The sequence below is a fragment of the Aeromonas sp. Y318-1 genome (assembly GCF_027706125.1).
Classification (GTDB): Bacteria; Pseudomonadota; Gammaproteobacteria; order Enterobacterales; family Aeromonadaceae; genus Aeromonas; species Aeromonas hydrophila.
Map to the genome: position 1 here is coordinate 314,852 of NZ_JAPDCM010000003.1, position 113,171 is coordinate 428,022.

Below are 113,171 nucleotides of genomic sequence, written 5' to 3' on the forward strand. Positions count from 1 at the left end.
CGCCTGCTGGAGCAGGAGGTCGCGAAGGCGCCCAATGCAGCCGTCTACCACGCCCTCGGTCAGGTGATGGACAAGCGCCGCCTCACCAACAAGGCCAACGAGTACTACCGCCAGGCATTGCAGCTGGCCGACGTCTAACGCCCGTTCGTCGCGAAATAAAAAGAGGCCGCAGTTGCGGCCTCTTTTTATTGGGATTGTTCCGAATGGCTGCTCTCCCTGCTCCCCTCGTGGGAGAAGGGTCGGGGATGAGGGGGAACCAGCAACCCCCCTCACCCCGAGGGAGAGGGTCAGTCTCAGGACGTCAGCCGCTCCAGTTCACCGATGAGCCAGATAGCCTCCTCCCGGTGATAGCCGCACACGTCCTGCATGGGACGAAAGCCGCCGCACACCGCCGGACGCTCGGGCTGGCCGAAGATCTTGCAGCCCAGCCGCGCATCGAGCTGCACGCAGGGCACGCCGGCCGGTTTGCCGTCGGGCATGCCGGGAATGGCACTGCTGATACTGGGGGCGATGCAGCAGGCACCGCAACCTTGACGACATTCCATGTAATGCTTTCCTTGGCAGGGCGAACCAGTGTAGCAAAGGGCGGGGATTTTCCTCACTCTTATACCGGCCCTGCCATGAAATAGTGTCCTTGCCAACAGACAACAAAAAGCCCGACAGTGTCGGGCTTTTCAGGCGGTACCATGGGGGTTGCCCCGCACGCATCCTGATTAGAGGATGATGTCGCGCACCACGCTGTCTTTGCGATCCAGGAAGTGGATCGACTTGATGCGGCGGATGGTCCGCGATTTGCCACGGATCAGCAGGGTCTCGGTGGTCGCCATGACGCCGTCGCTGGTGATGCCGTCCAGCAGATCACCCTTGGTGATGCCGGTGGCCGAGAAGATGACGTTGTCATTCTTGGCCAGGTCTTCCAGCTTGAGCACCTTGCTCACGTCGATGCCGAGCGCCTCGCAACGGGCAATTTCCTGCTCGCCCAGCGCACGCACTTCCGGGCTGTCGCCCTTGACCTGATGACGGGGCACCAGGCGGGCCTGCATGTCACCGTCCAGGGCGCGGATCACCGCCGCCGAGATCACCCCTTCCGGCGCGCCACCGATGCCATACAGCATGTCCACTTCGCTGTCCGGCAGACAGGTGAGGATGGAGGCAGCCACGTCGCCGTCGGGAATGGCGAACACCCGCACCCCCAGCCCCTGCATCTCCTTGATCGCCTTGTCGTGACGCGGCTTGGCCAGGGTGATCACGGTCAGGCGGGAGAGCGGCTTGCCGAGCGCCTTGGCCACGGCCTTGAGGTTCAGCTCGAGGGCCTGATCGAGGTCGATGGCACCCTTGGCCTTGGGACCCACGATCAGCTTCTCCATGTACATGTCGGGGGCCTTGAGGAAGGAACCCTTGTCGCCGACGGCCAGCACGGCCAGGGCATTGGCCTGACCCATGGCGGTCATGCGGGTACCCTCGATGGGATCGACCGCGATGTCCACCGCGTCGCCCAGACCCGTGCCCACCTTCTCGCCGATGTAGAGCATGGGGGCTTCGTCAATTTCACCCTCGCCGATCACAATCTCACCATCGATCTGGATCTGATTGAGGATATGGCGCATGGCCGCAACGGCCGCCCCATCGGCGATATTCTTGTCACCACGTCCGAGCCACTTGTAGCCAGCCAGTGCAGCCGCTTCCGTCACTCGGGAAAACTCGATTGCCAGTTCACGTCTCATCGCATATCCAACCTTTGGAGCTCGAAAACGGGCGGCATTCTACCACAAGGGCAAACCTTTGCGCGCAAAAGTGGCGGTTCGTCACACAAAACACGGCCCTTTCACCAATTTGACATCAAACCGCCACCGACACTTCACGAGAGTGTCACCCCGCTGTCATCCCCCCTGCCTAGCATGGCCCCGTCTTTTACAACAAAGCTTGCAACACAAGGGATTAAGATGAAAAAGCTGACTGTAGTGGCACTGGCTCTCACCGCGGCCTTCCAGGCTCACGCCGTTGAAGTTTACAAGAATGACACCACCACCCTGGATCTGTACGGCCGCATCTATGCCGGCCAGTTCTTCGGTGACAAGAAGGAAGGGGTCGACAGCACCCATCCGAACGGCACTCAGGAGTACAGCGACAAGCAGGGCGCCAACCAGTTCGTCCGCTTCGGCGCCAAGGTCGACAGCCAGATCAACAGCCAACTGAAAGCGCTGGCCCAGTACGAAGTGCAGATGTACATCAACGACAGCGAGAAGACCATCAGCGAGAACTCAGACAACCTGCGTACCCGTCTGGCGTTCGCCGGTGTTGGCGCCGACTGGGGCAACATCACCTTCGGTCGCCAGAAAGGGGCCCCGGGCTTCCTGGCTGACTGGACCGACGTTTCTCTCTCCGACGGTTACGGCAACGACGCGCTGGGCGCCAAGACCGACACCTTCGCCACCAACCGTGCCGGTTCCGTGCTGAAGTACTCCGGTCTGTTCAACGGCTTCCAGGTAGACACCAGCTACAAGTTCGACGGCGGTGACACCGAAGAGACCACCAGCAAGGACAGCGATGCCGCCTACGGCGCCGCCGTGGCCTACACCTTCCCGTTCAACCTGGCGCTGGGCACCGCCTACAACGTGGGGATCCGCGACAAGAACGGGGAAGAGGATGCCAAGCTGTGGCTGCTTTCCGCCAAGTACGACAACAAGGCCGTCTACGCCGCCCTGAGCTATGCGGACGGCACCGACTTCCTGGCCACCGGCAAGGATCACACCGGCTGGGAAGGGGCGCTGGGCTACAACTTCGAGAACGGCTTCGGCCTGATGGCGCTGTGGAACAAGCAGAAGGTAGAGCAGGACGGCAAGGCCGACTATGACTCCATCGACTACTACACCCTGGGCGCCCAGTACAAGTTCAACAAGAACCTGCGCGTCATCGGCGAGTACCGCATCAACAACCTCGACAGCAAAGAGAGCGGCAAGCTCAACGTCAAGGATGACTTCCAGCTGGCGGCCCGCTACGACTTCTAAGTCGGGCCCCTCTGCACTGCGCGCGCCGGCTGATGCCGGCGCGCTCTTTTGCATCCGCACCGGCGTGCCCTGCTCCCCATGATCTAGGCTCAACAGAACCACGACGAGGAGATCATCATGCCGCTACGTCTGCTCATCTGCTGCTGTCTGCTCTGCGCCCTGCCCGTCCAGGCGCTGACCATCGCCATGGTGCTGTGGCGCGGCGAGACCGATGCCGAGCGCGGCTTTCGCGACGAGCTGAACCGGCTCGGTCATCACCCCACCTTCGTCACCTTCAACGCCAATCAGGACAGAACCGTGCTGGCTACCCTGCTGCGCCAGCAACTGCTGCCCTCCCTCGCCGACTACGACTACATCTACTGCTTCGGCACCACCGCCACGGCCATGGTCAAGAGCTTGGTGGGCAACCGCAAACCATTGATTTTCAGCATAGTGTCCGACCCCGTCGGGGCCGGATTCCTGTCCGACGACAAGACGGAAAACCAGATGGTGGCTGGCACCAGCAACATGGTGCCGATGGCGCTGCAGCTCGCCAACGCCCGCCGCTATCTGCCCGCCGGCAAGGGGTTGCTGCTGCCATTCAACCCGCGCGAGCAGAACACCCTGTTGACCGGCGAGCTGCTGCTGCGCGAAGCCCGTCGCTACCAGTGGGAGCTCACCACCTGGCGCATCGCGCCGGACAAGCGGCGATTGGCCAGCGAACTCAAGCGGCTGCAGCACGACGCCAAAGAGAGCATCGTGTTTCTCGCCGCCGACAGCTACCTGCTCTCCATCGCCCCCGAACTGCTGGCCGCCCTCAACGAGGCGGGCATTCCCACCATCTGCAGCGCCGAGCTCTATGTCGAACACGGCTGCACCGTCGGCACCATCAGCAGCTATCGGGCCCTCGGCCAGATGGCGGCCAACATCATCCATCGCAACCTGCAGGGCACCCCGCTGCAGGATATCCCGCTGCAGACCGACCCGGCGCCGCGGCTGGTCCTGGGCAAGCAGCTGGCCGAGATCGCCCCCTCCGCCGCCGATCACTGAGCCCCTCATCCCCCTTCTTCCCTCCTCCCGTCACCTTGCCGGCAGGGCGCCCTGTCGGCGCTGGCGAGCCATCCGATACCCAGTCCCATCGCCAAAACATGTTTCTATTGCACAGCTAATGAAAATCAATATCATTAGCATCCTCCCGAATGGGAGAAAACAAAATAATTACAAATAAATCAATAAGTTCAGACCATCAGGTCGCTTCTTCAAGAGTCAACACGCAACATGCACACACCTCACCATCCGCGCACTCTGCTGAGTGTCGCCCTGCTGGCCCTGAGCGCCGGCGCACACGCCGAAGACGAGACCATGACAGTGGTCGGCAAACGCAGCCAACATGAAGAGGTCGCCACCGCGACCCGTACCAACACCCCGGCCAAGCTGGTGCCGCAGGCCATCGACAGCGTCAAGGCCAGCGAGCTGACCGCCTTCGGCCAGCCCACCCTGAGCGAGGCCCTGACCGGCATCCCCGGCGTCAACGCCAGCGGTGATACCCGCTTCGACGGGGTCAACATCCGCGGCTTCAGCGCCAGCAACGACTTCTATCTGGACGGTTTTCGCGACGACATGCAGTACACCCGCGACCTTGGCAACACCGAGCGGGTCGAAGTGCTCAAGGGACCGGCGGCGGTGCTCTACGGCCGCGGCAGCACCGGCGGCATCGTCAACCGGGTCAGCAAGAAGCCGCAGAAGGGGCTGGAGTCCAGCGTCAGCGCCCAGCTCGGCAGCTTCGACAGCCGCCGGCTGGCCGCCGACCTCAACGGTGAAGCGGGTGAACAGGTGCAGGTGCGCCTCAACCTGGCCCAGGAAGACAAGGACAGCTTTCGCAACGGCGTGACCAGCAAACGCACCCTGCTGGCCCCCTCCGTCAACTGGGAGATCAGCGACAAGCTGAACTGGCTGGTGCAGTACGAGCGCAACGAGCACGACCGCACCCCGGATCGCGGCATCCCCGGCGTCAACGGCCGGCCCGCCGACGTGCCGAAGGAGTATGTCTACAGCGATACCCGCCGCGACTTCATCGACGATGTGGCCCAGTCCACCCGCTCGCGCCTTACCTGGGACATCAACGATCAGTGGCAACTGCGCCAGCAGCTGGGCTACACCAGCCTCGACAGCCAGTTCGACAACACCTATGTCACCAGCGTGAAGGGGGATCAGGTGACCCGCGCCCGCTGGCAGCAGGATCTCAAAGCCAACAGCCTGATCAGCAACACCGAGGCCGAAGGCCAGCTGCAGACCGGCCCCGTCGAGCACCGTCTGCTGGTGGGCTTCGAGCAGAACTGGCAGGAGCGCACCCCCAAGCTCTACCAGAACGCCACCGCGATCCCGGCCGGCAACCTCTATGATCCGGGCTCCCTGCCCACCTACGACGGCGCCATGAAGCTCTCCAGCGACGCCAACCACAAGGTGCGTGGCTACGGCCTCTATGTGCAGGATCAGCTCAGCCTGGGTGACTGGCACCTGCTGGCGGGTCTGCGCCGCGACGACTTCACCGTCACCAGCCGCCGCAACGACCTCAACAAGGAGGAGACCGTCTCGGTTGCCAGCCTGAGCCCGCGCCTGGGCCTGGTGTGGAACCCGATCGAGGAGCATGCCTTCTACGCCTCCTACAGCAAGACCTTCACCCCGGTGGGCGGCGAGCTGATCGGCATCACCCCGGGCGACAAGAACAACAACCTGGATCCCCAGCACACCCGGCTGTACGAGGGCGGCGTCAAGAGCGACTGGCTGGATGGCCGCCTGGCGACCACCCTCTCCCTCTACCGGCTGGAGATGTACAACAAGCGCAGCAAGGATCCGCTGGATCCCACCAAGGTGATCCTCACCGGTCTGCAGCGCACCGAGGGGATCGAGCTGAGCGCCCGCGCCCAGCTGACCGACGAGCTCTACCTGCGCGGCGGCATCGCCATCCAGGATGCCGAGCAGGTCAAGGCGGACGCCGATCTGCAAGGCAAGCGGCCGATGAACGTCTCCCGCCAGAACGGCGAGCTGTTCGCCGGCTATCAGAGCGGCAAGCAGGGCTGGTTCGGCGAGACCGGGGTGACCGCGGTGGGCGATCGCTTCGCCGACAACGCCAACACCACCCCCCTGCCCGGTTACGCCCGCTTCGACGCCCGTGCCGGCTACCGCTGGCAGCAGTGGGAAACCCAGCTGAGCGTGGAGAACCTGACCGATCACGACTACTTCGTCAGCGCCACCAGCGCCTCCCAGATCATGCCGGGCACACCCCGTCAGCTGCATCTGAGCGCCGCCTACCGCTTCTGATCCCCGCTTTTTCCCGATCCCTCTGGCCAGCGTTCGCTGGCCAGATTTTTATGAAGCACCGAGCGATGAAACGCAGAAAACTCCCCCTGCACAACAACAAGTGGGTGCGCCGCATCCACGCCTGGGCCGGCTTTGCCACCCTCACCCTGATGCTGCTCTACGGCCTCACCGGCCTCTGGCTGCAACACAGGGCCGTGCTGCCGCTGCCCGGCCCCCATACCGATAAATCCAGCGAAGAGATAGTGCTGAGCGCGCCGCTGAGCAGCCCGGATGAACTGAAAAGCCTGCTGCAGCAACGCTATGCAGCAGGGTTCGAGGAGGGGCGCGTCCAGCTCACCCCGCCCCAGACCCTGCCCACCCCCGACGGCCCGCTCACCCTGCCGGCCCGCTGGGAGATGCGCGGCGTCACCCTCAGCCAGAGTGTGGCCGCCAGCTATGTGGCGGGCACATTGCTGGTGCGCACCGAACTGCAACAGGCCAACTTCGCCGCCAGCCTCAACCGGCTGCACCGTGGCATGGGCACCGGCCTGCCGTGGCAGCTGGTGGGGGATCTGGCGGCGCTGGCCATGCTGCTGCTGGCCCTCACCAGCCTGCTGATGTGGAACAAGCTGCACGGCCCGGCCGCGCGCGGCATCGCCCTGCTGCTGCTGGGCGCCCTGGTCACCGTGCTGGTGGCCCTGCTCTAGCGCATTTACCGACGGCAAAACGGGATCTGTCTCTCGGCGGCGGTAACCTTGCCCGCACCTCGGGTAACAAAGGGTAACCGGCCGCCGATGGGGGTCACAGTTGCCGGCCTGGCGGCTGGATGAGGATCGCCTGCGGCTGCTAGGGTGCGCCCTCAACCCAAGCGGCAAGAGGCAGCATGCGCATCTCCAGCATCGAATGCGGACGGGTAGTGGCCATCATGGCGGTGATGGCCATTCACCTCTCCCCCTTCAGCAACCCCTTCGACCCCACCCTGTGGGACGGCACTCTCTACTTCTGGCTCGGCGGCGTCATCAACCAGCTCTGCCGCTTCGCGGTGCCGCTGTTCTTCCTCTGCGCCGGCTACTTTCTGCAACCCGCTCTCGCCGCAGGCCACCCCCTGACGGTAGCGCTGCGCTACTGCCGCCCGCTGCTAGGGCTCTGGCTGGCGTGGAGCCTGCTCTACGTGCTGATACCCTTCAACCCGCTCGCGGCGGTGAGCGAGGGCTATCTGCCGGCCATGGCAAGCCAGTGGCAGATGCAGCTGGGGGATCCGCTCAACGTCTGGTGGGTGGGCGGCATGATCCACCTCTGGTTCCTGCCCGCCCTGATGCTGGCGGTACTGATCCTGGCGCTCTGCCAGCAGGCCCGCCTGCCCCGGCTGGCCCTGCTGCTGGGCGTCCTGCTCTACGGGCTGGCCCTGCTCGGCGGCTCCTATGGCCCGCCGCTGCTGGGGGGTGAGTGGGCCCTGCTGACCCGCAACGGCCCCTTCTTCTCGCTGCTGTTCGTGGCCCTCGGCGCCGAGCTGCGCCTGCGCGCCTGGCAGCCGGATGCCAGGCGCTGCGCCCTGCTGATGATGGCGGGGATGGGGCTCTACGCCCTCGAGGCCGCAGGGCTGCTGCGCGTTGCCGCCGTCCCCCTCGCTCGTCACGATTTCCTGCTGGGTTCGATCCCCTGGGCGCTGGGGCTGTTCGGCCTGCTGCTGGCCAACCCAGGCTGGGGCAAGGGCAGCTGGCTCGAGCGCCAGGCCCCCAAGGTGCTGGGCCTCTACTGTCTGCACATGATGCTGGTGGTGTGGCTGATGATCTTCGGCCCGCAGGGCAAACAGGTGTGGTGGGAGCTGCTGAAGGTGCCGGCGCTGCTGGCGCTCTCCCTGCTCGGCTACCGGCTGCTGACGCTGGGTGCAGCCAGTCGCTGGCTGCTGCGGGCCCGCTGAGGGGCACAGAGGATGGGAGGGAGGCCGATCCCTCCCCACTCAAGGCTGAATGGGGGGTTCAATTTTTATTCATCGCGGATAGATAAACTCCGGGACTCCTTAAACGCGACACCCAGGAGTCACGACCGTATGAAGTTGCTCACCAAGATGCTGTTCACCAAGCAATCCGGCCTTGTCCTCGTTCTGCTCGCCGCCAGCGGCTCCCTCAGCGCCGCCCAGATCGCCAACAACAACATCACCGAAGCCGAGATCAAGGCCGCGCAGGATGCCTGGGGCAAGGCCCTGATCCAGATCAGCGATGACTACCGCAGCGGCGGCATCGACAAGGCCAGAGCCACCGCCACCGCCGTGCTCGACGGCGCCTACGGCTACCACCATGGCCCCGTGCTGTTCAAGCCGACCCTGGCCGGCGGCGAACAGACCTTCCGCATCAATCAGGAAGGGGCGCTGGCCTACTTCGTCGGCAACAATCAGGCCTATCCCGCCGACACCGGCTTCGCCCTCAAGAACTGGCAGAGTTACAACTACGACAACGCCGCCGTCTACATCAACGGCGACATGGCCCTCACCATGGGCAAGGTGCACCTGACCGACCGGGACAACAAGCAGACCACGGTCGACAAGACCTGGGGCTTCAAGAAGGGGGACGATGGCAAGGTGCGCATCGTGCTGCACCACTCCTCCCTCCCCTACGCCGGCTAACGGCAACAGGCGACCTGCGGGTCGCCTGTTTTGTTATGGAGGTACAACTTTGGCCACTCGCCGGGTGACGACGGAGCCTGTGCTGTTACCATGCCTCCCTTGTGATGATTCCAGACGAGACACCCATGCAGATCCGCCCCTTCACCCCGGCCGACACCGAGGCCGTCCTCGCCATCTGGCTGGAGGCCTCCCTGCTGGCCCACCACTTCATCGAGCCCGCCTACTGGCACGCCAACCTGGCGCCGATGCGGGAGATCTATCTGCCCGCCGCCGACAGCCAGGTGCTTTGCCTGGGTGAGCAGGTGCTGGGTTTCTACTCCCTGCATGAGGGCTCCCTGGCCGCCCTCTTCGTGGCCCCCGCGCGGCAGGGGCAAGGGCTGGGCAAGGCCCTGCTCGAGCACGCCAAACAGCAGTTGCCGACCCTGCGGCTGCAGGTCTATCAGCAGAACCGGACCGCGTGCGACTTCTATCGCGCACAAGGGTTTCAGGTGGCGGCAGAGGGCGTGGATCCCCACACCGGCTGCGCCGAGTGGCTGATGGTCTGGCCGGCGCGGGATTAACCGGGCTCGCCGAGATGGGGCTCGTCGCGGGCTGCCCCCGCTTCACTCTGCGCCAGCAGGTCGCCGTGGCTCAGCGCGAAGTCGTGCATCTGCTGAAGCAAGGGGAGCAGGGCGACACCGAGCGGGCTCAGGCTGTACTCCACCCGGGGCGGCACGTCCGGGTAGAGGGTGCGGATGACGACGCCGTCGCTCTCCAGCTCCTTGAGCTGGGCGGTGAGCACCTTCTGGCTCACCTCGGGCAGGCTGCGGCGCAGGTCGCCAAAGCGCAGGGTCTGCGCGCGCAGATGAAACAGGATGGCCGGTTTCCATTTGCCGGCCAGCAGGCGCAGCACCCGATAGGCGGGACAGGGCAGTGAGGACAAGGGATGGCTCGCAAGTGGTTACTTTGCGGTAACTATGCCACGAAAATGTGCCTTCTTGCAGCCAAGATGCCGGCTTCCTATGATGCGGGCTTAGTCATTCAACGCCCACGAGAGGTTCACCATGCCCAGCCTGCTGCAGATCCATTTCAACTTCCCCGCCGAGATGATGGGGCCGGCCCTCACCGCCGCGGCCATGCCGCTGGCCGAGTCCATCACCAAGGAGCCGGGCTTCATCTCCAAGATCTGGACCGAGAACCCGCGCACCGGCGAGGCAGGCGGCATCTATCTGTTCGAGGATGAGGCGAGCGCCCTCGCCTACGCCACCATGCACGAGCAGCGGGTGCTCGCCATGGGCGCCAGCGCGGTGCAGTTCAAGCTGTTCGACGTCAACGAGCCGCTCAGCCGCCTCACTCGCGGTCTGGTGTGATCCTCTCAAGCGACAAGCGGTAGCAGCTATCCTGCTGCCAGACAAAGCCCAGCCGCCGAAACAGCCGCTGGCTGGGCAGATTGTCCGGCTCGATATCCGCCACTAGCGTGGCAAGGCCGAGCTGGCGGGCATAGGCGATCAGGGCCGTCAGCGCCTCTGCCATCCATCCCTCTCCCCAGTGGCTGCGAGCCAGCATGCAGCCCACCTCTGCCTGGCGCAGACCGACCTCCTCCACAAAGCTGTGCAGGCCGCAGGTGCCGATCAGGCGCTCGCTGTCGCGCGCCACCAGCCCCCACTCCAGCGACTCGCCGGCAGCCAGCAACCGCGCGACGCTCACCAGCATCTGCGCCACGGTGGCGAGGGAGGGAAACGGCGGCTCGCCGACGAAACGCATGACCTCGGAGTCCCCGTAGATGGCGAACAGCTCGGCACTGTCCCCGGCATCCAATGCCCGCAGCAACAGCCGCGGGGTCGACAGCGAGGGCAGTGTACGAGGCAGGGGGATCACGGCGCCGCAGTGCAAGTGGCTCAAAACCGCAGGGTCAGGCCGATATTGGCCTGCCACTGGGTCACCAGCTCGCCGCGCACCTTGAACACGCACTGGTCCGGGTTGCAGAGAAACTGGCTGTTGTCGTTGACCAGCGAGCCATAACCGCGCACCTCGGCCCGCAGCGCCAGATGCTCGGTCAGGCGCGGCTGCACCCCGAACGCCAGCGACATGGAGGGGGCCACCTCGCTGTCGTAGGCGGCAAAGCGGGTCGCGCCGATACCGGCGCCGATGTAGGGGGCCATCAAGTTGTCCGACAGGGTGAGCGCCCCGGCAAAGTGGAGGGTATCCACCGTCAAGCGATCCGGCTGATCGGGGGAGAGGCGGGTGGACTGGTGGCTGTAGAGCAGCTCTATCATGCCGGGGTCATCCACCTCCTTGCTGATGAACAGGCCCCAGCTGCCAGAGCGCTCCCCCTGCAAGGACTCCAGCCGGGTGGATACGGGCGTCGGTTTGGGCTCGTCATTGGCCTCGAAGTCGATGGCCGAGCTGTAGCCGAAGAACGGCGTCACCTGCCAGCCGAGGGCGGCCTGCTCCTCGGCGCTCCAAGCCTGCCCCAGCGGCAACAACAGCCCCATCATCATGATCCCTGCTCGTTTCATCACGGCTCCTCCGTGCTCTGCATCAGTGCCCGTCAAGCATATCAGAGCCCACTGGCCCCCATCCTAAACCCGGCCTGTATCAAGCGGTTTTCATCGGGGAGATCACATTTCGCCGTCCCTGCCGTTATTCATCCCCGATTAACCTGTGCCACGTATGCTGGCGCGCAATCGGCTCATGGTGAGCCGGTTCCACTCACCAGAAGGACATCAGGTAATGGTTGCCGCGCAACTCAACGACCCCCAGAACAAGCTCTCCGATACCCTGCGGGCCACCGCCCACGCCATCGAGGACAGCCATATCAGCCTGCGCCAGATGCTGGCCCTGGTCGGCGAACAGGGCATGCTGCTGTTTTGCGTGCTGCTCACCGTGCCCTTCCTGCTGCCGGTCTCCATCCCCGGCGTCAGCACCCCGTTTGGCCTGTTGATCCTGTTCATCGGCATCGGCATCACCCTCAACCGGGTACCCTGGCTGCCCGCCATCCTGATGGAGCGCCGCTTTGCCGCCGAGCAGCTCAAACCGACCCTGCACAAGGGGGCGGATCTGCTGGCCCGCATCGATCGCTTCATCCGCCCGCGCCTGCTGCTGTTGACCGGCAGCAGTACCATCAACCGCTGCAACGGCCTGCTGATCATGCTGGCGGCCCTGCTACTGATGCTGCCGCTCGGGGCCATCCCCTTCACCAACGCCATGCCGGCCTGGGCCATCCTGCTGCTGGCCATCGGCATGCTGCAGCGCGACGGCCTGTTCGTCGCCAGCGGCTACCTGCTGGTGAGCGCCACCCTGGTCTGGTTCAGCGCCCTGGCCATCGGCCTGCTGATGGCCGGCCAGAGCGTCTCCACCTTGCTCGGCTAACCGCAACACCAAGAAAAAGGGCGCCCCATGGGTCGCCCTTTTTGACTTGTGCGGGATCCGCCGTCACAGCAGATCGTAGATAAGGGCCGAGATGGCCAGCAGCCCGATCACCAGCACGAAGAGGGTACTCGCCCCGCGATAACGCTTGAGGGCGGGCAGACGATAGATGGAGCAGGCCGGCAGCAGAAACAGGATCACCGCGATGAGCGGCCCGCTCACCTTCTCGATGATCTCCAGCACGTTCGGGTTCAAGTAGGTGATGACCCCGGTCACCACGAACAGGATGACCGACGAGACCCGCGCTATGGTCGCTTCACGCAGCGACAGCCCCAGCCCCTGACAGGCACCGTTCACCATGCTCACCGTCCCCTCGCTCACCCCCATGGAGGTGCCGAGGAAGGATTTGGACATGGCCAGAATGGCGATGAGCGGCCCCACATAGGCGATCAGCGGATTGGAGAACTTGTTCGCCAGCGCCGACAGCACCGAAATATTGTCGATGCGGGCCTGCGCCATCTCGGCCTGACTCAGGCTCATCACGCAGCTCACCACGAAGAACAGCACGCTGCCGCAAATCAGCAGGCTGCTGCACTTGATGATCCGCTTGGCGCGCTGGTCGGCGCTCGCCTGACAGCGCTTCTTCTGCGCCGCACTGAAGGAGGAGATGATGGGCGCGTGGCTGAACGAGAACACCATCACCGGCACGATCAGCCAGAGGGATTTCCAGAATGCCGGGTCACGCCAGTCCACCCCCTGACTCTCGCTGAAGTAGGAGAGGCTCCACTGGGGCAGCAGATAGATGGAGAGGCCGATGAGGAAGGCAACCATGGGCAGGGCCAGCACGCTGATGGCCGACACCACCATCTGCTTGCCCGCCAGCAGCACCAGATGCAGCCCCAGCATCACCCCCAGCACCAGCAGGCCGCGCGGGATCTCGGCATTGCCCAACTGGTGCACCACAAAGCTCTGGATCGCGTTGGTGATGGAGATGCTGTAGACCAGAATGATGGGGTAGAAGGCCATCAGGTAGACCAGCATCAGCAGCTTGCCCGCCCGCGCACCGAAGTGCTCTTCCACCACGTGGGTAATATCCCCTTCCCGGTGGGAGCTGGATAATACAAAACGACTCAATGCCCGATGGGAATAATAAGAAAGCGGAAATGCCATCAATAATATAAATAGCAAAATAACCGGCGAATTACTGCCAACGGTAATTGGGAGAAACAGTGTCCCGGCACCGACCGCAGTGGCATATAAGCCCATGGTCCATACCGAATCACTTTTCTCCCATTTCAACTTTGATGCGGGATTACTCTTTTCAGCAATAGCAACACTCATTGCGATATACACCTTATTAATCTGTCATCTTTTATTTTATTGGCCCGTGTAATTAGGCTGGTGATATGCAGCGGCATATCGACCGGATCGTAGAAAAAACAAGCCCGCCTGCGATCAACATGATCACCAAGAGGAAACGGGGATGCCACGCTACCATCGTTGAAATCGCCATAAAGGTCAAGGTTAATAATTCATGACTGTTTGAATCGGATTGTTTCAAAAGGAAATAAGATGTGTCATTTCGGCCTCAAGATAATCAATTCAGCTCCGTCTGATAACATAACGACAAAACCTCGGTGAGTTGTTCAACAACTTGAATAAGGCCAGAGAGTGGCCCGTTAATATTAACAGCATCAGTCTATAAATATCAGTTAATTATGCAGCGAACAGTGCCCGCAGCGCCTGATATATCGGTGCCGGGCTGGCCGCCATATATAAGAGGGTCGCCTACCCGGTTTCACTCCTGATCGCCGGTTGCCACCGGGCAGTGGGCGACACGGTTGCGCCCCGCCCGCTTGGCCCGATAGAGCCACTCGTCGGCGCGGGCCAGCGCCTGATTGATCTCCTCCCCCGGCCGCACCAGGGTGGTGCCCAGGCTGACGGTAAAGGCCGCCGGATCTGCCGGCAGCGCCGCCACGGCCGCCCGGATCCGCTCCGCCAGCGCCAGCAGATCCGGCTCGCTCATCCCGGGCAGCAGGATCAGGAACTCCTCGCCGCCGCTGCGCACGAACAGATCGTCCGCCCGCAGCTGGGCGGCCACGCAAGCGCAGAAGCGCTGCAGCGCCCGGTCACCCTGCTGATGGCCGAAGCGATCGTTGATCTGCTTAAAGTGGTCGATGTCCAGCATCACCAGCGCGCAGGGTGCCTCCCCTGCCCGCCGCTGCCGGCAGTGCTCGAAGAAATAGCGGCGGTTGTAGAGGCCGGTCAGCTGGTCGGTTTCGCTCTGCAGCTTGAGCCGCTGCTGCAGCTCGTACTGGCGGGTGATGTTGCGGGTCACCCAGGCCACCGCCCGCTTGCCATCGTAGCGGGAGGGCAGCGGCGCAATCTTGCCTTCGAAGCGCTGCGAGCCCTGCGGTCCAACCCCGGCATTGATGCCATCGACTTCAACCGCCGCCAGTTCGTACTCCACCACCTGCACCTGGCCCGAATCCAGCGCCAGGGTCACCTGCTCCATCACCCAGCGGGTCATGGCAGCGGGCAGCACATCGACCAGCCGCTTGCCCGCCAGTGGGTTGCCATCCTGGTAGGATTGCTGCTCCATCCCGCCGATGTATTCGATGTAGTAGCCATCCTCGCTCAGGATGAAGACGGGGTCGGGCAGCTGGGCCATCACTTCATATAGTTGCTTGACCGAAAGAGCCATGCGGTTTCCTTGGATCCGGGGGACGAGAGGCGCACACCGGGCTGGCGCCTGCCCCAATTATCGTGCCGGGAATGGCGACGAGCCAGCGAGGGATCCCGCCATTCATGGATGCGCATCAAGCAATGCGGGAAAATAGCGCTTGCCCCGCCTCTCTTCGCTCAAAAGAGCAGCGGCGCTCGGATATTCACCCTACCTCACAGACCGCCGCTGCGCCCGTTGTCTGCGACGCTCGCATCCATTAGGCTGACCTTCCTGAGTCTGCCACTGACGGCCGACTCACCGACCATCAGCCACCGGCCAGACAGGCGCCGGCCCCCGGAAAAGGATCGTCCAGATGAAGAGAGCCATAGTGAAAGCCCGCTTCGATGCCATCAGCATCGAGGGAGAACAGCTGACCGTGAAGATTGCCATCCGCGCCCCCGAGCCGGACCCCAAATCCGCCGGCGGTGACTGGCGCTGCAAGGTGAAGCTGGACGGCCTTGGCAACAAGACCTTCATCTATGGCGTCGATGCCCTGCAGGCCCTCAGCCTCGCCCTCAAGTTCGTGGAGAGCGAGCTGCGCGCCTTCACCGATGCGGGCTGGCACTTCTACCTGCCCGGCTGCCCCGATCACCCGGTCGACATGGCCGCCTGCTACTTCCCGCAACTGTGACGCCGGGTTGCCCGTTCGTCAGGCCAGCATGCGCCTGGGTCGGGCAACCACTTGACCACATTGAGTCTGAACGGTTATGGATAGAGGCCCTTTACCCGGCTCTGGAGAGACCATGTACCTGACCCAACCCCAACCCCCTGCCGAGCAGGATGTCGACGCGCTGCGCATCGGCCTGTCTGGCTACAACATCAGCCAGGCCGGCGCCCACCTGCGCGAGCACATCGCCAGTTTTATCAAGGATGACGCGGGCAAGGTGCACGGCGGCATCACCGCCGACCTCAAGTGGGGTTGGCTGCACGTGGACTGGCTCTGGATTGACGAGCGCATCCGCCAGGATGGCTGGGGCGGCCGCCTGCTCGCCACCATGGAGCAGTACGCCCGCAGCAAGGGCATCAGCAACTTTCATCTGGAAACCACCAGCTTCCAGGCTCTGCCCTTCTACCAGAAACAGGGTTATCAGGTCTTTGGCGAGCTACCGGACATGCCGCCCGGGCATACCACCTATTTTCTGAGGAAGATGGAGTCCTGATCCCTGCCAGCGGGCTGGAATGAGAAGAGGGTTGAGTGCACAAGCACTCAACCCTCTTTTTGATCAGTCGCTGGACGCTCAGTGGCTGGCGGAGCGACTGCCGCTCCAGAGCAGCTCGCCGCTGCGCAGCTCCATCAGGGTCATCGACAGCCGATAGCGGCTCCCCTCGGCCACCAGATCCCCGTACAGCATGTAACCGGCGCCGGTCTGACGACCGAGCCGCACCAGGGAGGCCGGATTCATCCTGCCCTGCTGATACTCCAGCTGACCGGTGATGGCCGCCACCTGACCCGGGTCGACAAAGCGAAAACCGCTCTTGCTCTGGATGCGCTTGCTCATGGCCGCCGCCATGGCGCGGGTGTCCACCGGCTCGCCGGTGCCGTTCTGGGGCGGAGTAAGCAGCAGCACCGGCTGGCCGGTTTGCGCCAGCTTCCGCACCTCGGGTGCCTGCACAAAGGCATCGGCCATGGCCAGCGCCAGCCCGGTCGGCGCCACCGGCTTGGGCAGCGGCGCCCCGGCATCCGGCTTGGTCACCGGCTTGTCCGGCTGGCTCACTGGCTGATCCGGTTCACTGACAGGAGCCTGAGTGCCACCGTAGGGATTGACCGCACAACCGCCCAGCAGCAGGGCACCCACCATCAACAAGGAACGCAGCTTCATCTTTTCTCTCCGCCAAAAGTCCGTAAACGGGCATCAACCCATGCCCGCATGGCGGAGCCCCTGCCCCGCATCCTCCTTATGCTAGAGACAAACCCCGACGGGGTCGATGCGCCCACCACCACCGGGCGACAGAGACTGGCGAAGCGGAGGGCACAAAAGGGTGGCAAGGCTCCACCCGATCCCGTTAGGGTAGGTTTGCTCAAGGTTCAACAGGATCGTGTTGCCCCCCAGCTCCCAAGGTGGCCGGCTGCTTTGCTCAGGACGACACCCGGTTTGGCCAGGGACCAAATCGCCCCTCGGGAGGGCGCCGTTACTCTCTACGCAGGACAGCCAATGACATTCCAGCCCCTTGCCAACGACATACTCGTTATTCGCCCCTTCGAAGCGGGCGACGCCGACGAGTTTGTCCGCGCAGCCCACGAATCCATCGAAACGGTCGGCTGCTGGATGAGCTGGTGCACTCCCTCGTTCAACCGGGAGCAGGCGCTGGCCTGGTTTGCTGCCTGCGATCAGGATCGCGCGGCGGGGCGCGCCTACGACATGGGCATCTTCTGCGCTGCCACCGGCCAGCTCTTGGGTGGCGCCGGTATCAACCAGCTGTCGCCCCATCATCGCTACGGCAATATCGGCTATTGGGTGCGGCAATCCCGCCAAGGACAAGGCATCGCTCGACAGGCTGTCGCCCTGCTCCGTGATTTTGGTTTTCAGCAGTTGGGTCTATTCCGGCTGGAGATCGTGATGGGGGTAGGCAACACCGCCAGCGAAGCCGTCGCCATCGCTGCCGGGGCTACCTTTGAATGCCTAGCAAGAAACCGCATTTTTCTTCATGGCCAACCTCTTGATGCACATATCTATTCAATTATTAGCGTAAAGTAACTTCTGGAGGAGATCTTATCCTGCTTGCTAATTTGAGGTGACTAGGCTGCCGTCATGGCAACTACACTCTTTACGCTCTCCGATCCAATCAGCCAGAACATGGAGGAATTAACAGTATTAATACATAAAAAAACCAATGACTTTCATAAGTTGTAAGCAATATCGAATATTTGGTCAATTAAAAGCCTATAAAAATAGCTGAATGTAACTTTAGAGAACACATGGAAATTGAAAATTATTCCACTGCACTGTAGGATACAATAGAACCCCCAATCAAAAACATATGCGCATGATTTAACATCAACAAAAAAGAAACGAAACAATCTTTTAAATCTAAACACCACCATTCCAAGGACTATTATGGATGAGCGAAAAGAGTCAATTATATTTATTGATGCCCTTTCTCGATGGAAAGAGAGCTGTGTCTTTTATTTCAAATTGGATTTAGCTTTAATTACTGCGATTGCGGCCATTCTTTCTTATTTCAAAATCGAAGGAGACAAAATTTTCCAAGTCGCTTCGGAATATAAACTACAGCTTTATGTTCTAATAGTGCTACTCATCTACACACTATTTTATGAAATGATTATAACTAATACTTCTAATCGCAAAGACTTGGCTCTACTCCTCAGTGATGAGAAAAAGCGAAAGTGGATTTACCATGGGTTTACTTGGGCATATGCTTTTCTAGCCTTTAGTCACATCTTCCTAATTACATATTCTTTTGCATATGCGAGCGGTTACGTAGACGCTTTTATGGAGTACCGTAGGGTGCAATGAGCGAAGTGAATTTCGCCTCTATCTTCACAACAGCGGTGCAATACGGCACCCTACGTTAACGTCACCTATTTATTATCAGGTGACATTTTATACACTGGCATGGAGGTGTTGCCCCATGTTAATGGATACCTGCCCTGTTGAACCCAACGAAGGAAGGTGGAATATGGCCAATCTTTCGGGGCTGTTACCAATCCATGTTTGACGGGGTTAATATGGATGTAATCGAGATGATGATTGAAATCGTCCTGATCGCGGATCAGGTGCTCCCAATAACGTCTCTGCCAAATACCCCGTTCACCGCGACGCCAGCGAGATTCTGAACGAGCCTCTGAATTGGGGAGCCCTCGTGAAAACTTGCTTTTTATTTGGCGCCAGCGCAACGGAAAATTGGTATCCCCTTCCGGCAACTCCAACAGTGCATGTAGATGCTCGGGCAAGACAACCCATCCGTGGATCCGGAATGGGTGACGCTCTTGCACCTCCCTGACAGCTGACCTCAGCAGATCAATCTGCTCGACCAGTAAATGGTTGTTCTGACGTTCAGCCAGCACGACCGTAAAAAACCAGGTTCCCCCCGGTTGCCATGCCCGTTTGTAATTCGCCATATATTGCCCAACCCACAATCAACCATGTTGTTAAATGTGGTTCAAACGAAGCAAAACGTAGGGTGCAATGAACGAAGTGAATTGCACCTCTCATCACAATCGCGGTGCAATGCGCTCCGCTTATTGCACCCTACGACTACTCCCTTAGGTTATGGCGGGCACGGTTTTGGTTCCTCCTCCAATCCGCCGAGGGGCAGGGGCAAGGTCAGGAGCGCCATCAGGGATGATGGCGCAGACGCAGCCGGCACAGGGATGTGCCGTCTGCGGCGGTCCGTCCGACCTTGCACCTTATCCGAGGGAAACCGCGTAGCGGTCGGATTGGCGGAGGTGGCCTTTCTTTTGGTGACTTTTCTTTGGCCACGCAAAGAAAAGTTACTCGCCCCAGCCCGAAGGGCGGGCGAAACCCCGTCGAGGCCAACAGCCTCGCGTCCTGCTCGGCGCAGCCTAGCCATCCATCAGACACACCACAAAGCGGACGATTACACCTACCGGCTAATCGACCCTACGATTGCACGGCGCAGCCGTGCCTGCTTGCCACAGGCACGGAAGTTTGGCCGAACTCCGCCCCTATCGGCCCAGGAAGGGTTCCCAATCCTTGAACACCGGCTGCAACCCCGCCTGCCGCACGGCGGCGGCCACTTCCCCCACCGGACGGTCGTCGTGGATGGCGAACTGCTCCAGCTCCTCTGCATCCCCCTCAGCATAGCCACCCGGCTGGGTGCGCGACTCGGCCGACATCTGGGTGATGCCAAGGCGCACCGCGCCGTTGCGAAAGGTGGCCGACTCGCGGGTGGAGAGGGACAAGTCCAGGGTGGGCGAGAAGAGGCGCCAGGCGCAGATAAGCTGGGCCAGCTGGCGATCCGACATGACCACGGCAGGCTCCAGCCCGCCGGTGCAGGGGCGCAGACGCGGGAAGGAGAGGGAGTAGCGGCTCTGCCAGTGGTGGCGCTCAAGCCAGGCGAGGTGCTCGGCGACAAAGTAGCTGTCGGCACGCCAGTCCGAGGAGAGACCGATCAGTGCCCCCAAGCCGATTTTGTCGATCCCGGCGCTACCGAGCCGATCCGGCGTGGCGAGGCGCCATGCGATGTCCCGCTTGTTGCCGCGCAGGTGGTGGCGGGCGTAGGTGGGGGCGTGGTAGGTCTCCTGATAGACCATGACGGCGTCGAGGCCGAGGCTTTTCAGCTCGGCATAGTCGGCCTGCGAGAGGGGCTGCACCTCCATCCCCACCGTGCTGAAGTGGCGGCGGATGATGGGCATCACCTCACGAAAATAGGCGAGCCCCACCTTGTGCTCGTGCTCGCCGGTCACCAGCAGCACGCTGTCGAAACCGCGCGCCTTGATGGCCAGACACTCGCGTTCTATTTCCTCTGCATTCAAGGTCTTGCGCTTGAGGCGGTTGCTCATGGAGAAGCCGCAGTAGGTGCAGTCGTTGGCGCACAGGTTCGACAGATAGAGCGGCACATAGAAGCCGATGGTGTTGCCAAAGCGCTGGCGGGTGAGCCGCTCGGCCTCGGCCGCCATCTGCGGCAAATAGGCCTCGGCGGCAGGCGAGATCAATGCCATAAAATCGGCCAGGGTGCGACGGGGTGAACCCAGCGCCCGCGCCACATCGGCGGCCGTCTTGGCGCGGATCTGCATGCCGATATCGTCCCACTCCAGCTCCAGCCAACAGTCGAGAAAGGAGGGGGCTGTCTCTGACTCCATTTCCCCCGGAGCCCTCACCCCCAGCCCCTCTCCCAGAGGGAGAGGGGAGCAAACCTCTGGCTGCGCTTGGGGCAAGGAGGAGATGTTCATGGTCGCCCCTATTTCATGACTCATAACGCCCCCAGAAAATCGGTGAGCGGGCTGGAGGCTTGGGCCTGCAGGGCGCGGGCGCCGAGGCCAGCTTCATAGGCGCTGCGCCCGGCAGTGCAGGCCAGCGCAAAGGCGCGGCCCATGGCGACCGGGTCGCCGCTGACGGCGATGGCGGTGTTGACCAGCACGGCATCGGCGCCCAGCTCAAAGGCTGCGGCGGCGTGGCTCGGCGCACCGATCCCCGCATCCACCACCACAGGCACGTTGGCCTGCTCGACGATGATGGAAAGAAACTCCCGGGTCACCAGCCCCTGATTGGAACCGATGGGGGCGCCCAGCGGCATCACGGCGGCGCAGCCCACCTCTTCCAGCCGTTTGCAGAGCACGGGGTCGGCCCCGCAGTAGGGCAGCACCACAAAGCCCTCTTTCACCAGCTGCTCGGCGGCTTTCAGCGTCTCGATGGGATCGGGCAAGAGGTAACGAGGATCGGGGTGGATCTCCAGCTTCAGCCAGTTCGTCCCCAGCGCCTCGCGGGCGAGATGGGCGGCAAATACCGCCTCGGCGGCGGTCTTGGCGCCGGAGGTGTTGGGCAGCAGCTTGACCCCGAGTTGCAGCAAGGGGCTCAGGATATCGTCGTGGGCCTTGCCGGGTTCCAGCCGCTTGATGGCCATGGTGACCAGTTGGGAGCCACTCGCCTCGATGGCGGCGGCCATCAGATCCGGGCGGGCAAACTTGCCGGTACCGGTAAAGAGGCGCGAAGAGAAGGTGTGATCGGCAATCTTGAGCATGTCAGCCTCCGGCCACTGCGATAAGAAGAGATGAGGCCCCGCCGCAAGGCAGAGCGCTCGAAGATGGGACTGCGAGCATCATGGGTCAGCCTCCGGCAATGGCGGTGAAGAGGTGAAGTTCGTCCCCGTCATTGAGACGGGTCTCGGCCCAGCCGCCTCGGGGCAGCACGGCGCCGTTAAGGGCCACCGCGACCCCTTGGGGATTGACCCCTTGCGCCGCCAGCAGGTCGGCCACACTCTGCCCTGTCGCCAGCGGCTGGGCTTTATCGTTGAGTCGAATGGTGAGGGTCATGGGGTGATCTCCTTATCGTGTGTCGGGCATCGGCGCTGCCCGCAAACCGGGCAATCGGGATCGGGGGCCAGCGTGAGGGTCTGCCACTGATGGGTCAAAGCATCGAAGCGGCGCAATGTGCCGGCGACCGGGCTCGGCATCCCAAGCAGCAGTTTCAGTGCCTCCAGCGCCTGCAAAGAGCCCATCACCCCGACCAACGGGCCGGTGACGCCGCTGGTCTCGCAGCTCTGGTTCACCTTGGTATCCAGCGGATAGAGGCAGGCGTAGCAGGCGTGCTCACTGCTGGTGCGCGCCATCAGCTGCCCCTGCCAGCCCACCGCGGCAGCGGAGATCCAGGGCTTGCCCTGCTCCACGCAGACGGCGTTGATGGCCTGGCGGGTGGCGAGGTTGTCGCAGCAGTCGATCACCAGATCCACCTCGGTCACAAACGCCGGCAGGCTGGCGGCATCGAGCCGCTGGTTGATGGCAATCAGCTCCACCAGCGGGTTGTGGGCCGCCAACCGCTCGCGGGCCAGCTCCGCCTTGGAGTGGTTGACCGCCTCGCTATCGAACAGGATCTGGCGCGGCAGATTGCTGGAATCCACCGTATCGCCATCGGCCAGCCACAAGGTGCCCACCCCGGCCCCGGCCAGATAGAGGGCGAGCGGCGAGCCGAGCCCGCCGAGACCCACGATCAGCACCGATTTATCCTTGAGCTGCGCCTGCCCCGCCTCCCCCACTTCCGCCAGCATCAGCTGGCGGCCGTATCGCAGGTACTCTTTGTCACTAAGAGAAGCGGCATCAGAGCGCATATTCTGCCTCCCGTATAACGGTGGCCGAACGCGGCTCATCCCCCGCCCCCACGGCGGCGAGCAGCCGCTCGGTCGCCCCCTGCCAGTCGTCACTGGCAGTGATGGCCGAGACCAGCGCGATACTGCCGACCCCGCACCCCTTGACCGCCGCCACCCGCTCCTCGCTGATGCCGCCGATGGCCACCGTCGGCCACTCCGCCATCAGGGCGCGGTAGCGGTGCAGCCGCACCAGCCCCTGCGGACGGGAGGGCATCGCCTTGGTGTTGGTCGGGAAGATATGACCCAGCGCCATATAGGAGGGTGCCAGCTCGCGCGCCCGCATCAGCTCGAAGTAACCGTGGGTGGAGATGCCAAGGCGCAGCCCGGCGGCTTGAATGGCGGCAAGATCGGCGGTCTCCATATCCTCCTGCCCCAGATGCACGCCCCAGGCGCCCGCCTCGATGGCCTGCTGCCAGTAGTCGTTGATAAAGAGCCGCGCCCCATGACGGCGACCGAGCGCGACAGCCTCGGCAATGGCCGGTGCCACCTGGGTGGCGGGCAGATTCTTGATCCGCAGCTGGATGGTCTTGACCCCCAGCCCCAGCAGGCGGCGCAGCCACTTGACCGAGTCCACCACCGGATAGAGACCCAGATGCTGTTCGGTTGCGGCAAAGGGGCCATCCGGCAGGCGGGCGCAGCTTGTTTCATAAAGTCCGAAACGACGGTCGAGCCTTGAGCCCGCCAATACGGTGCGGGGGAAGTGAGCAAGATCGGCTGGCCAGCCAAGATGGGCGATGGGGCCCGGGCCAGCCCCCACTCCCTGCGCCGCCGCCAGCCCCTGTTGCAGGTAGGCACGCGCCAGAGTGATGGCGTCCTCCACCGGATAATCCTGCGCCACCACGGCGGCGATGGCGCTGGCGTAGCAGCAGCCGGTACCGTGACCGTGACGGGTATCGAGGCGCGGCGCCGCCAGCCAGAATTCGCGGGTCTCGTCCTGGTAGTAGTCGAGGCAGAGATCGCCGCTCCACTCCAGATGCCCGCCCTTCACCAGCACGGCCCGGGCGCCGAGCTCGCGCAGACGGCGGGCAGCGAGGCGCACCAGCTCGGGGCTGCTGACCGGCAAGCCGGTCAGGGCTTCCAGCTCGGGGCCGTTGGGGGTGATGAGCGACAGACGTGGCAGCAGCTGTTCGCGCACCGCCGCCAGCATATTGGGCTCCGCCATCGGGGTGCCGGTGCTGGCGATGGCCACCGGGTCATAGACCACGAAGGGGGCCGGGGTGGCTGCCAGTCGGCGGGCCAGCACCTCTACATGGAGCCGGGTCGGCAGCAGGCCGATCTTGATGGCGGCGGGCGGCAGATCGACGCCGAGGGCGTCGATCTGGGCGGTGAAAGTCTGCATCAGCACAGGGTCGACCATCTTCACCGCCACCGAATTCTGGGCGGTGATGGCGGAGATGACCGAGCAGCCGTGCACACCGAGATCGTGCAATGTGTGCAAGTCGGCCTGAATACCGGCGCCACCGCCGGAGTCGGAACCGGCGATGGTCCAGACAACTGGACGAGAGTCGGTCACGGGCGGCAGATCGGCGGGGCTGACAGCCCCGCTGGCGCTGCTCACGCCTCCTCCCCTGCGGCCTGTTTCAGCGCCGCCGCCTGATGGTAGATCTCGCCACCGGTCTCCTTGAAGGTTTCCGCCATGCGGGCCATGCCGCTCTCGACCTGAGCCACCACCTGTTCCTGCTGGCCATCCATACCGACCAGCTTGATCTCCACCGCCTCCAGCTTCGCCGCGTAATCGCGCACATCCTGAGTGATCTTCATGGAGCAGAACTTGGGGCCGCACATGGAGCAGAAGTGGGCCACCTTGCCGGACTCCTGCGGCAGGGTCTCGTCGTGGTAGGCGCGAGCGGTGTCGGGGTCGAGGGCCAGATTGAACTGATCCTCCCAGCGGAATTCAAAGCGCGCCTTGGACATGGCGTTGTCGCGGATCTGGGCGCCCGGGTGCCCCTTGGCCAGATCAGCGGCGTGAGCGGCGATCTTGTAGGTAATGAGCCCCTGCTTCACATCCTCCTTGTTGGGCAGCCCCAGATGCTCCTTGGGGGTCACGTAGCAGAGCATGGCGCAGCCGTACCAGCCGATCAGCGCGGCACCGATGCCGGAGGTGAAGTGATCGTAACCGGGCGCGATGTCGGTGGTGAGCGGGCCAAGGGTGTAGAACGGCGCCTCGTGGCAGTGCTCCAGCTGCTCGGTCATGTTGCGCTCGATCATGTGCATCGGCACATGACCCGGCCCTTCGATCATCACCTGCACGTCGTACTCCCAGGCGATTTTGGTCAGCTCGCCCAGGGTGCGCAGCTCGGCGAACTGAGCCTCGTCGTTGGCGTCGTAGACTGAGCCCGGACGCAGACCGTCGCCCAGCGACAGGGCCACATCATAGGCGGCGCAGATCTCGCAGATTTCGCGAAAGTGCTGGTAGAGGAAGTTCTCCTTGTGGTGGGAGAGGCACCACTTGGCCATGATGCTGCCGCCGCGCGACACGATGCCGGTGAGGCGCTTGGCGGTCATCGGCACAAAGCGCAGCAGGACGCCGGCGTGGATGGTGAAGTAGTCCACCCCCTGCTCGGCCTGCTCCAGCAGGGTGTCACGGAACAGCTCCCAGGTGAGGTCTTCGGCGATGCCGTTGGTCTTCTCCAGCGCCTGATAGATGGGCACGGTACCGATGGGCACCGGGCTGTTGCGCAGGATCCACTCGCGGGTCTCGTGGATATAACGGCCGGTGGAGAGATCCATCACGGTGTCGGCGCCCCAGCGGGTCGACCAGACCAGCTTCTCCACCTCCTCTTCGATGCTGGAGGTGACCGCCGAGTTGCCGATGTTGGCGTTGATCTTCACCAGAAAATTGCGGCCGATGATCATCGACTCCGCTTCCGGGTGGTTGATGTTGCTGGGGATGATGGCACGGCCGGCGGCCACCTCATCGCGCACGAATTCAGGGGTGATGTTCTGGGGCAAACGGGCACCGAAATCGCGGCCCGGATGCTGGGTGCGCAGAAGCTCGGAGCGCACCCGCTCGCGGCCCATGTTCTCGCGAATGGCGATAAATTCCATCTCGGGAGTGACGATACCGGCGCGGGCGTAGTGGAGCTGGGTGACCCGGCGGCCCGGCTTGGCGCGACGCGGTTTTGGCAGATGCTCGAAGCGCAGGTGATCCAGCCCCTCATCGGCCAGCCGCTCCTGAGTGAAGGTGGAGCTGAGCCCCGGCAGTTCGTCGGTGTCATCCCGCTCCAGCACCCAGTTCTCCCGCAGGCGCGGCAGGCCGCGGCGCACGTCGATGGCGACCCCCTCCTCCCCGTAACGGCCCGAGGTATCGTAGACCGGCACCGGCTCGTTGGGCTCGAACTGAGGAGCCTCTTTGGTGCCGCCGACGAAGGTGTCGGCCAGCTGGATCTCCCGCAGGGGCACCCGGATATCGGCGCGGGAGCCTTCGATAAAGATGCGGCGGGAGTTGGGGTGAGCCATCCCCTTGAGGTTGTCGATAAAGGCCTGGGCGCTGGAGCGCTGCTCGCGGCGGCTGGATTTGGCGGTATCAGATACATTGGTAGACATAGCAAAACTCACATTAACTGGTTGAAGTTATGGGTATTTGCTTGTCTGGAGTTCGAGGAGAAGATGAACTTGCGGCGGGGTGTGCTGGAGGGAGTGAGTCGGGCATGGATCTTCCCTGCTCTGCCATCCCGGTGTTTCCCTAGTCTGGAAACCCGGCGCCCTATGGACAACCGGACGGGACAGCCTCCCCCTCTGTGCGCCTGAACCATCGCAGGCGGTGCCCTTGATGGGTGGGGCCCTGCTCCTGCTGAGCGAGAGTGTGCCCCGGCGCGGTAACCCGCAAGTTACCCTTGTTTCCCTTCGCAGGTCTTAACCTGATCAGGTTCCACGGATCCCGAATTAACGGTCTCAGCTTAGCGTCGTTCGACGGTCAGCACTCCGACAAGATGGCGCCAGTATAAGTGGGGAAATGGAAAGTACAAGCCTTTAACAAGCCTGACCAGTACAAACAACAACCGGGCCAGAGGCCCGGTTCTATTGCCACAACACGCAGTCGTTATTGATTGGCAGCTGGTGTCACGCTCAGGCTGACATTGCTGAAGCCAAGCCCGGAGAGCTCTTGCGCATCGAGCGGGATCTCCAGCCTCAGGCCCTGACCACCGCCGTCCACGCTGCGGGTACGACGCACCTTGTTGTCTGCCGCGAGCGGCACCGGAGCACCGATTTCGATGTTGCCGGCAAACTGACTCTCGGCACTGAAATCGCCGGTGATCCCCGCCCGCACCGGGCGCAGCACTCTGGCCAGGTTGTTCTGCATGGTAGACAGGCCGTTCTGCTGGATGGTCCAGTTCCAGTCCCACCACTTCACTTCACCCGGGATGTAGCGCTTGTCCCACTGGTAACGAATGCTGCTCGCCTTGTCCTTGTACGGCCCGATGACGAAGGTGTGGTTCCAGTTCGGGCGGTTGTCCGGATGGGTATACCAGGCATTGCCGCCCCAGCGCAGGAAGCCACTCAGCGTCAAGTCATAGCTGACATCGGCCTTGAATTCATAGGGATAGGAGATGTCAGCCTTGTAGAGCTCGATCTTCACCGGGATCTTGGAGCGGGCCGGCACCGTCGGCCGCACGGATTGCGACAGGGAGGTGGTGGTGGAGCCCCCATTCTGGGATGCCCAGGACTGGTTGGCCGCAATCTCGATGGAGAGTTCGGTTTCCCCTACCAGTGGCCACTTGAACTTGTTCTTGGTGGTCACCTTCTCGCTCAGGCCATAGGTGTTGGTCTTGGACCAGTTGGTGGCGGTATCGTAACGCAGGGTGACATCATACCCGGATTGCGGGGTGTCGCTGTCGTTGATCGCCCAACCCACCACCGTCTTGACCAGCTGGCGATCAGACTGGGTGACGTCACCATGTTTGAAGCTGTCAGGGTCCAGGTTGTACGCAAAGTTGCTGACCTTGATGGCCGTCTTCTCGCCACAACGATACCCCTCGCAACCGCCGTCATTGTTGCCACGGATCACCCAGCCATCGCCATCACGGGTCACGTCCATGTCTTCACCGACATATTGGCTGTGATTGCCGCCCACCCAGGCATAACCGAGATAATGCGCCAGATAGCTGGTTGGCTTGATGAAATTCGCACTGTCGTGAACCAGTCGCCACTGCACGTCCACCTCGTCACCGTCTGGAATATCCAGGGCAGACAAGGTTGGTATTTCTCCGGTGACAGGATTGACTGGGTAACACCAGGTATTGGACGCCGAGCCCGGTTTAATTTCACCATTATAACCCGGGCCCATTATTACCCAGCCGTTGGCCAGACCGCTTATTTGCCACTGCCCCATCATATTGACAATATTGCTTTTAACGCTCTGGGCTTCTTCTCGAGTAATAGGGCGATACTTGTCGCCACAGACCTCCTGGCCCAGTGAAAACAGGCGCAGCTGGTCTGGATAGACGGGCTCTGCCGCGTGAGCCTGTGCCATCAGCAGGCCGGATATGATCAATGGCAAGCCAGTTATTTTTAGTTTTTGCATAGTAACCCCAATATATTGAACATTGACATACATTCACCAGCGCTTATATATCAGCAGGTGACATGTGAGTACGACAATATCAGTCAGATTGGCTTCAATATGCGATCCAGACCACATTTTAATGCATGCACAATATTAATAAAATAATAAACTGAGGACTTTCAATATTAACGATAATAATATCAGAGCGTTTACTTTATTATTTTATTCATTACTTAATCATTTTTTAATATAGATAAAAAGATATTTCTAATTTAGCAAAATATATATTAAGTCATGGGATGACACGGTTCTTATTCTGGTTCATCTTCCGGATTGGCGATCAGGATCTCGGTCAGGCGCCCCTGCTCGTTACGACTGAGCACCAGCTTGCGGCCTGGTTGCAGGTCGGCCGGGCTGCCGTTCAGCCAGCGGGTATCGTCATCGAAAGCCAGCACGCCGAGCCCCTGCAGCCGCAGGGCGCGGCCCGTAACCGCCAGCAGCGAGGCTTCGGCCCGGCGCCACTGGCTGGTCGGCAAGAATCCGGCGATGGCGTCGGCCATGCCGATCCGCTCGGCGACTCCGTCACGGCTGAGGATAGCCAGACGCATGCCGGGTCTGAGCTCATCGTTGCCTGCCACCCCGCTCAGCGCGGCGTTGCCGAGTTCGAGTTCGGCGCCCTGAAACTGCAGGCGCAGGCCATCGTTGTGTTCCAGCTCCACCAACCAGAGCTCGCCATCGGCCGCCAGAGCGCAGAGCGGCAGTGTCAGCAGCAGGAGGGAAGTACGTGTCATAGCAAAAGGCCCATGGTCAAACAGTGCGAGGTTTAACTATGGACCCAGCTGTACCATTTTTCCGCCAGCGCCACGCCGGCCTGGCTCAGTCATCCTCGCGGCAGCGGCTCAGGCGCATGCCGTCAAACTTGCACTCCAGCTCCAGCCAGCGTCCTTCGAACGGGGCCAGGCTGTCATCCGAGGTGACATAACCCCAGATCCGCCCCTGCTCCACCGGCCCTTCCAGATCCATCTCGTCATCCTCTTCCAGCTTCTCGACCTCCCGGATCAGCCGCAGCTCGCCCTCGACCACCCCTTCCAGGTCGACCCAGGTACCGCCGAGATCATCCTCACTCAGCCCGTCCTTGAAGCGGGTCTGTTCGTCGAGCACAAAGGGGATGCCGTTGACCATCAGCTGGCCCAGCTGCCAGGTGGTGCGGCCGGTCAATTTGAACTCCGCCGACTGCGCAGCGCCGAGTGGCAGCAAGATCAGCAGCAGGAGAGTGCAGAGAGACTTCTTCATCGGGGATCCTCGGGGTTACACTGCCACACAGGATGCCTCATCCGGTGTGAGATGACCGTGAAATGCCGGTCAAGACCAGGAGATCAAAGCATGAAAATACTGGTGGTGGAAGACAATCCCCAGGTCGCGGAAACCATCATGGATTATCTGGAGCTGGCGGGTCACCGGCTGGACTGCGCCTATCACGGCCAGGCGGCCCTGCAGCTGCTGGCCGAGCAGCGCTTCGACGTCATCATCATGGACGTCATGATGCCGCGCCTCGATGGCCTCAGCACGGTGGCCCGCCTGCGGGAGCAGGGGATCCCGACCCCCGTGCTGTTTCTCACCGCCCGCGACAGCCTGGACGACAAGCTGGCAGGCTTCAAGGCCGGCGGCGACGACTATCTGGTCAAGCCGTTCGCCATGGAGGAGCTGGAAGTGCGGCTGCAGGCGCTGGCCCTGCGCGGCCCGCGCAGCGACATGGGGGCGCTGTGCGTGGGCGAGCTGACCCTGGATCCCGCCAGCGGCCGCGCCACCCGGGCCGGGGTCGAACTCAAGCTCGGCAAGATCCCGTTCCAGATCCTCACCCTGCTGGCCCGCCGGGCCCCGGCGCTGGTCACTCGCCAGGAGGTGCTCGACACCGTCTGGGGCGACGAGGAGCCCGACTCCGACGCCCTGCGCAGCCACATCTATGCCCTGCGCAACGCCCTCGACAAGCCCTTCCCCGCTCCCATGCTGGAAACCCTGCACGGCCAGGGCTATCGGCTGGTGACCCCATGATGAGCCGCCAGCGCTGCCTGAACCTGCCTGCCGGGAGGCCGTCATGAGCCTGCCCAGCCTGCGCCGTCGCCTGATCCTCACCCTGAGCGGCGCCGGCCTGCTGCTGCTGATCATCATCAGCCTGCTGATGGTGGTAGCCGAGGACAAGATGGAGGAGCTCAGCCTGCGCCACTGGCTGGAGGCCGAGGTGACCCGCTACAGCGACGACTGGCTGCGGCTCGGCATGGCAGCCCCCGCCCCCAGCCCGCGCCAGTTTTCCAGCTACTGGACCGAGGCCGGCCGCCTGCCGGTCTGGCTCAAGCCCTACCAGAGTCCGGGCTTCTACGAACACGTGCTGGGGGACGAGGACAAGCACTTTCTGGTGCGGCCCCATCCGTCCGGTGAGGGGCTGCTCTACTTGGTGTTCAACGACGACGCCGATGACTACCTGGATCCCTACGAGGATCAGCTGCACCTGGCGACCCGGCTGATCGGGCTGGCCCTGCTGCTCGGTTGCATCGGCTTTGGCATCTGGCTGGTGCGCCACATCACCCGGCCGCTGCAGCGGCTGCAGCAGCGGGTCGCCCACCTCACCCCGGATCAGGCCGACTTCGTGCCCGATGCCCCCTGGCAGGAGCTCAGGGACATCGAGCTGGCGCTGCTGGCCGGCAAGCAGGAGGTGGCCGCCGTGTTTGCCCGCGAGCAGGAGTTCAGCCGCTTCGCCAGCCACGAGCTGCGCACCCCCAACATGGTGATCCAGGGCTCGGCCGCCCTGCTCGGCAAGGTGACTGACCTGCCCGCGCCCGCCGCTCGCGCCACCACCCGCATTCGCGCCGCCGCCGACGAGATGGCGCTGCTCACCGAGACCTTTCTGCTGCTGGGCCGCAAGGAGCCGGTGGAGCGCCCGCCCCAGCAGGTGGCGCCGCTCATTCGCCAGGAGCTGGCACGCCTCGCCCCGCTGCTGCAGCGGGAGGAGCTGGATATCCGGTTGCAGCTGGACGATGAGAGCGAGGCGCTGGCCCCCCTCTCCCTGCTCGCCATTGCGCTCGGCAACCTGCTGAAGAATGCCCTCAGCTACGCCGAGGGGCACATCGACATCGAGCTGGCCGGCCCCGTACTCACCATCAGCAACCCCACCGCCGCCGCGCCGGACCAGATCCTCGGTTACGGCTGCGGCCTCACCATCATCCAGCGCATCTGCGAGAAGCTGGGCTGGCAGATAGAGACCCGGCTGGAGGGCGGTATCTTCAGTGCCAGACTGGCGATGCGGGAGTAAAAACAACAAGGCGCCCGAGGGCGCCTTGTTCATTGTTTCCGCCACCAAAACCGGCCAGGAGGCCGGTCTTGCATTCAGGCCGCGCTCTTGCTGACAGACGCCACCTGTGGGCGACCCTGCAGGCGATCCCAGAGGGCCGCCAGCAGCAGGGCACACAGCGAGGGCGGCAGCCAGGCCAGCCCCTGCTCGTTCAGGGGCAGGGCGAGGCTCCAGGCCGGCAGCAAGCCGGCCAGGGCCGAGGCCTTGAGCCCGTCGAGCAGGCCGAACAGCAGGCTGATCAGCATGACAGGCCCCACCACCCGGGTGCCGTTGACCCACCAGCGCAGGGTGAAGCTCAGTACCACCAGCACGATGCAGGGGGGATAGATGGCGGTCAGTACCGGCACCGAGAGCTGGATCAGGTGGCTCAGTCCCAGGTTCGAAACCAGCATGGAGAAGCCGCCCAGCAGCAGCACCAGAGTGCGGTAGGAGAGCGGCAGGTACTGGGCGAAGAACTCGGCGCAGGCACAGGTCAGGCCGACAGCCGTCACCAGACAGGCGATGAAGATAAGCAGTGCGAGGAAACCGCTGCCCATGTTGCCAAAGGTGTGCTGGACGTAAGCGTGCAGGATCTCGGCGCCATTCTGGGCATGGGGTACCAGTTCACCGCTCACCGAACCCAGGCGGAACAGGCTGAGATAGACCAGCGTCAAGCCCATCCCGGCGATAAGGCCGGCCAGTACGGTATAACGGGTCAGCAACTTGGCGCTGCTCACCCCGCGCGAGCGGGCCGCATTGACGATGACGATGCCAAACACCATGGCGCCCAGGGTGTCCATGGTGAGGTAGCCATTGACGAAACCGTTGGAGAAAGGCTGATGCTGGTAGCTTTCGACGGCAGGGATGGCGGAACCGGCAGGCCACAGCAGAACGGCGAGACCCAGCGCCGCCAGCGCCAGGATCTTGATCGGCGCCAGCACGTGGCCCACGGTGTCGAGCAGTCGGCCCGGATAGAGGGAGATGCCGATCACCAGGCTGAAGTAGACCAGGCTGTAGATCAGCAGGGCCGAGCCATCGTCGCCAAACAGCGGCGCCAGTCCCACCTCGTAGGAGACGGTCGCCGTACGCGGGGTGGCAAACAGCGGCCCCACGGCCAGATAGCAGACGGTGGCGAGCAGCAGCCCGGCCTTGCGGCCGATGGGCGCACTCAGGGCATCCACACCGCCCCCGACCTTGGCCAGCGCCATTACTGTGAGCACCGGCAGGCCGACCGCCGTCAGCAGGAAGCCGGCGGCGGCGCCCCACACCTGTTCACCGGCCTGCAACCCCACCATGGGCGGGAAGATGATGTTGCCGGCACCGACGAAGAGCGCGAAGGTCATGAAGCCCAACGCGACTATGTCTCTGGATGTTAATTTTTGGTTATTCATGCTGCGTAATCTGCCTATGACAATGTCAAATCATGACGGAAGTCGGCACGAATGGTTTATTCGTGCAAAAAATCCGCAGATAGTTTTATTAAATTTTTATGTTTCGCGACCTGCGAAGGGCGACAAGTAGAGCGTTTGTGCCAACTGGAGGCAAGTGCGGCACGGCAATCCAGTCACTTCATCCAGAAAATAATTAAGCAATGGTGTTTGATATTGGTGCGGTGCAATTTTGCAACAGATGATAATGCCGCAACCAGCGTCATTTGTTACCTGTCTTGCCGTTCGCGGCCCCCGCAGGTTCGAGCCACCCGCCCAGCCGAGCGATCAGCCCCAAAAACAACAGGGCGCCCGAAGGCGCCCTGTGTGATGGAATGGCGGCAAGCCCGGCGTCACTCCGCCGGCTTGTGCTTGCGACTCGCCTTGAGCTCGAGAAACTCGATGATCTTGCCGGCCACGTCCTTGCCGGAGGCCGCTTCCACCCCTTGCAGGCCGGGGGAGGAGTTCACCTCCAGCACCAGCGGGCCGCGGGCACTGCGCAGGATATCCACCCCGGCCACGTCCAGCCCCATGATCTTGGCGGCCTGCACCGCGGTGGCCCGCTCTTCCGGGCTTATCTTGATCGCCTCGGCGGTGCCGCCCCGATGCAGATTGGAGCGAAACTCCCCCGGCTGGGCCTGGCGGCGCATGGCGGCCACCACCTTGCCGTTGACCACCAGACAGCGGATGTCGGCGCCGTTGGCCTCGCGGATGTACTCCTGCACCAGGATGTTGTTGTTGGTCTGGATGAAGGCCTCGATCACGCTCTCGGCAGCCTTCTGGGTCTCGCACAGCACCACGCCGATACCCTGGGTTCCCTCCAGCAGCTTCACTACCAGCGGCGCGCCGCCCACCATGGTGATGAGGTCAGGCACGTCGTGGGTGCTGTGGGCATAGCCGGTCACCGGCAGGCCGATGCCGTGGCGGGAGAGCAGCTGCATGGCCCGCAGCTTGTCGCGGGAGCGGGAGATGGCCACCGAGCTGTTGAGCGCCATGGTGTTCATCATCTCGAACTGGCGCAGCACGGCGGTGCCGTAGAAGGTGATGCTGGCCCCGATGCGCGGGATCACCGCATCATAGCTCTCCAGTTCCCGCCCTTCGTAGTGGATGGAGGGGTTGTGGGAGGCGATGTTCATGTAACAGCGCAGGGTGTCGAGCACCTCGACCTGATGACCGCGCGCCTGCGCCACCTCGACCAGACGGCGGGTGGAGTAGTTGTTGGGCTCACGGGATAAAATGGCGATCTTCATGACAATTCCGCTAGAAGGCAGTGCCTGGGCAGGATGGGGCGGGAGAGTATAAGGTGCCACAGCGCCAAGACAACGCCAATTGTTTCTCCTGACAACAAGACAAACCACACAGAAACCTGCGCTGCCATCCCGCCGTCACCAGATTGTCAAACGGCGGCACCAGACTGGTCTGTCCCCCAGTACAGGATGCCGCCGTTGTTCATCCAGGATCAATCGCGATTGGCCCGGTTGCCACCCCCTTTAATGCAGGTTCGGCCCCAGCCAGCGCTCGGCTTCGGCCAGCGTCATCCCCTTGCGCTGGGCATAATCTTCCACCTGATCCTGCTGGATCTGCGCCACCGCGAAGTACTTGCTGTCGGGGTGGGAGAAATACCAGCCCGACACCGCCGCCCCCGGCCACATGGCGTAGGATTCGGTGAGCTTCATGCCGATGGCCTGCTCCACCTCCAGCAGTTCCCAGATGCTCCCCTTCTCGGTGTGCTCCGGGCAGGCCGGGTAGCCCGGTGCCGGGCGGATGCCGCGATAGTTCTCGCGGATCAGCTCTTCGTTGCTGAGCGCTTCGTCCGGGGCATAGCCCCAGTGCACTTTACGCACCTGTTCGTGCAGGTACTCGGCGAAGGCTTCGGCGAGGCGATCGCACACCGCCTGAATGAGGATGGCGTTGTAGTCGTCGTGCTCTGCCTTGTAGGCCTTGGCGATGGCCTCCTCGCCGATGCCGCCGGTCACCGCGAAGGCACCGATCCAGTCCGGTTTGCCGCTCTCCTTCGGGGCCACATAGTCTGCCAGACAGTAGTTGGGGAAGCCCTGCTTCTCGCTCTGCTGGCGCAGATGATGCAGCACCTTGCGTACCTCGCTGCGCGACTCGTCGGTGTAGACCTCGATGCTGTCGCCCACCGCGTTGGCGGGGAACAGACCTATGATGCCGGCGCAGCGCACGCTCCGATCCTGTTCCAGCTGATCCAGCATGGCGTTGGCGTCGGCGTAGAGGCGTGTTGCCTCCTCCCCCACCACCTCATCTTCCAGGATGCGGGGGAACTTGCCCGCCAGCTCCCAGCTCAGGAAGAACGGGGTCCAGTCGATGTAGGGGCGCAGCACCGAGACCGGCACATCCTCGAAGGTCTGCACGCCGGGCTCCCGGGGCTTGGATGGCTGATAGCCGACCCAGTCCAGCTGATGGCGGTTGGCACGGGCGTGGGCCAGACTGACCGGCTTGGAACGCGGCTGCTTGCGGGCGTGCTGCTCGCGGGCAATCTCATACTCCTTGTCGATGCGGGCCACGAAGGCGGGCTTGAGCTCAGGGCTCAGCAGGCTCTGGGCCACCCCGACCGCGCGGGAGGCGTTGGAGACATAGACCACCGGCTCGGAGTAGTTCTGCTCAATCTTCACCGCGGTGTGGGCCTTGGAGGTGGTGGCGCCGCCGATGAGCAGCGGCAACTTGAAGCCCTGGCGCTCCATCTCTTTCGCCACGTGCACCATCTCGTCCAGCGACGGGGTGATCAGGCCCGACAGGCCGATGATGTCGGCATTGACCTCCCGCGCCGTCTTGAGGATCGTCTCGCAAGAGACCATGACCCCGAGATCGACGATCTCGTAGTTGTTGCACTGCAACACCACCCCGACGATGTTCTTGCCAATGTCGTGCACGTCCCCCTTCACGGTGGCCATCACGATTTTGCCGTTGCTGGAACCGCCGGACTTCTCGGCCTCGATATAGGGCTGCAGGTAGGCGACTGCCCGCTTCATCACCCGCGCCGACTTCACCACCTGGGGCAGGAACATCTTGCCGGCGCCGAACAGATCGCCTACCACGTTCATCCCGTCCATCAGCGGCCCCTCGATCACGTGCAGCGGCTTCTCAGCCTGGCTGCGTGCCTCTTCGGTATCCTCCTCGATGAAATCGGTGATCCCCTTGACCAGCGCGTGCTCCAGCCGCTTGCCCACCGGCCAGCTGCGCCACGCCTGATCCCGCGGATCCTCCGCCTGGGCACCACCACCGCGATAGCGCTCGGCGATGGCCAGCAGCGCCTCGGTAGCGTCTGGATTGAGGTTCAGCACCACAGCCTCGACCTTCTCCTTCAGCTCGGCCGGGATGTCTTCATAGATGGCCAGCTGACCGGCGTTGACGATCCCCATGTCCATGCCGTTCTGGATGGCGTGATAGAGGAACACCGCGTGGATCGCCTCGCGCACCGGCTCGTTGCCACGAAACGAAAACGAGACGTTGGAGACGCCGCCAGAGATCATGGCGTGGGGCAGGTTCTGCTTGATGTCCTTCACCGCGTCGATGAAGTCCACCGCGTAGTTGTTGTGCTCGTCGATGCCGGTCGCCACCGCGAAGATGTTGGGATCGAAGATGATGTCTTCCGGCGGGAAGCCCACCCGATCCACCAGAATGCGGTAGGCGCGCTGGCAGATCTCGAACTTGCGCTCCCGGGTATCGGCCTGGCCCACCTCGTCGAACGCCATCACGATGACGGCGGCGCCGTAGCGGCGCAGCAATCTGGCCTGCTGGATGAATTTCTCCTCCCCCTCCTTCATGGAGATGGAGTTGACCACCGGCTTGCCCTGCACGCACTTGAGGCCGGCCTCCAGCACCTCCCACTTGGAAGAGTCGATCATCACCGGCACCCGGGCGATGTCCGGCTCGCCGGCAATCAGGTTCAAGAAGCGCACCATGGCCGCCTCGGCGTCCAGCATCCCCTCGTCCATGTTGATGTCGATGATCTGGGCGCCGCTCTCCACCTGCTGCTTGGCGACGTCGAGGGCCTCGTCGTAGAGCCCTTCCTTGATCAGCCGCTTGAACTTGGCCGAGCCGGTGACGTTGGTGCGCTCCCCCACGTTCACGAACATGGATTCGGGGGTGATGATGAGGGGCTCGAGGCCCGACAGCCGGCAGGCTACCGGCAGCTCGGGCAGGGCGCGCGGCTTGATGCCCGCCACGGCGTCCGCCATGGCGCGAATATGGGTCGGGGTGGTGCCGCAGCAGCCGCCCACCAGGTTGAGAAAGCCGCTCGCAGCCCACTCGCGGATATGCTCGGCCATCTCGACGGCATCGAGGTCGTACTCGCCAAACGCATTGGGCAGGCCCGCGTTGGGATGGGCGCTGACATGGGTCTCGCTGATGCGAGAGAGCTCCTCCACGTACTGGCGCAGCTCATCCGGCCCGAGCGCGCAGTTGAGACCGAACGAGACCGGTTTGACGTGGCGCAGCGAGTGATAGAAGGCTTCGGTGGTCTGGCCGGAAAGGGTACGGCCGGAGGCGTCCGTGATGGTGCCCGAGATCATCACCGGCAGGCTGTAGCCCAGAGCCTCGAACACCCCTTCCACCGCGAAGGCGGCGGCCTTGGCGTTGAGGGTATCGAAGATGGTCTCGATCAGAATGATGTCGGCACCACCCTCGATCAGGGCGTGGGTCGATTCGGTGTAGGCGGCCACCAGCTGGTCATAGGTGACGTTACGCTTGCCGGGATCGTTCACATCCGGCGAGATGGAGGCAGTGCGGTTGGTCGGGCCCAAGACCCCTGCCACGAAGCGCGGCTTGTGGGGCTCTTTCGCCGTCCACTCGTCGGCCACCGCGCGCGCCAGCCGGGCAGCCTCGCGGTTGATCTCGGCCGAGAACTCTTCCATCTCGTAGTCGGCCATGGCGATGCGGGTGGCGTTGAAGGTGTTGGTCTCGAGGATGTCGGCGCCGGCGGCACAGTACTGCTCGTGGATCTCGCGAATCACGGCGGGACGGGTCAGCACCAGCAGGTCATTGTTGCCCTTGATGTCGGTGTGCCAGTCGGCGAAGCGCGCGCCGCGATAATCGGCCTCACCGAGCTTGTAGCCCTGGATCATGGTGCCCATGGCGCCATCGATGATCAGGATCCGCTCCTTGAGACAGGCTTCCAGTTTGTTTGTCAGATCCGACTTTTTGTTCGACACCGCTCGTTCCTCTTACATCCATGCAACTGCGTAAACAGCATCCTAACAGCAAACAAATCAAATGGAAATCTAGCCGTCTATCTGTCTATATCAGTGACCTATATACTCATAAATAGGTAATGAGTAACATGTGACCCAAGAGTACCCTATGCCCGTCCTCAATCCGGACACGTGCTTGCTGTTTACTAAAGAGAAAAATAACTATGAGCGTCTACTACACACTCTGCTTCCTGGCAGCGTTGGCGATCTTTATCGCCTTTGCCAATCAGTATGTTGTGAAGATCCAGACCACCATCGCCATCACCGCGGGTTCCATGCTGATCTCCGCGCTGCTGGTGCTGTTCGGTAAGCTGGGCTGGTTCAATCTGGAACCCCTGGCCGTCAAGACCATGGAGAGCATCGACTTCCAGAATTTCCTGCTGAAGGGGATCCTGGGCTTCCTGCTGTTCGCCGGCGGTCTCGGGATCAATCTGAAAGCCCTGCGCAGCCAGAAGTGGGAGATCACCATTCTCTCCATCGTGGCGACCCTGCTCTCCACCTTCATGGTCGGCTACGGCTTCTGGTTCATCGCCAAGCTGCTGGGCTGGGAGCTGCCGCTGGTCTATTGCATGCTGTTCGGTGCCCTGATCTCCCCCACCGACCCCATCGCCGTACTGGCCATCGTCAAGAAGATGAAGGCGCCGCCCCAGATCGCCATCCAGATCGAAGGGGAGTCGCTGTTCAACGACGGTGTCGGTCTGGTGATCTTCGCCACCGTGTTCGCCGTGGCGTTCGGCGGCGTCGAGCCCACCTTCGGCAGCGTGGCCGGCCTGTTCCTGCATGAGGCCCTCGGCGGCATCCTGTTCGGCGCCGTGCTGGGCCTCATCGCCCACGTGATGATCAGCGCCACCGACGATGGTTCGCTGGAGCTGCTGTTGACCCTCTGCATCCCCACCGCCGGCTTCGCCTTCGCCAACATGATCGGCGTCTCTGGCGCCCTGGCCATGGTGGTGACCGGCATCATGATCGGCAACTGGACCCGTCATTCCGGCTTCTCCGAGCAGAGCAGCCATCACCTGGATCACTTCTGGGAGTTGATGGACCAGTTCCTCAACGCCCTGCTGTTCCTGCTGATCGGTCTGGCGCTGGTGCTGCTGGATCTGGCCTGGCGTGACTGGATCCTGCTGGTCATCGCGGTACCGCTCTGCCTCGCCGCCCGCTTCATCAGCGTGTCGCTGCCCTACATGGCCTTCCGCCGCTATCGCAGCTACAACAAGTTCTCGGTGCGGATCCTCACCTGGGGCGGCCTGCGCGGCGGTCTGGCCATGGCCATGGCGCTGGCGCTCCCCTCCGGCGTCATGATGCTGCCGGAACACGGCGTCGACCTGCGGGAAGTGATCCTGGTGATGACCTACTCGGTGGTGATGTTCTCCATCGTGGTACAGGGCATGACCATCACCCCGATGATCACCGCCGCCAAGAAGGCCAGCGGCCACTACTGAGTCGCCGGCTGACGTCACCTGGCGATGAAAAAAGGGCTCCCTCAGGAGCCCTTTTTGTGGCCGACAGACGACCCTCAAGGCAAAACTGCAAATAATTGTTTGCTTTTTACGCATATCGAGGAGAGAATGCGCGCCGGCTAGTTAATCAGCCCTGATTATGTTTACCCTGAAATGCTTCACCTCACGATGAATCCTGCCAGTACCCGCATAACCTTCTTCTGATTTACTCGCCTTGAGAACCGTTCAGGCTGTCTGCCTGCGTTGCCCGGCTCTCACGGTGCAGACCCGATCTGCCCACTCCCAAGTAGCATCATGCATCCGCATGGTCCTTGGCGTATTCCTTGAAAGTGCAGACGCCCCTGAACCGGGCTGGGTATTCCTGCGCGCTCGTCCGCAATCGTGCTGACCGCGCCCATTAACCTGACATTTGCCAATACAAGGAGCAAACACCTAATTGATATAGAGAAATACCATGATGAAAGCAGTACAAACACACAAACCCCTGCGTCGCAGCAAGCCCATCAACCTGCCCGTGCAAGAGCACGATGACGACGGGTTCCTGATCCAGTTCAGCACCCGCTTCAGCGGCGGTTTTGCCATCTCCTGTGACGGCATCGCTGGCGAGTTCTCCATCGAAGACCTCAACTGATCCTGCCTGCCCAACGGCAGCGCCCGATGCAGACAGGCCGCAACTCACGGCGGCCTCTTTGTCTCACTCCCACAAATTTTCCCTGCATCACCTAGCCAGCATCCGCACTCTTGGCCGCTCTCAGACCCGGCAGGCCTGCGCTCCTTCCGCCTCCAGCAGCAGACACTCATCCGCATCCTCGGCCAGTTTGACCAACCTGCTCTGCACCAGCCCCAGCTTGGCCAGCAGCGCCACCGAGCGCTCGTTGCCCGGGGTGACGATGGCGACGACCTGCTTGATGCCGAGCCGCTCCCGACCATCCTGCAGCGCCGCCTGCGCCGCTTCGATACCATAACCCTGACCGCGATAGGCAGGCAGGAAGGCGTAGCCGATGTCTTCACAAGGCAGGGTATCGCGCTTGATCAGCCCGCAGATGCCGAGCTTGGCGCCGTCGCTGCGCCGGGCCACCAGATAGAGGCCGTGACCGTGGCGGGCATAACTGACCGCCGGCCCCTGCTGGATGTAGTTTTCGGCATCCTGCAGAGTGCGGATACCCCGATCGCCGATGTAGCGGTGAAAGTCGGGGTCGTTGAGCAATTCGACAATGAAGGGGGCATCGGCAACGGTCAGTTCGCGCAGTTCCAGGCGCTCGGAGAGGATCATGACAAGGGCTCGCATAAGAGACAGGCCCCAAGACTGCCCCCGCCACCGGCTATTGGCAAGGCCGTCACCATGAAAAAGGGCCGCAGTGCGGCCCTGGTCAATGAAATCAGCCGCGTCAGGCCGCCAACAGCCCGGCGTAGCCATTGCCCTGCTCGCGCAGCGCCACGAAAACCGCCGCGCAGTCGGACCAGGAGAGACCGAGCCGCTCGGCCACCTGGGCGGGCCACTCGGGCGGTGCCTCGTCCCCCACGTCGGACTGCGCCGCCAGGGCGATGGCCAGATGGATGAGGGCGGCCTCGGCAGAGAACTCCTTGGCCAGCAAGGGGTTGTAGTGATACTCCACCGCATGGCAGATGCTCAGGGGGAATTGCCAGCGCCTGGCCATCTCGGCCCCGGTCTGGGCATAGTTGAAGCCGACCACCAGCTCCTCGGCCTTGGCGCGCCCCTTGCTGGGCTCCAGATCCTTGATGTGGTTCACCATGTTCTCCGGCAGCCCTACGTGCATGATGAGCCGCCCCATGTCGTAGAGCAGGGCGCAGGTGAACACCTCCTCCCCCTTCATGCCCTTGAGCTTGGCCAGCCGTCTGGCCAGTTCGGCCACGTCGAATACCTTGCCCCAGAAATGTTTGAGATCGATGCCGGGCACCGCATTGATGGAACCGGTCAGGCCGCAGGCGAGCACCATGTTGCGCACCACGTCGACCCCGAGCCGCACCACGGCCTCGTTGACGGTGGCGACCTGGCGACTGCCGCCAAACTTGGCGGAGTTGGCCAGCCGCAGCAGCTTGGCGGAGATCACCGGATCCTTGTTGATCTTCTTGGCAATCAGCAGGATATCCGGCTCTTTCTCGTTGAAGGTCTGCACCAGTTCGCGCATGACTTCAGGCACGTTGGGCAGGTTCTGGGGCTTGGATAACAGCGAGTCTATGGTGGGCATATTGATATCCGTCCATGCGATTTTATGATGGTTGTCGTTTGCCGACAGCAAACCCACATTAATTATGGGTAACAAAAACCGCCCCTACCGAAATGTTTTTATCGAAATATTTCAATGTGTTAATAGCTATCTCGCTATACTGGCATCCTTTATGACATGACGAGGCACAGCACATGAGCGAACCCACCGAGTTCTTCGACGAACAAACCCTGCTGGAGATGGTCGACAACCAGCTGAGCGACGGCCACCCGCTGCAGGTCAAGGCGACCCTGATGCGGCTGGTGATGAAGGGCACGCCCCGTGAAGAGGCGCTGCAATATATCGCCTGTGCCCTGGGGGCCGAGCTGATGGCGATGGAAGCGGATCAGGGCCCCTTCAACCTCGAGCGCTACGGCCAGTTTCTGGACTCCCTGCCCGAGATGCCCTGGGCCGAATAAACGCCCGCTCCCGCCGCCGGCGACCCGGTCGCCGGCCGGCCTCCGTTAGGCAAGCCACCCCGCCAGCCATTATCATTACTGCCACCGGACAGCAGGGGAGCAAACATATGCGCTGGCAAGATCGCCGTGAGAGCAACAATGTGGAAGACAGGCGCCAGCAGGGCGGCGGGGGCGGCATCCCCATCGGCGGCAAGGGGCGCCTGATCCTGCTGCTGGTGGTCATGGTGGCCGGCTACTACGGGGTGGACCTCTCCCCCCTGCTCAGCGAACCGACCACCCAGAGCCAGCCCCAGCGTCAGGAGATGTCTCAGCCGGCCAAGGATCCCCTCGCCAGGTTCACCTCGGTGATGCTCGCCTCCACCGAGGATGCCTGGGGCGAAATCTTCCAGCAGAGCGGCAGCCGCTATCAGGCCCCCAAACTGGTGCTCTATCGCGGCGCAACCCGTACCGGCTGCGGCCAGGGCCAGTCGGTGATGGGCCCCTTCTACTGCCCGGCTGATCGCACCGTCTACATCGATCTCTCCTTCTATCAGGAGATGCGCGACAAGCTGGGGGCCGACGGCGACTTCGCCCAGGGCTACGTGGTGGCACACGAGGTGGGCCACCACGTGCAGAACCTGCTCGGCATCGAGCGCAAGATGCGTGAACAGCAGCAGGGGTTGAGCCGGGCCGAGCAGAACAAGCTGTCGGTCAAACTCGAGTTGCAGGCTGACTGCTTTGCCGGCGTCTGGGGCCACTACATGGAGCGGGAGCAGGTGCTGGAGCACGGCGATCTGGAAGAGGCGCTCAACGCCGCCCAAGCCATCGGCGACGATCGTCTGCAGCAGCAGAGCCAGGGCCGGGTGATCCCGGACAGCTTCACCCATGGCACTTCAGCCCAGCGCTACGCCTGGTTCAAGCGCGGCTTCGACAGTGGCAAGCCCGCCAGCTGCAATACCTTCGCCGCCCGCTAGACGCCAAAAAGAAGGGCCGGATCCTGACAGGATCCGGCCCTTTTTCCATTCATGGGGAACGTCAGTACTGGGAGTTGACGATCACCTCCTCCCCCAACGCGCCAGCCAGCGGCAGCGGCCGGTAGGTGGAGTTGGCCGAGCGCAGCAGCCGGATGCCACGAATGCCGATCTCCTGCGCCGCCTTGATGTCGCCATCGGCATCGCCGTAGAAGATCTTCATCTGCTTCTCCTTGAGCCACTGCACCTTGGTGTTCTGGCCCGGCTGATCGCCAGCGAAGATCACCGGGTTGAGCTGGTCGGCCGGAATATTCATGGTCTGCTGCAGGGTCTTGCTCACGGTCTAGGTCCTGGTCGCCGAGCGACCCGTGACGAAAAAGATGTGATCGCCGCGCTGGAGGTGCATGGCGATAAGCGCCTTGCCCACCTCTTTCGGCACGCTGAACGCATCCCAACCGTTGTTCATCTTCTCCCAGAAGGCCGGGTTCTTCAGGTAGCTCTCGTCATTGGGGGAGAACTCCTGCTTGCCGCGATAGAACCCCGGGCTGGAGAAGAGCAGGGTGTCGTCGATGTCGAAACCTACCGCCATCGGCGGCAACCCATCCAGGCTCCTGGCAATCTGCGTCACTGACACCCAGTGAATAGGGGCCTGCTGGGCCAGGGTCACCGCAGTGACACCGGCAGGGCTGGCCGGGGCTTCTACCGCCACGGCGGGCAGGGTCAGGCTGGCGGCAACCAGGGAGGCAAGCAGGGCAAAACGGGGCGATAAGGACATGATACGGCTCGTGACATGAAGGAAACAGGGGGCCAATCCTGCCCCATGCCGGCACCGCAAACCGTGAAACCCGCCACAAAACAGGGCCAAGTGGCACGCATCGCCACAGCAAGCCCCCATCTTGGCGCAATCGCCAAACAGGATGGCGTGGGCACCAAGGCCGGCGCCGACGATGCGCCCCATACTGGCCACTCCCATCCACTCAGGAACTCATCATGGATTACAAGCAACGGCTGCAAGCCTGCCTCAACCGGGTCATCTGCGACCCCGATTTCACCCCGGCCGAGCTCGATCACTGGTTCTGCCCGGACTATGTCCAGCTGGTAGATGACCAGCGGCTGGATCGCACCGCCTTCGAGCAACACCTGCTGGCCCTGCGCCAGAGCCTGGCCCGCTGCGAGATCCACTTTGTCTCGCTGCTGGCCGAGGGAAACCGGGTGCACTCCCTGCATCGGGTGCGGGCCTGGCGTCACGACGGCGCCCGGATCGAGTGCAAGGTAAGCGCCCTGTTCACCTTTCAGGGCGAACGCCTGAGTCACACCGATGAGCTGACCTGCCTGCTGGCGGGGGAGCCAACCGACCGGGATCTCGGCTCCCGCCTCACGGCCCCGCCGGTTCCCGCAAGAAGCGATTGAAGGCGTGAGAAAAGGCGCTGAAATCTCCGTAACCCAGTTCGAGGGCTATCCGCGACAGCGGCTGGCCCTGTTGCTGCAACTGGCGGGCCCGTCCCATCACCACCTGTTGTCGCCATTGCCGAAAGCTGCAACCCAGCTGCTGGCTGAACAGCCGGTTGAGGGTGCGCACCGAGGCACCTGAATCGGCAGCCAGCTCCGCCAACCCGTATTCGATGGAAGGATGCCGGCAGACCCGTTCCAGCACCCGCAGCAGCCGCACGTCCAGCGCCGCGCTCAGCATGAATCCAGCCGCCACCGGCGCCTGTCGCAGCTCGGCTACCAATACCGTCAGATAGGCATCCCTGAGCCCCGACTCCGCCATGTCCGCCAGCCGCTCGAACAGGCCGGCCAGCAGCGGGCTCACCTGGCGGGTCGTCAGCTCGCTTCCCCCATCCAGGTCATCCAGATAGATCAGACTGAGCCGGGAGTGACGCAGCACCCTGAACTCATGGGCCAACCCGGCCGGGATCAGGCAGAGCTGGCCCGCCACCAGCAGCACGCCTGCCGCCTGACTGCTGATCACGCCACCACCCCGATGCAGATAGCAAAACTGTGAGCCACCGTGACAGTGGAGGGCGGTGAGCGCGCCTTGCGGGTAGTCGCGATACAGGAGATTCATGACGAACTCCCCAGGCCCAGGACCCACCCACCAGCAGGCTCTTTCGGCACTTCTTGCCCCCCGCTCTCGCCCCGGTGGGCTATAACTGCTGTACGCCTTCTAATGACATTCAAATCAATTGCACCATTTATTGGAGATGCCATGGACGTGCACACCGCAGCTGCCCATTCGAACACAGTCACTCCCGCTTCACCCCAGGCCAGGCTGGAGGCCGTCGACCAGCTGATGGCACGGCTCGAGCTCGCGCCAGACGGCTTGATTCTGGATGCCAACCCCCGTTTTCTCGCCATCATGGGATATCAGCTGGCCGAGCTCAAGGGTCAGCACTACAGCATGCTGCTCCCCGCTGAGGCGGAAGAATCCGCCGACGAGGTCGCCCGTTGGCAGGCGCTGCGGACGGGGCAGGCCCAGGAGGGCGAGTTTCACCGGCTGGATCGGCAGGGACGGGACATATGGCTGCGAGGCAGTTGCAGCCCACAGCTGGATGAACAGGGCGCGCTGGTCCAGGTCATCGAATACACCATGGATCTGACCGAACAGAAGCAGCTGAACGCCAACTTCGAGGGGCAGCTCAACGCCCTCAGCCGGGTCATGGGCAAGGTGGAGTTTTCACTGGATGGCATCATCCTCGATGCCAATGCCCGCTTTCTGGAAACGGTGGGCTATCAGCTGGAGGAGCTGAAGGGTCAGCACCACCGGCTGCTGGTCGATCCTGACTACGCCCAGTCGGCCGACTATCGCAGCTTCTGGGAAACCCTGCGCCGGGGTGAATTCCTGGCGGGAGAGTTCTGCCGACTCGGCAAACAGGGGGAAGAGATCTGGATCCAGGGCTCCTACAACCCGGTACTGGATCTCACCGGCAAACCCAGCAAGATCGTCAAGTTTGCCACCGACATCACGGCCCAGGTGGCGCAGCATCGCCAGCTCAAGCGCGCCATGGAGGAGGCCGAAGAGGCCGCCAGAGTGCGCGAGGAGCTGCACAAGTCGCTGCAGGAGATGTCGACCCCGGTCACCCCCATCTGGGACGGGATCCTGCTGCTGCCGCTGGTGGGGATCATCGATTCCATGCGCACCGCCGACGTGATGAACAAGTCGCTCACCAAGATTGCCGAGACCCGGGCCCGGGTCTTCGTGCTGGACATCGCCGGGGTCGCCACCGTGGATACCGGCGTCGCCAACCAGCTGATCAAGATCACCAAGGCGACCCAGTTCATGGGGTGCGAGGCCATCATCTCCGGCGTCTCGCCGGCCATTGCCCGCACCATGGTGGAGCTGGGGGTCTCTGTCGGCGACATCCGTACCACGGCGACCCTGCGGGATGCCTTCGAGATCGCCCTCAAGCGGGTCGGATCCACCCTCTAGGAGAGATGCATGCTGCTCAACAATGATCTGGGCATCGCCGACGTGGCCGACTGCATCGTGGTCAGCATGCGCCCCGACCTCGGTGACGAGGGCATGCAGCAACTGATGCAGGCCCTCTCCCAGCGGCTGATGATGGGCCGCCAGCACGCGGTACTGCTCGACTTCTCCGGGGTCATGCTGCTCGATCACCACGAATTCAGGCAGGTTCGCAAACTGGCCGAGGTGTGCCGCCTGCTCGGTGCCGTCTGCCTGCTGGTGGGGCTGAACGCGGGGATCGCCGCCTTTCTGGCGCTGGCCGATGCCGAGCCCGGGCCGCTGCGCTGCTTTCTCGACATGGACGATGCCTTCGCCCATGTTCGCACGACGCTCAAGGATGAGGAGTAGCGCAGCATGCAGTTGGAACAGAGCGTGCAAGAGGCCAGCTACCCGCTGCGCCACGACATCGACCTGCACCTGACAGTGATGGCGGTACGCCGCCTCCCCTTCATCGCCAACCTGTCCGAAGTGGACCGTGCCATGCTCTCCACCGTGGTTTCCGAGCTTGGCAGCAACATCCTGAAATACGCCGAGCGGGGGGAGATCACCCTCACCCTCCACCATCCCAGAGGGCGCCCCTGCATCGACATCGTCGCCCGCGATCAGGGCCCCGGCATTGGGGACGTGCATCAGGCCATGCAGGATCATTACAGCACCTCGGGTACCCTGGGCCTGGGTCTGCCCGGCGTGCGCCGCATGATGTCGGAACTCACCATCAGCACCCCGCCGGAAGGGGGCACTCTGGTGCAGGCCCGCAAGTGGCTGGGCGCGGCGCCCCTGGTATCCAGGCCAATTGCCCCCCTCGCCAGTGCAGGCCAGCTGCACGCCGGCCTGCAGCTGGCATGGGCCAGCGAAAACCGCCCCTGCTATCCGGAACGGGTCTCCGGCGATCTGGCCTTCATCCGGCCGGGGCCGGAGGGGGTGTCGCTGATCCTGATCGACGTGAGCGGCCACGGCACCTCGGCCAACAAGCTGGTACAGGTGCTGGAGGCGGCGCTGCAGCAGACCCGCGAGCAGGAGCCTTCCCGCCTGTTGCAACTGCTGCACCAGCACTGCATCGGTACCCGAGGCGCCGCCGCTGGTGTGGCCCTGGTCAACGGCGAGCGGGGTGAGCTGAGCTATGCCGGCATCGGCAATACCCGCATCTGCCTGCGCGGCCGCGAGCCCTGGCGCGGCATCTCCCGCGATGGGGTGCTGGGAGAGCGCTTTCCCACCCCCTTGCTGCAGCGCCAGCCACTCGTCGCGGGGGACGTGGCGATGCTCTATTCGGACGGTATCAGCGAATCCCTCAACCTGCGCGACGGTGCGCTGGATCTGGCCGCCGAACCCGCCCAGCTGGCACGCCAGGTGATCGCCCACAGTGGCCGCAGCACCGACGATGCCAGCTGCATCGTGCTGCGCGTGCTGGCAGGAGAGGAGGACTAGATGCGGCAACTGATCGGCGAAACCCTGCTGTCAGGCCCGGCGGCGGCACTCACCGCCCGACGCAAGGTGATCCAGGTGCTCACCTGCCTCGACAGAAGTCCCACCTTCGTGGCACCGCTGGCAGGCGCCACCTCCGAGCTGGTACGCCAGCTGGTGGCGAACGCTGAGCCGCTGCAACTGCAGGTGTGGCTGGAGCCCCACGCGCAGGAGTTGTGGCTATCGCTCTCGGCTGAAGCCCCTATTGCCCCCGAGCCGGACGGCCGCCATTCACGTGGCATCCGGCTGGTAGCCCACGCAGACAACGCCATCGCCCTGGTCTACCGCCTGCCCCGCTGGCCCGATGAACCGCTGCTGCAACAGATGCAGCGGCAGTTCGCCGAACCGACCCGGGACGAGCTGTTTGCGGTGATGCAGGCCAAGAACCAGGAGCTGGAAGTGGCCTATGAGCTGGCGGAGGGCGCGACCCGGGCCAAGAGCGATTTTCTCGCCAATATGAGCCACGAGATCCGCACCCCCATGAATGCCATCCTCGGCATGTCCCATCTCGCCCTGCAGACCCGGTTAGATCCGCAGCAGTTCGACTACGTCAGCAAGATCCAGCGTTCGGCCCAGCATCTGCTCGGCATCATCAACGACATCCTCGACTTCTCCAAGATCGAGGCCGGCAAACTGGATCTGGAGCGGATCGAGTTCGATCTCGACCATGTGCTGGAGAATCTGGCCACTCTGGTGGGCGAAAAGGCGGAGGCCAAGGGCATAGAGCTGCTGTTCGAGGTCGATCACCAGCTCGATACCCTGCTCTATGGCGATCCCCTTCGCCTCGGCCAGATCCTGATCAACTACGCCAACAACGCGGTCAAGTTCACCGAGCAGGGGGAGATCCTGGTCAAGGTCAGCTGCCTGGAGAAACAACCCCAGGAGGTGTTGCTGCACTGCTCGGTACAGGACACCGGGATCGGCATGAGCCAGGAGCAGCAACAGCGGCTGTTCCAGTCATTCCAGCAGGCGGACAGCTCCACCACCCGCAAGTACGGCGGCACCGGCCTCGGCCTCGCCATCTCCCGCAAGCTGGCGGAGCTGATGGGCGGCGAGGTGGGGGTACAGAGCGAACCGGGCCAGGGCAGCACCTTCTGGTTTACCGCCCGACTCGGCCGGGGCAGACGCAGATCCCGCTATCTGCCGAGCCTGGATCTGCGCGGGCGCCGCATGCTGGTGGCCGACGACAGTGCCAGCGCCCGCACCATCATGGCCGCCCTGCTGCGCAGCATGAGCTTTGTGGTGGACACCGCCGAATCGGGCCAGCAGGCACTGCAGATGATCGCCGGCGCCGAGCAGGAGGGGCAGCCCTATGAAGTGGTATTGCTGGACTGGCACATGCCGGGGCTGGATGGCATCGAGACCGGCCGCCGCCTCATCGCCCGCGGCATGGGTCAGCGTCCCTACCGGGTCATGGTGACCGGCTACGGACGGGAGGAGGTCTTTCGCCAGGCCGATACCGCCGGCTTTGATCGGGTGCTGGTCAAGCCGGTATGCGCCTCCGTGCTGTTCGACACCGTCATCGGTCTGTTCGGTCAGCAAGCAAGCCCCCTCACCTTCAAGCCACCCCAGGCGACCCACCACTACCGCTTCGACGGGCTCAGGATCCTGCTGGCGGAAGACAACGAGCTCAATCAGCAAGTAGCGCTGGAGCTGCTGCGGGCTGTCGGCGCCGATGTCAGCATCGCCGGCAATGGCGCCATCGCGCTGGAGATGGTGGCCCAGACCCACTACGACCTGATCCTGATGGACATGCAGATGCCGGTGATGGATGGCCTGGCCGCCACCCGGCTGTTGCGCGAGCGGGAAGACGTCGGACAACACACCCCGATCCTGGCGATGACGGCCAACGTCATGGCCGGTGATCGCGAACGCTGCCTCGCGGCAGGAATGGACGATCACATCGCCAAGCCCATCGACCCCGACAGGCTGTATGCGGCCCTGCAGCGCTGGGCAACCTCCTTCAGCCGCGAGGTCAGCAGCAGACTCACTGCCTCGCGCGCATCCCCCGCCACCGCCTTGCTGCCACAGCTGCGGGCACTCGGGCTCAACGCCGAAACCGCCCTGCAACGCTTGATGCACAACTGGGAGTGGTATCGGGATCTGCTGCAACGTTTCGCCCGCCAGGGTAGTCAGCCGATGGAAACCCTGCTGGCCGCCCTGCAGGCGAATGACCGGGAAGAAGCACATCGCCAGGCCCATACCCTCAAGGGCATAGCCGCAACCCTGGGGGCCGGGTCGCTGCAGGAGGTCTCGGCCCGGCTGGAGAGCGCCCTCGCCCGGGGAGACGATGCCACCAGCCTGCTGCCGCTGGCCGAACTGGGGCTGCAACAGCAGCAACAACTGGCCGCCGGCCTGCTGACACTGCTGCCGGCCCCTGCCGCCCCCGGCTTGCCGGAGGCAACCCCCGCCGAGCTGGCCCCCCTGCTGCACCAGCTGACCGGGCTGCTGCTGGAAGACGATGCGGAAGCCTTCATCCTGTTCCAGCGCAATCAGGCCAGGCTCGCCCCCCTGCTGGGCGAGGCGGCACCGGCCATGCACGATGCCATGACCCGTTTTCGCTTCGCCGATGCCCTGGCACATCTGCAACAAGTCCGGGCCCTCAGACCCGATCTGTTCAACCAAGAGTGAGGCCACCATCATGCTCAACTTGCTGGATCCCGATACCAAACCCACCCTGCTGGTGGTCGATGACACACCGGAGAACCTCTCCCTGCTCAGCGCCCTGCTCAGCCCCCACTACCGGGTCAAGGTCGCCATCAGCGGCCAGCGGGCGCTGGAGATCCTCTCGGCCGGCACCCGGGTGGACCTGATCCTGCTCGACGTGGTGATGCCCCAGATGGATGGCTATCAGGTGATGCAGGCACTGCAGGAGATGCCGCAGGCGCGGGAGATCCCGGTGATCTTCCTGACCGCCAAGGTGGAGGAGAGTGCGGAGGCGCACGGCCTGGCGCTGGGGGCCGTCGACTACATCCACAAACCGATCACCCCCGCCATCGTGCTGGCCCGGGTCAGAAACCACCTGGAGCTGAAAGCCGCGCGGGATCTGCTGCACGACCAGAACGCCTTTCTGGAGCAGGAGGTGGAGCGGCGCACCCGGGAGAATGAACTGATCCAGAACATCACCATCCACTCCCTCGCCTCGCTTGCCGAAACCCGCGACAACGAGACCGGCAACCATATTCTGCGTACCCAGCACTATGTGCGGCTGCTGGCGGAGACTCTCTGCGAGCATCCCCGCTTTCGTGCCGAGCTGACCCCCAAGACCATCGATCTGCTGTTCAAATCGGCCCCGCTGCACGACATCGGCAAGGTCGGTGTGCCGGACCGGATCCTGCTCAAACCCGGCAAGCTGGATGCGGACGAGTTTGCCCAGATGAAGCACCACTCCATTCTCGGCAAGGAGGCCATCGTCCATGCCGAGGAGGCGCTGGGGGTGGAGGTGGAGTTTCTGCGGCTGGCCAAGGAGATCGCCTGCTACCACCACGAGAAGTGGGACGGCACCGGCTATCCCTATGGCTTGATCGGTGACGAGATCCCCCTCTCGGCCCGCTTGATGGCGCTGGCCGACGTGTACGACGCCCTCATCAGCAAGCGCTGCTACAAGGCCGCCATGTCCCATCAGGAAGTGGTGCCCATCATACTGGCGGGGCGGGGCAATCACTTCGATCCCGACATCACAGACGCCTTTGCCCGCATCCACCAGCAGTTCCACGAGATCGCCCTGCGCTACAACGACGACAAGGGCGAACGGGAGTCCAACCGCGACTAGATGGTGGCGGGCAGCAGATCGGTGAAGACGAAGCCGTCCCGCTCCACCGTCTCCCCCACCCTGATGGCCAGCGGCCGCAGGAACATGGGGCCGTCCCAAGCCAGGGTATGAAACTCGCCGTTCTCGCCGCAGGAGTCCACCCCAATGGGCAGGGCTGCCAGCAAGGACGCGTCAAACTCATGTCCACCGAGAGTGGCGGGCAGCTTGCGCGGATCCAGGGCGCTGATCCTGGCCCTGAGCCCTGCCGCCATCATCTCGCCAGCCAGCTCGTCGGTCTTGCTGCCCCACAGCGGAAACAGCGGCGTGATCCCCGTCCCCGCCAACTGCCGCTCCCGATAGGCGCGCACATCCTCGAGGAAGAGATCGCCAAACGCCATGTGGCGGATCCCCTGCGCCACCACGTCCGCGATGAAATCGGTCATGATGCGGGCGTAATTTTCATTGCTGCAGGGCCAGGGCAGGTCGATGGTGGTCAGCGGCAAGCCCACGCACTCGGCCTGTGCCAGCAGCAACTGCTTGCGCACCCCGTGCATGGCCACCCGTTCGAACGCCTGGTTGAGAGTGGTGAACAGTCCCACCACCTCGATGGCCGGATCCTGCCGCAGTGCGTGCAGCGCCCAGGCGCTGTCCTTGCCGCTGCTCCAGGAGAGCAGCACCTTGGTCTTCATATGATTTCTCCAGCTATCTTGAGGTCGGAGCCGACAAGGCGCCGGCCATCGTCCTGATTATTCGCCCCGGCAGACGAGCCCGGCGCTTGAGCGTGTCGCTCCGTCTCACTGCACCAAAAAGCTGCAAGACAGTGTTGCGAATTGTGCGATTTACATCACGGGATGCAAAAGCATACCCTCGGTAATGAGCGTGTCCCCTGCAAGGATGGGGGAACAATAACTAAAAAAACGATGGGAAACATAAGGATATGACGACAGTCACACCAGCTTACGACCACAGTCGGCCCCTCAACCGACAGGATTACAAAACCCTGAGCCTGGCCGCCCTCGGCGGCGCCCTCGAGTTTTACGACTTTATCATCTTCGTCTTCTTCGCCGTGGTGATCGGTGAGCTGTTCTTCCCGGCCGACATTCCCGAGTGGCTGCGCCAGTTCCAGACCTTCGGCATCTTCGCCGCCGGCTATCTGGCCCGCCCGCTGGGCGGCATCATCATGGCTCACTTCGGCGATCTCATCGGCCGCAAGCGGATGTTCACCCTCAGCATACTGCTGATGGCGCTGCCGACCCTGCTGATCGGCCTGCTGCCCACCTACGCCACCCTCGGCATCGCCGCGCCCCTGCTGTTGCTGCTGTTGCGGATCCTGCAGGGGGCCGCCATCGGCGGTGAAGTGCCCGGTGCCTGGGTGTTCGTGGCAGAACACGTGCCCGCCCGCCGGGTCGGTGTCGCCTGTGGCACCCTCACCGCCGGGTTGACGGCCGGCATCCTGCTCGGCTCCCTGGTGGCCACCGCCATCAACCGCGGCATGAGCCCGGGCGAGGTGAGCGACTGGGGCTGGCGGCTGGCCTTCGTGCTCGGCGGAGCGTTCGGCATCGTCGCCATGTACCTGCGCCGCTGGCTGCACGAAACCCCGGTCTTTGCCGAGATGCAGGCCAACAAGGCACTGGCGGAAGAGCTGCCGCTCAAGACGGTGCTGCGCAGCCACAAGGGCAGCGTCGTGGTCTCCATGCTGCTCACCTGGCTGCTCTCCGCCGGCATAGTGGTGGTAATCCTGATGACCCCCACCTACCTGCAGAAGGTGCACGGCATCAGCCCGGCCGATGCGCTGACCGCCAACTCGCTGGCCATTCTGGCGCTCACCTTCGGCTGCATCGTCTATGGCCGGCTGATCGACGCCCTCGGCAGCGGCCCCACCTTCATGCTGGGCTCCTTGCTGCTGGCTGGCGCCAGCTACGCCTTCTATCACGGGCTGGCGACCGACACCAGCCAGCTGGTGCCGCTCTATGCGCTGGCCGGTTTCTCGGTGGGGATCGTCGGTGCCGTGCCCTACGTCATGGTCAACGCCTTCCCGGCGGTGGTGCGCTTCTCCGGGCTGTCGTTCTCCTACAACGTGGCCTACGCCATCTTCGGCGGCCTGACGCCCATGCTGGTCACGCTCTGGATGAAGGAGGACGTGCTGGCCCCCTCCCACTACGTGGTCAGCCTGGCTGCGCTCGGCTTCGTGCTCGGCCTGCTGCTCTGGCTGCAGCAGCGCAGCCAGCGCCAGAGTGCGCCGCAGGCCGCCTGAACCATCCCGAGCCCCGCCCAGTGCGGGGCTTTTTTCATATGGCTGGTGTTCAGCCCGGCCGACATAAGATAGCCTCCCTCTCGGGCCCCTCGACGGCCCGGGACACTCCTCCACCCTAGTCATCCGAGGTTCATGATGTTCTTTCAGGTCGTATTTCTCGCCTTGCTGGCGCTGCTGCCCATGGTCAACCCGCCCACCACGGCCACCCTGTTGCTGGGGCTGAGCAAGGGCATGTCGCGCGAGCACGTACGCCGCCAGATCAACCTGGCCGCCATCTATCTGTTCTGCACCCTTTGCGTCAGCTTCTTCATCGGCTCCTCCATCCTGGATCTGTTCGGGATCTCCATTCCCGGCCTGCGCCTGGCCGGCGGCCTCATCATCGCCTTCATCGGCTTTCGCATGCTGTTCCCGGCACCGAGCCAGGCGGCCGGGGTCGACATCAACCAGAGCATCGCCTTCGTGCCGCTCACCATGCCCAGCATGTGCGGGCCGGGCACCATGGCGCTGGTGATCAGCGGCGCCGCCCAGATCGCCGAGCTGCCGGACGAATACAACCGCTTCACCATCTATGCCGCCATGGTCACCGCCTTCGCCCTGATGAGCCTGCTCAGCTGGGGGGTACTCAAGCTGGCGGATCCGGTCTGCAAGATCCTCGGCGCCACCGGCATCGACGCCATGACCCGGATCATGGGCTTCTTGCTGGTTTGCATGGGTATGCAGTTCTGCATCAACGGCATCAAGGAAGTGGCGCAGGATCCGGTGTTCCACGGTGCGCCGGCGGCACAAACGGCACCCGCGTTGCCACACGTATCCGGCGCCCTTGATCAATTGCCGGACCCGCGCCAGCCCTGACTGAAAACGGTGTCATAAAAGCACAGGAATCGTCGCTGATCTTGCGCCTGATCATGTTGTTGACACATAAATGAGTTAGTGTGTTTTTCATACAGATTCGATTCAGAGAGTGCTTGGTAGGTTTATGGATGGACACCCACTCACTTCAGGAGATGTGCAAATGGAAAAGATGCTGACCGAGATTGGAAGCTACAGCCTGTTTCATGAATATCTGAACGTGGTCGGTGCCGCCAGCCCCGCTCTGACCCGGATCAAGAGCCGGTGGGAGTACAAGCAGAGCGATCGTCTGGTTGCCCAGATCAGGGTCGATCAACAAGGCAACGCGCGCTTCTTCATCGACGCCCGCGCCATTTCGGTCAACTGACCGAGCCCCGTATCTGCAGCCCCGGCCCTTGCCGGGGCTTTTTGTTGCCGGTCATCCCGCCCCGCCAACCGCCAATCTGTTTGTTTTTCATACAGCCGACATTCAGTCGCCGACGGCTATCTTGTCGGCGAATCCCCCCCACTTCATGAAGAGCATGCAGATGACCAAGATGCTGACCGAAATTGGCAGCCACAGCCTGTTTCAAGAGTACCTGAACATGATCGGCATTCCCGGCCCGGTACTGGCCAGGATAGAGCAACTCTGGGAACACCGGCGGCAAGAGCAGCTGGTCGCCAGGATCCTGATCGATCCTCAGGGCAAGGCTCGCTACTACATCGACGCCCGCGCCATCTCGGTCAACTGATCCAGTCAGCTCAGCATACAGCCCCGGCCTTTGCCGGGGCTTTTTATTGGCTGACGCTCGCACCTCCCCTCCTCGGTGCAATCAGCACCACCCAGCTCCCCCCATGGATGCCACCGTGTAGGAATTTTAATGACTTAAAAACAAAAATAATTGGAATAATTAATTATGCGACATTGATCTCATCATAGAAATCAAAAATCGATAATCATGCCTGTCATCAAGAGGGATGTTTTACGCCGGGAGTGGCGATGACCTTAAGCAGAGGAAACGATGACCATTGACCTATCAAGCATGATTACCGAGACCCGCAACCCGGCCAGCGTCGAGATCGACCAGTTGCCGACCCTGGAGATGCTGCGCGTCATCAATCAGGAGGATCAGCAGGTCGCACTGGCGGTCAGCCAGTTGCTGCCCGAGATCACCCGGGCGGTCGATGCCATCGCGGCAGCGTTCGGCAAGGGAGGCCGGCTGGTCTACATCGGCGCCGGCACCTCGGGCCGGCTCGGCATCCTGGATGCCAGCGAGTGCCCGCCGACCTACGGCGTCTCTGCCGAGCAGGTGGTCGGCCTGATTGCCGGCGGCCACAAGGCCATCTTGCAGGCGGTCGAGAACGCCGAAGATGACGCCGAACTCGGCGCCCAGGATCTGAAAAACATCCAGTTCTGCGCCAACGACGTACTGGTGGGCATCGCCGCCAGCGGCAGAACCCCCTACGTACTGGGCGCCATGGCCCACGCCAGAGCGGTGGGCGCTACGGTCTGCAGCATCAGCTGCAACCCGGGCAGCCCGCTGGCCCAGGCGGCCGACATCAGCATGGTGGCGGTGGTCGGCCCCGAGATCGTCACCGGCTCCTCCCGCATGAAGGCGGGTACCGCGCAGAAACTGATCCTCAACATGCTCTCCACCGGTGCCATGATCCGCACCGGCAAGGTTTACGGCAACCTGATGGTGGACGTGGAAGCCACCAACGCCAAGCTGGTGGAGCGGCAAAAACACATCGTGATGGAGGCCACCGACTGCGAGCGCGCCGTGGCGGAGCGGGCGCTGGCGCAGGCGGACAACCACTGCAAGACCGCCATCGTGATGATCCTGGCCGGACTCACGGCCGACGAAGCCCGCACCCGTCTGCAAAGCAGCAACGGCTTCATCAGCCAGTGCACCCACTGATCGGCCAACCGCACATTGGCCGGGCCAGGGACGGCAATACCACAACAAGAACGGGGTGCCCAGGCACCCTCATGACACAACAGACTGACTGGGTTCTTTATGGCAAAAATAACTGACACCATGGTTGGCCAGCTCATCCAGGCCATCGGTGGTCGCGACAACATCACCCACTGCGGCCACTGCATGACCCGGCTGCGGCTAAGCCTGGCCGACAGCCTGCATGCCGACCGGGATACCATCAAGCGCATCGCCGGCGTGATGGGGGTCATCGAGAGCGACGACCAGTTCCAGATCGTGCTGGGGCCGGGCAAGGCCCAGACCGCCTGCGAGCTGATGAACGGCATGCTGAGCGCGGGGCTCGGCGCACTGGAGGCGCCAACCGCCCAATCCGCCGATCTGGGCGAGATCGCCGCCGCCAAGAAACAGGCGCTGAAGCAGAAACAGACCAGTGCGGCCCACCGCTTCTTGGCCAAGTTTGCCACCATCTTCACTCCGCTGATCCCCGGCTTCATCGCCGCCGGCCTGCTGCTCGGCTTCGCCACCCTGATCGAGCAGACCCTGCTGCTGGAAGGCCAGCAGGCGGGTGGCATGCTGGCCGAATTCGTCGGCTACATGAAGCTGTTCAGCAAGGGCTTGTTCAGCTTCCTCAGCATCCTCATCGGCTACAACGCCCAGAAGGCGTTCGGCGGCTCCGGGGTCAATGGCGCCATCCTCGCCTCGCTGTTCGTCATGGGCTATGACCCGCAGGCCACCAGCGGCATCTATGCCGGGGTCAGCGACTTCTTCGGCCACCAGATAGATCCGCGCGGCAACATCATCGGGGTGCTGATCGCCTGCATCATCGGCGCCTCGGTGGAGCGCCAGGTACGCCGCTTCATACCCGACAGCCTCGACATGATCCTCACCTCCGGCATCACCTTGCTGATCATGGGGGCCGTCACCTTCGTCCTGATCATGCCCCTCGGCGTGCAGCTCTACAACGGCATGTCCTGGCTCTTCATCCACCTCAACGGCAATCCGTTCGGCACCGCCATCCTGGCTGGCCTGTTCCTCATCTCGGTGATGTTCGGCATCCACCAGGGATTCGTGCCCGTCTACTTCGCGCTGATGGATGCCCAGGGCTTTAACTCCCTGTTCCCCATCCTGGCGCTGGCAGGGGCCGGCCAGGTCGGCGCCGCCCTGGCGCTCTACAGCCGCGCCGGCAAGGACTCCCTGCTGCGCACCCAGGTCAAGGGCACCATCATTCCCGGCATCCTGGGGGTCGGCGAGCCGCTCATCTACGGCGTCACCCTGCCGCGGGTCAAACCCTTCATCACCGCCTGCTGCGGCGGCGCTCTCGGCGGCTTCCTGGTCGGCCTCATCTCCTGGCTGGGCCTGCCGGTCGGTCTCAATACCGTGTTCGGCCCCTCCGGCATCGTCGCGCTGCCGCTGATGACCTCGGCCCAGGGGATCTTCCCCGGCATGCTGGTCTACGCCGCCGGCCTCGCCGTCGCCTACCTCGGCGGCTACCTCATCACCCTGATGTTCGGCTGCAAGAACGTCGATCTGAGTTAATCCCCCCTCCGGATTTATCGCCAAGGTCTGGCCCCGAGCAATCGGGGCCACGGCCAAACTCACCCCGGCTCTGGCACAGAGCCCACACAGGAAAGACAACAATGAAACAGTCCATGCTTGCCCTGGCCATTCCTGCCCTGCTTGCCGTCGGTACGGCGCAGGCCGCCGTCATCTATCAGGCCGATGACGGCTCCAACGTCGATCTCTACGGTCGCCTCGGCTTCAACATCTCGGACAAGAAGAGCGGCAACGATCAGGGCGACTTCGACGGCCGCATCGGCTTCACCGCTCGCCAGACCGTCAACGAGCAGGTGGCCGTGATCGGCATGGCCCAGTACCAGGTCAATGCCGCCGAATACGCCAACAACGTGCAGAAGAACAGCAGCGATCTCACCGCTCGTTACGTCTGGGCCGGGCTCGATGGCGGCCAGTGGGGCAAGCTGACCGGTGGTCGGGTCTCCTCCGGGCTCATCATGTTCACCGACATCGGCGACGTGTTTGCCGCCTCCGATGTCTCCATGGCGCGCCAGGCCAGCAAGGTGGACTCTACCGCGGTACAGGTGTTCCGTCAGGACGGCACCCTGCAATACCAGAACACCCTCGGCAATCTGGACTTGTCGCTGGCCTACATCCTCGGCAACGGCACCTCGGATCTCGACTATGGCTACAACGGCGCCCTGCGCTACACCTTCGATCTCGGTGCGGCGGGCAAGCTGGCGCCGGTCATCGCCTACCAGCAGAGCAAGGCGGCCCAGACCGGGGCCAGCAAGGTCGACCCCAACGCCGACGAGTACCGCTTCAGCGGCATCGGCACCCGCTACACCCTGGGCCCGCTGATGCTGGGCGCCCTCTATGCCAAGGATCAGGTGAGCTATCGCAACGGTCAGGCGGACAGCGAAGACAAGGTGTGGGAGCTGACCGCGGTCTACGACATCAACCAGAAGTGGGCCGCCCGCGCCGGCTACCGCCACCTCGACAACGACGGGGGAGACGGCATGAGCCTGCGCGACACCACCCTGGAGCTGCAGTACAAGCTCACTCCGCGCTCCTCCCTCTACAGCGCCTACGTGTTCCGGGGCGGTGAAGACGGGCTGGCCGGCGGCACGGTCACCAGTTTTGGCGGCAGCAGCAACAGCGAGGATTTCTACCACCTCGGCCTGCGCTACGAGTTCTGATCTCCTGCCGGCCAGTCGGCCGGCTTTTTGCCTTCTGCTGGAGCACCCCATGATCCGCCTCCCACTGCTCACCACCCTGCTGCTGTTGCTGGCCTTGCCGACCCAGGCCGCCCGGCTGGAGCTGGCAGACAACCTCACCCTGCTGGCCTCATCCCGGGGCAAGGCCTCCCCCTTCGAGCGAGCCCTCACGCTACCCGCCGGCGAGACCCGGCTGCTGGTGCGCTTCGACAGCCCACTCGATCCCGGATCCACCAACGAGAGCCAGGGTCGCGTCCGCTCCGCCCCGCTGCTGCTGACCCTGACCCTGCCGGCCAGCGGCACCCTGCGGCTGGTCACCCCGCCACTGCCCACCCCGCAGGCCATTCGCCGCTTTGCGGCCAGCCCGGCTCTGCAGCTGGCGACCGCTGACGGCACCCGCCCCTTGCTGGCCACTGCCCTGCCGCGCAGCCAGGACAGCCTGCTGACCGACTATCAGGCGCTGCTGGCCCGTTACGACGGGTCGGCCAGCGCAGCCACCGCCCTGCCCGCCGTCACGCCCGTGCTGCCCGAAGTCACCCCGGGCGCCGTGCCCGTCGACCTCGAACTGCAACGGCGCTACCTCGCCGCCGACGAGGCCCAGCGCAAGGCCTTCCTGCGCTGGGCCCTCGCCCTCTGAGCCGGCACTGGCCCATAAAAAAACCACCCGCAGGCGGGTGGCTTTTCTTTCTCGGCAGGTCTCGGCGTCTGTTGCAGCCGGGCCCGCGTCACTCCTTGTTGAGTCGGTCGATGGCACCCCGGGTGCCGTCGATCAGCGCCCAGGCCTCGTCACGGCGCTGCACCAGGCCGAGGAACAGGATATCGGTGATGGTGTTCTGGGCGGTACGCGACGAGATGGAGGAGATGCGCAGCTCGTTCTCGTCGGCCACCGTGTCCAGCACCATGTCGGCCATCTGCCGCAGAGGGGTGTTGCGAAACGAGGTGACCGCGATCAGGGTGGCGCCGTTGCGCTTGGCCAGCTCGGCCGCCGCCAGCACATCCCGGCTGGCGCCGGAATAGGAGACCACCAGCTGCACGTCCCCCGGTCCCAGGGTCTGAGCGATGGAGATCTGCACGTGGCTGTCCTGGGCGAACAGGGTGGTAACCCCGATCTTGAGCAGCTTGTACCAGAGATCCTTGGCGGTCAGCGCCGAGCCGCCGATCCCCACCAGCTGGACCCGGCCAGCCTGGTTGATGACGTCCAGTACCCGCGCCAAAGTGGCGTTGTCGAGGGCCTGGGTGGTCTCCACGATGGAGTTGATCTTCTCCTGGGCCAGCTTCTTGGCCATGGTCTCCAGATCGTCGTCACGGCCGATGCCGTTGTAGAGATCCCCTACGTTGTCGGTCTTGATGGCGTGCTTGCGCCCCAGATCCTCGCTGACCGCCAGCTTGAAGGCGGTGAAGCCCTTGAACCCGATCTTCTGGGTGAACTTCACTATGCTCGACTGGCTGACATCAGCCTGCTGGGCCAGCTCCTGGGAGGAGAAGTGGGTCACCTGCTCCGGGCACGCCAGGATGTAATCGGCGATCTTGAGCTCGCTGGGGGAGAGCTGACTGCGGATATTGGAAATTTTCGACAGGGTAAGCATGGGTTCTCTCTGCTGCTTGTTCTGCGGCGCCCTTACTGGGTGCCGCCCACGGTGAGCTGATCCAGCTTGAGGGTGGGCTGGCCGACACCGACCGGCACGCTCTGCCCCTCCTTGCCGCAGACCCCGACCCCGCGATCCAGCGCGAGATCCTTGCCCACCATGGAAACCTGGCTCATCGCCTCGGGGCCGTTGCCGATCAGGGTCGCCCCCTTGATGGGCGCGGTGATCTTGCCATCCTCGATGAGGTAGGCCTCGGAGGCGGAGAAGACGAACTTGCCGGAGGTGATGTCCACCTGCCCGCCGCCGAAGTTGGGGGCGTAGATCCCCTTCTTCACCGAGGCGATGATCTCGGCCGGATCATACTGACCCGCCAGCATGTAGGTGTTGGTCATGCGCGGCATCGGCAGGGCGGCGTAGGATTCGCGGCGGCCGTTGCCGGTGAGCGGCACACCCATCAGACGGGCGTTCTGCTTGTCCTGCAGGTAACCCTTGAGGATGCCGTTCTCGATCAGCACGTTGTAGCCGCCCGGCGTTCCCTCGTCGTCGATGGAGACGGAGCCGCGTCGACCCGGCAGGGTGCCATCATCGACGATGGTGCAGTGCTTGGAAGCCACCTGCTCGCCGATGCGGCCGGCAAAGGCAGACGAACCCTTGCGGTTGAAATCCCCCTCCAGACCGTGGCCCACCGCCTCGTGCAGCAGTACGCCGGGCCAGCCGGCACCGAGCACCACCGGCATGGTGCCGGCCGGCGCGTCGATGGCGTCGAGGTTGACCAGTGCCTGGCGCACCGCCTCGCGCACATAGCCAAACGCCCGGCTCTCCAGTCCGTCCAGCTCGAGGAAATAGTCGTAGCCGAAGCGGCCACCACCACCGGCACTGCCGCGCTCGCGACGTTCGCCCTTTTCGGCGATGACGGTCACCGAGAGGCGCACCAACGGACGCACGTCGGCGGCCAGGGTGCCGTCGGTGGCGGCTACCAGCACCTCTTCATAGACGCCGCTGATGGAGGCCATCACCTGATTGATGGCGGGATCCAGACTTCTGGCGAACTTGTCCATCTGCTCCAGCAGGGCGATCTTCTGCTGCTTGTCGAGGGTCTGCAGCGGATCCAGCGCCGGGTAGAGCAGGTTGGCTTCGGTGCGAGCCCACGCCTTCACCTTGCCCTGCGCACCGGCAGCCGCGATGCCACGGGCGGCGGTCACCGACTGTTGCAGCGCCAGCAGGCTCAGCTCGTCCGAATAAGCGAAGCCGGTCTTCTCGCCGCTGACGGCGCGCACCCCCACCCCCTGATCGATGTTGTAGCTGCCATCCTTGACGATGCCGTCCTCCAGCATCCAGGACTCGTGCCAGCTGCGCTGGAAATAGAGGTCGCCGAACTCCACCTGATGGCTCATCAGGCTGCCGAGCAGCTGCTGCAGCCGCCCTTCGTCGAGGTCGTGGGGGGCCAACAGGGAGGCACTAACCTGGCTCAATAGACTCAATCTTTCTCTCCACTCTCGATGCGAGATGTCGTAACGGTTAAATCCCAGACCGTGGGTTCGCTTGGCGAAACGTCAACGGACGTCCAACCCACCATCGGGTTTGCAAGCGTCCGACTCCCCCGCCACAGGGCGAATCGAACCTGCACATGTTCATAGCAGACGGGCATGGCCCAGCACCGGCATGGTGCGTTGCAGTTCGTCGATAAGACCGGGGTCCAGCGGCGCCAGCACGGTGCCGCGCCCGCTGTCCAGGCTGGCCAGCACTCGCCCCCAGGGGTCGATCACCATGCTGTGGCCCCAGGTCTGGCGCCCCGTCTCGTGGGTGCCGCCCTGATTGGCGGCCACCAGGTAACACTGGTTCTCGATGGCGCGGGCCCGCAGCAGCGGCTCCCAGTGCGCCTCGCCGGTCACGGCGGTAAAGGCGGCAGGCACCAGCAGCACGCGGGCGCCGGCGCGGGCCAGCCGGCGGTACAACTCGGGAAAGCGCAGATCATAACAGATCGAGAGGCCGAGGGGACCAAACGGGGAGTCCACCAGCACAGGCTCCTCGCCGGGGCTGAAGGTTTCCGACTCCCGGTAGCGGCCGTGGTTGTCCGCCACGTCCACATCGAACAGGTGGATCTTGTGGTAGTGGCCCTTGCGCTCGCCGCTGGGGTCGAACACCAGGGTACTGGTGTGGATATGGTCGGAACCGGCGATGGTGGTCGGCATGGCCCCCGCCACCAGCCAGATGCCGTAATCACGGGCCCATTCGGCCAGTTGCTGCTGGATCGGGCCCTCACCGATGGTCTCGGCACTGTCCAGATAACCCTGCCGCTCGCCAAACAGGGCGAAATTCTCCGGCAGTAGCACCAGCAATGGCCGCTCACTCGGCAGCAGGGCCAGCTCGGCGGCGATCTGCTCCCGGTTATCCTGCCAGTTGCGGCCCGATACCAGCTGTATTGCGGCTAACCACATGAGACGCTCCTTGTCGTTGTTGCCACCGTCAGATGCTGACCGCATCGCCGGCCTGCAGGGTGTAATCCAGCACTATGATACGTTCCAGCACTGGGCGGAAGATGGCCTTGAGGGCATCGTGATCCGGGTGGGGCAGATAGCGCTGGCGGGCCGCCTCGTCGGCAAAGGTCATCAACACGCTGTGGGTGAAGCCCTCGGCCCGCCCCTCCGGGCTGTCATCCCGCCCCCACTCCACCGCCAGCACGCCGCTGACCTGATGGGGGATGGCGAGAAAGGCGGCGCGCACCGCGTCTATCTGTTCGGGCTGGGTGCCCGGCTTGAAGGCGATCAGCAGGATATGTCGGATCATGGCTCACTCCTTGTGATGGTGCCGGGCCGCTCGTTCAGCGCTGGGCGGGCCCCGCGTGTTTGGGGGTCAGCAGGAAGGGGGTCACCTCCTGCGTCGGCAGATTGGGGGCCACCGCGTCGACCGCCTCCTTCTGCTGCTGGTTGAGCTTGATGCGGGCCCGATCCCGCCCCGCCTCGATCAGCTTGGGATCGTCGAGCGGGCCGGAGACCCGAAAATCGATGCGGGTGACCACGTCCACCACCGGCTCCAGCAGTTTGGAGAGCGCCAGCACGTAGAGCCCGGTGATCGGGGTCAGCGAGAAGGCCGCCACCACCGGCAGGGTGCCGCCCAGGTTGGGGGAGAAGCTCAGCTCGTAGTCGAGCCGCCAGCGCACCAGATCGGCGATGCCCTCGCCACGCAGGTTGCCGGCCGCCCCCTTCATGTAGAAGTCGCGGTTGTCCACCACCCCCTGCTTGATCTTGGCGGAGGCCGACATGGACTCGAAGTAGAAGCCCTTGTCGAACACGTCGCGAAAATCGAGGCGCAGCTTGCGCAGCAATGAATCCAGGCTGAGCAGGGAGAGCAGTCGCGCCCCCTTGTCGTTGACCTCGCGCAGGGTGCCACCTTCCAGCTGGTAGTCTGCAGTGCCGCTCAGGGTCGCCACGTTCGGCCGGTAGGGTACGTCGCGCCAGCTCAGATCCAGCGCCATCTTGCCGGGCGCATCGCCGATGGGCGAGGTGTAGCCGAGCCGCTTGAGCAGCAGCTCGCTGTTGTTGCTGCTGATGTGGGCGCGGGCGCGGGTCTGCATGCCGTCCGCTCCGGCCAGCCACTCGGCACTGCCGTTCAGCTGGCTGCCCGCCAGCCGCATCTCCAGCCCCTTGAGGCTCAGCTTGTCGGCCCCCGGGATCAGCTCTCCCTTCACCTCGCCCAGCGGCAATTCGCCGAAGCGGCAGTCCACGCAGCTGAAGGTGAGCCAGGGAATGGCATCCATGATGGCTCTGTCCTGTCTGGCATCGGGATCCGGGCTCAGATCCGAACTCTTGCCGGACCAGTGGATGCGGGCAAATTTGGCGTCGATGGGCTGACGCTCGGACACCGGCAGGCGCACCACCCCCATCACGTCCGGGCTGTCGATCATCACCTCGGTGGCCTGATTGACCGGCCCCACGGTGAAGTGCACCGCCTTGAGGTTGGCGCTGCCGATGTCGGCGCGGGCCAGGCGGCCGTCCACCCACCACTCCTGCGGCAAGAAAGAGGGCCCCACCACCGCATTGCCGCTCGGCGCCGTGCTGGCCGGTAGCCACTGCTTGAGACGGGCCAGCCAGCCGGCCACGTCAGCCTGCTGCTGGTTGATGGCGAGCAGCATGGGCCGGTCGCGCAGCACCCGGGCACCGGGCTGCCCCACATCCACCCGCACCCGGCTGAGGTAGGGCACGCCGTCGCCGTACACCAGCCGGCTCTGCATATCCACGTCGGCCCCGAGCACGGCGCGGATGTCGGCACTGCCGTCGCGACCACGGGCGGTCACCTTGAGCGGCAGCCGGCTGCCGGCCGCCTTGGCGAGCGGCGCGGGCAGATCCAGTCCCATGCCCTGCAGGTTGGAGTCGAGCGCTAGCTGAAAGCTGAACGGCTGATCGCTTGGCAGGGTCAGCCCCAGGCTGCCGGCCCAGTTGCCGCGCCCTTTGAGTATGTCCAGTGCCGGGATGTCCTGCCGCTGGCGGCGGCTGTCCCACTGCCCCTTGAACTTGAGATCGACCTGATAGCGATTGGGCTGCTGGCGGCCCTGATAGTCGAGGGTGAGCGGCTGGTTCCACAGGCTCGCCTTGAGGTTGCTGAAGCGGGTCTGCTCGTTGTCATACTCGAGCCGCCCCTGCACCTGCTCCAGCGGCAGATCCAGGCTGGTCACCCGTACCTTGTTGTTGCTGAACAGGGCGTCGCCGCTGGCCTTGACCTCGCTCTCGCCATCCAGCGGAATATCCAGCTTCACCGACCCCTTCATGGGGCCGCGGATCTCCACCTCCCGCAGCGCCTGGCCGACCGAGCCGCCGAGCGGCGAGTCCTGCAGGTAGTCGCTGATGGCCTTGCCCTCGCCCTCAACCTTGGCATCGACGTAGAGGTGAGCACCCGGATAGAGGTCCGGGATCCAGGCGTGCACCGAGTCGGAGCTGGCCTTGCCGAGCTGGGTGGCGCGGCTGTTCATGTCGAGGCTGGCGTTCTGGAACAACAGATCGATCTGCAGGTCGGTAAGCGGTTGCCAACCTGGGAAGAATTCGTAGGAGGCCTGCTGCAGCGGCACCGCCACCTGGAAGATGCCCTCGCCCTTGCGGTAGGGGAAGTCGCGGAATTCGCCGTACCAGAGCAGGTCAGCCCCCTTGGCCTTGCCCCCCTTGATGGCCCCGCTCAGGTAATCCACCAGGCTCTTGTCCATCACCTGCAGCGGATAGTAACGATCGGCGTTGGCCGCGTTCTTGACGTCGATGCGACCGGTCAGGGCGAGGAAGGGGTGCTCGAACAGATCGAGCCGAAAGCGGCTGGCGAGGCTCAAGTCCGGGTTGTCCAGCACCAGATCCTGGCCATAGAGCACCCAGCCTTGCGGTACCTGCCACCAGTCGAGCCGCGCCGAGAAGCGATCGATGGGGATCGGCTCCTTGAAATGGCGGGCCGGGTCTATGGCATCGTTTGCCAGTTGCAGCCGGGCGCTGCCGCCGGTCGGGGTGAGCCAGAACTCGCCGTTGAGGTCGCGCACGCCCGGCACGTCGTGCCAGGCGTTGACCCGGATGTGGGACAGCTGGCCGCTGACGGAGAGCCCCTGCCAGCCGGCATCCGCCTGCAGGATCAGATCCTGGATCTTGCCGGTCGGGCGGGTGCGCTTGAGGGTCTCGGTCAGCTCGGGATAGATCCCCGACACCAGTTGGCTCAGGTTGGCGATCTGGTCCAGATCGATGGCCGGTACATAACCCTGGATGCGATCGCCGACCCGCTCGAGCTGCAACCGGCTGTGCAGCCAGGGCTTGCCGTCGAGCTTGAAGGTGACGTCATGGCTGGCAAACTGCCACTCCTTGCCGTCCCGGCGCAGCTGGATCTTGCCCCCCTGCAGCCCGAGCCGGTGCAGGTCACCCTGTTTTTCATCCTGCCAGATCAGATAGTTGTCGCCAAACGCCAGCAGCGAATCCCCCAGCTGACCGGCCTTGAACTCGCTCCAGAGCTGAAAGTCGAGCTGGCCGCTCACCTTGGGCTCCCCTGAGTGGGTGCGGGCCAGCATGGGGCTGATGTCGAGCTGGCGGGCCCCCAGATAGAGCTGGCCCTTGAGCCGATCGAGCCGCACCTGGGGGGCATCCACGTCGACGATGAGATCGAGGGTACTCTCGCCCACCCCATTGATGAGATAGGCCTTGCCGACCCCCTGATGGCGCTTGCCGCGGTTCTGCCAGCGCAGCTGGGCGATGTCGAGGGCGCGCACCTCCCCCAGCGCCGTGGTGAGGCTGAGGCGGGTGTCGTGAATATCGAAGGTGGATAGCTGGGTCAGCAGAAAGCGCAGCAGGGCCTGCTGCTGGTCGCTGCCGTTGCCGGTTTCCGGCTCCGCAGGCTGGCCCAGATCCAGCGCGATGTCGCCATCGCTCAGGATCAGCTGGCCAAATACCGGCTTGAGTTCGTTGAGGGAGCGCCAGAAGTCGAGGTGGGCCCACACCTTGCCAAGACGCAGGGCGAAGCGGCCCGAGTTCGGCGCGATCACCAGTTGCTGCAGCTCGAGGGCCGGGCCGCGCTGGGTCCAGTCCAGCCCGATGCGATCGACGCTGGCCTCCAGCTTGCTGTCGGCCAGCAGGGTATTGAGCAGCGCCTGACGGTGCTGATTGAGCAAGGGACCGCCAAAGCGCACCAGGCTGACCAGGATGGCCAGCAGCACGAAGAAGACCCCGAGGGCCAACCAGCCCCGACTCAGCCAGCGATAGACCAATTACATCATCACCACGTCGAATTGCTCCTGCCCGCAGAGGGGCTCGCTGACCACCCTGACCTGCTTGCCGATGAACACTTCCAGTTCGGCCAGGCTGTGGGACTCCTCGCCCCGCAGGTAGTCGGCCACCGCCGGGGCGGCGTAGACGGTGAACTGATCCGCGTCGTAGGCCCGGTTGACCCGGATGATCTCCCGCAGGATCTCGAAGCAGACCGACTCCACCGTCTTGACCCGACCGCGCCCCTTGCACTCGGGACACTCGGAGCAGAGCACGTGCTCCAGGCTCTCGCGGGTGCGCTTGCGGGTCATCTCCACCAGGCCGAGCTGGGAGAAGCCGTTGACGTTGGTCTTGGCACGATCCTTTGACAGCGCCTGCTCCAGGCTGTGCAGCACCCGCCGGCGGTGATCCTCGGACTGCATGTCGATGAAGTCGATGATGATGATGCCGCCGAGGTTGCGCAGGCGCAGGTGGCGGGCGATGGCCGCCGTCGCCTCGACGTTGGTGTTGAAGATGGTCTCTTCCAGGTTGCGATGGCCGACGAAGGCCCCGGTGTTGATGTCCACCGTGGTCATGGCTTCGGTCTGGTCGATGATGAGGTAGCCGCCGGATTTGAGCTCCACCTTGCGCTCCAGTGCGCGCTGAATCTCGTTCTCCACGTCGTAGAGATCGAAGATGGGCGACTCGCCGGAGTAGTACTCCAGCTTGTTCGCCAGCTCAGGCACATACTCCTCGGTGAAGCGCTTGAGCTGATCGAAGCTCTGGCGCGAATCGACCCGGATCTTGTCGAGCTCGGCCCCGACGAAGTCGCGCACCACCCGAAAGGCCAGGCTGGGATCCTCGTAGAGGATCTTGCAGGGGGGGTACTTCTGCTTGCGCTCCAGGATCTTGCGCCACAGGCGCTTCAAGAAAGCGGCATCCTGCTCCAGCTCCTGCTCGCCCACCCCTTCGGCGGCGGTGCGGATGATGTAGCCACCCAGCTCGTCCACATAGCCGGCTACGGTGCGCTTGAGGCGCTCGCGCTCCGCCTCGGACTCGATGCGCTGGGAGACGCCGACGTGGGCACTGCCAGGCATGAACACCAGATAGCGGGACGGCAGGGTGATGTCGGTGGTGAGGCGGGCGCCCTTGGTGCCCAGCGGATCTTTCACCACCTGCACCATGATGTCCTGCCCCTGGCGCACCAGCTCGGCGATATTGCCGGCCTGGAACTGCTCCTTCTCCTTCACCGCCACGCACTCGGTGTGCGGCACTATGTCAGAGGCGTGCAGGAAGGCCGCCTTGTCCATGCCGATATCGACGAAAGCCGCCTGCATGCCGGGCAGCACCCGGCTGATCTTGCCTTTGTAGATGTTGCCCACGATGCCGCGCTTGGCCTGACGCTCCACGTGCACTTCCTGCAGCAGACCGTTTTCGACCAGGGCAACCCGGGTTTCGGAGGGGGTGACGTTTACCAGCAGTTCTACCGACATAAGTTACCTTGCCTTTCTAGTTTTAAATTCTGGCAGCCAAACCGGCACGTGCCCGGTGAGTAACGCAGTAAGAAACAGCCGGTGCATCTCACCGACCTATGCCTTGCCTGTGATGGCTTCAAATTCTGATCGCCTTGCTGCGAGCGGTTCGCGGAACCGGCCCTGCGCAACAAGGCAGCGGTTGGATTACCGGGACTGTTCCAGATGATGCTTGATCAGCAGATCGGTTTCCAGCAGGGGCAGGCCGACCACGGCGCTGTAGCTCCCCTCGATGCGGCTAACGAACTTGCCGGCAATGCCTTGAATCGCATAGGCACCGGCCTTGTCACAGGGCTCACCGGTACGCCAGTAAGCCTCAATCTCGGCCTCGTCCAGCTTGCGAAACGCCACGTTGGTGGTGACCAGCCGCACGTCGCAGCGCTCCGGGGTGGCCAGCGCCACCGCCGTCATCACCTGATGCACCTTGCCGGAGAGCGCCTCCAGCATGTCCTTGGCGTCGAGCAGGTCGGACGGCTTCTCCAGCACCCGGTCACCCAGCACCACTATGGTGTCGGCGCCCAGCACCGGCAGCGCCGTGGGCGCGGCGGCCACGCCGGCCATAGCCTTGTCGCGGGCCAGCCGGCAGACATAGTCCTGGGGCTTCTCGCCCTCTTCCCGCTGTTCCGGCACATCCAGCTTGAGTACCTCGAAGCGGTAGCCCAGCTGGGTCAGCAGTTCGTGACGGCGGGGCGAGCCCGAGGCGAGATAGAGTTGCAGTTCGTTGTGCTTGTTCATAATCACTTCGCGAGCCAGGGTACGGTTACAATGAGTTGTTTTTACTCATATTCACTTGATATTGAAGCGCCGGCGCACCTTGCGCAAGACCAGGAAAACCCAGGGCCATATTAGCATCGTGCTCAGGGTCGACCAAAAGTAGGCGAAATTGAGGCTGGCGCGGCTGAACAGGTGCTCGGCCCAGAAGATGGTCACCTTGCCCACCAGCGAGAGGCAGCCGATGATCAGCGCCTGTTGCCAGAGGGAGAAGTTGCGGATCTTCTGGAACTGGAACGCCGCCAGATAGGTGGTGATGGCCATCGCCATGGCCCGCACGCCGAGGGTGCTGCCGAGCAGCACGTCCAGCAGCAGGCCCGCCACCCAGGCGGTGCCGACGTTGGTCCGGTGTGGCAGCGCCAGCGCCCAGTAGATGAGCACCATGGCGAGCCAGTCCGGCCGGAAGGGTTCGAGTTGGAAAGGAAGCGGCAGGATCGACAGACTAAGGGCCAGCAGGATCGAGATCCAGATCCAGATCCTGCCGCTGGCGGGTTGCAACATCAGCGCGTCGCTCCCGCAGCCGAAGGCGCCGCAGCCGGGGCTGCCGCAGGGGTCGGCGCCTCTTCATCGTCATGCACTTCCGGTTTCTTGTCGGTCCACAGCAGCAGCAGATAGCGCAAGCGGTCCAGCGCCACCAGCGGCTTGGCCTCGACCTGGGCGAAGGGCTTGCCCTCCACATAGTCGGAGCGGGTCACGGTCGCCACCGGATAACCTTCCGGGAAGCGGCCGCCGAGGCCCGAGGTGACCAGCAGATCGCCGACCTGCACGTCGGTGTTGCGCGGCAGGTTGCGCAGCTCCAGCTTGTCGAGCTCGCCGCTGCCGGAGGCAATGGCGCGCAAGTCGTTGCGTAGCACCCGCACCGGGATGCCGTGGCTGGAGTCGGTGATCAGCAGGACGCGGCTGGTGGTGGACCCCACGTGCAGCACCTGACCGATCACCCCCTGATCGTTGATCACCGGCTGGCCGTTGTAGACACCGTCCAGCGCCCCCTTGTTGATCAGCACCTGATGGCTGAAGGGGTCGGAATCCACCGACAGCAGTTCGGCCACCATCTTGCGGGACTCCTTGTGCACCGGCGAACCCAGCAGCTCGCGCAGGCGCTGGTTCTCGTGCTCCAGATGATCCATCTTGAGCAGGCGTGAGCGCAGGGTGAACAGCTGTTGTTCCTGCTGCTTGGTCTGCTCGATGAGGCCGGCCCGGGTCTGCACCTGGGTCGACATGGTATCGAGCATAATACCCGGCGCATTGGCCATGTATTGCAGCGGACTGACAAGCGAACTGAGGTAGACGCGGACGTGGCTGAACACACCGAAGCGGGAGTCCGCTACGATGGCAGCAATGGAGATGATGACGGCGAGAAACAACCGTAACTGAAGCGAAGGGCCTCTACCAAAAATGGGTTTCATGGGTCGTCAAAAAAGAGCCGGCACGCTGGCCGGCTTTGGGTCTTATTCGTAGTGGAACAGATCGCCACCGTGCATATCGATCAGCTCCAGTGCCTTGCCGCCACCACGGGCCACGCAAGTCAGCGGATCTTCGGCAACCACCACCGGGATACCGGTCTCTTCCATCAGCAGACGGTCGATATCTTTCAGCAGGGCACCACCACCGGTCAGCACCATGCCGCGCTCGGAGATGTCGGAGGCCAGCTCGGGCGGAGACTGCTCCAGCGCCACCATCACGGCGGAGACGATACCGGACAGCGGCTCTTGCAGCGCTTCCAGGATCTCGTTGGAGTTGAGGGTGAAGCTGCGCGGCACACCTTCAGCCAGGTTGCGACCACGCACTTCGATCTCGCGCACCTCTTCGCCCGGGTAGGCGGAGCCGATCTCGTGCTTGATGCGCTCGGCAGTAGCTTCACCGATCAGGCTGCCGTAGTTGCGACGCACGTAGCTGATGATGGCTTCATCGAACTTGTCGCCGCCGATACGGACGGACTGGGAGTAAACCACACCGTTCAGGGAGATGATGGCCACTTCGGTGGTCCCACCACCGATATCAACCACCATGGAACCGGTCGCTTCGGAGACCGGCAGGCCGGCACCGATGGCGGCAGCCATAGGCTCGTCGATCAGGTAGACCTCGCGGGCACCGGCACCCAGAGCGGATTCCTTGATGGCGCGACGCTCAACCTGAGTGGAGCCACACGGTACACACACCAGCACACGCGGGCTGGGGCGGAAATAGTTGTTGTCGTGAACCTGCTTGATGAAGTGCTGCAGCATCTTCTCGGTCACGTAGAAATCGGCGATCACGCCGTCTTTCATCGGGCGAATGGCGGAGATGTTACCAGGGGTACGACCCAGCATCTGCTTGGCGGCATGGCCGACGGCAGCGACCGATTTGGCGTTCCCGCGCTCTTGGCGAATGGCGACAACTGAGGGTTCGTTAAGGACGATCCCTTGATCTTTTACATAGATCAGGGTGTTGGCAGTTCCCAAGTCGATCGACAGATCGTTGGAAAAGACGCCTCTGAGCTTTTTGAACATGGCTACGGGAAATCCTAAGAATTTGGAGGTGCAGAAAACCGGCTAACTTTACCAATGCCCACCCCAATCGGCAAGCGCTCAAACTGTCGCCAACCCATCGGGCGCGACAAAAATGCGAGTCATCACTCACCCGCACAAGCCGACAAACGCTAATAAACAAGGGGATAGGGGGGCGAAGTTGACTGATCCGCCCCAACTCCCCGCTCAGTGCATCACTTCGCGCCGATAAATAATTCTGTCATTACCCCGGCTGGAGCCGAAAATCGCCATGCCATCCAGACTGTCAGGGTCCGAAAGCCAGAGCGGTCGCCGTCCAGATTGTAGTTCTGACTCAGGTTGCTTGCTCAGATCGATCCGGAAAGGAATGCGCACTGTCCTGCCTGGAGCAGCAAACTGCAAGGTGATAACACCATCCTTCGCTCTCTCCACCATGGCGCCGGGGGCGACCGGACCAAAACCGAGCCTGATCCGGGTGTTGCCATCCAGCACCAGATCGCCACTTCCCTCATCGAAATACTGGCTGCCATCGGTGAACTCCATGCCCCCATCTTGCAAGGAGAGCCGGGTACATTGATCTGTTCCCATGGCATGCCAGGTGTCCGCCTCGTGATACTGCAGTTGCAGCGGCACCGCCAGCCAGGCCGTAGCGATCCCTTGACGTGTGCCTGCCTGCACCCGGCCGAAGTACGCCACCATGGGCACCTCATCGATGAGCCTGGCATTGCAGCTGACGCCACTGCATGACCCAGGCTGCCCGTCATTGAAGTCTGGATTGGCGATCAGGGTCTGCTCACCATCGTTGTCCTGCATATAGAGGCCAAACAACAGGGCGCGGTAGGGACCGTCCGGCTGATCATCGGAACGGCGAGCAAACTCGGTTGGCCCGTTGAAGTCGGCCTCCCCTTCCACCCAGGGCAGCGGCCCCAGACTGCGCAGCCGGGCAGAAAGCGACTCCCCGTCTCTGTTGTTGGCCGTCGTCAGATAGGCATTCCCCTTGGCGAAGTCCTCTCGATAGTTTCGGGCTGTCTCGCCAAACTGATTACGGGCCTGGATGTGCAACTCCGTCAGGAAGGGCTGCCCCATATAGGAAAACTCATCGCAGGCGGGGACTATGTTGCCACTCACCAGGTTGAAGTCCACCGGAATAAAACGTCCCACAGGTACGCTGACAGCGGGAGGTATGGTGTAGTTGAAATAACCTGCTTCCGGTGGAGTCGCCGTCATCCGGAACACCCCGACCTCGTTGACCGATTGGCCGACGGAGTTGAGGTTGTTGCTGCCTTTCGCGTTGGAGTGGTCATAACTAGCCGTGCCGACAACTGCCTCGACACCGGGTTTGGGTGCCACCAGCTCGCTGCCCAGCGCAATATTGGCCAGCACGAAGTTGGGGGTTGCCAGATTGCCGCCGCACAAGTCTTTGTCATCGTCCGCTTGCCAGGCCACCCCTTTGATATTCAGCTGGAACGCCTCACCGGTCTTCTTGAACACCGGACAACTGGCATCCCCTGCCGCACAGGCCCCTTGGGCAGGCGTGATGCAAAGCCCGACCGGACTGCTGACGAATCGATCCGACCCCGTCATCACCAGACCCGCGCTGTCGCCGCTGCCATCATGGCGGGCATTGAGCCGCATCTGGCCCGCATCCGGGTAATTCACGGTAAAAGTGGTCTCACCATTGGTATCGAAGCTCAGGTTGCTGGTGGTGGCCGCCCCTTGCGAGGTGGCGATTACACTGCCATTGACGGTCACCTTGCTGCCGAAGGCGTTGCTCGCCGGGCTGACATAGTCGCTCCAGAAGCTGACGGGTTTGCTTACGCTGGCAAAACTCGGCACGCACTGCTGGCTGGCGTCGTCTTTCTTGACCGCTTTCATCACCACCTGTTGTGGCCTGTTGGCCAGGGTATCCAGCACATCGAACACGAAGCCGCTGTCGGCAAAGCTCAAGGTACAGGCGGCGGCGCTCAGGGCGCCGCTGCCGGCGCGGCACAGGGTGGTGCTCAGGGGTTTGGTGGAAGGCGTCGAGCCACTCACCCCCACCGTCATGGCGCTCGCCAGATTGTTGCGAAGCTGCAATTTGGTGGTGCCGCCGCTGAAGGTCACGGTAGCGGTGTTGCCGCTGTAGCTCACCTGGCTGCCGGCTACCCAACCGTTGCTGCCACTCTTGAGGGGGGTCAGGACGGCGCTTACCGGGCCCGTGACCAGTGTGCTGCAACTGGCGTTGGCACAGGCGCGGATGGTGAGGGTCTCCGGGTTGCAGGTCAGGGCATTGCCGCTGTGATCGAACTCGAAGTGATCGATCTGAGTGCCCACCGGGCTGGAGTTGAGGGCACAGATCTGGACGTTGTCGATCTGGTGGGCATTGGTGAGATCCCCGGTGGACCCCGTCAGCGACAGCAGGAGGTTCTCCGGGATCGCCACCTGGCCGCTCTGGGCGGCGGCATTGAAGCTGTCGATCAGGGTGCTGTAGCCACTGCCGGTGTTGCGCTCCACCTTGACCAGGGACTGGCCGCTGATGCGCGAATCTATGGTCAGGCGATAGCGATGGGGGCGATTGCTGTCCGAGCCACTGTCCACGGTCGGCGAGAGGCAGTTGCCCGTGGTGTTGCTGCTGCCATCGTTGCAAGTGCCTTTGAGGTAGTTGTAGCCGTTGGTGCCGGAGCCCGAGCCGCGCACCGCCACGGACTGCTGGCGCCGCCCCTTGTTGATCGTTCCCCCTTCGCCGGAGAAGTTGCCGTACTCGTCGATCCCCACCCCGAGCCAGCCGCCGGCAAAGCCGTTGACCCCGGTCTTGAAGCCATAGCCGAGGGGCCCACCGAAGGCGCCGGGCTGGGGGGTCACCCTGGCGTCGGAGAGCACCACCGCCATGCCGTCCGCCCCGTTGCCGCTGTGGGCATACTGGTCGAATTCGATGGTTACCAGGTTGTTGGCGGCGGGGAAGAGCCGCTGATAGGTGGCCGAGGTGGATTGTTTGGTGCTGGCCTGGGTCATCCCCAGACGACCATTGACGATGGCGGGGGTAAAGTTGCCACTGCTGCGGGCCACCACCCAGTTGTTGCTGAGGGAGCTAGCGGAGAAGTCGTCGCTGAAGCAGGCGAGCGGTACGGGAGGGGCCTTGTCATTGATCGCTGTGGAGCCAGTCATGAACAGGGATCGGCTGGTTGTTCTGCCGTTGATGATGCTGGAGCCATTCATGTTCAGAGTCTTATCCGAATACACCAATCCATTGATAAGACTACTCCCATTCAAATTGATATCTGCATAACCAAACAACAACACTGACCCCAGGTTGTCCGGATTGAGACGTCCATCGTTCAAAGCGGCTTGCTCATTTACAAAAATGCGCACGGCGCCCTGTGTTTCGATCACCCCTCCCTGGTTGATAGTCAAGCTGCCAATCCAGTAGTCCCCGGCGGGCAGAATGACCTTGGCCCCTCCCCCTATGGCAAGGCTTTCAATCCGATATTCATTGCGGGCAGAGGAGAATGTCAGGGTACAAGCGCTGTAGAGACTGATCGCACCGAACTGATATTGGCTGGCGCTACCCATGGTCAACTGTTGTCCCGCGTTACAGTACCCTAGGCTACCATCGCCGCCGGAACTGCTCAGGAAGCTGTTAGCGCCCGACGTAGACATCCCTCGGATGGAGCTGCCGCTGATGGAGCAAAGCCGGCGAGAACCATTGGCGTTGTCACAACCATCCAATGGCATGCCGGAACCCTGATTCGAGTCGCAGAAATTCAATGCAGCACCTGCTGTGCCCGTTATTTTCGCCTGGTTGTTCTGGGTCAGCTTGGCAGCATCCTGACCAGTACAGACCGCGTTGTTATTACCGCGGTGACCCTGAACCACAGCCGGGAAATAGGTGTCAGTGTCGACAGTTTCAAACCCATGAGCCATGCCAGAGAGCATTGTTAAGACCAGCAACCAAAGTCTCATGGATTCACTCCGTCAAAGGCTTCCGCCACCAAGGTGCGGCTGACGGCAAAGTCCGGGTTGGCGCCGCTCTGACTCGGGCTGCCACAACGCCCTTCGCTGCGGAATCTGTAGCCTGTCTGGGTCCCGCCGGCCGCACTCACCGCCACCTTGTTGCAGGTGATGCTGGCCTGACACTCGGCAAGTCCGGGCTCGGTGAAGTCGAGCTCGATGGGCGCGCACCGGCTGGCTTGCCCCTGCCATTCCCCATTGGGATAGAGCCGGTACAGTGCAACTTCGAGCCCGCTTTGAGCCGCCATCAGGGCACGCACGCCGCGCACCTCCACCGTGTGCTTATCGCCGCTGTCCACTAGGAAGCGACCCATGGCAGCCGCCAGCAGGGCCATGATGACGATGACGAAGAGGGCGACCATAATGGCGCTGCCACGCTGGGGCGCCATTGTGCGGGGAGGCCTAGGGTACATTGAGCGTCTCCAGCTTGTGGCTGAAGAGGACGCGCTCGCCGCGCTGCTCAAGCTCCAGCCGCAGCCCCACCTCGTTCTGGCTGAAGGCGGCAGGCTCAAGGTAGAAGTAATAGGGCGCAGGGCGGATATGCTCGGCCATCAGTGCCGGCGTGATCCCGTGGAAGTCAGTGCCTATGGCGGCGCTGGCCCGGGTCAGGACGGCATTCGTCACGCAGTAACGCACCTGCTGACGGGAAAAATAGATTCGCTGCCCCGGTGACTCCCTGGCGAAGGAGCCATCCACCGTCAGCGACAAGGCTCCCGAGACCGGGTTCCCCACCGAAATAACCCTGGCCACGCACTTGCCATGAAGACAGCCCTCGGCCAGGGTGAGAGCCGGATCGGCAAGGGGATAGACGATGGCCAGGTCCTTATCCCGTGGCCGCTCGTCCGGCACCACTATGGTGAGCCCGGCGCTGGCCGCGGAGCCCAGATAACGGCTGGCGGTGGCGATGGGCCAGAAGCGCAAACAGGCCCCCTGATCCAGAGGATTACCCGCCTCATCCTCGATGCGCACCGAGCCCGGCACCGCATCGCGCAGCTCGCGGTTAAGCCGCTCTATGGCGAAGCGGGCATCACTCATCAACTGCTCCCGGCGGCTGGCATCCCCGTAAATCTGGGTGCCGATGCCGATAAACTGGCTGGAGAAGGTGGCCATGACCCCGAGCAGCAGGATCACCATCACCAGCTCCACCAGGGTGAAGCCCCGTCCTCGCCCAGGTTGGGCGCAGGTTCGATTAGCGAAGCCTAATCGGACGCGGTGACGGGGTGTGGTAACAACTGCGTCATCGGACGCGGCATACCGGGAATGCGGCTTGTCCATCAGTAGTTCCCCCGATAGAGGGCAAAGGCCAGCTCGCCCCCATCCGGCAGCCGCACGGTCAGGCCGACGCGCTTGCCGATGGATTCGGCCCCCAGGCCCGGGCTGCCGAACAGGGTATCCGGGGTAACGGCGATCCTGACCTGATAATGGCGATATTCCTGATCGCTGACGCCCTCGGCATTCGTCTGGGTAAACTGGTTGGCGTCCACCCAGTTGCCTGCGGTATCGAAATCATCCACGTCGCTGAAGGCGTAGGGGCGGGTCTCACCGCCATCCGGACCGTAATCGGCGCCGGGGGTGCAGGCGGGATAGATCACGGGAGGCGTACCTACGGTCTCGCCGCAGCGAAAACGGCCGCCATTGTGATCCGAGTGTTCATCGAAGGATTTTTGCAGCACCTCGTTCAAAATCCGCTGGGCCAGCTGGGCGGCCCGCACCTGCTGCACCGGATCCACCGCCTGGGGAGCCTGATTGATCAACAGCCCCAGGATGCCGGTCAGAGCCACCGCCAGCAGCACTATGCCGACGATCAGCTCGATCAGGGTAAAACCGCGCTCAGGGGCTCTCATGGATATAGCCCTCTGACTCGATCCTGATTGCCCCCGTCTCTTGACCATCGCTCACTTGCAGTGTGCATCCAGTTACTGTGGGGCAATCCCCCAGTGGCCGCCCTAATTGATCAAACCGGATTACAAAGCTGCTGTTGTTATTAAGAGAGATAATCATACCGGCAGAAGGCGTGACCGGGCGGCCACGGGTGCGCTGATTGTCGCTCCAGCCGGTCATGGGGCCGGGAACTGGGCATGCCGCACCGGTAACCGCCAGCGTGATATGGGCAAACCGGGAAGCCTCCACCACCAGCTGGGTACAGCGGTCGACGGGTTCATGCATGTTGATGGTCTGCACCAGCCGCAGCCGGGTCAGCAGCTCATCACGAAGGGTTTGGGTTTCAAAGCCGCCTTTGCCCAGCAATTTGGGCACGGCAAAGGCGGCCAGAATCCCTAGCAACAGGATCACGATAACCAGTTCAATCAAGGTAAAGCCCTTGGTTGCAGTCATGGGATTTCTCATCAGGGAAAAAAGATAAAGCGAGGCCGAAGCCTCGCTTTATCAAACAATCAGTTACCACAACCACTGACATCAACACTAAAGGGATCACTCTCTGATGCCTCATTGTATTTGACTTGGCAATTAGCATTATTGCCTGCAGCAGCAGGCTTGAAGGTCCCTTTGGATGCAGATACTTCATCCCATCCATCTAAGGTAACTACGCTTGCAATGGTATCTGCTGTCGGATAGCCAAACTTAGCCTTAACAGTAGTTCCCGCAACAGATACAGCAGCAGAAGACTTTTCGATACCCTGAATTGCAGCTTTGCTGTAAACCAGGTTGGCCGCACTTTGCAAGGATGCCTTAACCCCATCAGCAGCAGCCTTGCGGGCATCATCCTGCAGATTCAGGAACTTGGGAGCAGCGGTCACTGCCAGGATACCCAGAATGATGATCACGATGACCAGTTCGATCAGGGTAAAACCCGCCTGTTTTTTCATATTACTTTCCTCTGTCAATTGATATTGGTGGTCACCTGACCGGAAGCCGGACGGTAACTGAAACTCATGAATGCATCAGTACTGCCTTGCGGATCCTGATACTTGCCATCACTACCCTTACTCAAACTATTGACCAGATAGTAGCGGCAGACCGAGTCCAGGCCGTTATTGGTCACACTGACATAGTATTTCAGGTCATTGCCGCTACCACGCACCTCGCTGAAGCTGGCGGTAGCCTTGGGCGGGTTCTGCAGCAGACCCTCCCAAATCTTGAGACAGCGCGGGGCCGTCAGGTTGGCCGGATCCACGTCGATGCCGCCACCGGCCGAGGTATCCATGGGATAGCCGGGCGACAGCTCGCCGTTGCTGACCTGGGTGTCGGTCGGCGTGGTCAGATAAAAGCGTGAACCGTCATAGAGCACGGTATTGAGGCTGTCCTGCTTGGCGCGCCCTTCGGCCTCCCATTGAGCCCGCACCAGCGACACGCCGGTGGCAAACCCGCCGGAGACCCCCTCCACACTGGCTTTCTTGGCTTCGTCCGTGACATCGAGAAAGCGGGGCAAGGCGGTGACCGCCAGGATCCCCAAGATGACGATGACGATCACCAGCTCAATCAACGAGAAACCCGCCGCCCGATGGGGACTCGCCACACCGGAATATCTTGGTACCAGTCGCGTTGTTGTCATGGACCCTCCGTAATAACCCGCATTATTTCATGCAGATATAAAAAAATCATTTAGCTGAATCGCAAAAAAAGCCTCATTCAGGGCTTTTGGCGCACTCTGCCGTCAGAAAATTGATAAATCAGCCAATTATTCTCCCAGCCGAACTCGCACCCTTCGCCATCCAGGCTCGCCAAGGCCTGCACCGGCGGCTGGGTCGACGCTGCCGTACCGATGAGTTGCTCCCACAGCCAACGGCAGTTTTCCGACGGCGTCATCACTGTACCGGCACCCAGTGGCCAGCCCCGCTCATCAAACTGCCAGGCCATCCCATCGACATGCAGCACGGCGGGACGCCGCTGATCGAGCCAGAGCCCATGCAACCTTTGTGCGCGCTCGGCAAATTGTTCCCCCAGCAGGGTCAGGCTGACGGCCAGCGCCTCCTCCCGGTGGACAAGATAGCTCCGGGCCAGGGTCGCCACCATGATCAGCAACAGGATCCCCACGGCCAGCCGCCGATAGCTCCCCAGCCAGTGATCATCCTGTTGTGACTGTCGACTCACCCATCTCGCTCCACGCTCTGCCGCTTACCCATACCGCCCGCCTCGTTGACCGGTTATTTGCCGCGCACGGCCCACATCATGTCCCGCCTCAGTGACCGTAGAGATACCGGTTACTTGCCGCGCACGGCCCACATCATGCCCCGCCTCAGTGACGGTAAAGATACCGGTTACTTGCCACGCACGGCCCCCATCATGCCCCGCCTCATTGACCGTAGAGATACCGGTTACTTGCCGCGCACGGCCCGCATCATGTCCCACATCGGCGTGAAGATACCCAGCGCCAGGATCAATACCATGACCGCCACGATCCCGATCAGGATCGGCTCGATCCGGGCGGTGAGGCTCTTGAGGTCATAGTCCACCTCCCGCTCGTAATACTCTGCTGCCTCGTGCAACAGATCATCGACCTGGCCGGTCTCTTCCCCCACCGCGATCATCTGCATCACCAGCGGGGTGAACAGACCGCTACTGCCGGCGGTACGCAGCAGGCTCTCGCCCCGCTCGATGCCGGCCCGCATGTCGCGGATCCGGCCCGCCATCCAGGCGTTGTCCACCGCATCGGCCACCAGGCTCAGCGCCGTGTTGAGCGGCACCCCGGCCTTGAGCATCATGGAGAAGCTGCGGGCGAAGCGGGCCAGCAGGGAGCGCTCTATGATGGTGCCGACGATCGGCAACTTGAGCTGCCATCTGTGCCAGGTCAGCTTGCCCTTGACCGTGCTCACCCAGCGCCGCCAGCCGAACACCATGGCCAGCAACACGCCGAGCATTACCCACCAGTAGTGCACGAAGAAGTGGGAGGTGGCGAGCAGGATCCGGGTCGCCAGCGGCAGCTCGACGCCAAATTTGGCGAACATGCCGGCAAAGACCGGGATCACCATGATGTTGAGGATCACCATGGCGATGCCGATGGCAATCAGCACGAAGCTGGGGTAACGCATGGCGGTCTTGATCCGCTTGCGGGTTTCCAGCTCCAGCTCGAAATAGTTGGCAAGCTGCAAGAACGCCTCTTCCAGCTGACCCGTGTTCTCCCCCACGTGGATGATGGCCACGAACAGGCTGCTGAACACCCTGGGATGGGCCTGCATCGAGCTCGACAGCGGCCGGCCGTTGCCCAGATCCTCTCCCAGCGCGTGCAGCGCCCGCTTGAGCGGCTTGCTGTGGGCACTCTCCTCCAGCCCAGCGATGGCGCGCAGGATGGGGATGCCGGCCCGGGTCAGGGCATACATCTGGCGGCTGAACACCACCAGTTCGTCCAGCCGTACGCCCCGCTCCAGCAAGAGGGACCAGTCGAGGGCGGCCGCCTTCGCCTTGCCGGGTTTCAGCTCGGTCGGCATCACACCGCGGCGCATCAGCTGCTCGGCCGCCGCCATCTCGGTGGCTGCTTCTACCACGCCGCTGACGGCATTGCCCTGGCTGTCGCGCCCCTTGTAGGCGAAGCTGCTCATGGAGTGCCTCGCGCCAGCCGGCCGTGTTCATTGCCGATGAAGTTGGTCATCACTTACCCCAGGTCCTCCGCCAGCCGCAGCACCTCGTCCACCGAGGTGATCCCCTGGCGAGCGTAATCGAGTGCGGTCAGCGCCAGCGGCCGGTAGTGCGGGTGCTGGCGGGCCGCCTTGGCAAACCCTTCGGCGTCGTTGCGGCGCAGGGAGTCCATCATGGGCTGATCCAGCTCCAGCAGCTCGTACACCCCGATCCGGCCGGCGTAACCGGTGAAGTTGCAGCTCTGGCAGCCGCGCCCCTTGTGATAGACGTGCTGGCCAGGCGCTTCGCCGGAGAGCACGGTCAGCCAGGTGGCCTGGCCTTCATCCGGCGCCTTCTCCTCGACGCAGTGCTCGCACACCCGCCGCACCAGCCGCTGGGCCACCACCGCCCGCAGCGCGCTCGCCACCAGATAGCCGGGAGCCCCCATGTCGATGAGGCGCAGGGCGCTGGTGACCGCATCGTTGGTGTGCAGCGTGGTCAGCACCAGGTGACCGGTGATGGCACCGCGCAGGCCGATCTCCACCGTTTCGTTGTCCCGCATCTCGCCCACCAGCAGGATGTCCGGGTCCTGACGCAAAGTGGAGCGCAGCACGTGGGAGAAGGTGAGCCCGATCTTGGGATTGACCTGTACCTGGTTGACCCTGGGCAGCCGGTATTCCACCGGATCTTCCACCGTGATGATCTTCTGGCTGGCCTGGTTGAGCTCGGAGAGGGCGCCATAGAGGGTGGTAGTCTTGCCGCTGCCGGTCGGCCCTGTCACCAGGATCATGCCGTGGGGTCGCTTGAGCTGACGCCGGAAGCGGGTCAGGATCTCCGGCGGCATACCGGTCTCGGTCAGCGACAGGATGCCGGAGGATTGGTCCAGCAACCGCATCACCACGGATTCGCCGTACTGCACCGGCATGGTCGACATCCGCACATCCACGTCGCGGCCGCGCACCTTCATGTTGAAGCGGCCATCCTGCGGCAGCCGCTTCTCGGAGATGTCGAGGCCGGCCACCAGCTTGAGGCGCAGTACCAGCGCCTGGGCGATACGCACCTCGCTCAGGATATTCTCGTGCAAGATGCCGTCTATGCGCTGGCGAATGCGCAGCACCTTCTCGTCCGGCTCGATGTGAATATCGGAGGCCCCCACCTGCACCGCATCCTCGAACAGGGAGCGCAGCAGCTTGGCCACCGTCGCCTCCCCCTCGTCACCCGCCCCCAGATTGCTGGAGCCCAGCTCGAAGCCAGCGTCCTGATACTCCTCGTGCAGCTGTTCGGCGAAGCTCTCTATTTCGCGGGTGCGACGATAGAGGCGGTCGAAATACTCCAGCAGCTGGCCTTCCCGCGCCACCGCCAGCCCCATCTCCCGCGGGCGCAGCAGCGCCGCAATGGCATCGAGGGCGCTCAAGTCGGCCGGATCCGACATGGCCACCGTCACCTTGTTGTCGGTGAGGTTGACCGCCAGTGCGCGATAGCGGCGCGCCTGCACTTCCGGCAGCAGCGGCACCGCCGACGCATCTATGGTGAGGTTGTTGAGATCGAAGAAGGGCACATCCAGCTGGCGGGCGAGGAACTGCAGCAGTTGCACCTCGCTGATGAAGCCGAGATCGATCAGGGTGGTGCCCAGCTTGCGGCCGGTCTGACGCTGCTGCTGCAGGGCGAGCTGCAGCTGATCATCCGAGATGATCTGCTCTTGTACCAGCAGGTCGCCGAGGCGCATTTTCAGTCTGGGTTGTGCCATGCAAACTCCAAAAAAGTGATCCCGGCCGCCCGTCAGGGGGCGAGCTGGGCAATCCGCTGTTCGAGCCAGCTGGTCGACGCCTCGCCCAGATTGCCGTGCAACTGGGCATTGCGATAGGCATCCAGCGCCCGCTGGCTGTGGCCCTGACCATCTTCGGCCACGCCGAGTCCGAGCCACCAGCGACCCTGATCCGGCTGCTGGCGCAACAATTTCACGTAGAGATCCGCCGCCTCGGCATGCTGACCCAGCTCCTGACTGAGCCCGGCCCAGGTGGCGTAATAATCCAGATTGCTGGCCAGATCCGGTCGATGGCCGGTCAGCCAGCCGAGCGCCTTGAGCTGATCGCCGCCGCTGATGGCGAGCCGCGCCAGCAGCAGCCGGAAATCGGCCTGTTCGGGATCGAATCTGAGCCCCTCTTCCAGCAACTGGCTCGCCTCGCTCAGCCGCCCCTCGCCGTAGAGCAGGCCCGCCAGCTGTTCGCGCGCCCCCTGATTGCGCGGGTCGTGGGCCAGCACCTGATAGTAGTTGTCCTGGGCATCGCGCAGCTGCCCCTTGGCCATGGCGGTGGTGGCCTTGCGCTCGGCCAGGGTGGCCAGTTCGGCCTCGGAGAGGTTGACCGTCTCTATCTTGAGCACACCGGGCTTGCGCGGCGCGGCCGCGGGGGCCTCCTGCTCCGCCGCGAGCTCGGCATAGAGGTCAGGTTGCAGCTCCTCGTCGCTCGGCCCCTCCTCATCGATGGCGGCCACATCTGCGTCATCGGCTGCGCTCTCTTGCGCCTGCTGCGGCTCGGCGGCAGGCGGGGCGGCAAGGTGGCGCGGGGTTGGCAGCGCCACCACCTGATCCACCGGCTCTTGTTCTGCACTGGCCGGCACCGCTGCGGGAACCGCGCGGGCGATGGCGTCCGGTTTGGGCTCACCGGCCGCCTGCAGCTGGCGGGCCTCGACAACCCGCTGGTTCTGCTGCCAGTAGATCCAGGTACGCCAACCCAGAATGCCGAGAGCCAGCCCGCAGATCAGGGTCAGCAGCATCCACCAGCCCTGCTGGCGCACGGGTGGCACATAGACGGCACCCTCGCTCCCCTGCTGGCGCTGTTCCAGATCCTTGAGCATCTGATTGATCACGCTCATTGCCAGACTCCATAGGCGAGGGCGCAACCCAGCAGCAGCACGAGAGGCCACCAGCGTCGCGGCACCAAGCGGCGGGCATCGTCGGTGTCGCGCACAGCCAACCGCACCAGCCGGCTGTCGATCTGGCGCGCCCCCTGGCCATAGGCCAGCATCAGGCACTTCTGCGCCAGTATGTTGATGAGTCGCGGAATGCCGCGCGAGGCGCGCCACAACTGGCGCAGCGCCCGGCCGCCAAACAGCGGGGCCCCGCGATAACCGGAAATCTGCAATCTGTGCTCCAGGTAGGCCCGGGTTTCATCGAAACGCAGCGGCCGCAGGCAGTAGGAGAAGCCGATCCGCTGGCGCAGCTGGCGCAGATGGGGCTTGGCCAGCCTGGCGTCCAGCTCTGGCTGGCCGAACAGCACGATCTGCAGCAGCTTGCTCGATTCGGTCTCCAGGTTGCCAAACAGCCGGATTGCCTCCAGCGTCTCGTCCGGCAGTGCCTGCGCCTCGTCGATCAGCACCACCACCCGGCTCCCCTGCTGATGCAAGGCGATCAGGTGGCGATGGATGCGATCGGTCAGGTCCAGCTCGCTCTGATCCCGCACCGCCAGTCCCAGCTCCAGCGCCAGGGCGATACGCAGCTCGGCCGGGTTGAGATGGGGGTTGGGCAGCCAGGCCAGACGCACCGGCCGCTCCTCAGAGCCCAGCTCGCTCAGCAGCTTGCGGCAGAGCAGGGTCTTGCCGGTGCCGACCTCGCCGGTCACCTTGATGAAGCCCTCCCCCTGCGCCAGCGCCCAGTTGAGCACCTGCAGCGCCTCCTCGTGCGGGGGCAGCCCGTAATAGAAACCGGTGTTGGGGGTGAGGCCGAAGGGCGCCTCCTGCAAACCGAAGTGGTTCAGGTACATGGGCAATCCCCTGCCCTCTCTGCCCGGGAGCCCGTGATGCCCCCCGGCAAGTGATCAAACCGGTCCAGGATCATGACTCAGCCCTTGGGCGGATACCATTTGTCGAGCAGCTCGGAGGAGCGCTGCAGTTCGTTCTGCCAGGTGTCCTTCTCCACCACGGTCGGCTTGAGCAGGATCACCAGCTCCACCTTCTTGGTGCTTTCCCGGCGGTTGGTGAAAGCCTCGCCGACCCAGGGAATGTCCCCCAGCAGCGGCACCTTGCTGACGATCTCCTGCTTGTCGGTCTTCATCAGGCCGCCGATGACGATGATGTCGCCGTTGTTGGCCTGCACCACGGTATCGGATTCGCGGATCGAGCTCTTGGCCAGCGGCAGCTCAAGCTTGCCACCTGTGGTACCCATGTCGATCACCTTGTTCTGCTCTTCGGTGTCGATGACGGAGGGGTGGATATGCAGCAGCACCTTGCCCTCTTCGTCGATCTGCGGCGTCACGTCCAGCGCGATGCCGGAGAAGAAGGGGGTCAGCTCCACATTGGGGGTCTTGTCGGACACCCCGGACGAGTTGGTGGTGATGGTGGTGGAGGCGTTGGTGACGAAATACTCGTCGGTCCCCACCTTGATCACCGCCTTCTGGTTGTTGGTCGCCGTCACCCGCGGGCTGGAGAGGGTATTCACGTCCCCCTGGGTCTTGAGCAGGTTGACCGCCACGTTGAAGTTGCCGTCGGAAATCTTGAAGCCGGCCCCGCCGCCCAACGCGCTGAAGATCTGGTTGGGGGTGGTGGGCAGTTGGGATGGCGCTGCCGAACCACCGCCGGTAATGCCCTTGTTGCCATCCCAGCTGGCGGAGAGACCACTCCAGTCTACCCCCTGCTCGTAACCCTCGTTGAGGGCCACTTCCAGGATCCGCGCCTCCAGCACCACCTGGCGCTTCAAGTGGCTCTCTGACTGATTGAGGAACTCGCGCACCGCCTTGAGCTCCTTCGGATAGGCCCGAATGGTCACCAGGCCCGCCTGTGGGCTGGTGATGACGGCGCGGCCGTCGCCGCTGCCGATCAGGGTCTGCAGGGTGTCGCGCAGATCGGTCCAGTAGTCGCTGTTGGTGTCGGTCTCGATGCGGGTGCCGTTGCTGTCGCTGTTCGAGCTGCCGTTGGAGGAGCGGTTGCTGTTGCTGGTGCTGTTGTTACTGCCGTTGGCATTGTCAAAGCTGTTGCTGTTGCCATTGTTGTCGTTGGCCGTCACCCCGCCGGTGCTGACCGAGGTGCGGGAGAGGCCGCGCCGGGACATCATCAGGTAGTTGACCGGAATGGTCTCGGTGCGCAGACCGGCCGGATAGACGTGGAACACGTTGCCCTTGCGCTGCACGTCGAAGCCGTACATGTCGCCCACCACGGCCAGCACTTCGGTCAGGGTCACATCCTTGAGCTCGACCGAGATCTGGCCCGCCACCCCGGGGTGCACCGCCACGCTGTAGCGGGAGCCCTTGAACAGGGAGCCGAAAAACTCCACCGCATCCACGTCGTGGGCGGCGATGCGCAGCCGCGCTTCCGGCATGCTGATGGCCTGGGGCGGACGATTGAGCTGCAGCAGTTCGCTCTGTACCGACTTGGGTACGCTGGTCAGCGCCCCGCCCTTGTTCTGTTCGGTCATGGCATGCCTGAGTGCGTCCTTGGCCTGCACGGGTTCGGGGTGCCGGTAGCTGGTACAGCCTGCCATCAACACGGCGGCGGAGATCAGGCAGAGATGATGTTTTTTCATGTAATAAGTGCACCCTGACTTGCAATTGAACTCGACAAACCTGGCTCCGCCCATCCCGGGTGGAGCGCGTTCAGATCCGGACCTTGCTGGCAAACAGGGTCAGCGACTGGCGCTTGCCCCCCTTCTCCAGCACCACGGCATCTGCACCTATGGCCACCACGCGATAACCGTCGACCTGCTGGCCGACCCGATAACTGCTGCCGTTGAGCACCGCCAGTGCCGGGCCATTGCCCAGCATGATGCTCTGCAGCCTGGGCAGACCGGCCTCGCGCTGGCCGGTTGCACTGGCGCCGCTGGTCGCGCCGCTCAAAGGCGCGGTGGGGTCCTGCAACAGCTCGGGCTGCGCCTGGGCCAGCAGACTGAACAGACACGCCCACAGGGGGAACCATCTAGCCACGGATAAACTCCTTGCTGGTGCTGAGGGTGTAGATCTCCATCTCCACTACTGCCTTGGGATACTCCTGCACCTGGTAGTCAAACTGCTTCCAGTAGAAGTGGCGCGGCAGCCCCTCCAGCGCCTTGAGATACTGATACACATCGAAATAGCCGCCCTCCAGCTTGAGCCGGATGCCGTGCTTGAACAGGTTGATGCGCTGCTCGCCCGCCATCAGCGGCTCCGGCGTCAGCGAAGTGAGTGCCACCATGTGCAGATTGGCGGAGCGCGACAGCAGGGCCTCCAGCACGGCCGGCATCTCGTGGGCTTGGATCAGATCCACCGTCTGGGCCTTCAGTTCGGCGTCCAGCTTGCCCAATTCGCCATCCAGCTGTGCCAGCTGGGTACGCACGTGCAGATCCGGATCCCGCGCCAGTTTGGCCTGCTTGCCCTGGTTTTCGAGATCCATGATCTCCAGATCCCGCTGGGCAGTGCTCAGCGCCAGCCGCTCCTGCTCCAGCCGCACTGCGGCCCCATCCAGCCAGCCATAAATGGCAACGGCGCCAACCACGACCACCCCGGTCAGCAGGATCAGTACTCGCTCGCGCTGGCTGAGGGCGGCGATCTTGTCGGCCCAGGCCTGCCACTGCTCTTTCAGGCTCATCAGGGCTTCTCCCGCTCGATACCGCTGAGCTGGAAGGCCAGCCGGCCCTCCTTGTCACGGCTTAACGTCAGCTCACCAAACTGCTTGCCCGCCAGCGACGGGGTCTGCTTGAAACGATTGACCCAGGCCGGCACATCCTGGCTGCGCCCGGCGAAGCCGGACAGGTTGACGTAGCCGTCGGCGATCTCGATCCGTTGCAAGGAGAGCTGCGGATCGCGGATACGGGACAGATCGGCCATCAGCCCGGCATAACCCTGGGATTTTTGCAGCGCCAGGCTGCCCAGCTGCCGCATCAGGCCCTGCTTGGCGGTCAGCTCCTCCTGCTTGGTAGCAAGCTGTTGTTGCAGCAGGCCATCGGCCTGATGGCGGGCCAGCTCGGCATCCAGCCGCTGCGCCTCGCCGCGCTTGATCTCAAGCGCCGCCCGCACCTGCACCAGCTCGCGCTCGACAGCGTGTTGCTGCCAGGCGATGACGCCGGCGGCGCACAGCAGCAACAGCACGCTGCCGCCCCATACCAGCGCCATCTGGTTGAGGCTGGCCCACTGCCGTCTGGGCCGAAACTCGGCGCCGTAGAGGTTGATCTGGCGTTTCATCAGGCATCCTCCCCCAGGACAGTTTCATAGGCCGAGAGATATTCGATGCCAGACAGTAATTCGGACTTGCTGGCCTTGGCAGTCGACATGGCAAGCGCGCTCATTGCTCACCTCCCAGGGCGGCGGCATAAGCCGAGAGATATTCCACGCCGGACAGGATCGCCTTGTTGGCCATGGCGGAGACGGCAAAGCCGAAGGTCTGCTCCATGTGGCGCACCAGGGTACCGATGAAGGGCGAGGCGATGGCGAGCTGCATCTGGCCGAGTTCCGGCAGTTTGAGCTGGCCCACCAGGTAATCGAGGGAACGCTGGATCTCCAGCGCCAGCGAATCGAGCAGCATGGCGTCAGGCTCATGCTCGCCGGTGAGGGCGCCGAAACCGCGCAGCTGGCGGGAGAAGCAGAGCCCGCCCTGATGGAACACCAGCAGCTGCAGATCCTGCCCCTTCGGCTGCCACAGCAGCATGCGCACCGTCTGATCCGGCTCGTAGAGCGCGGTCATCGCCAGCTCGTCGCTGACGATGGCGTCCAGGCTGGCGATGCCGTTGACCGCATCCGCCAGCTGCTGCACCCGCGCCTTGGGCACACAGATCACATTGATGCGCGGCCGGCCCGCCGGCGGGGTGGGCAGATCCACATAATCCATGGCGAGCTGCAGCACGGATTCACTGACGTAATCCTTGATCGCCCAGGGCAGGGCTCCGGCCATTTCGGCATCGGGGACGGCGGGCTTGTCGATCTGGACCTGTTGATAAAGGCTGGCCGCGAGGGCGACTCGCACCTTAGACTTGGCGAGGCCGTGGCGGCTGAACAGCTCGGCCATGGCCTGGGACCACTCTTGCGGGCCATTGATGGCGCGGGTGGCGAAGATGGGTGGGTTGCCGAGCGAAGCCAGCATGATCCGATCGCTGGCCAGCAGGAGTCCTACCTGACGGCTGGGGGTCGAACGTCTGAAAAGTTGTTTCATTGAAACCCGCACCTGGCTGCCCAAAACGGATTAAACCTTAGCATAAACAGAGCATTAGCCTCCAGATAAATGACCGATTACTCATTGTCACCCCACTCGCCCCCGATGGCGCTACCGCCCCTGCCGCCCGCCCTGTTGCCCTCGCCGCTGCAAGCTGTCTCGCATCCGCTGCTGAGCGCCCATGGAGTCCAGCTCTGGTGCAAGCGGGACGATCTGATCCACCCCGCCATCTCGGGCAACAAGTGGCGCAAACTCAAGTACCACCTGCTGCATGCCAGAGAGCAGGGCAAACGCCATCTGCTCTCGTTTGGCGGCGCCTACTCCAATCACATCCATGCCCTGGCGGCAGCGGGGTGCCAATCTGGCCTGCGCACTACCGGCATCATACGCGGGGAGCCGGAAGCCGTCAGCAACTGCACTCTGAGCGCGGCAAAAGGCTGGGGCATGGATCTCGTTTTTGTTGACCGCCAAAGCTACCGGCGGCGGCAGGATCCCGCCTGGCTGGCCCAATTCGAGGATGAAGAGACCCTGATAGTGCCGGAAGGGGGCAGCAGCCCGCTGGCCATTCCCGGGGTGGCCGAGCTGGTCGATGAAGTGCCCTTCTCGCCGGATCTCTGGGTGCTACCCTGCGCCAGCGGCGGCACCCTGGCCGGGCTCATCGCCGGCAAACAGGCACCGCAGCAGATCCTCGCCATCGCGGTACTCAAGGGGGGCAGCTTCATCGCCGACGAGGTGCGCCGCCTCCATCCCGCTGCCGCCGACACGCCCGGCTGGCGGATCGCACTGGATCACCACGACGGCGGCTATGCCAAATTCAGTCCGGCACTCTGGCAGTGGGTACAGGCCTTCAGCGCCGAGACGGGCCTGCCGCTGGAGCCCATCTACAGCGGCAAGGCGATGTGGGGGCTGTTTCGCGAGCTGGCGGCAGGCCACATCCCGCGCGGCAGCAAGATCGTCTTCATCCACACCGGTGGCATGCAGGGGCTGGCGGGGCTGAGGGAGCAGGGGCGTCTGTGACAGCGTGCCGGGCGCAATACCGGCGCTGAGCCACAAAAAAGAGAGGGTCGCCCAGGCGACCCTCTCTTGCATCCATCAGGCGCCGGCCGGCTCCAGCACCAGCCGTTCCGGCTCGGCGAACCAGGGGCCCTGCCCGGCGTGCACCCCGAGGTGGCGCAGCATCTTCCACTCGTCACCGCTCTCCACCCCCACAGCGATGACCCGGGTGCGGGTGTTGGCACAGCCTCCCACCAAGCTGCGCACCGCCATCTGGTTGACCTGGCGGGTATGGATCTCGCGCACCAGGCTGGGGTGCAGCTTGAGGAAGTTGATCTCGAACTCCTTGATGTACTGGGTGCTCACCACATCCTGGCCGGCGTGATCGATGGCCAGCTGGCAGCCCAGCATGCGCAGTGCCCGCAGCGGCCGCTTGAGCGCCTCGTAGTGGCGGGTGACCTGAGCCTCGGAGAGTTGCAGGATCAAGCGCTCGTTGGTGCTGCGCGGCAGCTGGAACAGGTCGAAGAACAGCCAGCGCTGGAACTCCCGGTGCAGCAGGCTCTGGGCGCAGAGGGTCAGGCTGATGGGGCAGCTCTGTTCGGAGCGCTGGCGGAGCAGACCGAGGGTCTGCTCCGCCACCAGCCGATCCAGCGGCAGCAGCAGCCCTGCCTTCTCCGCCATTGGCATGAAGACGCCGGCCTGCAGCTCTCGCCCCTGCTCGTCGTGGATCCGGATCAGCAGATCCTGCTGCAACACCACCTGATCCCGCTCCTGCTGCACCGGCTGCACATAAAAATCGATGCCATGCTCCTCGATGCGCCGGCCGATCAGGGTACGCCAGCGTACCGTGCCCTTGCTGCTCTGCTCCTCGTCCAACTGCTTTTCGTAGAGGAACCAGCCGGTGTGACCCTGCAGCCGCGCGCTCTTGAGCGCCAGCTCCGCCTCCTCCTGCACCTTGAGCAGGGAATCCTCGGCCTGATAACAGACGGCGCCGAGATAGACGGCAGTGTCTGGATTGACCGCCTCGGGCCAGTGCAGTCGCTGCAGGCTCTTGTGCAACTGGCCGGCGCCATCCACCATCTCGCTTTCCGACATGTTGGGCAGCAGCACGGCAAACACCTGGCCGGCATAGCGGGCCTGCAGGGCGCCGTTGTGCTTGCGCACGAAGGCGGCGATGGAGGCACTCGCCTCCATCAGCAGATCCTGGCTCTGGCGGCCGTTCAGCTCGGGATCCAGCTCCTCCAGGCCGGCCAGCTCGATCAGCAGCACGCCGCCGCTCATCACGCTCGCCTCCATGATGGCGCTCTCCAGCCGGTTGTCGAAAAACAGCCGGTTGCCGATGCCGGTCATCTTGTCGACGAAGGCGTTGCTGCGGATGAAGTTGTCGAAGCGGCTGCGCTCCTTGCGGGCATCCGCCAGCTCGGCCAGCAGATAGTCGAGGGCCTGACTGGCCGGCTGCGGCCACTCGTCGGCCGGATCATGGGCCAGCTTGGTGAGCTTGTTGTCGAGGATCAGCTGGGCGCGCTCGGCCAGCAGCTCGGCCCCCCGCAACTGCAACCGCAGCCAGCGGATGGAGTACCAGAGGCCGAACACCACGATGAAAACGCCAAGGGAGATGCCGGACATCGCCTTGATGGAGTACTCGAACTCCTTGAACGGCCGCTCCAGCTTGAAGTCTGCCTGCATGCCCGGCTGATGGGGCATGGGCTGGTGATAGGGGATCAGCAGGCTCTCGTCGGTCGGCTGCTGTACGTCGCGAAACCAGTAGATCCGCTGCTTGTCCTGGCGGATCTCCAGCTCCACCACGTGGGCCGAGCGCAGCAGGGTCGGCAGCCAGCGGGTCAGATCCTGATGATCGTCGGCCACCTCCAGCTGCTTGTCGATGATCTCGACCAGCGAGTTGACCTTCTTCTGTTGCATCTCCATGCCCAGCTCACGAAAGCTGAACACCCCGCCAAGCAGCACCATGGCCATGGCCGCAATGACGCACAGGGTGATAAACGAGACAAGCTGAGTGGTCAGTTTCATGTACCTTTCCGTATGCCCGACAACATCCATGTGGCTTCATCGTATCAGCCAACCTCGAAGCGCGCCTATGGACGAAGATCCCGCTTCTGGAATTAAGCGGGCGAGCATACCCAAACCGGTACGAGAACACCAAGCCCCGGGCGGGGTGACGGCCAAAAAATGACGGATGACGGGAAGAAACAGGAGGAAACTCAGTGCACTGGCTGAACGACGGGCAGAAAAATGGTCCCACAAAGGGGACCAAAAGAAACACTCATATCAAAACTAACACTCTGTGCTACTGACAAAAAAACAGATACAGGAGTATTGAACACACGGTGAGTCAAACCGCACGGCTACTCTAGCCACTTCAGATAAGCTGGACAATTGTCATTTATGACAGGTCAGCGATTGAATCTTCAGCAACTCACTTTATAAAACCATTATTTATCAGCACATTATAAATTCACGCCACAAGTGTGATCGGTTCCGCTCAAATCGATTCAGCTAATGCACTATGATGATGCCACCCATATGCATCCCATCCCCACATCAGGCAGGTGCACCTTGCGACCCATCTCCCCCCTCTGGCTCAGCCTGCTGCTGTTCTGCCTGCCCCTGCTGGCCAGCCTGCCCATCAGTCAGCTGCTCGGCGGCCCGCTGGCCCATCAGTTGCTGCAAGAGAAGAAGATGGAGGTCGAGACCGCGTTGGCGGAACGCCACCGTCTGCTGGACAACAACATCCGCCATCAGCTGACCCGCTTCCAGTTTGATTGCGGACGTCAAGACATGACCCTGCTGCGGGACCCCCGTTACTACAACAGCCACATCCGCATCCAGGGGATCCTGCTCGCCAACGGTGGTGGCTGTTCCAGTCTGGGACTGGATCTGCCCTTCACCCCGGCCGAACTGCCGCCCTACACCAATCAGGAGCAGTTCGGGATCGCTGCCACCCAGGCCCGCTTCCACACCGAGCAGGAGCTGGTCGCCTACTACCGCACCGGTGGCAACATCGTCTACTGGGTAATGAACAACAGCTGGAGCCATGCCTTGTTGCAGACCCCTTGCTCCAACTGCTTCTATCTGGAGTTCGGCCAGCAACAGCCAGGGGCATCAAGCCCGATCTTTCCCCGCGGTGACAGCAGCATCAAGCAGGAGGAGGGCAGCCAGAGCCTGAGCTTTTTCGACCCCAATCAGGAGATCAGGCAGACCCTGTGGGCAGGCCGGGCGCTCGAACACTACGCCCAGCAGCAGGCCCGCCACGATGGGCTCTGGCTCGGCGCCGCCGTGGGCACCCTGCTGGTCGCCGCCTACTGGGGGCTACGCAACTATCGGCGCTCGCTCAAGGGGTTGCTGCAGGCCGGGCTGGCACGGCGCGAGTTCGTGCCCTTCTATCAACCCGTGGTCGACAGCCGCAGCCAGCAGGTGGTCGGCTTCGAGGCGCTGCTGCGCTGGCAGCGTGGCGGCGGCCTGATCCCGCCCGGCGCCTTCATCGACTATGCAGAGGAGCAGCAGCTGATCCTGCCGATGACCAGCCAGCTGCTGGAAAGGGTCATCGCGGATCTGCCCAGGCTCGCCCCCGGCCAATGGGTCAGCGTCAACATAGTGGCCGCCCACCTCGAGCACCCGCATTTGCGCAACCTGCTGTTGCAGCACGGCTGGCCCTCTCCCGCCCAGCTCACCTTCGAGCTGACCGAACGCAAGCCCATCACCGACATCAAGACTGCCGTCATCGAGATCACCGCCCTGCAACAGCAGGGCTACCACTTCAAGCTGGATGACTTCGGCACCGGTTACGGCGGCTTCGCCTACCTGCAACGGCTCGGCATCCGCCAGATCAAGATCGACAAGATGTTCGTCGACACCATAGGCACCGACGACCTCAAGCGCAGCGTGCTGGATGCCACCATCGCCTTCGGCCGCGAGTCGGGCATGGAGATGATCGCCGAAGGGGTCGAGCGCCAGGAGCAGGTCGACTATCTGCAGCAGCACGGCGTGCACCTGATCCAGGGCTATGTCTATGCCCCGCCCATGGCGCTGACCAAGTTGAAGATCTGGCTGCTGGCCTGGTATCAGAACCACACGGGTGAGCGCTGATACACACTGCCGAGGCCGACCGCTCATATTTTGCAACAAAATGATTTTCCCTTGAGCGGACAACTCCCCTTATCATGAACAGGCACGCCACCTCGTGTGGCGCCGCCACCCTGTTCCTTACCCGTCGGCTCACGCCGCCCTGATGATGAGAACCATTGCCTATGAAGTCATTTATCCGGCAAGAGATTGCCCTGCCCGTTGGCCTGCTCACCCTGCTCTTTTTCAAGACGCTCGGCAGCGACCTGCTGACAGAGGCCACTCCGCTCGGGATTTATCTTCCTGTCTCGGCGGTGCTGCTTGCCATCGTCACCTGGGCCATCTTCTCGGTGGTGCGCCACTCGGATGCCCTTGCCATCAAGCTTGGCGAGCCTTTTGGCACCCTGATCCTCACCCTGTCGGTCATCTCGCTGGAAGTGGTGATGATCTCCTCGGTCATGCTGACCGGCGAACCCAATCCGGTGATGGCCCGCGACACCATGTTTGCCGTGGTGATGCTGGTGACCAACGGCCTGGTGGGCTTCACCCTGCTGTTCGGCGGCTGGCGCTACCACACCCAGAGCTTCAATCTGGACGGGGTCAAATCCTATCTGGTGGCCATCATTCCGCTGGCGCTGCTCTGCCTGGTGCTGCCCAACTTCACCGAAGGGGGCAACATCGGCAGCATGTCGAGCGCCATGTCCTGGATGCTCATCATCATCTCGGTGCTGCTCTATGGCGTCTTCCTGCTGATCCAGACCCGCAGCCACAGCCACTTCTTTGTCGACAGCGACCATGAGGATTACGAAGAGCACCACGGGCCGCTGCAGAGCAACGTCTACCACACCCTGTTGCTGCTCGCCTATCTGGTGGTGGTGATCCTGCTGGCCAAGACCCTCGCCATTCCCATCAACCACGGGGTCAAGGTGCTGGCGGCGCCGCCGGCGCTGGGTGGCTTCATCGTCGCCTGTATCGTGCTGGCCCCCGAAGCGGTCGGCGCCATCAAGGCGGCCTTCAACAATCAGCTGCAGCGGGCCATGAACCTCTACTTCGGCTCGGTGCTGGCCACCATCGCCCTCACCGTGCCTGCGGTGCTGTTCATCGGCGCCATGCTGGGACAGGAGGTGCGCCTGGGCCTCTCCGCCGCCGACATGGTGCTGCTGTTCACCACCCTCATGGTGTGCAAGGTGACCTTCAGCAGCGGCCGCACCAATGTGCTGCACGGGGCCACTCACCTGGTGCTGTTCGTGGTGTACCTGTTCCTGATGTTCGAGCACGAATAACCGCGCACCAACCGCAGCAACAAAAAGACCGCCCGATGGGCGGTCTTTTGTTATCTGCTCCGGGATCTCACGGACGCCAGAGAAGCGGCTTCCCCCTCATCCCCTACCCTTCTCCCGCCAGGGGAGAAGGGTGAGCAGGGCTTACAGGCTCGGCAGCACGCCGGCCGGGAGCAGGTCGTTGTAGCTGGCGCGGCCCAGCAGGGCGGCGGCCGCCTCGATGTCCGGCGCAAAGTACCTGTCCTTGTCGTAGAAGCTGACCTCTTCCCGCAGCCGGCCCTTGGCCAGCTCGATGAGCTCGGTGCTGCGCAGGGGGGCACGAAAATCCAGCCCTTGCGCTGCCGCCAGCAGTTCCACCGCCAGAATGCCGCGGGTGTTCTCGGCCATGTCAGCCAGTCGACGGCCGGCGAAGGTGGCCATGGAGACGTGATCCTCCTGGTTGGCAGACGTCGGCAGGCTGTCCACCGAGGCCGGATGTGCCAGGGTCTTGTTCTCGGAGGCGAGCGCCGCCGAGGTGACCTGGGCGATCATGAAACCGGAGTTGACGCCGCCGTTGTTGACCAGGAAGGCCGGCAAACCGGACATCCGCGAGTCGATCAGCAGCGCCATGCGCCGCTCGGACAGCGACCCTATCTCGGCGATGGCCAGCGCCAGGTTGTCGGCGGCGAAGGCCACGGGTTCTGCGTGGAAGTTGCCGCCGGAGAGGATGTCTTCATCCTCGGCAAACACCAGCGGGTTGTCGGAGACCGCGTTGGCCTCGCACACCAGCACCTCGGCCGCCTGGCGGATCTGGGTCAGGCAGGCGCCCATCACCTGCGGCTGGCAGCGCAGGGAGTAGGGATCCTGCACCTTCTCGCAGTTGTGATGAGACATGCCGATCTCGCTGCCATCCACCAGCAGGTGACGGTAGCAGGCGGCTGCGTCGATCTGGCCACGCTGACCGCGCACCGCGTGAATGCGGGCATCGAACGGGCGGCGGCTGCCAAGGGCGGCCTCCACGCTCATGGCGCCGATGGTGATGGCACCGGCGTAGAGATCCTCGGCGTGGAACAAGCCTTCCAACGCAAAGGCGGTGCTCGCCTGGGTGCCGTTGAGCAGGGCCAGCCCCTCTTTCGGTGCCAGCGCGATGGGCTCCAGCCCGGCAATCTTCAGGGCCGTGGCGGCATCGATCAGCTCGCCAGCGTGGCGGGCCTTGCCCTCCCCGATCAGCAGACAGCTCATGTGGGCCAGCGGCGCCAGATCGCCGGAGGCGCCGACGGAGCCCTTCTTCGGCACCACCGGGTAGACTTCGGCGTTGATCAGCCGCATCAGGGCCTCCAGCACCACCAGCCGGATGCCGGAGAAGCCGCGCGCCAGCGAGTTGAGCTTGAGCACCATCATCAGCCGCACGGTGGCGTCATCCATGTACTCGCCAATCCCTGCTGCGTGGGACAGCACGATGGAGCGCTGCAGCTCGTCCAGCTGCTCCACCGGAATGCGGGTGTTGGCCAACAGGCCAAAGCCGGTGTTGATGCCGTACACCACCCGGTTTTGCTCGATCACCTTGGTGACCACGGCGGCGGAGGCGTGGATCCCCGCCAGAGCGGCGGGATCCAGTGAAACGTGTACCAGCTCGCGGCTGACGCGGCGCAGGGTGGCAAGATCCAGCTCGCCCGGGGTAATAGTCAATTCAAACATGGTGTTACACCTTTCCTTTGACACCGTTGGCGCCGTCAATCATCGGCAGATCCAGTTTCGCCTCGTGGGCGCAGTTGATGGCAATCTCGTAGCCGGCGTCGGCGTGACGCATCACCCCGGTGGCCGGGTCGTTGCGCAGCACCCGACCGACCCGCTTGGCGGCGTCATCGGAGCCGTCACAGACGATCACCACGCCCGAGTGCTGGGAGAAGCCCATGCCGACCCCGCCACCGTGGTGCAGGGAGACCCAGGTCGCGCCGCCGGCCGTGTTGAGCAGGGCGTTGAGCAGCGGCCAGTCGGAGACGGCATCGGAGCCATCCATCATCGACTCGGTCTCGCGGTTCGGGCTCGCCACCGAGCCGGAATCCAGGTGATCGCGGCCGATGACGATGGGGGCTTTCAGCTCGCCATTCTTGACCATCTCGTTGAAGGCCAGGCCGAGGCGTACCCGATCCTTGACCCCGACCCAGCAGATCCGCGCCGGCAGGCCCTGGAAGGCGATGCGCTCGCGAGCCATGTCGAGCCAGTTGTGCAGGTGAGGATCATCGGGGATCAACTCCTTCACCTTCTGGTCAGTCTTGTAGATATCTTCCGGATCGCCGGAGAGCGCCACCCAGCGGAACGGGCCAATGCCCTCGCAGAACAGCGGGCGAATGTAGGCCGGGACGAAGCCGGGGAAGTCGAAGGCGTTTTTCACCCCCTCCTCCAGCGCCATCTGGCGGATGTTGTTGCCGTAATCCAGCGTGGCGGCACCGCGGCTTTGCAGGGTCAGCATGGCTTCCACCTGACGGGCCATGGAGTGGCGGGCGGCGACGTTCACCTCCTGGGGCGCGGATTTTTGCAGCGCGCGCCACTGAGCCACGCTCCAGCCCTGCGGCAGGTAGCCGTGCACCGGGTCGTGGGCCGAGGTCTGATCGGTCACCACGTCCGGGGTGATCCGGCGGGCCACCAGCTCGGCGAACACGTCGGCGGCGTTGCCGAGCAGGCCGACGGAGACGGCGCTGCCGCTCTGCTTGGCCTCTTCGATCATGGCCAGCGCCTCATCCAGGCTGTGGGCCTTCTTGTCGACGTAGCGAGTACGCAGACGAAAATCGATGCGGGTCTCGTCGCACTCCACCGCGATCATCGAGAAGCCGGCCATGGTGGCGGCCAGCGGCTGGGCGCCCCCCATGCCGCCGAGCCCGCCGGTCAGGATCCAGCGCCCCTTGGGCTCGCCGTTGAAGTGCTGGTTGGCCACCGCGAAGAAGGTTTCGTAGGTGCCCTGCACGATCCCCTGGGTACCTATGTAGATCCAGGAGCCGGCAGTCATCTGGCCGTACATCATCAGGCCCTTTTTATCGAGCTCGTTGAAGTGCTCCCAGTTGGCCCAGTGCGGCACCAGGTTGGAGTTGGCGATCAGCACTCGGGGCGCGTCCTTGTGGGTCTGGAACACCCCGACCGGCTTGCCGGATTGCACCAGCAGAGTCTGATCCTCCTCGAGCCGGGTCAGCACCTCGACGATCTTGTCGAAGCAGGCCCAGTTGCGGGCGGCACGGCCGATACCGCCATACACCACCAGCGACTGGGGATGCTCGGCCACCTCGGGATCCAGGTTGTTCATCAACATCCGCAGCGGCGCTTCGGTGAGCCAGCTCTTGGCGGTCAGCGTGGTGCCGCGCGGGGCGCGGATCACGCGATTGGGATCATGACGGGGATCCTGGTGTTGCTGGGACATATACACTCCTTGTTTATCGATGCAGCAGGGTGGCGGCCGGCCGGTGGCAGGCCGCTACTTGGTTAACTGATGGACCAGCCGGGCGGCCACGCGGGCACTGCGGTTGTCCTGATCCAGACTCGGGTTGTACTCGGCCAGATCGGCGAGCCTGAGCTTGCCGCTGGCCCGGATATGGGCGATCAGGGGCTCGATGACCGCCAGCTCCACGCCGCGGGCGGCGGGGGCGCTCACTCCCGGCATCACGGCCGCCGGCAGCACGTCGAGATCGATGGTCAGATAGAGGTGATCGCAGCGGGCGATGAAGGCATCCAGCCCGCTGAGCAAGGCCGGCAGCTCGGCCGGCGTCATCGCCTCGTCCAGCACGTGCCACACCCCCAGCGCCTCGGCGCGCGCAAACAGCGCCCGGGTATTGGCGGTCTCGGCCACCCCGAGGCAGGCGTAGGTAAAGGGCGTGCCCTGGGCGGCGCACTGCTCGGCAATCTGGAAGAAGGGGGTGCCGGAGCTCGCCTGCTCCAGCTTCATGCGCAGGTCGAAGTGGGCGTCGAAGTTGATGATGCCCACCCTGCCCTTGCCGTTGAGATGGCGATTGAGGCCGCTCCAGCTGCCGAACGCCACCTCGTGACCGCCCCCCAGCACCAGCGGGAAATGACCCTCATCCAGCAGGCTAGCTACCCGTTCGGCCAACCGGCCATGGGCGGCATCGAGATCGCCATCCTCGCAGTTCACGTCACCGCTGTCATAGACGGGTCGACCCAGATGCCAGGCGCTGTTGGCCAGCAGCTTGCGCACCGCCAGCGGCGCACCGGCGGCCCCAACCCGCCCCTTGTTGCGGCGCACCCCCTCGTCACAGGCAAAGCCCACCAGGGCTACGCCCGGGGCGGCGCTGCCTGCTTGCGGCCAGGGTTGTACCTTGTCGTGCCAGCGCAGGGCCAGCTCGCCATCTTCCGGATCCTGGCGCCCCTGCCAGACCGACATGTCGACCGGGTGGAACTTATCCATGGAGCGTCTCCTCGCCGTTGACTACCCGGCTCACCAGCTGATCGACGCCGATGAGGTAGCTGAGCTCGGCCGGATGGCCGCAGTTCCAGACCAGAAAGTCCGCCAGCATGCCGACCCTGAGCTGCCCCAGCTGCTCCTGCTCGCCAAGCGCCCGGGCGGCGTGGCGGGTCACCCCGGCCATGGCCTCCACCGGGGTCAGGCCGAACAGGGTGCAAGCCATGTTCATGGCCATCCGCAGCGAGACGATGGGGGCCGTGCCGGGGTTGATGTCGGAGGAGACCGCCATCGGCACCCCCGCCTTGCGCAGCGCGGCGACCGGCGGCAGCTTGGTCTCCTTGAGGAAGTAGAAGGCGGTGGGCAGCAGGGTGGCTACCACGCCGCGATGGGCCAGCGCCTGGATCCCTTCCGGATCCAGGTACTCCAGGTGATCCACCGAGAGGGCGCCGAAGTTGGCGGCCAGCGTGCTGCCGCCCAGGTTGGAGAGCTGATCCATGTGCCCTTTCACCGCCAAACCGTATTGATCCGCCGCCAGATAGACCTGCTCGGTCTGGGCCAGCGAGAAGCCGATGTGTTCACAGAAGACGTCCACCGCATCGGCCAGGCCCGCCTCGGCGGCGGCCGGGATTATCTCCTGACAGATGGTCTCGACCCAGGAGTCGGGATCGTCGCGATACTCCGGCGGCACCGCATGAGCCGCCAGCAGGGTGGTCTTGACCCGGATCGGCAGCGCCTCACCCAGTCGGCGGGCGACTCGCAGCATCTTGAGCTCGTCTTCCAGGGTGAGGCCGTAACCGGACTTGATCTCCACCGTGGTGACCCCTTCCCGGATCAGGGATTTCACCCTCGGCAGCGCCAGCTCGAACAGCTGATCCTCACTGGCGGCGCGAGTGGCGCGCACCGTGCTGATGATGCCGCCGCCCTTGCGGGCGATCTCCGCATAGGGCACCCCCTTCTGGCGCAGTTCGAACTCTTCGGCGCGGCTGCCGGCGAAGATGAGGTGGGTGTGGCAATCGATGAGGCCGGAGGTGACCAGCTTGCCCTTCATGTCCTGCCAATGGGCGGGATAGGGGCCCTTGAGATCCTGCATCGGCACCAGGGCGTGGATTCGCCCCTCGTGAACGCCGAGGGCATGGGGCTCCAGCAGACCGTAGTCGGCCAGATCGGAGCGCAGGGTGGCGGGTGTCACGTTGAGCCAGACCCGCTCGCAGTTCAACAGTTCCTTGTTCATACCGACCTCTAAATGTATATACATTATCTTATATCCGATCTCTGACGGGAAAGAAAGGATCAAGTTCACATCTTGATAACAGCGTGTTCATTAGAGCTTAAACACAAAAAAGCCCGCCATAGGCGGGCTTGGTCAAAAAGAATTTGTATATGCAATTAGCTGAGACTGGTCTTGGAGCTCAACTTGTAGCGGGAGCCAGGCGACAGCAAACGGGCATAGGAGACCAGATAACCGTCGGACCAGGTACGCCGATGCAGCAGCAGGCAAGGGGTGTCGACCCGCACCTGCAACAAGCCGGCTTCACCGGCACTTGGCAGCACCGCCTCCACCACGTGCTCCATCTCGGAGAGGGGGCAGACCTCCATCAGATAACGGTTGGGGGTCTGGCTGGCAAAGTCCTGCTCACCGTACTGTGGCAGTCGTTCGGCATCGACGAAGCGCTCTTCCAGCTGCAGCGGCTCGCCATCGGCCTGATGCACGATGAGACTGTGGAAGATGGGGGCGCCGACCCGCAGGCCCAGCTGCACCGCCACCTTCTCGTCGGCGGCCTGGCGTTGCAGCCGGATCACCCGGCCACTGTACTGGCTGCCCCGCTCGGCGATCTCGTCGGCGATGTTGCGAATGGCCAGCAGCGGCGATTCGGTACGCCTGTCTGCCACGAAGCTGCCGGAGCCGGCGGTGCGCACCAGCCACCCCTCGGCCACCAGTTCGCGCAGCGCCTTGTTGACCGTCATCCGGCTCACGGCGAACTGCTCGCACAGGGCAGCCTCGGTCGGGATCCGGTCACCCGCCTGATAGTGGCGTTCGCGGATCCCGTCCAGGATGTGCTGCTTGATCTGCAGATAGAGGGCCGGTGCCAACGGGATGCTCCTCAGCGACGGCGGTGGGGCGGACGCATATCCGGCCAGGCGCGATAGACGTCCGGGATCTGCTCGGGCCCGCTGATGCAGAGATCGAGATCGTGCAGCAGACCATCCTTGATGCCGTAGATCCAGCCATGCACCGCCAGCTCCTGCCCCTTGCGCCAGGCGTTCTGGATGATGGTGGTGTGACAGACGTTGGCCACCTGCTCGGCCACGTTCAGCTCGCACAGGTAGTCGAAGCGCTCGTGCTCATCCTCGATGGCATCCAGCTGCTCGCGATACTTGAAGTAGACATCCTTGATGTTGCGCAGCCAGTTGTCGATGAGCCCCAGCTCCTGGTTCTGCATCGCCGCCTTGACGCCGCCGCAGCCGTAGTGGCCGCAGACGATGATGTGCTTCACCTTGAGTACCTCGACCGCGTATTGCAGCACCGAGAGGCAGTTGAAGTCGGTGTGTACCACCAGGTTGGCGACGTTGCGGTGGACGAACACGTCCCCCGGCAGCAGCCCCATCAGCTGGTTGGCGGGTACCCGGCTGTCGGAGCAGCCGATCCAGAGGTATTCGGGGGCCTGCTGGGCGGAGAGGGTAGCAAAGAATTCGGGATCCTCGGCCTTGATCCGTTCCGCCCACTCGCGGTTGTTGGTAAACAAGTCGTTCAAGAGTTTCACTATCTGCTCTCCCTACTGTGGCAGTGGCGGCAACATACCATACACAAGGGTAACCAAGGCAAGGCCGACCAGATCCCCGCCAAACAAAAACAGGGCCATCAGGCCCTGTTTTTATGGGAGGAAGCATCAGGCTTCCATGGCATCTTTCAGCTTCTTGAGGGCGTTTTTCTCAAGCTGACGCACCCGCTCGGCGCACAGGCTTATGCTTCCATCGCATCCTTCAGCTTCTTGAGGGCGTTTTTCTCAAGCTGACGGACCCGCTCGGCGGAGACGCCATAGGTATCGGCCAGCTCCTGCAGGGTGGTCTTGCTGTCATCGTCGAGCCAGCGGGCACGGATGATGTGCTGGCTGCGCTCGTCCAGGGTAGCCAGGGCCGAGCTCAGGCGACGGGTCGCATGATCGTCCCAGTTGTCGTTCTCGATGGTAGCTGCCAGATCGGAGGATTTGTCCTCCAGATAGTGGACCGGTGCGAAACCGCCCTCTTCTTCGTCATCACCGACCAGATCGAAGGCCTGATCGTAGTTGCTCATGCGCGCTTCCATCTCGGTGACGTCGGCGGCGGAGACGCCGAGGTCGGCAGCCACGGCCTGCACCTCTTCGTGGTTCAGCCAGCCCAGACGTTTCTTGGATTTGCGCAGATTGAAGAACAGCTTGCGCTGGGCCTTGGTGGTCGCCACCTTGACCATGCGCCAGTTGCGCAGAACGTATTCGTGAATTTCGGCCTTGATCCAGTGCACAGCAAAGGAGACCAGGCGCACACCGACACTCGGGTCGAAGCGCTTGACCGCCTTCATCAGGCCGATGTTGCCTTCCTGCACCAGGTCGGCCTGGGGCAGGCCGTAGCCGGCATAACTCTTGGCGACATGAACGACAAAGCGCAGGTGCGACATAACGAGCTGACGGGCAGCCTCGAGATCGCCACCCTGCTGCAAACGCTCAGCCAGTTCACGCTCTTCCTCTGCGCTCAGCACCGGAATCGAGTTTACTGCCTGGATATAGCCTTCCAGACTACCTTGCGGAATCAGAGCCATAGTGCGCTGCAATGAAGTTCCCATGTTCTACCTCTTACTTTTCAATCGAATCAGTCTAACACCCTGAGAGGGCCTGTCTACTGACCGGACGCCATTCTGCGGCCTGCATCAAACATGCTGAACATGTTTGAACCGGGGTTATCTTAGGCCGGCAGGATGAATCATGAATGAACAGTCAAAAAAAGGGGGTCACAATAAAGGACCCCCGAAAAGTAGCATGCTAAGTCCATTGTTGCGGAGCTCGCAACCTTCACATGCTTGCCAAGTCAGACGAGCAAGGCATAGGGGCCACACCCGTATAAATTCTTCAGCATTTCTAGACTGCTTATAAATCAGAAGGTTCACAGGATCCAGAGAAGATCCCGAAGATCGGCAATGTTCAGATTACTCCCAGAACGGCGGCCGTGCCAGAAACGGCCACTCTTTTACTTGATCCAGGTCGCAAAATCCAGCGCTTTAAAACGCTGATAAATTAATCAGGACGGTTCGATGTCGCGAATGTGACGATGGACCGAAAACCAGGAGGCGATCAGCCCCAGCAAGGCGCCCAGCAGGATCAGGTTGATCCCGTCCACCGCCCCCATCCCCACCAGCCGGAAGTTGCTGTTGTAGAGACCGGCCAGCTCCTTCACCACCCCCTCGCTCCAGATCACCATCACCTCGGTCAACCACCAGGCCAGCATGCCGCCGATGACCCCGAACCAGATGCCGGTATAAAGGAAGGGACGATGGATGAAGGCATCGGTCGCCCCCACCAGCTTGAGCACTTCGATCTCGGAGCGCTGGTTGAGAATATTCAGCCTGAGCGTGTTGCCGACGATCAGCAGCACGGCGGAGAGCAGCAGCACCGCGATGCCGGTGATGGTGTGGCGCAGCAGGTTCATGATCCCCTGCAGCCGGGTCAGCCACTGCAGATCCAGCTTGCCCTGTTCCACCCCGTCTTCGTTGTTGAGCTTGTTGAGCAGCTCGGCCGCCCCTTCCGGGTTCTGCCAGCGCGGATCCGGGATCACGCTCAGCACCGGCGGCAGCGGGTTGCTGTCGAGGTAGTCGAGCGCATCGCCAAACCCGGAGATCTCGCGAAACTCCTTGAGCGCCTCATCCCGGCTCATGTAGGTGACCGACTCCACCTCCGGGTAGAGCAGGATCCGCTGTTTCATGTCGAGGATGTTCTGCTCGGGCAGATCCTTGCGCAGATAGAGGGAGATCTGGGAGCTGGTCTGCCAGCTGCCCTCCACCACCTCGGCGTTTTTCAGCAGCACGTGGAAGCAGGAGGGCAACGCCAGGCTGACCCCCAGCACCGCCAGCGTCATCAGCGAGGCGAGCGGGTTGCGCCACAGCTCCCCCAGGCTGGAAAAAGCCTGCCGGGCGTGGTCGACCCAGTACATCATGAAGCGCCGTAGCGGTGGCTGTTTATGACGAACGATAGCCATCAGAGCTCCTCCCCTGCCGAATACATGCGACCCGCCTTGAGGGTCAGGGTGCGATAACGCATGCGGGCGATCAGCCCCAGATCGTGGGTGGCAATCAGAACGGAGACGCCGAAGCGGTTGAACTCCTCGAACAGTCGCATGATGTCCATGGAGAGCTGGGGATCCAGGTTGCCGGTCGGCTCATCCGCCAGCAGCAGCGGCGGCTTGTTGACGATGGCGCGGGCGATGCCGACCCGCTGCTGTTCACCGCCGGAGAGCATGCGCGGCTGGTAGCGTTCCTTGCCGAGCAGCCCGACCTTGTCGAGCGCCGCCGCCACCCGCTTGTTGATGTCTGCATGGCTGTAGCCGTCAATCACCAGCGGCAGCGCCACGTTGTCGAACACGGTGCGGTCCATCAGCAGCCGATGATCCTGGAAGATCATGCCGATCTGGCGGCGCACGTAGGGGATCTCCCCCCGCTTGATATGGCTGACGTCGTCGCCATGAAAGAAAACACGGCCGTCGGTGGGCCGTTCCATCACGCTGATGAGCTTGAGGAGGGTACTCTTGCCTGCACCCGAGTGCCCGGTCAGGAAGGCCATCTCCCCCTTGCGCAGGTGAAAACTGACCTTCTGCAGCGCCTGATGGCCGCCGCTGTAGACCTTGCTGACCTTGTCAAAACGGATCATAACGGTTCCCTGACAGTGACCAACCCCGACCAGGGTCGGGGCTGGGGGCGCACGACTCGCGGCGCCCGAGCTTGCTCATCGCGAAGGAGATCACTCCTCGCGACTGAAAAGCGCCTCGATGAAGTCGTTGGCGACGAACGGACGCAGATCGTCGATCCCCTCGCCCACCCCGATGTAGCGGATCGGGATCTGGAACTTGTCAGCCACCGCGAAGATGACGCCGCCCTTGGCGGTGCCGTCCAGCTTGGTAAGGGTGATGCCGGTCAGGCCCACCGCCTCGCTGAACAGCTTGGCCTGGCTCAGGGCGTTCTGGCCGGTGCCTGCGTCCAGAGTCAGCATGATCTCGTGGGGCGCCGCATCGTCCAGCTTCTTCATCACCCGCACTACCTTCTTGAGCTCTTCCATCAGGTTGCTCTTGTTCTGCAGGCGGCCGGCGGTGTCGGCGATCAGCACGTCGGCGCCGCGGGAGCGGGCAGCCTCGATGGCGTCATAGATGATGGAGGCGGAGTCGGCGCCGGTGTGCTGGGCGATCACCGGGATGTTGTTGCGCTGGCCCCACACCTGCAGCTGCTCGACGGCGGCGGCACGGAAGGTATCGCCGGCGGCCAGCATCACGCTCTTGCCCTCAGCCTGGAACTGCTTGGCTAGCTTGCCGATGGTGGTGGTCTTGCCGACGCCGTTCACGCCCACCATCAGGATGACGTAGGGCTTCTTGCTGGTGTCGATCACCAGTGGCTTCTCGACCTTGGCCAGCATCTCGCCCATGTCCTGCTTGAGCAGGCCGTAGAGCGCCTCGGCATCCTTGAGCTGCTTGCGATCCGCGTGCTGCACCAGCCCCTCGATGATGCGGCTGGTGGTATCGACCCCGAGATCGGCGGTCAGCAGTTGGGTCTCCAGCTCCTCGAACAGCTCGTCGTCGATCTTCTTGCCACGGAACAGGCCGAAGAAACCAGAACCGATATTCTCCTTGGTGCGCACCAGACTGCGCTTGAGGCGGGCAAAGAAGCCCTCCCGCTGCGGCTTCTCCTGGGTGTCGTCGTCCACCTTGGCGGCCAGCGGCAGGGCGGCCAAGGCAGCGGCCTCAGCCTCCATCTCGGCGACCAGGCGCAGATCTTCCGCTCGCTGGGCCTCTTTGGCGAGACGGGCCTCCTCGGCAGCCTGCGCTTCGGCAGCAATTCGCGCCTCTTCTGCAGCGCGAGCCTCGGCGGCAATGCGAGCCTCTTCTGCAGCGCGGGCTTCGGCGGCAATGCGAGCCTCTTCTGCGGCACGGGCCTCGGCGGCAATACGCGCTTCTTCTACGGCACGGACCTCGGCGGCAATGCGCGCCTCTTCTGCGGCGCGGGCTTCGGCGGCAATACGCGCTTCTTCTACGGCGCGGGCCTCAGCAGCAAGACGAGCCTCTTCCGCAGCGCGGGCTTCAGCAGCAAAACGAGCTTCTTCCGCAGTGCGGGCTTCGGCGGCAATGCGAGCTTCTTCCACGGCGCGGGCTTCGGCAGCAATGCGGGCCTCTTCTGCGGCGCGGGCCTCGGCAGCAACACGAGCTTCTTCCACAGCGCGGGCTTCGGCGGCAATACGAGTCTCTTCTGCAGCGCGGGCTTCGGCAGCAATGCGAGCCTCTTCTGCGGCACGGGCCTCAGCAGCAAGACGAGCTTCTTCGGCTGCCTTGAGCTCGGCAGCAACACGGGCAGCCTCTTGAGCCTGCGCTTCGGCAGCGGCACGCTCCTCTTCGGCCAGCAGGGCTTCATTGACGATCACCGGCTCCAGATCGGAGGCACACTCCTCCACCACCAGCGGACCATGGTCGTCCAGCTCGGCAGGTGGGCAGCAATCATCGTGCAAAACGGAATTCTGTGCGCTGGCGGGCACTTCAGCCGCCACGGCTGGCGTAGGATCGGAAACGGGAGCGGGGGCAGCAGCGACCTCGGGCTCAGCGGTAATCGGGGTGGCTTGCGGTGTCTGTGGTTGGACAGCCTCAGCCTCTTCTTTCTTGCGGCCGAAACCCAGCCAGGAAAACAAACCTTTTGCCATCTAAAAATACTCACATCAAAGGCTGACTGCTAAGATAGCCGTCCCTCGGCGGGTCGGCATAAAAATGAACCGCCTTATACTACCACTTTATTTTCTGACGACGAAACGCGATGCCCAGAGTGAAATCCAGCCGTAACGGCCCGAGCAAGAGCCCAGCCCCGCAGGGGAAATCGGGCTTTGTAAGAATCATCAGCGGTCAGTGGCGAGGCCGCAAACTGCCGGTCAGGGATGTGGAAGGACTCAGACCCACCACGGATCGCGTCAAGGAGACCATCTTCAACTGGCTGGCTCCGCATGTCCGTGGCACCCGCTGTCTGGATCTGTTCGCCGGCAGCGGCGGCCTGGGGCTCGAGGCGCTGTCGCGCTATGCCGAGCAGGTCACCCTGATCGAGATGGACAAGGGCGCCGCCGACCAGATCAAGAAGAACCTGACCACCCTCGGCAGCAGCCAGGGTCAGGTGATCCAGTCCGATGCCGTCAGCTGGCTACAGGGGCCGGCCACGCCGTTCGATCTGGTGTTTCTGGATCCCCCCTTTCGCCGCGAACTGCTGCCTCAGGTGTGCGAGCTGCTGGAGCAGCGCGGCTGGCTGGCACCAGATGCACTCATCTATCTGGAGCGGGAGAAGGAGATGGCCGATCTGCCGCTGCCGGCCAGCTGGCAACTACTCAAAGACAAACAGGCGGGCCAGGTCTGCTATCAGCTCTATCTGCGAGACACCAAGCATGACGCTGCGGTTTAAAGGGGAGATGGGCGCGGAGCCCCTCCCCGTCAATTTGGACAACGGCTCAAGGACAAGCAGGTCGATCAAATCAAGTCTGCTATCAACTCTATCTGCGGGAGGTAAACGATGAAGCGGGTGTTTAATCTGTTGGCGATGGGCCTCATCCTGTTCTTCTGGTTTGGCGTGCTGGTCAGCCTGATCGCCCCGCTGCCGGGCAAGCTCAACGGCTTTCTACCGGTGTGCGGCGTGATCGTGGCCCTGATGCACTGGGTGCAGGCCAGCATGGTCAAGGCGGCCTGCAAGCCCTACTTCGCGGTGAGCCGGCTCGAGTTCACCCAGGTGCTGGTGTTCGGGGTGTTCGGCATGGTGGAGATCCGCGCCAGGCTGCAGGCCATCGTCGACGCCAAGCAGCGCGGCACAGACAACAAAGCCGGGTGATCCCGGCTCTGTCATGGTGGTTCTGGAAGGAGTGCTGGTCACTCCTTCTCTTTTTTCCCCACGCTGATGCCGAGCTTGATGGAGAGCACGGCCAGCAGCAGCAACATCATGATGAGCGAGAAGAAGTTGCTGCCAAGCTCGGGGTACTGCACCTTGACCAGCGCCGAGTGGCCGAACACACCGATGAAGAAGCAGAGCAGCATGCAAACGGGTGTGTTGCCCTCCAGCGAGACATGACGGTAGTGCTGGTAGAGCTGATAGGCAGCCAGCACCAGGGCGATCATCGGGAAGAAGGAGAAGGGCACTACCGACTCCGACAAGACCGTCAGGGAGGCATCACCACAGATGCCGATGAGCAGGGCCAGCAGCAGGGGTTTCTTCGGGATCGGGTTCTGATCATGCATGGAGCTGTCCATCCTTTGACTTAAGAGAGAGGTTCACGGCGCTTCTGGTTCTGGACCTCGGCACCCATGGCGATCATGCGCAGCTGACGGATGGTGCGATCGGACAGGGCCCGGCACTCCTCGCTGGTCATGTCGAGGGCATCGGCACCGGCGCTGAAGACGATGGTCACCATGGCTTCGGCCTGGATGTAGGCCTCTTCCCGCGGCGCCCCCGTGGTGGCCTCGAGGTAATCGGTCAGCTCGGCGATGAAATGCTGGATCTCCCGCGCCACCGCCTGCCGGAATGCCGCCGAGGTGCCGGAGCGCTCGCGCAGCAGCAGCCGGAAGATGTTCGGATTGTTCTCGACGAACTCCATGAAGGTCTGCACCGAGGTACTGATGACGCTGCCACCCCCGGCGATGCGCTGGCGCGCCTGGCGCATCAGCTGGCGCAGGGTCAGGCCGCCTTCATCCACCAGGGTCAGTCCCAGCTCCTCCATGTCGCGAAAGTGACGATAGAAGGAAGTGGGCGCGATGCCGGCCTCCCGTGCCACTTCCCGCAGGCTGAGGTTGGAAAAACTGCGGTTGGCGCACAGTTGGCTGAACGCCGCCTCGATCAGAGTACGCCGGGTTTTTTCTTTTTGTTGCGCGCGAATACCCACGAAAACAGTCACCTTCAGGTTATCGAGGCCAAATGATAACCCGAAGGCTGCGCCAGGATCAGGTTTGTCTCCTACTTTTTTACCATTGACCCGAATTCTGGCTGCATGGAGAATGGCGCACAGCTGTTCGCTGAAAGGAACCGAGTGAGATGGAACGCCCCCCGATCATCATGACCAACACCCTGCTGTTTGCCCTCTCCGGGCTGACTGCACTGATCGCCGTGCCCTGGTACGGCATGACCCATGGCTATGACCTCTGGCAGTGGGGCAGCTTCCTGCTGCTGTTCTGCTATTGCGGCATCTCCATCACCGCCGGCTACCACCGGCTCTGGTCCCACAAGGCCTACAAGGCACACCCGATCCTGCAGTGGATCTTCGCCATCGGCGGTGCCCTCGCCCTGCAAAACTCGGCCCAGCACTGGTCTTCCGACCATCGTCGCCACCATCGCCACGTGGATGACAACCAGCAGGATCCCTACAGTGCGGGACGCGGTTTCTGGTACTCCCACATCGGCTGGATGCTGCGTGAATACCAGGGCGACACCTATCACGACTACAGCAATGTGCGGGATCTGCAGAACAACCCCACCGTCGTTTTTCAGCACAAGCACTATCTGGCGCTGACCCTGGCTACCAACATCGGCATCCCGCTGCTGCTGGGGCTCGTCCACGGCGATCTGCTCGGTATGTTGCTGCTGGCCGGGGTGCTGCGCATGGTGATGACTCATCACACCACCTTCTTCATCAACTCGCTGGCCCACATCTGGGGCAGCCAGCCCTTCACCGACCGCAACAGCGCACGGGACAACGGCATACTGGCCTTCTTCACCTTCGGCGAGGGTTACCACAACTTCCACCACCTGTTCGAGAACGACTATCGCAACGGCATCCACTGGTGGCAGTTCGATCCCACCAAGTGGCTGATCCGCAGCGCCTCCTGGTGCGGGCTGACCCGGGATCTGCGCGCCTGTCCGGAAGAGCGGATCGAACAGGCCAGGCTGGAGATGCAGCTGAAACGGGCCCAGGCCAAGCTGCGCAAGCAGGATGACAGGGAGCTGTGGCAGGCCCTGCTGCAGGAGGAGTACGAGAAGCTGAACCAGCAGTTGCAGCACTACTACGCCAGCCGCAAACGCCTGCTGGAGCAGCGCAAGCGCAAGGCGCTGGCCCGCTACGACCAACTGAAGCTGCAGCTGGAGTATCGCAACCTGCACGATGCCTTCATCGCCGCCAAACGCAACTGGAGCCGACTGCTGGCAGGCATCGCCTGACCCTGGAATGTCGGGCTGAACAAAGAAAAAGACCGCCAATCGGCGGTCTTTTTCTGGGCGCGGAGCAGCCAGCCATAAAAAATGGGGTGACACTCGCATGTCACCCCCTCGCAAATAGCATGTTCCATATTGGAATCCGGTCCTGTCGGGTTCTGCTGCTGCTTCCTGAGTTTCCGCTACCCATCTGAAGCAGGTGCCTGCTGGAGCAATCCAGTCGGCCAGTTCCCTTCACGACCCTCTTCCGCACGGCGGCAAGCCACCGTGTTGTCCTTGCAGTTGAAATATTACGCAGATAAATAAAATAAAAAACCGATTTATGCGCCCATGTATGCAAGTCGCAACCCTTCATGGAACTTCAGTCAGAAAACAATTCGATTAAAAACAATACGATAAACCAGTTCATCGCCATAGGATGGCAAACGTTATCCTCGAAGGCGCACAAGGCTTTGCGAGATCTCGCACACGCTCGCCCCGCTCACAACCAGCGCTGCAGCGGTAACCAGTCACTGACCCTGGCCAGCAGGCGGCGCAGGGTGGAGGGCGGGGCCGCCACCGAGTGGGAAGAGCGCTGCTGCCAGGTCGCCAGCCACTGCTGCAACTCGGCACACAACGCGGGACAGGCCAGATGCAGCACCAG

At 63.2% G+C, this 113,171-nt stretch carries 108 protein-coding genes and 1 riboswitch (2 of these 109 running past the window's edge); of the genes, 40 read left to right on the forward strand and 68 right to left on the reverse strand.

Features of this window, described 5'->3' with window-relative positions:
• Positions 1 to 138, forward strand: partial view of a heme biosynthesis HemY N-terminal domain-containing protein gene (locus OKB87_RS06310; protein WP_270826844.1) — the final stretch only. 1,026 nt of this gene lie to the left of the window's left edge; only the last 138 of its 1,164 coding nucleotides appear in the window; the start codon falls outside the window, past its left edge; the stop codon is at positions 136 to 138.
• Positions 139 to 293: 155 nt separating this feature from the next.
• Here the strand turns inward: OKB87_RS06310 and OKB87_RS06315 are convergent, their stop codons facing one another.
• Positions 294 to 545, reverse strand: a complete 252-nt coding sequence (locus OKB87_RS06315) for a YkgJ family cysteine cluster protein (RefSeq protein WP_024946054.1) — start codon at positions 543 to 545, stop codon at positions 294 to 296.
• A 168-nt stretch (positions 546 to 713) separates the two neighbouring features.
• Complete coding sequence (gene glpX / locus OKB87_RS06320) at positions 714 to 1,724, reverse strand: class II fructose-bisphosphatase (protein ID WP_016349240.1); 1,011 nt, start codon at positions 1,722 to 1,724, stop codon at positions 714 to 716.
• A 219-nt stretch (positions 1,725 to 1,943) separates the two neighbouring features.
• On the opposite strand from glpX, the gene OKB87_RS06325 reads away from it, so the two are divergent.
• From OKB87_RS06325 to OKB87_RS06355, 7 genes are all read left to right on the forward strand, one after another.
• Positions 1,944 to 3,008 (forward strand): porin, encoded by a 1,065-nt coding sequence (locus tag OKB87_RS06325; protein ID WP_016349239.1) that lies wholly within the window; start codon positions 1,944 to 1,946, stop codon positions 3,006 to 3,008.
• A gap of 117 nt (positions 3,009 to 3,125) precedes the next feature.
• Positions 3,126 to 4,037: an ABC transporter substrate-binding protein gene (locus tag OKB87_RS06330; RefSeq protein WP_043167038.1), complete on the forward strand. Its 912-nt coding sequence runs from the start codon at positions 3,126 to 3,128 to the stop codon at positions 4,035 to 4,037.
• Positions 4,038 to 4,265: 228 nt separating this feature from the next.
• Positions 4,266 to 6,308 (forward strand): TonB-dependent receptor, encoded by a 2,043-nt coding sequence (locus OKB87_RS06335; protein ID WP_270826846.1) that lies wholly within the window; start codon positions 4,266 to 4,268, stop codon positions 6,306 to 6,308.
• Entirely contained in the window at positions 6,308 to 6,994 is a 687-nt protein-coding gene (locus OKB87_RS06340) for a PepSY-associated TM helix domain-containing protein (protein ID WP_270826937.1), read from the forward strand. Before OKB87_RS06335 ends, OKB87_RS06340 begins: the two co-directional genes overlap by 1 nt.
• 176 nt (positions 6,995 to 7,170) lie before the next feature.
• Entirely contained in the window at positions 7,171 to 8,208 is a 1,038-nt protein-coding gene (locus tag OKB87_RS06345; RefSeq protein ID WP_270826847.1) for an acyltransferase, read from the forward strand.
• 129 nt (positions 8,209 to 8,337) lie between these two features.
• Positions 8,338 to 8,910 carry a hypothetical protein gene (locus tag OKB87_RS06350; protein ID WP_029301822.1) on the forward strand — a complete coding sequence of 191 codons (573 nt, stop codon included), beginning with the start codon at positions 8,338 to 8,340 and terminating at the stop codon, positions 8,908 to 8,910.
• Between the two features lie 125 nt (positions 8,911 to 9,035).
• A complete protein-coding gene (locus tag OKB87_RS06355; RefSeq protein WP_270826848.1) occupies positions 9,036 to 9,470 on the forward strand; it encodes an N-acetyltransferase in 435 nt (144 codons plus the stop codon).
• On the opposite strand, the gene OKB87_RS06360 is transcribed toward OKB87_RS06355, so the two are convergent.
• Positions 9,467 to 9,832: a winged helix-turn-helix transcriptional regulator gene (locus OKB87_RS06360; RefSeq protein ID WP_270826849.1), complete on the reverse strand. Its 366-nt coding sequence runs from the start codon at positions 9,830 to 9,832 to the stop codon at positions 9,467 to 9,469. The two genes, OKB87_RS06355 and OKB87_RS06360, sit on opposite strands and share 4 nt — an antisense overlap.
• Positions 9,833 to 9,953: 121 nt before the next feature.
• On the opposite strand from OKB87_RS06360, the gene OKB87_RS06365 reads away from it, so the two are divergent.
• Positions 9,954 to 10,259, forward strand: a complete 306-nt coding sequence (locus tag OKB87_RS06365) for a monooxygenase (protein ID WP_124252341.1) — start codon at positions 9,954 to 9,956, stop codon at positions 10,257 to 10,259.
• Here OKB87_RS06365 and OKB87_RS06370 read toward each other — a convergent pair.
• Positions 10,240 to 10,791 (reverse strand): GNAT family N-acetyltransferase, encoded by a 552-nt coding sequence (locus OKB87_RS06370; protein WP_429076059.1) that lies wholly within the window; start codon positions 10,789 to 10,791, stop codon positions 10,240 to 10,242. The genes OKB87_RS06365 and OKB87_RS06370 overlap by 20 nt on opposite strands.
• Positions 10,788 to 11,408: an outer membrane beta-barrel protein gene (locus OKB87_RS06375; protein ID WP_270826850.1), complete on the reverse strand. Its 621-nt coding sequence runs from the start codon at positions 11,406 to 11,408 to the stop codon at positions 10,788 to 10,790. The genes OKB87_RS06370 and OKB87_RS06375 overlap by 4 nt, the downstream gene beginning before the upstream one ends.
• Before the next feature lie 214 nt (positions 11,409 to 11,622).
• Here OKB87_RS06375 and OKB87_RS06380 point away from each other — a divergent pair, with 214 nt between their 5' ends.
• Positions 11,623 to 12,261: an exopolysaccharide biosynthesis protein gene (locus tag OKB87_RS06380; RefSeq protein ID WP_043167020.1), complete on the forward strand. Its 639-nt coding sequence runs from the start codon at positions 11,623 to 11,625 to the stop codon at positions 12,259 to 12,261.
• 63 nt (positions 12,262 to 12,324) lie between these two features.
• Here OKB87_RS06380 and OKB87_RS06385 read toward each other — a convergent pair whose 3' ends face one another.
• Both OKB87_RS06385 and OKB87_RS06390 read right to left on the reverse strand, forming a co-directional pair.
• Positions 12,325 to 13,599: an amino acid permease gene (locus OKB87_RS06385; RefSeq protein WP_029304453.1), complete on the reverse strand. Its 1,275-nt coding sequence runs from the start codon at positions 13,597 to 13,599 to the stop codon at positions 12,325 to 12,327.
• Positions 13,600 to 14,056: 457 nt separating this feature from the next.
• Positions 14,057 to 14,962: a sensor domain-containing diguanylate cyclase gene (locus OKB87_RS06390; protein WP_270826852.1), complete on the reverse strand. Its 906-nt coding sequence runs from the start codon at positions 14,960 to 14,962 to the stop codon at positions 14,057 to 14,059.
• Between the two features lie 334 nt (positions 14,963 to 15,296).
• Here OKB87_RS06390 and OKB87_RS06395 point away from each other — a divergent pair, with 334 nt between their 5' ends.
• Both OKB87_RS06395 and OKB87_RS06400 read left to right on the forward strand, forming a co-directional pair.
• Complete coding sequence (locus OKB87_RS06395) at positions 15,297 to 15,614, forward strand: DUF6968 family protein (RefSeq protein ID WP_011704422.1); 318 nt, start codon at positions 15,297 to 15,299, stop codon at positions 15,612 to 15,614.
• 112 nt (positions 15,615 to 15,726) lie between these two features.
• Positions 15,727 to 16,143 carry a GNAT family N-acetyltransferase gene (locus OKB87_RS06400; protein WP_270826854.1) on the forward strand — a complete coding sequence of 139 codons (417 nt, stop codon included), beginning with the start codon at positions 15,727 to 15,729 and terminating at the stop codon, positions 16,141 to 16,143.
• Positions 16,144 to 16,221: 78 nt separating this feature from the next.
• Here the strand turns inward: OKB87_RS06400 and OKB87_RS06405 are convergent, their stop codons facing one another.
• A complete protein-coding gene (locus tag OKB87_RS06405; RefSeq protein ID WP_270826856.1) occupies positions 16,222 to 16,803 on the reverse strand; it encodes a penicillin-binding protein activator LpoB in 582 nt (193 codons plus the stop codon).
• 333 nt (positions 16,804 to 17,136) lie between these two features.
• On the opposite strand from OKB87_RS06405, the gene OKB87_RS06410 reads away from it, so the two are divergent.
• Entirely contained in the window at positions 17,137 to 17,679 is a 543-nt protein-coding gene (locus OKB87_RS06410; protein WP_270826857.1) for a GNAT family N-acetyltransferase, read from the forward strand.
• A 360-nt stretch (positions 17,680 to 18,039) separates the two neighbouring features.
• Complete coding sequence (locus OKB87_RS06415; protein ID WP_270826860.1) at positions 18,040 to 18,459, forward strand: hypothetical protein; 420 nt, start codon at positions 18,040 to 18,042, stop codon at positions 18,457 to 18,459.
• A gap of 65 nt (positions 18,460 to 18,524) precedes the next feature.
• On the opposite strand, the gene OKB87_RS06420 is transcribed toward OKB87_RS06415, so the two are convergent.
• The 10 genes from OKB87_RS06420 to OKB87_RS06465 form a co-directional block, all read right to left on the reverse strand.
• The gene (locus OKB87_RS06420; RefSeq protein WP_257689684.1) at positions 18,525 to 19,064 is read right to left on the reverse strand and encodes an REP-associated tyrosine transposase; all 540 of its coding nucleotides are present in this window, start codon (positions 19,062 to 19,064) and stop codon (positions 18,525 to 18,527) included.
• Between the two features lie 567 nt (positions 19,065 to 19,631).
• Positions 19,632 to 20,768 (reverse strand): 2-iminoacetate synthase ThiH, encoded by a 1,137-nt coding sequence (thiH, locus tag OKB87_RS06425; RefSeq protein WP_270826862.1) that lies wholly within the window; start codon positions 20,766 to 20,768, stop codon positions 19,632 to 19,634.
• Between the two features lie 110 nt (positions 20,769 to 20,878).
• On the reverse strand, positions 20,879 to 21,646 hold the full coding sequence (locus OKB87_RS06430; protein ID WP_024945667.1) for a thiazole synthase: 768 nt from the start codon (positions 21,644 to 21,646) through the stop codon (positions 20,879 to 20,881).
• A gap of 85 nt (positions 21,647 to 21,731) precedes the next feature.
• Entirely contained in the window at positions 21,732 to 21,938 is a 207-nt protein-coding gene (gene thiS, locus OKB87_RS06435) for a sulfur carrier protein ThiS (RefSeq protein ID WP_270826864.1), read from the reverse strand.
• A complete protein-coding gene (locus OKB87_RS06440) occupies positions 21,935 to 22,729 on the reverse strand; it encodes a HesA/MoeB/ThiF family protein (RefSeq protein ID WP_270826865.1) in 795 nt (264 codons plus the stop codon). Before OKB87_RS06440 ends, thiS begins: the two co-directional genes overlap by 4 nt.
• Positions 22,719 to 24,326 (reverse strand): thiamine phosphate synthase, encoded by a 1,608-nt coding sequence (thiE, locus tag OKB87_RS06445; protein ID WP_270826866.1) that lies wholly within the window; start codon positions 24,324 to 24,326, stop codon positions 22,719 to 22,721. The genes OKB87_RS06440 and thiE overlap by 11 nt, the downstream gene beginning before the upstream one ends.
• Positions 24,323 to 26,314: a phosphomethylpyrimidine synthase ThiC gene (thiC, locus tag OKB87_RS06450; protein ID WP_270826867.1), complete on the reverse strand. Its 1,992-nt coding sequence runs from the start codon at positions 26,312 to 26,314 to the stop codon at positions 24,323 to 24,325. Before thiC ends, thiE begins: the two co-directional genes overlap by 4 nt.
• A 277-nt stretch (positions 26,315 to 26,591) precedes the next feature.
• Positions 26,592 to 26,705: riboswitch (TPP riboswitch) on the reverse strand.
• A gap of 105 nt (positions 26,706 to 26,810) precedes the next feature.
• On the reverse strand, positions 26,811 to 28,292 hold the full coding sequence (gene aerA, locus OKB87_RS06455; RefSeq protein WP_270826870.1) for a beta-barrel pore-forming toxin aerolysin: 1,482 nt from the start codon (positions 28,290 to 28,292) through the stop codon (positions 26,811 to 26,813).
• Positions 28,293 to 28,585: 293 nt separating this feature from the next.
• Positions 28,586 to 29,065, reverse strand: a complete 480-nt coding sequence (locus OKB87_RS06460; RefSeq protein WP_016349216.1) for a hypothetical protein — start codon at positions 29,063 to 29,065, stop codon at positions 28,586 to 28,588.
• An 85-nt stretch (positions 29,066 to 29,150) separates the two neighbouring features.
• Entirely contained in the window at positions 29,151 to 29,567 is a 417-nt protein-coding gene (locus tag OKB87_RS06465; protein ID WP_039212931.1) for a hypothetical protein, read from the reverse strand.
• Positions 29,568 to 29,657: 90 nt separating this feature from the next.
• On the opposite strand from OKB87_RS06465, the gene OKB87_RS06470 reads away from it, so the two are divergent.
• Both OKB87_RS06470 and OKB87_RS06475 read left to right on the forward strand, forming a co-directional pair.
• On the forward strand, positions 29,658 to 30,326 hold the full coding sequence (locus OKB87_RS06470) for a response regulator transcription factor (protein WP_010635346.1): 669 nt from the start codon (positions 29,658 to 29,660) through the stop codon (positions 30,324 to 30,326).
• 43 nt (positions 30,327 to 30,369) lie between these two features.
• Positions 30,370 to 31,581 carry a sensor histidine kinase gene (locus OKB87_RS06475; RefSeq protein WP_270826872.1) on the forward strand — a complete coding sequence of 404 codons (1,212 nt, stop codon included), beginning with the start codon at positions 30,370 to 30,372 and terminating at the stop codon, positions 31,579 to 31,581.
• A 74-nt stretch (positions 31,582 to 31,655) separates the two neighbouring features.
• On the opposite strand, the gene brnQ is transcribed toward OKB87_RS06475, so the two are convergent.
• The 3 genes from brnQ to metH form a co-directional block, all read right to left on the reverse strand.
• A complete protein-coding gene (gene brnQ, locus OKB87_RS06480) occupies positions 31,656 to 32,990 on the reverse strand; it encodes a branched-chain amino acid transport system II carrier protein (protein ID WP_270826874.1) in 1,335 nt (444 codons plus the stop codon).
• Between the two features lie 389 nt (positions 32,991 to 33,379).
• The gene (rimK, locus tag OKB87_RS06485) at positions 33,380 to 34,276 is read right to left on the reverse strand and encodes a 30S ribosomal protein S6--L-glutamate ligase (protein ID WP_016349212.1); all 897 of its coding nucleotides are present in this window, start codon (positions 34,274 to 34,276) and stop codon (positions 33,380 to 33,382) included.
• 240 nt (positions 34,277 to 34,516) lie between these two features.
• The gene (metH, locus tag OKB87_RS06490) at positions 34,517 to 38,200 is read right to left on the reverse strand and encodes a methionine synthase (RefSeq protein ID WP_270826875.1); all 3,684 of its coding nucleotides are present in this window, start codon (positions 38,198 to 38,200) and stop codon (positions 34,517 to 34,519) included.
• 203 nt (positions 38,201 to 38,403) lie between these two features.
• Here metH and OKB87_RS06495 point away from each other — a divergent pair, with 203 nt between their 5' ends.
• Both OKB87_RS06495 and OKB87_RS06500 read left to right on the forward strand, forming a co-directional pair.
• Positions 38,404 to 39,681 (forward strand): cation:proton antiporter, encoded by a 1,278-nt coding sequence (locus OKB87_RS06495; protein WP_024942695.1) that lies wholly within the window; start codon positions 38,404 to 38,406, stop codon positions 39,679 to 39,681.
• 472 nt (positions 39,682 to 40,153) lie between these two features.
• Complete coding sequence (locus OKB87_RS06500; RefSeq protein ID WP_017408838.1) at positions 40,154 to 40,330, forward strand: hypothetical protein; 177 nt, start codon at positions 40,154 to 40,156, stop codon at positions 40,328 to 40,330.
• Positions 40,331 to 40,450: 120 nt separating this feature from the next.
• Here the strand turns inward: OKB87_RS06500 and OKB87_RS06505 are convergent, their stop codons facing one another.
• Positions 40,451 to 40,972: a GNAT family N-acetyltransferase gene (locus OKB87_RS06505; RefSeq protein WP_270826940.1), complete on the reverse strand. Its 522-nt coding sequence runs from the start codon at positions 40,970 to 40,972 to the stop codon at positions 40,451 to 40,453.
• 115 nt (positions 40,973 to 41,087) lie between these two features.
• The gene (locus OKB87_RS06510) at positions 41,088 to 41,909 is read right to left on the reverse strand and encodes an HDOD domain-containing protein (RefSeq protein WP_016349190.1); all 822 of its coding nucleotides are present in this window, start codon (positions 41,907 to 41,909) and stop codon (positions 41,088 to 41,090) included.
• 173 nt (positions 41,910 to 42,082) lie between these two features.
• Here OKB87_RS06510 and OKB87_RS06515 point away from each other — a divergent pair, with 173 nt between their 5' ends.
• Both OKB87_RS06515 and ypfJ read left to right on the forward strand, forming a co-directional pair.
• The gene (locus tag OKB87_RS06515; protein ID WP_005308154.1) at positions 42,083 to 42,346 is read left to right on the forward strand and encodes a hypothetical protein; all 264 of its coding nucleotides are present in this window, start codon (positions 42,083 to 42,085) and stop codon (positions 42,344 to 42,346) included.
• A 107-nt stretch (positions 42,347 to 42,453) separates the two neighbouring features.
• Entirely contained in the window at positions 42,454 to 43,299 is an 846-nt protein-coding gene (ypfJ, locus tag OKB87_RS06520) for a KPN_02809 family neutral zinc metallopeptidase (RefSeq protein WP_270826877.1), read from the forward strand.
• A 61-nt stretch (positions 43,300 to 43,360) separates the two neighbouring features.
• Here ypfJ and OKB87_RS23585 read toward each other — a convergent pair whose 3' ends face one another.
• Positions 43,361 to 43,636 (reverse strand): hypothetical protein, encoded by a 276-nt coding sequence (locus OKB87_RS23585; RefSeq protein ID WP_333563318.1) that lies wholly within the window; start codon positions 43,634 to 43,636, stop codon positions 43,361 to 43,363.
• A 3-nt stretch (positions 43,637 to 43,639) separates the two neighbouring features.
• The gene (locus OKB87_RS23590) at positions 43,640 to 44,071 is read right to left on the reverse strand and encodes an HAD family acid phosphatase (RefSeq protein ID WP_333563319.1); all 432 of its coding nucleotides are present in this window, start codon (positions 44,069 to 44,071) and stop codon (positions 43,640 to 43,642) included.
• Between the two features lie 215 nt (positions 44,072 to 44,286).
• Here OKB87_RS23590 and OKB87_RS06530 point away from each other — a divergent pair, with 215 nt between their 5' ends.
• The gene (locus OKB87_RS06530) at positions 44,287 to 44,706 is read left to right on the forward strand and encodes a nuclear transport factor 2 family protein (protein WP_270826878.1); all 420 of its coding nucleotides are present in this window, start codon (positions 44,287 to 44,289) and stop codon (positions 44,704 to 44,706) included.
• Here OKB87_RS06530 and OKB87_RS06535 read toward each other — a convergent pair.
• Positions 44,672 to 45,364, reverse strand: a complete 693-nt coding sequence (locus OKB87_RS06535; protein ID WP_270826880.1) for an AraC family transcriptional regulator — start codon at positions 45,362 to 45,364, stop codon at positions 44,672 to 44,674. The two genes, OKB87_RS06530 and OKB87_RS06535, sit on opposite strands and share 35 nt — an antisense overlap.
• Before the next feature lie 141 nt (positions 45,365 to 45,505).
• On the opposite strand from OKB87_RS06535, the gene OKB87_RS06540 reads away from it, so the two are divergent.
• The 5 genes from OKB87_RS06540 to OKB87_RS06560 are packed head-to-tail and all read left to right on the forward strand — an operon-like array spanning position 45,506 to position 51,995.
• The gene (locus tag OKB87_RS06540) at positions 45,506 to 46,726 is read left to right on the forward strand and encodes a PAS domain S-box protein (protein ID WP_270826882.1); all 1,221 of its coding nucleotides are present in this window, start codon (positions 45,506 to 45,508) and stop codon (positions 46,724 to 46,726) included.
• Positions 46,727 to 46,735: 9 nt separating this feature from the next.
• Positions 46,736 to 47,110 carry an anti-anti-sigma factor gene (locus OKB87_RS06545; RefSeq protein WP_270826883.1) on the forward strand — a complete coding sequence of 125 codons (375 nt, stop codon included), beginning with the start codon at positions 46,736 to 46,738 and terminating at the stop codon, positions 47,108 to 47,110.
• A 6-nt stretch (positions 47,111 to 47,116) separates the two neighbouring features.
• A complete protein-coding gene (locus tag OKB87_RS06550) occupies positions 47,117 to 48,187 on the forward strand; it encodes an ATP-binding SpoIIE family protein phosphatase (RefSeq protein ID WP_270826885.1) in 1,071 nt (356 codons plus the stop codon).
• On the forward strand, positions 48,188 to 50,854 hold the full coding sequence (locus tag OKB87_RS06555) for a response regulator (protein ID WP_270826887.1): 2,667 nt from the start codon (positions 48,188 to 48,190) through the stop codon (positions 50,852 to 50,854).
• Positions 50,793 to 51,995, forward strand: coding sequence for an HD-GYP domain-containing protein (locus OKB87_RS06560; protein WP_080602659.1), 1,203 nt, complete (start codon positions 50,793 to 50,795; stop codon positions 51,993 to 51,995). The genes OKB87_RS06555 and OKB87_RS06560 overlap by 62 nt, the downstream gene beginning before the upstream one ends.
• On the opposite strand, the gene OKB87_RS06565 is transcribed toward OKB87_RS06560, so the two are convergent.
• Positions 51,992 to 52,663, reverse strand: a complete 672-nt coding sequence (locus OKB87_RS06565; protein ID WP_270826888.1) for an adenine nucleotide alpha hydrolase — start codon at positions 52,661 to 52,663, stop codon at positions 51,992 to 51,994. The two genes, OKB87_RS06560 and OKB87_RS06565, sit on opposite strands and share 4 nt — an antisense overlap.
• A 248-nt stretch (positions 52,664 to 52,911) precedes the next feature.
• Between OKB87_RS06565 and OKB87_RS06570 the strand changes: the two genes are divergently transcribed.
• From OKB87_RS06570 to OKB87_RS06605, 8 genes are all read left to right on the forward strand, one after another.
• Entirely contained in the window at positions 52,912 to 54,228 is a 1,317-nt protein-coding gene (locus OKB87_RS06570; protein ID WP_043160913.1) for an MFS transporter, read from the forward strand.
• Between the two features lie 135 nt (positions 54,229 to 54,363).
• Positions 54,364 to 55,080 carry a MarC family NAAT transporter gene (locus tag OKB87_RS06575; RefSeq protein ID WP_016349179.1) on the forward strand — a complete coding sequence of 239 codons (717 nt, stop codon included), beginning with the start codon at positions 54,364 to 54,366 and terminating at the stop codon, positions 55,078 to 55,080.
• A 160-nt stretch (positions 55,081 to 55,240) separates the two neighbouring features.
• Positions 55,241 to 55,444 carry a hypothetical protein gene (locus OKB87_RS06580; RefSeq protein ID WP_005308127.1) on the forward strand — a complete coding sequence of 68 codons (204 nt, stop codon included), beginning with the start codon at positions 55,241 to 55,243 and terminating at the stop codon, positions 55,442 to 55,444.
• Positions 55,445 to 55,604: 160 nt separating this feature from the next.
• A complete protein-coding gene (locus OKB87_RS06585) occupies positions 55,605 to 55,808 on the forward strand; it encodes a hypothetical protein (protein ID WP_039212888.1) in 204 nt (67 codons plus the stop codon).
• Positions 55,809 to 56,078: 270 nt separating this feature from the next.
• Positions 56,079 to 56,975, forward strand: coding sequence for an N-acetylmuramic acid 6-phosphate etherase (gene murQ / locus OKB87_RS06590; protein ID WP_270826889.1), 897 nt, complete (start codon positions 56,079 to 56,081; stop codon positions 56,973 to 56,975).
• A 99-nt stretch (positions 56,976 to 57,074) separates the two neighbouring features.
• Entirely contained in the window at positions 57,075 to 58,529 is a 1,455-nt protein-coding gene (gene murP, locus OKB87_RS06595; protein ID WP_011704386.1) for a PTS N-acetylmuramic acid transporter subunit IIBC, read from the forward strand.
• A 101-nt stretch (positions 58,530 to 58,630) separates the two neighbouring features.
• A complete protein-coding gene (locus OKB87_RS06600) occupies positions 58,631 to 59,704 on the forward strand; it encodes a porin (RefSeq protein WP_270826891.1) in 1,074 nt (357 codons plus the stop codon).
• A 49-nt stretch (positions 59,705 to 59,753) separates the two neighbouring features.
• On the forward strand, positions 59,754 to 60,359 hold the full coding sequence (locus tag OKB87_RS06605) for a DUF2057 domain-containing protein (RefSeq protein WP_270826893.1): 606 nt from the start codon (positions 59,754 to 59,756) through the stop codon (positions 60,357 to 60,359).
• A gap of 88 nt (positions 60,360 to 60,447) precedes the next feature.
• Here the strand turns inward: OKB87_RS06605 and OKB87_RS06610 are convergent, their stop codons facing one another.
• From OKB87_RS06610 to mshI, 27 genes are all read right to left on the reverse strand, one after another.
• Positions 60,448 to 61,308 carry an SIS domain-containing protein gene (locus OKB87_RS06610; RefSeq protein ID WP_011704383.1) on the reverse strand — a complete coding sequence of 287 codons (861 nt, stop codon included), beginning with the start codon at positions 61,306 to 61,308 and terminating at the stop codon, positions 60,448 to 60,450.
• A gap of 32 nt (positions 61,309 to 61,340) precedes the next feature.
• Entirely contained in the window at positions 61,341 to 62,789 is a 1,449-nt protein-coding gene (tldD, locus tag OKB87_RS06615; RefSeq protein WP_171279989.1) for a metalloprotease TldD, read from the reverse strand.
• 150 nt (positions 62,790 to 62,939) lie between these two features.
• Positions 62,940 to 63,746: a carbon-nitrogen hydrolase family protein gene (locus OKB87_RS06620; RefSeq protein ID WP_270826894.1), complete on the reverse strand. Its 807-nt coding sequence runs from the start codon at positions 63,744 to 63,746 to the stop codon at positions 62,940 to 62,942.
• Positions 63,747 to 63,774: 28 nt separating this feature from the next.
• A complete protein-coding gene (locus OKB87_RS06625) occupies positions 63,775 to 64,095 on the reverse strand; it encodes a Dabb family protein (RefSeq protein WP_019839987.1) in 321 nt (106 codons plus the stop codon).
• Positions 64,096 to 64,129: 34 nt separating this feature from the next.
• Positions 64,130 to 68,029, reverse strand: coding sequence for a YhdP family protein (locus OKB87_RS06630; RefSeq protein WP_270826895.1), 3,900 nt, complete (start codon positions 68,027 to 68,029; stop codon positions 64,130 to 64,132).
• Positions 68,030 to 69,499 (reverse strand): ribonuclease G, encoded by a 1,470-nt coding sequence (rng, locus tag OKB87_RS06635; RefSeq protein ID WP_011704378.1) that lies wholly within the window; start codon positions 69,497 to 69,499, stop codon positions 68,030 to 68,032.
• Between the two features lie 186 nt (positions 69,500 to 69,685).
• Complete coding sequence (locus OKB87_RS06640) at positions 69,686 to 70,273, reverse strand: Maf family protein (RefSeq protein WP_257703271.1); 588 nt, start codon at positions 70,271 to 70,273, stop codon at positions 69,686 to 69,688.
• 51 nt (positions 70,274 to 70,324) lie between these two features.
• The gene (gene mreD, locus OKB87_RS06645; protein ID WP_005308115.1) at positions 70,325 to 70,810 is read right to left on the reverse strand and encodes a rod shape-determining protein MreD; all 486 of its coding nucleotides are present in this window, start codon (positions 70,808 to 70,810) and stop codon (positions 70,325 to 70,327) included.
• Positions 70,810 to 71,715: a rod shape-determining protein MreC gene (gene mreC, locus OKB87_RS06650; protein ID WP_011704376.1), complete on the reverse strand. Its 906-nt coding sequence runs from the start codon at positions 71,713 to 71,715 to the stop codon at positions 70,810 to 70,812. The genes mreD and mreC overlap by 1 nt, the downstream gene beginning before the upstream one ends.
• A 42-nt stretch (positions 71,716 to 71,757) precedes the next feature.
• A complete protein-coding gene (locus tag OKB87_RS06655; RefSeq protein WP_005308111.1) occupies positions 71,758 to 72,798 on the reverse strand; it encodes a rod shape-determining protein in 1,041 nt (346 codons plus the stop codon).
• A gap of 204 nt (positions 72,799 to 73,002) precedes the next feature.
• Positions 73,003 to 76,734: a DUF6701 domain-containing protein gene (locus OKB87_RS06660; RefSeq protein WP_270826896.1), complete on the reverse strand. Its 3,732-nt coding sequence runs from the start codon at positions 76,732 to 76,734 to the stop codon at positions 73,003 to 73,005.
• Entirely contained in the window at positions 76,731 to 77,171 is a 441-nt protein-coding gene (locus OKB87_RS06665; protein ID WP_270826897.1) for an MSHA biogenesis protein MshP, read from the reverse strand. The genes OKB87_RS06660 and OKB87_RS06665 overlap by 4 nt, the downstream gene beginning before the upstream one ends.
• A gap of 13 nt (positions 77,172 to 77,184) precedes the next feature.
• On the reverse strand, positions 77,185 to 78,057 hold the full coding sequence (locus OKB87_RS06670) for a PilW family protein (protein WP_270826898.1): 873 nt from the start codon (positions 78,055 to 78,057) through the stop codon (positions 77,185 to 77,187).
• Positions 78,057 to 78,626 (reverse strand): prepilin-type N-terminal cleavage/methylation domain-containing protein, encoded by a 570-nt coding sequence (locus OKB87_RS06675; RefSeq protein ID WP_270826899.1) that lies wholly within the window; start codon positions 78,624 to 78,626, stop codon positions 78,057 to 78,059. Before OKB87_RS06675 ends, OKB87_RS06670 begins: the two co-directional genes overlap by 1 nt.
• A complete protein-coding gene (locus tag OKB87_RS06680; protein ID WP_270826901.1) occupies positions 78,613 to 79,116 on the reverse strand; it encodes a pilus assembly FimT family protein in 504 nt (167 codons plus the stop codon). The genes OKB87_RS06675 and OKB87_RS06680 overlap by 14 nt, the downstream gene beginning before the upstream one ends.
• Positions 79,117 to 79,175: 59 nt before the next feature.
• Entirely contained in the window at positions 79,176 to 79,607 is a 432-nt protein-coding gene (locus OKB87_RS06685; RefSeq protein ID WP_270826902.1) for a prepilin-type N-terminal cleavage/methylation domain-containing protein, read from the reverse strand.
• 14 nt (positions 79,608 to 79,621) lie between these two features.
• Positions 79,622 to 80,293 carry an MSHA fimbrial major subunit MshB gene (mshB, locus tag OKB87_RS06690; protein ID WP_017408812.1) on the reverse strand — a complete coding sequence of 224 codons (672 nt, stop codon included), beginning with the start codon at positions 80,291 to 80,293 and terminating at the stop codon, positions 79,622 to 79,624.
• A 77-nt stretch (positions 80,294 to 80,370) separates the two neighbouring features.
• On the reverse strand, positions 80,371 to 80,832 hold the full coding sequence (locus OKB87_RS06695; protein WP_270826903.1) for a hypothetical protein: 462 nt from the start codon (positions 80,830 to 80,832) through the stop codon (positions 80,371 to 80,373).
• A gap of 224 nt (positions 80,833 to 81,056) precedes the next feature.
• Positions 81,057 to 82,277 carry an MSHA fimbrial biogenesis protein MshG gene (mshG, locus tag OKB87_RS06700; protein ID WP_039212863.1) on the reverse strand — a complete coding sequence of 407 codons (1,221 nt, stop codon included), beginning with the start codon at positions 82,275 to 82,277 and terminating at the stop codon, positions 81,057 to 81,059.
• 53 nt (positions 82,278 to 82,330) lie between these two features.
• Positions 82,331 to 84,040, reverse strand: coding sequence for an MSHA fimbrial ATPase MshE (gene mshE / locus OKB87_RS06705; protein WP_011704368.1), 1,710 nt, complete (start codon positions 84,038 to 84,040; stop codon positions 82,331 to 82,333).
• Positions 84,041 to 84,072: 32 nt separating this feature from the next.
• Positions 84,073 to 85,167 (reverse strand): MSHA fimbrial biogenesis protein MshN, encoded by a 1,095-nt coding sequence (gene mshN / locus OKB87_RS06710; protein WP_270826904.1) that lies wholly within the window; start codon positions 85,165 to 85,167, stop codon positions 84,073 to 84,075.
• Positions 85,164 to 86,054, reverse strand: a complete 891-nt coding sequence (mshM, locus tag OKB87_RS06715; protein ID WP_101616907.1) for an MSHA fimbrial biogenesis protein MshM — start codon at positions 86,052 to 86,054, stop codon at positions 85,164 to 85,166. Before mshM ends, mshN begins: the two co-directional genes overlap by 4 nt.
• Positions 86,055 to 86,131: 77 nt before the next feature.
• Positions 86,132 to 87,808: a pilus (MSHA type) biogenesis protein MshL gene (mshL, locus tag OKB87_RS06720; RefSeq protein ID WP_270826905.1), complete on the reverse strand. Its 1,677-nt coding sequence runs from the start codon at positions 87,806 to 87,808 to the stop codon at positions 86,132 to 86,134.
• A 70-nt stretch (positions 87,809 to 87,878) separates the two neighbouring features.
• Entirely contained in the window at positions 87,879 to 88,205 is a 327-nt protein-coding gene (gene mshK, locus OKB87_RS06725) for an MSHA fimbrial biogenesis protein MshK (protein WP_016349155.1), read from the reverse strand.
• Positions 88,198 to 88,845 (reverse strand): MSHA fimbrial biogenesis protein MshJ, encoded by a 648-nt coding sequence (gene mshJ / locus OKB87_RS06730; protein WP_011704364.1) that lies wholly within the window; start codon positions 88,843 to 88,845, stop codon positions 88,198 to 88,200. The genes mshK and mshJ overlap by 8 nt, the downstream gene beginning before the upstream one ends.
• Positions 88,845 to 89,438: an MSHA fimbrial biogenesis protein MshI1 gene (mshI1, locus tag OKB87_RS06735; protein WP_045790842.1), complete on the reverse strand. Its 594-nt coding sequence runs from the start codon at positions 89,436 to 89,438 to the stop codon at positions 88,845 to 88,847. Before mshI1 ends, mshJ begins: the two co-directional genes overlap by 1 nt.
• 100 nt (positions 89,439 to 89,538) lie before the next feature.
• On the reverse strand, positions 89,539 to 90,402 hold the full coding sequence (gene mshI / locus OKB87_RS06740; protein ID WP_017408803.1) for an MSHA fimbrial biogenesis protein MshI: 864 nt from the start codon (positions 90,400 to 90,402) through the stop codon (positions 89,539 to 89,541).
• A 69-nt stretch (positions 90,403 to 90,471) separates the two neighbouring features.
• Here mshI and OKB87_RS06745 point away from each other — a divergent pair, with 69 nt between their 5' ends.
• Positions 90,472 to 91,419 carry a 1-aminocyclopropane-1-carboxylate deaminase/D-cysteine desulfhydrase gene (locus tag OKB87_RS06745; protein ID WP_077095795.1) on the forward strand — a complete coding sequence of 316 codons (948 nt, stop codon included), beginning with the start codon at positions 90,472 to 90,474 and terminating at the stop codon, positions 91,417 to 91,419.
• 75 nt (positions 91,420 to 91,494) lie between these two features.
• Here the strand turns inward: OKB87_RS06745 and OKB87_RS06750 are convergent, their stop codons facing one another.
• Positions 91,495 to 93,423: an RNase E specificity factor CsrD gene (locus tag OKB87_RS06750; protein ID WP_039212856.1), complete on the reverse strand. Its 1,929-nt coding sequence runs from the start codon at positions 93,421 to 93,423 to the stop codon at positions 91,495 to 91,497.
• A 546-nt stretch (positions 93,424 to 93,969) separates the two neighbouring features.
• Between OKB87_RS06750 and OKB87_RS06755 the strand changes: the two genes are divergently transcribed.
• Together OKB87_RS06755 and OKB87_RS06760 are read left to right on the forward strand one after the other, a co-directional pair.
• Positions 93,970 to 95,499 carry an EAL domain-containing protein gene (locus OKB87_RS06755; protein ID WP_270826908.1) on the forward strand — a complete coding sequence of 510 codons (1,530 nt, stop codon included), beginning with the start codon at positions 93,970 to 93,972 and terminating at the stop codon, positions 95,497 to 95,499.
• Between the two features lie 161 nt (positions 95,500 to 95,660).
• Positions 95,661 to 96,758, forward strand: a complete 1,098-nt coding sequence (locus OKB87_RS06760; RefSeq protein WP_270826911.1) for a calcium:proton antiporter — start codon at positions 95,661 to 95,663, stop codon at positions 96,756 to 96,758.
• A 141-nt stretch (positions 96,759 to 96,899) separates the two neighbouring features.
• Here OKB87_RS06760 and hutH read toward each other — a convergent pair whose 3' ends face one another.
• The 10 genes from hutH to ftsY form a co-directional block, all read right to left on the reverse strand.
• Positions 96,900 to 98,432, reverse strand: coding sequence for a histidine ammonia-lyase (hutH, locus tag OKB87_RS06765; RefSeq protein WP_270826913.1), 1,533 nt, complete (start codon positions 98,430 to 98,432; stop codon positions 96,900 to 96,902).
• Positions 98,433 to 98,436: 4 nt separating this feature from the next.
• Positions 98,437 to 100,146 (reverse strand): urocanate hydratase, encoded by a 1,710-nt coding sequence (gene hutU / locus OKB87_RS06770; RefSeq protein WP_270826914.1) that lies wholly within the window; start codon positions 100,144 to 100,146, stop codon positions 98,437 to 98,439.
• 54 nt (positions 100,147 to 100,200) lie between these two features.
• Positions 100,201 to 101,145: a formimidoylglutamase gene (gene hutG, locus OKB87_RS06775; protein ID WP_270826916.1), complete on the reverse strand. Its 945-nt coding sequence runs from the start codon at positions 101,143 to 101,145 to the stop codon at positions 100,201 to 100,203.
• The gene (hutI, locus tag OKB87_RS06780) at positions 101,138 to 102,373 is read right to left on the reverse strand and encodes an imidazolonepropionase (RefSeq protein ID WP_270826917.1); all 1,236 of its coding nucleotides are present in this window, start codon (positions 102,371 to 102,373) and stop codon (positions 101,138 to 101,140) included. The genes hutG and hutI overlap by 8 nt, the downstream gene beginning before the upstream one ends.
• Before the next feature lie 155 nt (positions 102,374 to 102,528).
• Complete coding sequence (hutC, locus tag OKB87_RS06785) at positions 102,529 to 103,233, reverse strand: histidine utilization repressor (RefSeq protein ID WP_029304402.1); 705 nt, start codon at positions 103,231 to 103,233, stop codon at positions 102,529 to 102,531.
• Between the two features lie 11 nt (positions 103,234 to 103,244).
• Positions 103,245 to 103,904 (reverse strand): carbonate dehydratase, encoded by a 660-nt coding sequence (gene can, locus OKB87_RS06790; protein ID WP_005308055.1) that lies wholly within the window; start codon positions 103,902 to 103,904, stop codon positions 103,245 to 103,247.
• Positions 103,905 to 104,104: 200 nt separating this feature from the next.
• On the reverse strand, positions 104,105 to 104,959 hold the full coding sequence (gene rpoH, locus OKB87_RS06795) for an RNA polymerase sigma factor RpoH (protein ID WP_016349143.1): 855 nt from the start codon (positions 104,957 to 104,959) through the stop codon (positions 104,105 to 104,107).
• Between the two features lie 452 nt (positions 104,960 to 105,411).
• On the reverse strand, positions 105,412 to 106,365 hold the full coding sequence (ftsX, locus tag OKB87_RS06800; protein WP_011704350.1) for a permease-like cell division protein FtsX: 954 nt from the start codon (positions 106,363 to 106,365) through the stop codon (positions 105,412 to 105,414).
• Entirely contained in the window at positions 106,365 to 107,033 is a 669-nt protein-coding gene (ftsE, locus tag OKB87_RS06805; protein WP_011704349.1) for a cell division ATP-binding protein FtsE, read from the reverse strand. The genes ftsX and ftsE overlap by 1 nt, the downstream gene beginning before the upstream one ends.
• Positions 107,034 to 107,123: 90 nt before the next feature.
• On the reverse strand, positions 107,124 to 109,061 hold the full coding sequence (gene ftsY / locus OKB87_RS06810; protein WP_270826919.1) for a signal recognition particle-docking protein FtsY: 1,938 nt from the start codon (positions 109,059 to 109,061) through the stop codon (positions 107,124 to 107,126).
• 110 nt (positions 109,062 to 109,171) lie between these two features.
• On the opposite strand from ftsY, the gene rsmD reads away from it, so the two are divergent.
• Together rsmD and OKB87_RS06820 are read left to right on the forward strand one after the other, a co-directional pair.
• On the forward strand, positions 109,172 to 109,801 hold the full coding sequence (gene rsmD / locus OKB87_RS06815; RefSeq protein WP_011704347.1) for a 16S rRNA (guanine(966)-N(2))-methyltransferase RsmD: 630 nt from the start codon (positions 109,172 to 109,174) through the stop codon (positions 109,799 to 109,801).
• A gap of 108 nt (positions 109,802 to 109,909) precedes the next feature.
• Entirely contained in the window at positions 109,910 to 110,221 is a 312-nt protein-coding gene (locus tag OKB87_RS06820) for a DUF1145 domain-containing protein (RefSeq protein WP_016349137.1), read from the forward strand.
• Between the two features lie 38 nt (positions 110,222 to 110,259).
• On the opposite strand, the gene OKB87_RS06825 is transcribed toward OKB87_RS06820, so the two are convergent.
• The gene (locus tag OKB87_RS06825; RefSeq protein WP_113995426.1) at positions 110,260 to 110,625 is read right to left on the reverse strand and encodes a YijD family membrane protein; all 366 of its coding nucleotides are present in this window, start codon (positions 110,623 to 110,625) and stop codon (positions 110,260 to 110,262) included.
• A gap of 20 nt (positions 110,626 to 110,645) precedes the next feature.
• Positions 110,646 to 111,266, reverse strand: a complete 621-nt coding sequence (gene fabR / locus OKB87_RS06830; RefSeq protein ID WP_005308043.1) for an HTH-type transcriptional repressor FabR — start codon at positions 111,264 to 111,266, stop codon at positions 110,646 to 110,648.
• Positions 111,267 to 111,415: 149 nt separating this feature from the next.
• Between fabR and OKB87_RS06835 the strand changes: the two genes are divergently transcribed.
• Positions 111,416 to 112,534, forward strand: a complete 1,119-nt coding sequence (locus OKB87_RS06835) for a fatty acid desaturase (protein WP_270826920.1) — start codon at positions 111,416 to 111,418, stop codon at positions 112,532 to 112,534.
• 475 nt (positions 112,535 to 113,009) lie between these two features.
• Here OKB87_RS06835 and OKB87_RS06840 read toward each other — a convergent pair whose 3' ends face one another.
• On the reverse strand, positions 113,010 to 113,171 hold the 3' end of the coding sequence (locus OKB87_RS06840; protein ID WP_270826922.1) for a phospholipase D family protein. Its footprint extends 1,092 nt past the window's final position; only the last 162 of its 1,254 coding nucleotides appear in the window; the start codon falls outside the window, past its right edge; it ends in the stop codon at positions 113,010 to 113,012.

Excerpts from the sequence above, each read along its gene's own strand:
- ftsX (WP_011704350.1), bottom strand. The coding sequence starts at position 106,365 with ATGGCTATCGTTCGTCATAAACAGCCACCGCTACGGCGCTTCATGATG.
- OKB87_RS06680 (WP_270826901.1), bottom strand. The coding sequence starts at position 79,116 with ATGACTGCAACCAAGGGCTTTACCTTGATTGAACTGGTTATCGTGATC.
- rimK (WP_016349212.1), bottom strand. The coding sequence starts at position 34,276 with ATGAAGATCGCCATTTTATCCCGTGAGCCCAACAACTACTCCACCCGC.
- OKB87_RS06535 (WP_270826880.1), bottom strand. The coding sequence starts at position 45,364 with ATGAATCTCCTGTATCGCGACTACCCGCAAGGCGCGCTCACCGCCCTC.
- OKB87_RS06580 (WP_005308127.1), top strand. The coding sequence starts at position 55,241 with ATGGAAAAGATGCTGACCGAGATTGGAAGCTACAGCCTGTTTCATGAA.
- OKB87_RS06365 (WP_124252341.1), top strand. The coding sequence starts at position 9,954 with ATGCCCAGCCTGCTGCAGATCCATTTCAACTTCCCCGCCGAGATGATG.
- mshN (WP_270826904.1), bottom strand. The coding sequence starts at position 85,167 with ATGAGCGTGATCAATCAGATGCTCAAGGATCTGGAACAGCGCCAGCAG.
- OKB87_RS06440 (WP_270826865.1), bottom strand. The coding sequence starts at position 22,729 with ATGCGCTCTGATGCCGCTTCTCTTAGTGACAAAGAGTACCTGCGATAC.
- mshL (WP_270826905.1), bottom strand. The coding sequence starts at position 87,808 with ATGAAAAAACATCATCTCTGCCTGATCTCCGCCGCCGTGTTGATGGCA.
- mshI1 (WP_045790842.1), bottom strand. The coding sequence starts at position 89,438 with ATGAAACGCCAGATCAACCTCTACGGCGCCGAGTTTCGGCCCAGACGG.
- OKB87_RS06355 (WP_270826848.1), top strand. The coding sequence starts at position 9,036 with ATGCAGATCCGCCCCTTCACCCCGGCCGACACCGAGGCCGTCCTCGCC.
- OKB87_RS06835 (WP_270826920.1), top strand. The coding sequence starts at position 111,416 with ATGGAACGCCCCCCGATCATCATGACCAACACCCTGCTGTTTGCCCTC.
- hutI (WP_270826917.1), bottom strand. The coding sequence starts at position 102,373 with ATGAACAAGGAACTGTTGAACTGCGAGCGGGTCTGGCTCAACGTGACA.
- OKB87_RS06555 (WP_270826887.1), top strand. The coding sequence starts at position 48,188 with ATGCGGCAACTGATCGGCGAAACCCTGCTGTCAGGCCCGGCGGCGGCA.
- OKB87_RS06475 (WP_270826872.1), top strand. The coding sequence starts at position 30,370 with ATGAGCCTGCCCAGCCTGCGCCGTCGCCTGATCCTCACCCTGAGCGGC.
- OKB87_RS06565 (WP_270826888.1), bottom strand. The coding sequence starts at position 52,663 with ATGAAGACCAAGGTGCTGCTCTCCTGGAGCAGCGGCAAGGACAGCGCC.
- mshB (WP_017408812.1), bottom strand. The coding sequence starts at position 80,293 with ATGACAACAACGCGACTGGTACCAAGATATTCCGGTGTGGCGAGTCCC.
- mshM (WP_101616907.1), bottom strand. The coding sequence starts at position 86,054 with ATGTACCTGAACCACTTCGGTTTGCAGGAGGCGCCCTTCGGCCTCACC.
- OKB87_RS06605 (WP_270826893.1), top strand. The coding sequence starts at position 59,754 with ATGATCCGCCTCCCACTGCTCACCACCCTGCTGCTGTTGCTGGCCTTG.
- OKB87_RS06670 (WP_270826898.1), bottom strand. The coding sequence starts at position 78,057 with ATGGACAAGCCGCATTCCCGGTATGCCGCGTCCGATGACGCAGTTGTT.
- OKB87_RS06685 (WP_270826902.1), bottom strand. The coding sequence starts at position 79,607 with ATGAAAAAACAGGCGGGTTTTACCCTGATCGAACTGGTCATCGTGATC.
- OKB87_RS06665 (WP_270826897.1), bottom strand. The coding sequence starts at position 77,171 with ATGGCGCCCCAGCGTGGCAGCGCCATTATGGTCGCCCTCTTCGTCATC.
- hutG (WP_270826916.1), bottom strand. The coding sequence starts at position 101,145 with ATGGATAAGTTCCACCCGGTCGACATGTCGGTCTGGCAGGGGCGCCAG.
- OKB87_RS06620 (WP_270826894.1), bottom strand. The coding sequence starts at position 63,746 with ATGTGGTTAGCCGCAATACAGCTGGTATCGGGCCGCAACTGGCAGGAT.
- OKB87_RS06375 (WP_270826850.1), bottom strand. The coding sequence starts at position 11,408 with ATGAAACGAGCAGGGATCATGATGATGGGGCTGTTGTTGCCGCTGGGG.
- OKB87_RS06825 (WP_113995426.1), bottom strand. The coding sequence starts at position 110,625 with ATGCATGATCAGAACCCGATCCCGAAGAAACCCCTGCTGCTGGCCCTG.
- OKB87_RS06655 (WP_005308111.1), bottom strand. The coding sequence starts at position 72,798 with ATGTTCAAAAAGCTCAGAGGCGTCTTTTCCAACGATCTGTCGATCGAC.
- OKB87_RS06335 (WP_270826846.1), top strand. The coding sequence starts at position 4,266 with ATGCACACACCTCACCATCCGCGCACTCTGCTGAGTGTCGCCCTGCTG.
- ypfJ (WP_270826877.1), top strand. The coding sequence starts at position 42,454 with ATGCGCTGGCAAGATCGCCGTGAGAGCAACAATGTGGAAGACAGGCGC.
- mshI (WP_017408803.1), bottom strand. The coding sequence starts at position 90,402 with ATGAAACAACTTTTCAGACGTTCGACCCCCAGCCGTCAGGTAGGACTC.
- OKB87_RS06395 (WP_011704422.1), top strand. The coding sequence starts at position 15,297 with ATGAAGAGAGCCATAGTGAAAGCCCGCTTCGATGCCATCAGCATCGAG.
- hutH (WP_270826913.1), bottom strand. The coding sequence starts at position 98,432 with ATGTTTGAATTGACTATTACCCCGGGCGAGCTGGATCTTGCCACCCTG.
- OKB87_RS06405 (WP_270826856.1), bottom strand. The coding sequence starts at position 16,803 with ATGAAGCTGCGTTCCTTGTTGATGGTGGGTGCCCTGCTGCTGGGCGGT.
- OKB87_RS06420 (WP_257689684.1), bottom strand. The coding sequence starts at position 19,064 with ATGGCGAATTACAAACGGGCATGGCAACCGGGGGGAACCTGGTTTTTT.
- ftsY (WP_270826919.1), bottom strand. The coding sequence starts at position 109,061 with ATGGCAAAAGGTTTGTTTTCCTGGCTGGGTTTCGGCCGCAAGAAAGAA.
- OKB87_RS06380 (WP_043167020.1), top strand. The coding sequence starts at position 11,623 with ATGGTTGCCGCGCAACTCAACGACCCCCAGAACAAGCTCTCCGATACC.
- ftsE (WP_011704349.1), bottom strand. The coding sequence starts at position 107,033 with ATGATCCGTTTTGACAAGGTCAGCAAGGTCTACAGCGGCGGCCATCAG.
- OKB87_RS06390 (WP_270826852.1), bottom strand. The coding sequence starts at position 14,962 with ATGGCTCTTTCGGTCAAGCAACTATATGAAGTGATGGCCCAGCTGCCC.
- OKB87_RS06410 (WP_270826857.1), top strand. The coding sequence starts at position 17,137 with ATGACATTCCAGCCCCTTGCCAACGACATACTCGTTATTCGCCCCTTC.
- OKB87_RS06575 (WP_016349179.1), top strand. The coding sequence starts at position 54,364 with ATGTTCTTTCAGGTCGTATTTCTCGCCTTGCTGGCGCTGCTGCCCATG.
- OKB87_RS06460 (WP_016349216.1), bottom strand. The coding sequence starts at position 29,065 with ATGACACGTACTTCCCTCCTGCTGCTGACACTGCCGCTCTGCGCTCTG.
- OKB87_RS06540 (WP_270826882.1), top strand. The coding sequence starts at position 45,506 with ATGGACGTGCACACCGCAGCTGCCCATTCGAACACAGTCACTCCCGCT.
- rng (WP_011704378.1), bottom strand. The coding sequence starts at position 69,499 with ATGTCGGTAGAACTGCTGGTAAACGTCACCCCCTCCGAAACCCGGGTT.
- mshG (WP_039212863.1), bottom strand. The coding sequence starts at position 82,277 with ATGAGCAGCTTCGCCTACAAGGGGCGCGACAGCCAGGGCAATGCCGTC.
- OKB87_RS06600 (WP_270826891.1), top strand. The coding sequence starts at position 58,631 with ATGAAACAGTCCATGCTTGCCCTGGCCATTCCTGCCCTGCTTGCCGTC.
- glpX (WP_016349240.1), bottom strand. The coding sequence starts at position 1,724 with ATGAGACGTGAACTGGCAATCGAGTTTTCCCGAGTGACGGAAGCGGCT.
- OKB87_RS06400 (WP_270826854.1), top strand. The coding sequence starts at position 15,727 with ATGTACCTGACCCAACCCCAACCCCCTGCCGAGCAGGATGTCGACGCG.
- OKB87_RS06820 (WP_016349137.1), top strand. The coding sequence starts at position 109,910 with ATGAAGCGGGTGTTTAATCTGTTGGCGATGGGCCTCATCCTGTTCTTC.
- OKB87_RS06505 (WP_270826940.1), bottom strand. The coding sequence starts at position 40,972 with ATGATCCTCTCCGAGCGCCTGGAACTGCGCGAACTGACCGTTGCCGAT.
- hutU (WP_270826914.1), bottom strand. The coding sequence starts at position 100,146 with ATGTCCCAGCAACACCAGGATCCCCGTCATGATCCCAATCGCGTGATC.
- OKB87_RS06585 (WP_039212888.1), top strand. The coding sequence starts at position 55,605 with ATGACCAAGATGCTGACCGAAATTGGCAGCCACAGCCTGTTTCAAGAG.
- OKB87_RS06500 (WP_017408838.1), top strand. The coding sequence starts at position 40,154 with ATGATGAAAGCAGTACAAACACACAAACCCCTGCGTCGCAGCAAGCCC.
- mshE (WP_011704368.1), bottom strand. The coding sequence starts at position 84,040 with ATGGCACAACCCAGACTGAAAATGCGCCTCGGCGACCTGCTGGTACAA.
- OKB87_RS06660 (WP_270826896.1), bottom strand. The coding sequence starts at position 76,734 with ATGAGACTTTGGTTGCTGGTCTTAACAATGCTCTCTGGCATGGCTCAT.
- OKB87_RS06625 (WP_019839987.1), bottom strand. The coding sequence starts at position 64,095 with ATGATCCGACATATCCTGCTGATCGCCTTCAAGCCGGGCACCCAGCCC.
- OKB87_RS06560 (WP_080602659.1), top strand. The coding sequence starts at position 50,793 with ATGCCCTGGCACATCTGCAACAAGTCCGGGCCCTCAGACCCGATCTGT.
- OKB87_RS06495 (WP_024942695.1), top strand. The coding sequence starts at position 38,404 with ATGAGCGTCTACTACACACTCTGCTTCCTGGCAGCGTTGGCGATCTTT.
- OKB87_RS06415 (WP_270826860.1), top strand. The coding sequence starts at position 18,040 with ATGGATGAGCGAAAAGAGTCAATTATATTTATTGATGCCCTTTCTCGA.
- OKB87_RS06430 (WP_024945667.1), bottom strand. The coding sequence starts at position 21,646 with ATGCTCAAGATTGCCGATCACACCTTCTCTTCGCGCCTCTTTACCGGT.
- mreD (WP_005308115.1), bottom strand. The coding sequence starts at position 70,810 with ATGTTGCAACCCGCCAGCGGCAGGATCTGGATCTGGATCTCGATCCTG.
- OKB87_RS06640 (WP_257703271.1), bottom strand. The coding sequence starts at position 70,273 with ATGAACAAGCACAACGAACTGCAACTCTATCTCGCCTCGGGCTCGCCC.
- thiH (WP_270826862.1), bottom strand. The coding sequence starts at position 20,768 with ATGGAGTCAGAGACAGCCCCCTCCTTTCTCGACTGTTGGCTGGAGCTG.
- OKB87_RS06610 (WP_011704383.1), bottom strand. The coding sequence starts at position 61,308 with ATGCTTACCCTGTCGAAAATTTCCAATATCCGCAGTCAGCTCTCCCCC.
- brnQ (WP_270826874.1), bottom strand. The coding sequence starts at position 32,990 with ATGAATAACCAAAAATTAACATCCAGAGACATAGTCGCGTTGGGCTTC.
- OKB87_RS06470 (WP_010635346.1), top strand. The coding sequence starts at position 29,658 with ATGAAAATACTGGTGGTGGAAGACAATCCCCAGGTCGCGGAAACCATC.
- OKB87_RS06515 (WP_005308154.1), top strand. The coding sequence starts at position 42,083 with ATGAGCGAACCCACCGAGTTCTTCGACGAACAAACCCTGCTGGAGATG.
- OKB87_RS06760 (WP_270826911.1), top strand. The coding sequence starts at position 95,661 with ATGAAGTCATTTATCCGGCAAGAGATTGCCCTGCCCGTTGGCCTGCTC.
- OKB87_RS06330 (WP_043167038.1), top strand. The coding sequence starts at position 3,126 with ATGCCGCTACGTCTGCTCATCTGCTGCTGTCTGCTCTGCGCCCTGCCC.
- OKB87_RS06570 (WP_043160913.1), top strand. The coding sequence starts at position 52,912 with ATGACGACAGTCACACCAGCTTACGACCACAGTCGGCCCCTCAACCGA.
- mshJ (WP_011704364.1), bottom strand. The coding sequence starts at position 88,845 with ATGAGCCTGAAAGAGCAGTGGCAGGCCTGGGCCGACAAGATCGCCGCC.
- rpoH (WP_016349143.1), bottom strand. The coding sequence starts at position 104,959 with ATGGGAACTTCATTGCAGCGCACTATGGCTCTGATTCCGCAAGGTAGT.
- OKB87_RS06745 (WP_077095795.1), top strand. The coding sequence starts at position 90,472 with ATGACCGATTACTCATTGTCACCCCACTCGCCCCCGATGGCGCTACCG.
- thiC (WP_270826867.1), bottom strand. The coding sequence starts at position 26,314 with ATGTCTACCAATGTATCTGATACCGCCAAATCCAGCCGCCGCGAGCAG.
- OKB87_RS06545 (WP_270826883.1), top strand. The coding sequence starts at position 46,736 with ATGCTGCTCAACAATGATCTGGGCATCGCCGACGTGGCCGACTGCATC.
- OKB87_RS06345 (WP_270826847.1), top strand. The coding sequence starts at position 7,171 with ATGCGCATCTCCAGCATCGAATGCGGACGGGTAGTGGCCATCATGGCG.
- OKB87_RS06750 (WP_039212856.1), bottom strand. The coding sequence starts at position 93,423 with ATGAAACTGACCACTCAGCTTGTCTCGTTTATCACCCTGTGCGTCATT.
- OKB87_RS06325 (WP_016349239.1), top strand. The coding sequence starts at position 1,944 with ATGAAAAAGCTGACTGTAGTGGCACTGGCTCTCACCGCGGCCTTCCAG.
- OKB87_RS06530 (WP_270826878.1), top strand. The coding sequence starts at position 44,287 with ATGGATTACAAGCAACGGCTGCAAGCCTGCCTCAACCGGGTCATCTGC.
- mreC (WP_011704376.1), bottom strand. The coding sequence starts at position 71,715 with ATGAAACCCATTTTTGGTAGAGGCCCTTCGCTTCAGTTACGGTTGTTT.
- OKB87_RS06550 (WP_270826885.1), top strand. The coding sequence starts at position 47,117 with ATGCAGTTGGAACAGAGCGTGCAAGAGGCCAGCTACCCGCTGCGCCAC.
- OKB87_RS06675 (WP_270826899.1), bottom strand. The coding sequence starts at position 78,626 with ATGAGAGCCCCTGAGCGCGGTTTTACCCTGATCGAGCTGATCGTCGGC.
- OKB87_RS06350 (WP_029301822.1), top strand. The coding sequence starts at position 8,338 with ATGAAGTTGCTCACCAAGATGCTGTTCACCAAGCAATCCGGCCTTGTC.
- aerA (WP_270826870.1), bottom strand. The coding sequence starts at position 28,292 with ATGCAAAAACTAAAAATAACTGGCTTGCCATTGATCATATCCGGCCTG.
- OKB87_RS06385 (WP_029304453.1), bottom strand. The coding sequence starts at position 13,599 with ATGAGTGTTGCTATTGCTGAAAAGAGTAATCCCGCATCAAAGTTGAAA.
- OKB87_RS06315 (WP_024946054.1), bottom strand. The coding sequence starts at position 545 with ATGGAATGTCGTCAAGGTTGCGGTGCCTGCTGCATCGCCCCCAGTATC.
- thiS (WP_270826864.1), bottom strand. The coding sequence starts at position 21,938 with ATGACCCTCACCATTCGACTCAACGATAAAGCCCAGCCGCTGGCGACA.
- murQ (WP_270826889.1), top strand. The coding sequence starts at position 56,079 with ATGACCATTGACCTATCAAGCATGATTACCGAGACCCGCAACCCGGCC.
- rsmD (WP_011704347.1), top strand. The coding sequence starts at position 109,172 with ATGCCCAGAGTGAAATCCAGCCGTAACGGCCCGAGCAAGAGCCCAGCC.
- murP (WP_011704386.1), top strand. The coding sequence starts at position 57,075 with ATGGCAAAAATAACTGACACCATGGTTGGCCAGCTCATCCAGGCCATC.
- OKB87_RS23590 (WP_333563319.1), bottom strand. The coding sequence starts at position 44,071 with ATGTCCTTATCGCCCCGTTTTGCCCTGCTTGCCTCCCTGGTTGCCGCC.
- OKB87_RS06510 (WP_016349190.1), bottom strand. The coding sequence starts at position 41,909 with ATGCCCACCATAGACTCGCTGTTATCCAAGCCCCAGAACCTGCCCAAC.
- OKB87_RS06465 (WP_039212931.1), bottom strand. The coding sequence starts at position 29,567 with ATGAAGAAGTCTCTCTGCACTCTCCTGCTGCTGATCTTGCTGCCACTC.